Here is a 110024-nt window from a genome sequence, read left to right as displayed (position 1 = left end):
GACGCGATTTCTGCAACTTAGAAGGCGAGAATTTCACATCCCCATTCACATCCATTCACACCCCTGTGACCCTCCTTCATCTCCCTCTACATAAGTTGGCGAAATTGCTACCACTTTCCAACAAAGATTTTCACAAAAGAAAATGACGTAATATCGCAAACTTATGCAGTTTTCACATCCTCAAAGATAACTCACCGTAAAATCTTCATTTTTCGCACGAGGAAAAATCCAGCATTTTCGTGAAGTTATATCGAAGGGTGTGAGAGATGTGAATACACTTCATAAGTTTACGAAATCTCGTTACAATTTTCATGAAAGGAAATCCTACAGAATCAAAGAGAAGAAAGAGGGGGTGTGAATAGAGTGTGAAATTCTCTAAGGCTAAGTTCACGAAAAACCTTCATTTTTCTACAAATGAGAATTATTCTCACACCCCCTATTATTATTATCTATAGAGATAAAATAGATAAAGGGAGAAGAAAAGAAAAAGGATGGAGAGAGAAAAGATCGTCTCTTACTTTATACTGGTTCTTACCTTTCTTTTCTTGATGCTGGTTCTTTACATAATCAGGCCCTTTATAGTCCCTGTGCTTTGGGCGGTGGTCTTCACACTGGCTTTGCATCCCCTTAACCATCTCCTGAGGAGATACGTTAAATCACGCTTCCTGTCAGCTTTCCTGCTGGTAGTTTTGACCCTTCTCCTTATAGTCATACCTGTTTCCTTCCTAGGTTTTATGCTGGTGGAACAAACACTACACATGGTCAATTACCTTGTAAGCTTTGCCCAAAACCATACCTACGAAGAACTGATAAGCCTTCTGAAAGGTCATCCTCTCTTTTCCACTGTCCAGCAGTGGCTGGATTATCTGGGTACTCAGCAAGTGAGGGATGTATTTATATCGGGTGTTCAGAGGGTAAGCCAGTGGCTTTTACAGTGGATAAGCTCTCTTATAGGTACTTCGGGTGTTATCCTTTTCAAGTCCTTTGTCTTCTTGATAACCCTATTCTTCCTTCTGCGGGATGGTGACAGATTTCTGGACTTCGCCAAAAGATTTCTCCCTATAGATCCCCATGACACGGATATGATTCTTTACACTGTCTACAGGACTATTTTGGCCACCGTGTACGGTACTGTGGGTGTGGCTGTCCTCCAGGGTATTCTTTCCTTCGTGGGATACTATGTGGCAGGTTTTGACTACGCTGTACTGTTAGGTGTAGCTACCTTCTTCGCATCCTTTGTTCCTCCCTTTGGTACCGCTTCTGTATGGTTTCCATCCTCTGTCTACCTGTTGCTACAGGGTAAGATGACGGAAGGTATTTCCCTACTCATCTACAGTTTCTTGGTAATATCCTCTCTGGATAACTTCCTACGCCCCTTCATCATGAAGTTTGGTGTACCTTTACCTTATGTAGTTCTTTTCTTCTCCACCTTAGGTGGATTGGCAGCCTTCGGTTTTGTAGGTCTTTTTATCGGACCTATGATATTCTCCACTATGTTTTCCCTGTTGATCATATACGAGAGGAGGTTTTTGAAAGCTTCTGATAAAACTTGATGGCCCTGTCACCTATGTCTCTCCTGTACTGCATCCCTTCAAATTTTATCTTTTGTATAGCGTTGTATACTTTCTCTTTGGCTAAGGTGAGATCCTTTTCACAGGCGCACACGTTGAGAACCCTGCCACCCCAGGTAACTGTTTTGCCTTCCAGCTCATTGGTACCTGCGTGGAAGATCACCACATCCTCTTCCACCGTCTCCAGGCCTTCTATCACTTTACCTTTCTCCCAGCTTTCTGGATAACCTTTGCTGGCAATAACTACACAGATACTGTGACAGTCCTTTACTTTCAGTGTCACGTCCTTCCCTTGATAAAAGTCTAAAAGATCTCTCAGCATGTCGCTCTTCCACCTCAGGAGAATGGCCTGAGCTTCGGGATCACCTAATCTGACGTTGAACTCAAGGACCTTGGGGCCTTCCGAGGTGAGCATAAGTCCCGCATACAAGAAACCTCTGAAGTATATCCCCTCTCTCTTCAAACCCTCTAAGGTTCTCTCTATAATCTCTTTCTTTATTCTCTCCTCCATCTCCTTCGTTATAAAAGGATTTGGAGAGTAAGCTCCCATACCTCCTGTGTTGGGTCCTTCATCATTGTCCAGTAGTCTCTTATGGTCCTGAGTGGTGGGTAGCGGGATGTATCTGTCTCCGTTCACCATAACTATATAAGATGCTTCCTCTCCTTCCAGAAACTCTTCTACCACTATCCTCTCTCCTGCTTTACCGAAGACCTTTCTTATCATGAGGAGGTCTATGGCTTTTATGGCCTCCTGTCTGGTCCTGCATACGATAGCTCCTTTGCCACTGGCTAAACCATCAGCTTTTATCACAAGAGGTGCTGACACATCTTCCACAAAACGCTTCGCTTTCTGTGGATCATCAAAAACCTCAAAGTTAGCCGTAGGTACGCCATACTTGGCCATAAAGTTCTTGGCAAATACCTTACTACCTTCCAGTTGGGCGGCTATTCTGTTGGGTCCAAAGGCCGGCACACCCTCCCTCTCCAAAGCATCCACCAGACCCTCTACTAACGGTGCTTCGGGACCTATCACCACAAAGTCTATCTTCTCCTTCACCGCAAAACGAACTATTCCCTCCACATCGGTGGGATCTAAATCCACCTTGGTGGCTATTTTCCATATACCGGCGTTCCCCCTTGCGCTGTAAAGAATAGGCCTCAGATCACTCTGAAGTATCTTCCACGCTATAGCGTGTTCTCTTCCACCGTTGCCTACTACAAGAACCTTCACACAGAAATTATAACATTTAAGGAGCTATCCAGTTGTCCTGTGTGAGAACTTCCTCCATCTTTTCCGTCACATTCTGAGATATCCTGTAGGCACAGAACTCGGGACCACACATAGAGCAGAACTTGGCAGTCTTGTAGGCCTCTTGGGGTAAGGTCTCATCGTGATACGCTCTTGCTGTTTCTGGATCTATAGCCAGTTCGAACTGTCTGTTCCAGTCAAAGGCAAAGCGCGCTTTAGACATCTCCAAGTCCCAGTCTCTGGCGCCAGGCCAGTTTTTGGCCACATCGGCGGCGTGAGCCGCTATCTTGTAAGCTATCACACCTTGTTTTACGTCCTCTATGTTGGGAAGGCCGAGGTGTTCCTTAGGTGTCACATAGCACAACATGGCTGCTCCGTGCCACCCCGCTATGGCTGCACCTATGGCGGAAGCTATGTGATCGTATCCAGGTGCCACGTCTATCACCAGAGGACCCAACACGTAGAAGGGGGCTTCGTGGCATATCTTCTGCTGAAGTTTCATGTTGAACTCTATCTGGTCCATGGGAACGTGTCCGGGGCCTTCCACCATAACCTGTACATCGTGTTTCCAGGCTCTCTCTGTGAGCTCTCCTAGTACCTTAAGTTCTGCCAGCTGGGCGTCGTCGGAAGCATCCGCTATGGCTCCGGGTCTTAGGGCATCACCTAAGGAGAAGGACACATCGTACTTTTTAAATATCTCGCATATCTTATCAAAGTGTTCGTAGAGGGGGTTCTGCTTACCGTGTTCTATCATCCACTGGGCCATTATGGCGCCGCCTCTTGAAACTATTCCCATAACCCTGTGTTGGACCATAGGTAGGAACTCTCTGAGGATACCTGCGTGTATTGTCATGTAGGACACACCCTGTTTTGCCTGTTCCTCTATCACATCCAGTATGAGATCTACTGTCATCTCCTTTATCCTTCCCTTCACTATCTTGTAGGCTTCGTATATGGGTACAGTTCCCACAGGTACGGTACTTTCCCTTATCACAGCTTCTCTTGTCTCCCTTATGGCTTCACCTGTGGAAAGATCCATTATGGTGTCAGCACCGTACTTTATGGCCACCTTCACCTTCTCTATCTCTGTAGGAATGTCAGAAGCCAGTCCGGAGTTACCTATGTTGGCATTCACCTTAACGCGGGAGTTGATGCCTATACACATAGGTTCAAGGTGTAAGTGGTTTATGTTAGCAGGTATTATCATCCTTCCCCTGGCCACTTCCTGTCTGACAAACTCCGGATGTAAACCTTCCCTCTTTGCTACATAGCGCATCTCTTCTGTTATAATCCCCTGTCTGGCGAGGTGCATCTGAGTTCTGTTACCGAGTTTCTTTCTCCTTTCCACCCACTCAGCTCTTAGCATCTCTGACCTCCTTCTTACGTGTTATGAGTAAAGGAAAATATATGCTTCTTGGTGTGTTTCAATATGATTTTCAGCAGATACCACTCTGTGTTATACTATCTTTTCAACAAAGGTTAAGGAGAAGGTCATGGAAGAACAAGTTTACGCTGTGCCTTTCAGTTTGGTAGGTTTTTTCTTCACCAGTAAGCCCATAGAGGAGAGTATAAGAACGGATCTTAGTCCGGAAGAGTTAGAGAAGCTCCAGGAGATCCTTTCCCGTTTCCTCTTCACGGAGGGTGTTCAGGTGGCCATATATCCGTCCGTGGTTCCACCTGACCAAGCGGAGGAAGCTGTGGAGGAACTGGAAGATATGATATGGGGTGAGGAAGAGGAATGACTGAGGTTGTTCTCTGTGGTGCTCTCGGTAGGATGGGTAAAGCCATTCTGCGGCTTTCCTTAGAGTACCAAGATGTAAGAGTGGTGGCGGGGGTAGAACATCCTGACTGTCTTTCATCTACCGACCTAGGACAAGCATCGGGTATAAGGGAGTTTACGGGAGTACCTCTTACCAGTAGACTGGAGGAAGTGATAGGGTTGGGTCAGGTGGTGTTGGATTTTTCCGGCAATCCTGAAGCAGCTGTTGGACACGCGCGCCTTGCGGCTGCTTACGGAAAAGGTGTTGTTATAGGAACCACCGGCTTAGAAAGGTCCCATCTTGAGGATCTTCGCGAGTTGTCCAAGGATATACCTGTTTTGGTGTCTCCCAACATGAGCTTGGGGGTTAACCTACTCATCAAGCTGGTGGAACTGGCCACTAAAGTTCTCAAAGAAAAGGGTTTTGATGTGGAGATACTGGAAATACATCACAGATATAAGAAAGATGCTCCCAGTGGTACAGCTCTACGTTTGGCCGAAGTAATAAGAAATGAGCTAGGAGATGTTAAATTGGTGTCAGGTAGGGAAGGTATAGCTCCGAGGGGTGAAGAGGTGGGTGTCATGGCTCTGCGTGGTGGTGATGTGGTAGGTGAGCATACTGTTTTCTTTATAGGAAACGGGGAGAGGCTTGAGCTCATCCACAGAGCCACATCACGGGATATATTTGCACGGGGAGCAATAGAAGCCTGCCGCTGGATAGCCTCCCAAAAACCGGGCTTCTACAGTATGATGGAGGTCCTGGGCCTGTGAGCTTCTACGAGAGCATAGATGACATAACCGCCGATGCCGGTATAAGGGTGAGGGGATCCAGTGTGGAGGAGGTGATTTGTAAGGCCATACTGGCCACCTTCAACGAGATAACCAACATAGAGGTCATAGAGCCTGAGGAAGAGTATATCTTGGAAGTAAGGTCTTCACTGCCTTACTCGCTGGCTGACATTATCAACGAGGCTCTTGTGCTACATGAATCTAAAGGCTTTGTAGCTAAAGAGTGTCATGTTTTAGAGCTTAAGGAACACCTACTGAGGGTAAAACTGAAAGGTGGCAGATTTGACCCTGCGAAGAATGAGTCACGCCTTGTTATCAAAGCGGCTACCTATCATCGTCTCCGATTGGAGAAGGAAGATGGTAGCTATGTGGCGGAGGTGATATTTGATATTTAAAGATGGATAAGCTGAGTCTTTACGCTAAGCTTCTGAAGTTGGAGCACACCTTCTTTGCCCTGCCCTTTCTTCTCTCCTCCGTAGTAATCCTTTACCAAGAAACACCTCCTTTTGGAAAGATGTTCTGGCTGCTGGTGGCTTTTGTGGCCGCAAGAACGGCAGGCATGGCCTTCAACAGATGGATAGATCTACCTATAGACAAAGCTAACCCACGTACATCTATCTGGCCCCACGCTACAGGTCATGTGAAGGAGCAGGAGATAAGACAGATAGCTCTGGTTTCTTCCTTGGTTTTCGTGCTCTCTTCTCTCATGATCAACTGGTTGGCCTTCTTTCTTTCTCCTTTCGTTCTCTTCCTTTTGTGGTTCTATCCTTATGCCAAGAGGGTAACTTACTATCCTCATTTTGTTTTAGGTCTTGTGTACTTTCTCATACCTGTAGCTGTAGACGTGGCCCTCAACACCCGCGTGTCTTGGACAGCTTTAGTTTTAGGAACAGCTATGGCCCTATGGGTGTCAGGATTTGATATCCTCTACTCTCTTCAGGATTATGATTTTGATCGCCAGTACGGTGTCAAATCTCTAGCTGTAAAGTACGGCATAGGTAAAGCTCTCAAAGTAGCACGACTTTTGCACATAGGTACCTTCCTGTCTCTCTTACTTCTTGTTCTGTTGGTGGATTTCTTTGGTTTTCTTTATGTGGTGGGTCTATTTTTTATAGCTCTTCTCCTTGTGTACGAGCACTCTCTCGTAAAGGAGTCAGATCTTTCCCATCTCAACAGAGCTTTCTTTACCGTTAACGCTTGGGTGAGCCTTCTTTACTTTCTGGTGGTTTTGATCAGTAAGGTAACCGACCTTTGATGATGTCTTGTGCTACTTCCTTGGCGAAGTACGTAATTATCATGTCGGCGCCTGCACGCTTTATGGAGGTGAGGACTTCCCACATGACTTTCCTCTCATCTACCCACCCCATCTTTCCTGCAGCCTTTATGAGGGAGTACTCACCACTCACGTTGTAGGCACATACCGGTAGTAATGTCATCTGGCGTACTCTGTATATGATGTCTAGGTAAGCGAGGGCAGGCTTTACCATAACGATGTCTGCTCCTTCTGTAACATCCAGGATTACCTCTTTGAGGGCTTCTCTTGCGTTAGCAGGATCCATCTGGTAGCTTCTCCTGTCTCCAAAAGCGGGTGCAGACTCAGCTGCCTCTCTGAAGGGACCGTAGAAGGCGGAGGCAAACTTGGCGGAGTATGCCATTATGGGTATATGGGTGTATCCTGCTTCGTCCAGTGCCGACCTTATGGCCCTCACCATACCGTCCATCATACCGGAGGGAGCCAGCATATCTGCCCCGTTTTCGGCATGAGATACCGCCTGTTTCTTCAGGTTCTCTAAGGTCAGATCGTTGTCCACTGTGTCTCCCTTCAGAACGCCACAGTGACCGTGGGTAGTATACTCACAGAAGCATACATCCGTTATCACGTACATCTCAGGTACTTCCTTCTTTATAACTCTCAGTGCCCTCTGGATTATCCCTTCGTTGCTCCATGTATCGGAACCTACCTCATCCTTGTGCTCTGGTATACCAAAGAGGATAACGGCCTTTATACCAAGATCTCTCACTTCCTTGACGGCATCTGCCACCTTGTCTACCGAGTATCTAAAAACTCCTGGCATGGATGGTACTTCTTCCACTATGTTTTCTCCATACCTTACGAAGATGGGGTATATCAGGTCATCTAAGGTGATGACTGTTTCCCGTACAAGGCTCCTTATGTTTTCCTTGAGCCTGAGTCTTCTGGGTCTAAGTTTAGGAAACTCCATAATCTTTAAGTATAAACCTGTTTGCGGCGTATCCTCTGTAGGATCTCTTCCATCACCGTTCTTCCGTCTGATCCTTCCCTCACCACTATACGGTGAGACAGACAGACAGGTGCCAGGTCTATCACATCCTCAGGTACCACAAAGTCCCTTCCTCTTATGAAAGCAAGCGCTTTGGCACAACTTATCAGATGGACCAGACCTCTTGTAGAAACTCCCATTATCACGTTAGGATGGTTTCTCGTCTCTGTGGCTATCTCTACTGCCAGCTTGGCAACCTCCTGAGACACATAGAAACGTGAGATATGCTCCATGGTGGAGAGAATGTCCTGTAATCTTACCACAGGTTGTAGTCTTTCCAACTTATGTAACAAGTTCTCACCTCTGAGAATCAGTGCTTCCGTCTCTGGGTCCGGATAGCCTATTGACAGGCACATACTGAATCTATCTAACTGGGACTCAGGGAGAGGGAATGTACCGTGTTGTTCCAGAGGGTTCTGAGTGGCTATTACAAAGAATGGTTTGGGTAGTTCGTAGGTTACACCGTCTACTGACACCTTACCCTCCGCCATAGCTTCCAACAGGGCGCTCTGCGTTTTGGGTGTAGCTCTGTTTATCTCATCTGCCAGAAGGATGTTGTGAAATATTGGGCCGTGCTTGAATACAAAACTCCTCTTAGACTGGTCGTATACATTTATCCCCAGTATGTCACTGGGGAGAAGGTCACTGGTAAACTGTATCCGTGCGAAGGAAAGGCCAAGGCTTTTGGCCAGAGCCAGCGCCAGTGTGGTCTTACCTACTCCAGGAACATCCTCCAAAAGAAGATGACCACCTGACAGAAAGCACACAAGGGAGTTTAGTATCACATCCCTTTTCCCCTTGATAACCTGTTCCACCGATGCGATAACTCTCTCTACATCCAGCATGCTCATAGAATTTTACTTAAATTAATTACCATGCGCACAGTGTTTGATAGAAAGCTTATAGAAAAGTACGATAGACCAGGGCCCCGCTACACCAGTTACCCTCCCGCTACCGAGTTTCACGAGGGGGTCACCCACGAAGACTACAGGAGAAAGCTTGTGGAAAGCAATGAAACCAAAAGACCTCTCTCTCTTTATTTTCACATCCCTTTCTGTGAAAGTGCCTGTTGGTTCTGTGGGTGTAACGTCATAATATCCCACCGTAAGGACGTAACGGGTAGGTATCTCAGCTACGTAACGAAAGAACTCAGAATGTTAGCAGAACTTCTGGACACATCAAGGCCAGTTGTTCAACTTCACTGGGGTGGAGGCACACCCAACTTTTTGAGTCCGCAAGAGATAGAGGAGCTTTTTGATAGGATAAAGGAACATTTCCGGTTTTCTCAGGATGCTGAGATAAGTGTAGAGATAGATCCCCGATATCTTCAGGAGGGTCAGCTGGAAACCCTCAAAAGGTTGGGTTTCAACCGTATAAGTATGGGCCTTCAGGACATAAACGAAGACGTGCAGAGAGCTATAAACAGACTGCAGCCTGAATCTCTTATGCGAGAGGTGATGAAGAACCTGAGGGATTTAGGCTTTTCCAGTATAAACATAGATCTCATCTACGGTCTTCCCTTCCAGAACGTGGAGAAGTTTAAGAGAACTATAGAAAAAACTATAGAGTTGGACCCTGATAGAGTTGCCGTCTTCAACTTCGCCTATGTTCCTTGGTTAAAGCCTCTACAGCGTAAGATAGATCCTTCTACACTTCCACCTCCCGAGGAAAAGCTCAGTATGTTGGAGCTAACCATAGAGATGTTCCAGTCAGCTGGTTACGTTTACATAGGTATGGATCACTTTGCCAAACCCAACGATGAACTAGCGGAAGCTCAGAGGAATGGAACCCTTTGGAGAAACTTCCAGGGCTACACAACACGTAAAGGTGTAGATCTAATAGGTATAGGAGCCACCTCCATAGGTATGCTTCAGGATTCTTATTTCCAGAACTACAAAACTATAAGGGAGTATTACGCTGCCTTAGATGAAGGCCGGTTGGCCACCATGAGAGGATTTCTCCTCTCCGAGGAGGATCTCCTGCGCCGAGAGGTAATAATGGATCTTATGTGTAACTTTTACTGTTCCTTTGATAAGATAGAGGAGATGTTCGGTATCCGGTTTGAGGAACATTTTGCGTGGGAGTTAGAACAGCTTTCTGACATGGAGAAGGATGATCTTCTGAGGATATCCGACAGAAGTATTCAGGTCCTTCCGAGAGGTAGACTCTTGATAAGGAATATAGCTATGGTCTTTGATGAGTACGTAAGAAGTAGGAGGGAGAGCAGGTTTTCTAGGACCATATGAAGGAGCTGGATCTTAGGCTGGAAAAAGTCTCTAAGAGGTTCGGAAGTTCCTTCTGGGCTTTGAGGGACATCTCTATGGTTCTTCCAAAAGGTAGGATCACCGCTCTGGTGGGAGAGTCAGGTTCCGGGAAGTCCACTTTGGGAAAGATAATACTGCGGCTGGAGAGACCTACTTCCGGAAGGGTGTTGCTGGGAGGTATGGACATCTTTGCCATGGGAAAGGAGTACACGCGTATGGTCTCGGTGGTTTTCCAGGATCCTACCACCTCCCTCAATCCTCGTATGAGAGTGAGGGAGATACTGGAGGAGCCTTTGGTGGTTCACAAGGTGAAGGATAGAGAGAAGGTAGTGGTGGAGGCCTTACAGAAGGTGGGATTGGACAACAGCTTCTTAGATAGGAAACCTCATCAGCTTTCAGGAGGGCAAAGGCAGAGGGTAGCCATAGCTAGAGCCATGGCGCTAAAGCCTGCCTTCATAGTGGCAGACGAACCAACAGCTTCCTTGGATGCCAGTAGAAAGAGGGACATTCTGGACCTCTTTGTGGAGTTAAGGAGTATGGGAACAGGTGTGCTTCTCATAACCCATGACATAACTGCCGTCAAGTACACTGCAGACATTCTCTACGTCCTTTACAGGGGTAAACTGTTGGAGTATGGGGACAAGGAGAAACTTCTTTTGGAGCCTCTACATCCCTACACTCGTTATCTTCTTGACCACGTACCTGCACGCCACCCTTCCCTCAGAAGTAAAGGAGAATGGACGGAAACGGTTCCGTTCTTTGATGCGGCGTGTCCTTTTTACAGTATGTGCAGGTACCGTAAAGAAGAGTGTGAGAGAAGTTTGAGGGAGGTTATCGTAGATGGAAGGTTCGTTGCCTGCAATCTTTACTGACATATCTGTCATCATCTTCTTCCTTTTTCTTTCAGGATTCTTCTCCTCTTCGGAGGTGGTACTTTTTGGTCTTAACAGATACCTTTTACGCAGGTACCAGAACAAGAAGATATACCCTATCCTCGTTAAACTTCTCAGGGACCCTAAGCAGGTTCTCCTCTCCATCCTTTTGGGCAACGAGATAGCTAACGTGCTCATCTCCTCTTACGGAACCAAGATCTTTGTGTCCTTGATGGGGCAAGAGGGAGCAGGCCTATCGGTAGTCCTCATGAGCGTTCTTATATTCTTCTTGGGGGAGGTTATTCCCAAGAACGTAGTTCTCCACTATGCCACACGTCTTTCTCTGTTGTACGCTGTGCCTTTCTATGTGGTGCATCAACTCCTTTCTCCTGTGAGGTTCCTTCTCATGAAACCTGTAGAGAGGTTTCTCAGGGCGTTGGATACGGAGCTGAAAAACCCTTCCCACAGGGACGTGTTTGTGGAACTTCTGGAAGTAGGTGTGTGGCAAGGTGCCATAGAGGAGATGGAGAAAAGTCTTGCGGAGAGGGCTCTCAGCTTTTCTGAGGTCACCGTTAAGGAAGTCATGACACCAAGAACCGAACTCTTTCTTTTGGAGGAGGAGAGTAAGGTGGGAGAAGTGTGGGACAAGATCCTTAAACACAAGCATAGCAGGATACCCCTGTACCGTGATAATCCCGACAATGTGACAGGAGTGGTTTGGGTAAAGGATCTCATACCTGTGGAAGACAAGATGGACAAACCTCTTAAGGACTACAAAAGGGATCTCTTGGTGGTGCCCCATATGCTCACTTTGGACCGTCTTCTGGCTGAGATGAAAGCTGCAGGAAGTCAGATGGCTGTGGTAGTAGGGGAGCACGGTGACTTGGTGGGTATAGTAACCCTCCATGATCTTCTTGAGTTTATCTTTGAGGAACTGCCAGAAAGTTGGGAGGAGGATATAGTCAAAATATCCAGAGAGGCTTACAAGGTTTACGGTTGGGTAGATGTGGAGAGGGTTTCCAAGTTATTGGGTTTTGAGCTTCCGGAAGATTACGAGTATGACACGGTAGGAGGGTTCGTCATGGCTCAGTTAGGTAAGATGCCAGACGAAGGAGATGAGTTTGTGTACGATGGCTACAAGTTCAGAGTAGACAAAATGGAAGGTAACAGAGTAGTCAGTGTTCTCATCATAGCTATGGAGGAGGAGAAAGTATAATTTAAAGTACATGCTGAGGAATCAGGTAAAGGCCTCGGTAGAGGCAAAGCTCAATCTTACCATACTTCTCAAGGGGCACCTTCAACTTCTCACGGTACCCTCCGAGGAACTTCAGGCCATTTTGGAAGAGGACCTGAAGGATGCTCCTTATGTTTTTCAGACTATGAGCAGACGTGTCAGGTGGTTTCGCCAGGATCTACCGGCTCCTCAAGTGGCCAGCAAGAGGAGTTGGTGGGAAAGCATTCTGCAGCAGATCAAGATGGAACTTGACGGTACAGAACTGGATGTAGCTATGGATATCATCTACTGTCTTGACGACAGAGGTTTCTTTAGAGGAGATGTTAACTCTATAGCGGAAAGATGGGGTGTGCATCCCGACTATGTGGAGGACATAAGAGAGTTCATCATGAAGGAACTGGAGCCTACAGGTATAGCCAGTAAGAGTATGGAGGAGTTTATAAAGGTTCAGATAGAGGAGATGTTTCCAGATAATGGGGATCTGCTTAAAGAAGTTTTGGAGTTTTTCAGAACGGGAAGGGCCTCTAAAGCTGTGAAGGAGCTTGCCGGTAGACTGAAGCTTTATCCTGCGGAAGATGAAACTACCGAGTACTCTTCAGGTAGTGTGGATCTCCTCTTAGAGTGGGACGGCGAGGAGTGGTACGTGGTGGTCAGAGATGACTTTATAGAGATAGGAGGAGAGGAAGATCTCCCCAAGGAGGTTCTGGAAAAGGTAAAACGCTGGAACGTTCTTTTATCTTTGAGAAGGAACATCCTAAGGAAGGCCGGTGAGCTTATACTGGAGAGGCAGAAGGATTTCCTTTTAGGAAAGGGGCCCCTCAAGAGTCTCACCATGAGGGAGCTGGCACAAGTGGTCAACGTGAGTCTTTCATCGGTAAGTAGAGTCCTATCCAACAAGTACGTCAAAACACCTGTGGGGATTTTTCCCATTAAGTTCTTCTTCAAGAGGGAAAGTAAGGACGGGTACAGTACCGAGGAGGTTTTAAGAGCGGTAAAGGAGGTCATACAGCAGCTGGGCGATGTTAGTGACAGAAAACTCTGCGAAGCTCTTAGGGCCAAGGGTATAAACCTAGCGAGACGCACAGTATGTAAGTACAGGAGAATGTTGTCCCATGAAAGACATTCTGGGTAAGGTAAAGAACCTAGTGGTGGAGAAGGATCTGGACGGCTTTCTTTTCAGCTCGCAGGCAAACGTGTTTTATCTCTCCCGTTTTAGGTCCAGCAACGCTTACGTACTCCTCACTCAAGGGGACGCTTATTTTATGACGGATGGAAGATACTATCATCGTGCCAAAGATCTTCTTAAAGACTGGAAGGTGCTGGAGATCCGGGGAAGCTTTTTTGGATTTCTCAAACAGATGGTGAGGGAGTTGGGTTTGAGGCGCGTTGGTTTTGAGATAGACAGGGTCACCTGCCAGTTCAGAAAGAAGTTGAGGACGAAGGATGTTAGGTGGGTGGGTTTTGTGGGCTTTTTGGACAGGGTAAGGGCTGTTAAAACCAGCGAGGAGATATCCATAATGAAGGAAGGTGTGCTTAAAGCAGATGGTATATACAGGGATGTTCTATCTATCGTGAAGCCGGGTATGAAAGAGATGGATATCAGAGCCTTCATAGTGCAAAGGGCATTTGAGGTAGGTGCCACAGGTGAGAGTTTTCCAGCCATAGTGGCCTTTGGTGAAGGGTCCTCCATACCCCACTGGGAGACATCTCACCGTACCATAGGAGATAAGGGCCCCCTCCTCATAGACATGGGAATCCTTTACAAAGGATACTGCACCGATTTTACAAGAACCATCCATATAGGTAAACCAGATGAGGAGTTTATAAAGGTGTACACGGTGGTGAGAGACGCGCACATGTATGCTTTAGAAAAGGCCAAGGTGGGTAACAGATTGGCAGATGTAGACAGAGCAGCTAGAGATCACATAACCCGAAAAGGTTTAGGTAAGTTCTTCAACCACTCTACCGGTCACGGTGTAGGGGTTGAGATACACGAATATCCGAGGGTTTACAAGAATGTGAAGGATTACATAGAGGAGGGTATGGTGTTCACTATAGAGCCGGGTGTGTATTTACCCGGTAAGTGGGGTGTTAGGTTAGAAAACATAGTGGTGGTGAAAAGTTCTTCTGCGGAACCTCTTTCGGAGATATCCCTTGACCTTGTGATTATATGAGTTATAATATTTAAGGTTCTGACGCGGGGTGGAGCAGCCCGGTAGCTCGCTGGCCTCATAAGCCAGAGGTCGCGGGTTCAAATCCCGCCCCCGCAATTTTCAAAAAGTTCTGTATAATATGCCAATGCCCACTATTCTCGTAACCGGTTGTGCAGGCTTTATCGGATGGAAGGTTTCACAAAAACTTCTGGAAAAAGGTTTCCATGTAGTGGGGATAGACAACCTTAACCATTACTACGACGTGCGCCTTAAATGGCATCGCTTGGAGAACCTTAAGAGATTTCCATCCTTTGTCTTCTATCAGGTGGATGTGGAGAACATGGAGGCTCTCAGTGTTGTGTTTCAGGTACATAAGTTTGATGCTGTCATCAACGAAGCAGCTAGAGCGGGTGTACGTTCCTCTATGGAAGACCCCTTCGTCTATATGAGAACCAACGCCTTAGGGACCCTCCATCTTCTGGATCTTTGTAAGCGATACGGTGTCCAGAAATTCGTCCTCGCTTCCACATCCTCCCTATACGCAGGGCAGAGTATGCCCTTTCGTGAAGATCTTCCTGTTAACACTCCCATATCACCTTATGCGGCCTCCAAGAAGGCTGCCGAGGTGATAGCCTACACCTACCACTACCTCTACGGTATAGACGTGACCGTTCTACGTTACTTTACCGTCTACGGTCCTGCAGGAAGACCTGACATGAGTGTTTTCAGGTTCATCAAATGGGCTCTTGAAGGAAAACCTATCCAGGTTTTTGGAGACGGAAGTCAGAAGAGGGACTTTACCTACATAGATGACATAGCAGAAGGTACAGTAAGAGCTCTCACACCTTTGGGTTACCAGATAATAAACTTGGGAGGTAACAGACCTCACAGCCTTTTAGAGGTCATAGACCTTGTGGAAAAGTACACTGGAAAGAAAGTACAGTTGCAGTACGGAGATTTCCACAAGGCCGATATGCAGGCCACGTGGGCGGACATAGGTAAGGCCAAGGACCTACTGGGATGGGAGCCTCAGGTTAGTTTAGAAGAAGGAATAAGAAGAACGGTGGAGTGGTTTCTGGAAAACTGGGACTGGCTGAGGGAGATAACGGTATGAAAGTGTTGGTGACTGGAGGTGCGGGATACATAGGCTCCCACATGGTGAAACTGTTGGGAGAAAAGGGTTACCAAGTCCTTGTGGTAGACAACCTTAGTACAGGGAAACGTGAGGCTGTCCTTTACGGCAGGTTGGTGGTTTTGGATCTTCTCCTTTATGCACCGCTGGAAGAATTAATGCTGGACTTTAGACCTGATATTGTTATGCACTTCGCTGCCAAGATACTGGTTCACGAAAGTGTAAGAAAACCTCTAGAGTATTACGAGAATAACCTTCAGGCCACTTGGAACCTTCTGAGAGCTATGAAGAGAGCAGGTGTCAAGTACATGATTTTCTCCTCCAGTGCGGCAGTATATGGCACTCCTTCCTCCCTACCTGTCAAGGAGTCAGATCCCACGGTTCCTATAAACCCCTACGGGTGGAGTAAGCTGATGGGTGAGAGGATGGTGGAGGACTTTGCCAGAGCAGAGGGCTTGAAGTTTGGGATACTCAGGTACTTCAACGTGGCAGGCGCTGATCCTGAGCTGAAACTAGGTCCTGTAAAGCAGAATCCTACACATCTTATAGCGAGGGCGGTAAAAGTGGCAAAAGGTGATATACCCTATCTGGAGGTTTACGGTACCGACTATCCCACACCTGATGGTACATGTGTAAGGGACTACATACACGTTACCGATCTTTGCAACGCTCACCTTAGAGTACTGGAGTACCTTTTGGAAGGTGGTCAAAGTGATGTGTTTAACGTAGGGTACGGTAAAGGTTACTCAGTACTGGAGGTAATAAGGGTGGTGAAGGAAGTTACGGGAAGAGATTTCGAGGTACGCTACACGGAGAGAAGAGAAGGAGACCCTCCTGAGCTGGTGGCTGATCCCGCCAAGCTAGTTACTTTGACAGGTTGGAAACCATCCTTTGATGATCTTTCCTTTATTGTAAAGACTTTGTGGGAGTGGGAGCTTATATTAGAAAAACATGACTCTTGAGGAGCTGATCTTGGAAAGTTTGAAAAAAGTGAAGGACCCTGAAATACCCCTGGATATAGTGAACCTGGGTCTTGTGTACGGCGTTCAGGTAAAGGATGGCATAGCTTATGTGGATATGACCTTAACAGTGCAAGGTTGTCCCGCGAAGAGTTACTTTGCTCATTACATAAGGGAGTTTGTCCTTTCTCAAATACCTCAGCTTAAGGATGTGGTAGTGAACTTTGTCTTTGAACCACCTTGGGATAAAGATAAAATATCTGAGGAAGGAAAGACCATTCTGAGGAGTATGGGATGGAACATCTGAGGGACAGGTTCAGAGCCTTGGCAGAGGCTATAGAAAGAGAGTCTGTTCTTATTCACAGGGAGGCCCTTATAGACGGCTACAGGGATATTCATAAGTACAGCAAGTTCGGTATAGATAAACTCATCAAAAAAGCTGCCCGCTACGGTGGCAGCAAAGGGGGGAAGATACTGAAGGAGAGGTACGGAGTGACGGTGGATACACTGGATGAGGCCCTTGATGTGCTTACGGTGATAGCAGAGTCATCGCGTCTTTTAGAGGTCTTTGATTACGATACAGAGACTATGGAGATAAGGGTGGAGGGATCTATACTGGTGGAGGCCATAGGGAAGAGTGATAAGCCAGTCTGTGAACCTATGGCGGGTTTTTTTGAGGGTTTCCTCAGTGAGCTTCTGGAGAGGAAGATCTCTGTGAAAGAAGTCAGTTGTGCAGCACAAGGGCACGAGAGATGTACCTTTAAGATAATCTTGGGCTAGCATGGGTGTGATTAAGGTAAAAACCACCAAAAGGACCAGTTTTGTTAACATAACCCACCTGGTGAGAGAGGAGGTAAGAAGGTCCGGAGTAAGATCGGGACTATGCGTCATATATGTTCCTCACACTACAGCTGCTGTCTTTATAAACGAAGGTGCTGATCCAGACGTGATAAAAGATATATCCTACGCTCTGGAAAAACTGATACCGTGGGAAGATAAAGCCTATGCCCATGCAGAAGGCAACTCGGCCGCCCACATACGTAGCGCCATTATAGGTAACTCAAGGGTTGTTCCCGTAGAGAACGGGGCACTTCTCTTAGGAACATGGGAGGCTATATTCTTAGCAGAGTTTGATGGACCGAGGGAGAGAAAAGTGGTGGTAAAGGTGATAGGAGAGAGCTGATGGAGTATGTTATAGCCTTTTTGGTTTTGATCGGCGTTTTAGTATGGTTTCACGAATTGGGACATTTCCTTATGGCAAAGCTGTTGGGGATAAAGGTGGAAGTGTTTTCCATAGGTTTTGGTCCACCTTTACTGAGTAGGCGTTATGGAGATACCGAGTACAGAGTATCCCTGTTACCCCTTGGAGGGTACGTAAAACTTTATGGAGAAGAGGGCAAAACTGACGACCCATCTTCCTTCTCTTCAAGACCAGCATGGCAGAAGATACTGGTGGCCTTTGCAGGACCTTTCTTTAACTTTGTGTTAGCCATCTTCCTTCTGACCTTTATCTACGTGTGGGGGAGAGAAGTGCCCTCTTACTATCTTCAGGAGCCCAGGGTGGGGTATGTTTTGGATAAGAGTTTAGCCCAAAGTATGGGAATAAAGGAGGGAGATCTCCTTTTGGAGATAAACGGCAATCCGGTAAAGAGTTGGAGGGATGTGGAAGAAGTTCTTTCCAAGACCGTACTTAAAAGAGAGCTTACGGTAAAGATTCTCAGAGAAGGGCAGGTAATTTACTTACATACCCAAAGGAACAAACCGGAACCTTTCGGAGCTGAACCTCTACTGGAGCCTGTGGTGGGTAAAGTGTTGGAGGGCAGTCCTGCTTGGCAGGTTGGTATACGGCCGGGAGACAGACTGATTCAGGTAGAGGGAAGACCTATAACTTCTTGGTACGATGCGGTATCTGCTATAAGAAACTCCGGAGGGAAACCTCTCACCATCCGTTTAAAGAGGAAGGATCAGATCCTCGACGTTACAGTAGTACCTAAGAAGGACCCGCGTACCGGTAACTACGTGATAGGCCTATCTCCTTCTATCGGTACTATAAAGATCAGGTACTCTCCCTCTGAAGCGTTGAAACACGCTACAGAAAAGGTTAACCAGCTTACCGTACTCACCCTAACCGCTTTAGGCAAGCTGGCGACTGGAGAGTTGTCTATCCGTACCTTAGGCGGTCCCATAGCCATAGCTCAGATGGCAGGCGAATCTGCCCAACAGGGAGTTCAGACCTTCTTAGGTCTTATGGCTTTTATATCTGTGCAGCTGGCTGTTTTCAACCTCATCCCCCTCCCCGTTCTGGATGGAGGTCTCATCTTACTCTTTCTGGTGGAAGCCATACTCAGGAGACCATTACCTGACAGCTTTAAAGAGGTATGGGCCAGGCTAGGTATGGCTCTCATAATAGCCCTCTCTATCTTTGTGATCTTCAACGATCTTCTGCGGTTGTTGGGTAAAAATTAGAAGGGTCTGTCAGGAACCTTCTCCCAGTCTTTCAGGAACAGTTCTATACCTCTTTCCGTTAGAGGGTGCATGAATAGTTTTTTCATAACATCGAAGGGCATGGTACATATGTCAGCTCCTATGAGGGCAGCCTCCACCACATGCATAGGATGACGTACGCTTGCCACTATGATCTGAGTGTCTATGTCATAGTTTTCAAAAATCTGCTTTATCTCCCTTATGAGTTTTAAACCATCCGACGATATGTCGTCTAACCTTCCTACAAAAGGAGAGACAAAGGTAGCGCCGGCTTTGGCCGCTATGAGAGCCTGTGTAGGGGAAAATACAAGAGTTACGTTGGTGGGTATCCCTTCCGATTCTAAAATGCGTACCGCCTTCATGCCTTCCGGAGTCATAGGTATCTTCACCACCACGTTATCTCCCAACTCTGCCAACATTCTTCCTTCTCTCACCATGCCTTCGGCGTCAAGAGACACCGTTTCTAAACTTACAGGTCCGTCTACCAGTTTTACTATTTCGCGAGCTACCTCCATAAAAGGTCTTCCTGTCTTGGCTATGAGAGTTGGGTTTGTGGTAACTCCATCAAGAATACCCCAGTCCAGGGCTTGCTTTATCTCCTCTACGTTACCTGTGTCTAAAAAGAACTGCATCTTTATCTCTTTTGCCGGCCAATGTCTCAGCCGGCGCCGGGCTACTTGTACCCCGCCTTTTCGCAAAGCGCCCACGTACCCGGCAGGCGGCATTTGGGCGCCCATGCCAGCAAGAAAAATTATAAATTAATAAAGTCATGGAGAAGGTTTTCCTTTATGACACTACTTTGAGAGATGGTTCTCAGGCAGAAGGTGTGAGCTTCTCTTTAGAGGATAAGATACGTATCTTGCAGAAACTGGACGAGTTCCATATGGATTACGTGGAGTGTGGTTGGCCGGGTGCCAATCCCAAAGACACGGTCCTTTTTGAGAGAATAAAGAAGATGAAGTTACATCACTCTAAGGTTGTGGCCTTCGGTGCCACCAGAAGGCCTAACAGAAAGGTGAAGGAAGATCCTCAGGTAGAGAATCTGGTGAAGGCGGAGTCACCTGTGGTGACCATTTTTGGTAAAAGCTGGGACTTTCATGTGACAGAAGCCCTTAAGACTACTCTTGAGGAGAACCTCAGTATGGTTTATGAGACAGTGGAGTACCTCAAGAGGTACGTGGATGAAGTTATCTTTGATGCTGAGCATTTCTTTGACGGTTTTAAACACAATCCTGAGTATGCCTTAGCCGTTCTGGAAGCGGCTATAAGGGGAGGTGCCGACTGGGTGGTTCTCTGTGATACCAACGGCGGAAGTCTTCCTCACGAGGTGTACGAGATCACCAAAAAGGTGAAGGAAAAATTTCCTCAAGCCAAGATAGGTATTCATGCCCACAACGACTCGGATACCGCTGTAGCCAACTCCCTTATGGCTGTGCTGGCTGGTGCAAGACAAGTTCACGGGACCATAAACGGCATAGGTGAGAGGACGGGTAATGCCAATCTGTGCTCTATAATTCCGAACCTTCAACTTAAGATGGGTATGCAGGTGGTTCCAGAGGAAAGCTTGCGTAAGCTCACCGATCTGGCTCACTTTGTGGCAGAGATAGCTAACGTACCTCTACCCCGTAATATGCCTTACGTGGGAGAAAGTGCTTTTGCTCACAAAGCAGGTGTTCATGCATCGGCTGTTCTTAAAAGTAGTAGGACTTACGAACACGTAGATCCCAGTGTTGTGGGGAACCGTAGAAAGGTTACCGTTTCTGATCTTTCGGGGAGAAGTAACGTAGTTTACAAGTTGAGGGAGATGGGCATAGAGGTTGATGAGAGATCTCCCGAGCTGATAAAACTGGTAGAGAAGATAAAGGATATGGAAAAAGAGGGTTATCATTTTGAGGCAGCGGAGGCATCCTTTGAGCTCTTGTGTAAGCGTCACTTTGGCTTAGTGAGGAATTACTTTGATCTGGACGCTTACAGAGTTCTCATTGCCAAAAGGAGTACCGATAACACGCCTGTATCGGAAGCCACCGTTCGTCTGAAGGTGGGTGAGCTTATGGAACACACAGCTTCCCTCGGAAACGGTCCTGTGAGTGCTTTAGATAGAGCTCTCCGTAAGGCTCTTGAAGAGTTTTACCCCAGTCTAAAGGAAGTCCAGCTGGTGGACTACAAGGTGAGGATAGTCAACGAATCGGAGGGTACATCTGCCAAAGTGAGGGTTCTCATAGAGTCCACAGATGGTAAAAGAAGGTGGGGTACAGTGGGTGTGTCGGAAAACATCATAGAGGCGTCCTGGATCGCCCTCACAGACAGCATTGTTTACAAACTTATGAAGGATGAGGAGGAGGGTATAATATAGCTCATGCGAAGGTATCTTCTCTTTGTGCTTCCATTCCTTCTTTCTATGGCAGAACCTTTGCGCACCGATACTAAAATCTCCCTTCTGGTGATAGATGCTGCGGGAAAGGAGCACCTTCTTAACGGTCCTGTGTGTGACGGAAGACCCTTCTTACCTGTAAGGGAGGGGCTGGTGGAGTATGTGGTGAGTTTCTCTCAGTTGAGTCGTGGGGTGGTTTTAAGAAAGGAGGGGAAGGATCTGGTTATGAGGCTTACCTTCAAGGACGGTAGGGAGGAGGAGGTAAGAGTATCTGCAGACACCTTCTGTAGGGCCTCCTCTCCTATAGGCAGGGCTAGTTTTTATCTTAAGGATATCAAAGAGATTCAGGTGAGGTAAAGATGGAGCTCATAGGTATTGAGGACTTTCTGAAGTTAGATCTTAGGTTGGCGAAGATACTGGAGGCAGAGAGAGTAAAAGGCTCCGAAAAACTCCTAAGGCTGAGGGTCTCCTTAGGAGAGGAAGAAAGAACGCTGGTGGCTGGTATAGCCAAATACTATGCTCCTGAGGATCTGATAGGAAAGAAGGTACTCATACTGGCCAATCTGAAACCCAGAAGGATCATGGGGATAGAGTCACAGGGGATGGTGCTGGCAGTCTCGGATGGGGAAAGCCTCTCCCTTTTGGTACCTGACAGGGAAGTGAGGGAGGGTTCAAAGGCCAGTTGAACCTTTACCCTGTTCTATCAGTTGGCACTCGTCTGTTTCTCCGAAGGAGTCCCTCTTACACTGCTCTAAGGGTATAACCTTATAGAAGCGTTGAGAGAACTCTGGCCAGTTGTTAAGAATGAGAGCTGCCCATGGACTCTCCGTGTACCTGTGATGTTTCTCTATGAGACCTCTAAGTTCTGCTACCTCATCCTCTTTCAGTCTGCGCACTGTCACGTAATGGGGGTTTATCTTTTTCTCTAACTCATCGTCCAAAATGTAGGCATAACCGCCAGTCATACCAGCGCCTACGTTAAAGCCCACAGGACCGAGAACTACCACCACTCCACCCGTCATGTACTCACAGCAGTGCATGCCAGCACCTTCTATAACCGCTATAGCACCACTGTTACGTACAGCAAACCTCTCTCCTGCCCTACCTGCTGCGTATAGCTCACCGCCTGTAGCTCCGTACAGGCATGTGTTACCCATGATGACGTGAAGGTTTGTTTCTCTCACATCGGAAGGTTTTATCACTATCCTGCCCCCGTACATACCTTTCCCTACGTAATCGTTGGCATCTCCTATGAGGGTGAGGGACATACCCCTGTGGTTAAAGGCACCGAAACTTTGCCCTGCTGTACCCACGAAGGTAAGGCAAACAGTGTCTTCCGGCAGCCCCTGATCCCTGTAGCGTACCGCTATGTGATACGCTAGGCGTGTGGGTATGCTTCTGTCTATGTTGCTTATCCTATACTCTCTGCTTACTTTCTGAGCTCTCTCTATGAAGGGGAGTATCTCCTCTTCCAATATCTGAGCCAGCTTACTTCTATGGGGGTTATCGTTTCTCTGCACCATACACTTTAGGGGTTTGCCTTCAGGATAACCTTCTTTCAGGAACTCTTCCAGCTTGACCCTTTTGGAGCCAGGTATATGATCGTAGGTCACCACCTCCAAAAGATCTCTTCTGCCTATTATCTCATCGAGGCTCCTGAAACCCATCTCAGCGAGGATCTCACGTACCTCCTGGGCAACGGCTTTAAAGTATGCCATAACGTTTTCCACCTTACCCTTAAACTTCTCTCTGTAGCGAGGATCTTGTGTAGCTACACCGGTGGGACACTGGTTGGTATGACAGAGGCGTGCCATGACACAACCTTCTGCTATCATAGCCGCTGTTCCAAAACCAAACTCCTCCGCACCCAGTAGGGCGGCTATTATCACGTCTTTCCCGGTGCGCATACCACCGTCTACCCTTAACCTCACCTTGTCACGTAGGTTGTTCTCCATAAGGACCCTCTGTGTCTCGGCAAGACCTATCTCCCAATAGTTACCTGCGTTTTTGATGGAAGAGTAAGGGCTCGCACCTGTACCACCTTCGGCACCACTTATCTGTATTATGTCAGCATACGCTTTGGCCACACCGGCCGCTACAGTTCCCACACCTGTCTCTGCCACCAGCTTGACACACACCTTGGCGTTGGGATTTGCCTCCTTAAGGTCGTTGATGAGCTGAGCAAGATCCTCTATGGAGTAGATGTCATGGTGAGGCGGGGGTGATATGAGGGATATACCCGGCTGAGCGTGTCTCAGTTTTGCTATATACTCGCTCACTTTGTGACCGGGCAGCTGGCCACCTTCTCCCGGTTTAGCACCTTGTGCTATTTTTATCTCTATGTCCTGAGCGGATGCTAGGTATGTGGGCGTAACACCGAAACGTCCGCTGGCCACCTGCTTTATGGCAGAGTTCTTTATAGTCCAGTACCTTTCTGGATCTTCTCCTCCCTCTCCGGAGTTGCTTTTCATACCCAATCTGTTGCACGCTTCTGCCAGAACTTCGTGAGCTTCCGGAGAAAGGGCACCCAAAGACATACCACCCGTCACAAACCTACGCAAGATGTTCTCTACAGGCTCCACTTCCTCTATGGGGACGGGTTTCTCTCCTTTCTTGTAAGTGAGGAGATGCCTTATGAAGGTGGGTCTCTCTTCGTTGGCTATACGAGAGAACTCTTTGTAATCTTGGTAATCCTTAGTTTCCAAGAACTTATGGAGGGCACGGACCACAAAGGGGGACCAAGCATGCCACTCTCCACCCTTTCTAAACTTCATGTGACCACCGTAATCCAGTTGCGGCTTATCGGTATTGTAAGCAGCGTTGTGTCTTGCCAGCAAACTGTCCTGCACTTCAAAGATACCATCCGCCTCTAAGGTGACGGGAGTTCCTGGGAAGTATTCCTCTACAAAATCCCTGTTTAAACATACCGTGTCAAAGATCTTGGCTCCCTGATAGGAGTTGAGGGTGGAGATACCCATCTTGGCCATTATCTTGAGAAGACCTTCCTCCAAGGCCTTCTTATAGTTGAGGATAGCTTTTTCAAAGGGAACTTTTATCTCTCCCCTCTCACACAGATCCTTTATGGTCTGATAGGCCAGGTAAGGGTATATGGCCGAAGCACCGTAGCCTATAAGACAAGCCATATGGTGTGTATCACGGGCCTCCCCCGTTTCTACCACTATGGATACCTTGTTGGAAAGACCCCTTTCCGACAGCCACTTGAACACTGCCGAGACCGCCAGAAGGCTTGGTACAGCGAGTCTATACTGACTTATGTTCCAGTCAGACAGTATGATGATCTCAGCTCCTTCCCTTACAGCCTCCTCCACACGCCTGCACACCAGTTCTACACCCAGTCTCAGATCACATATCTGTATCCCTTCGTACATAGCGTCGTACAGAATATCCGTTATACGCCTTTCGCCTGCCATATCTTGCAGTTCCACTATACAGTAGCTCCTCTCCTTGGGGTAGGTCATGGGAATACGTACCACCTTAAAGTAGGGCTGTTCTTCAAGAGCTTTCATCTGGTAAGGTAGCAGTATGGGACTGTCTATCTGCAGCCTTCTGGCATGCTCTGGTGTTTCCTTGAGGAAGTTCCTCTTGTGTCCCAAGTTCATGCGCAGGGACATAACACTCCTTTCTCTTATGGGATCTATAGGAGGGTTCGTAACTTGGGCGAACCTCTGTTTGAAGTACCTGAAAAGCAAAGGAGGTTTTTCGGAGAGAGGAGGTATAGGTGTGTCATCTCCCATAGAGAAGGTGAGCTCTTTACCTTCTTCTGCCATGTAGGAAAGTATGTTTTTGATCTCCTCCTGAGTGTAGCCGAAGGCCACCTGCTTTCTCAATAACTCGGGGTCCTCCTTTATATCTATACGCTCTTCTTTCACAAGTTGCGATAACCTAACCAGATACTTCTCTATCCACTCTCTGTAGGGCTTTCTAGAAGAGAGTTCTTTGAGTATCTCCTCCGTTTTCTTGATGGTACCCTTTGACATATCCACCGATAGAGTATCTCCCGGTCCGAGTCTTCCCTTCTCCTTTATCTTTTTCCCCTGAAGATCCACCATACCCACTTCGGAGCCTAAGACCAGTATGCCGTCCTCTGTAAGGACATATCTGGCCGGGCGAAGTCCGTTTCTGTCTAAGTGAGCTCCTATAACTCTACCATCAGTAAAGGCTATTGAAGCAGGACCATCCCACGGTTTCATAAGGAGTACCTGATACTCAAAGAAAGCCTTCACATCCTCCGACAGCCACGGCACACTCTCCCAGGCGGGAGGTATCAGCATGTTGATGGCATGTTCCGGCGAGAACCCTACCAGTACAAGGAGCTCAAAGACTCTATCCAAAGAAGCCGAATCACTCTCATCGTGAGACACCAGAGGTTTTACCAGCTTTATCCTGTCCTGAAAAAGCTCGTGTTCCAGTTCGTGTTGTATAGCCAGCATCCAGTTTCTGTTACCCAGTATGGTGTTGATTTCTCCGTTGTGGGCCAAGTATCTGAAGGGTTGTGCCAGTTTCCAGTTGGGAAATGTGTTGGTGGAGTATCTTTGATGGAACAGACAGAAGGAAGATTCTATGCGGGGGTCCTTTAACTCCGGATAAAAGATATCCAGCTGGGTAGCCACCAGCATACCTTTGTAAACCAGTTTTCTGGAGGAGAGAGAGGAAAAGTACACTTTATCCTTCAGTTTCTTATCTGTCTCTATGGAACGTCTCAGAAGATAGAGCTCCAGCTCCCTTAGGGGCTCTTCCACCCTCTCTGTATCCAAAAGAAGGTGAAATATTTTGGGCATAACCTTAAGGGCAGACTCGCCTACTGCGGACTTATCAATGGGTACTTCCCTCCATCCCACGAGACGGAAAGGAGATCTTCTTATATGCTCCTCTATCTGAGATCTTACGTCTTCGTACAGAAACACAGCGCCGACGGCCAGGTTGTCTATATGAGATATCTCCATACCCTCCTCTTGTATAACATCCTGAAAGAAACGCCTGGGGATCTCTATCATAACACCTGCGCCATCACCCGTCTTACCGTCACCACCGACGGCACCTCTGTGGGTGAGGTTCTTGACGGCCGTCACACCCCACTCTACTATCTGGTGGCTCCTTTCACCTCTTGTGTGACAAACAAAACCTACACCGCACGAATCGTGTTCCATCATCACCATCTTTCCACCTCAAAAGAGAAGATATATTTTATAAGTTAGTTCCTCAAAGATAAAAGATGGATAAATACAGAGCTCCCACCAGTATTCTGTAGACACCAAAGGGAACAAAGCTGTGAGAGGATACAAACCGAAGAAAAACTTTAACGGCCAGAAGAGCACTGAGAAAGGCGGAAACAAAACCCAGAAGAAGAAGATGCCACTCTTGCCACTGAAAGTTGTGGTGGCTCTTGTAGAGGTCATAAGATGTGGCCGCCATCATGGTGGGTATAGCCAGAAGGAAGGAGAACTCGGTGGCCGCCTTCCTGTTAAGACCCATCAACATACCTCCGATGATGGTGGCACCACTGCGTGATACTCCGGGTACCATCGCCAATGCCTGAAAGACACCTATGGCAAAGGCCCTAAGAAGAGGTAGATCTTCCACGTTTCTTATGTAACAGAATTTACTACACACCCTGTCAGCCACCAGGAGGAACAGTCCTCCCCCTATCAGCGCCAGTGAAGTGACCAGATCGTTTCCTATAAGGTAGTTCTTTACAAGCTTGTAAAGGAGAAAGCCCAAAACACCTGTCGGAAAGAAGGCCACTATGATCCTCTTCCAGAGTTGGGGGTTCTTCACTATGCGTCTCCAGTAAAGGAAAAGCACCGCCATTATAGCACCCATCTGTATGGATATCTCAAAACTCTTGGTGAAGGAATCCTGGGGAATACCCATGATGTGGCTTGTGAGAATAAGGTGTCCGGTGGAAGATATGGGTAAAAACTCTGTAAGACCTTCTACCACTCCCAGCAGTACAGCCTGATAAGCTTCCATCACAACACCTCCAGGTAAATACCTTTAAGGTAGAGGGTGTTAGGCATCTGCAGGATCCACGGATGATCTAAATCCTGGGTACTCTCTCCTATAACTCTCACCATCCTCTTTGTGTCTTTGGCCGCCTCTGTTATCACTTGAAGGAGATGTTCACGGGTGATGTGAAAGGAGCAGGAGTATATAGCCAGGTATCCACCCCTCTTTGTTACATGCAGGCCTCTCACACACAGCTCTTTGTAACCTCTCAGAGCGTTCTCCAAAGAAGCTTTCGTCTTGGTAAAAGATGGAGGATCAATGACCACTACATCAAACTGGTTTCCCTCTTTGTGCATCTTTCTGAGGAAGTCAAAGGCGTTGTCTTCAACCCAGTGAATTCCGTCCAGGTTGTTGAGTTGAGCGTTCTTTTTACCTGTCTCCAAAGCCGGTGCGGATATATCTACCGCTATCACCTCCTTGGCACCCTTTCTCTTCATGTTGAGGGCAAATCCCCCTGTATGACAGAAGAGGTCCAGACACAGATCACCTGGCTCTACAAGATCCCTTATGAGTTTCCTTGCCTTCCTTTGGTCTAAAAAGAATCCAGTCTTTTGGCCTTTCACTATGTTGACGTAGTACTTAAGATCGTGTTCCCATATGATCACCTCCTGAGGAACCTCTCCGTAAAGAACACCCTCTTCTGCATCAAATCCCTCTACACTCTTGGCAAACTCGTTGACTTTTTCGTACACACCTACCGGGTTCAAAAGCTCAACCAAGGAGGATACTATCCAGTCCTTCATCTTGTACATGCCGTAGGTGGTAAACTCCACCACCACGTACCTATCGTAAACATCCACTATAAGGCCAGGTAACAGATCTCCCTCCGAATGCACCAATCTGTAGGCGTTGCTGTTGATATACAGTCTCTTCCTATAGCTGTAAGCTTCCTCTAAACGTTTCTTTATGAGCTCTTTGCTGGGCTTTTCCTCCTTTTGGAAAGACAGAAGTCTTACACTTATCTTGGTTTCAGGATTTATGTACCCGTAGCCTAGGAAATGACCCCCAGCATCCCTCACCACCACCCAGTCACCCTTGCCTGGTTTCTTACTTACACTGGCTATTTCTGGTTTATAAACCCATGGGAAAAAGCCTTTTATCTTGTCTTCTATACCTGGTCTTACTCTTACCTGAATCATGTGTAATCTACCAGCATACGTTTGGCCACCTCCACAGCCTTCTCCCTTCCTTCCAGCTTTTCTAGCAGTTTCAGACCAAAGAGGAGAGCTGTCCCTGGTCCTTGGCTGGTCACCACATTATCGTCTTCCACTACCTTTTCATTTACAAAGGTGGCGGGTTTTATCTGCTCCACCAGGGAAGGGTATACGGTGGCTTTTTTACCCTCCAGCACGCCGAACTTGGCCAGAGCTGTGGGAGCTGCACAGATGGCACCCACCAGTTTCCTCTTTTGGTACATAGCCTGAATCAGTTTCTCTACACGGGGATCAGCCTTAAGTTTTTCCACACCTTCCGTACCTCCCGGTAAAACCACCATGTCCAGTTCTTCGGGATTAAGCTGGTCCACACTCACGTCGGGCAAAACCCTCACCTGACGGGCGCTACTCACGGGGTCTTTACTGAGTCCCGCTATCAGAACCTGCACGCCACCTCGCCTCAACACATCTATGACTGCTATAGCTTCCACTTCTTCAAAACCGTCTGCCAAAAGTATCGCCACTTTCTTCATAGCTTTACCTCCTTAAGTTTTATCTCCTTTTCCCTTACCCTTGGGTCCACCAGGGCAAGGATTATGTCTGCTATGAGGTTTCCCACTATCAGCATTATAGTTCCTATGTACAGGCCACCCATGACCAAAAAGAGATCCTGTGAGAGAACAGCGTTCAGCATAAGCTCTCCCAGTCCTGGCCAGCCTACCACCACCTCTATAAGGGCAGCACCGGATATAAGCCCCGCTATCTCATACCCTATCAAGGTGATGAAAGGGTTCATAGCGTTTCTCACCACATGTTTCATCATAACCCCTGTGGTGGCACCTTTTGCCCTCAGCATCACCACCGTGGGACTGTGGAGAACCTCTATCACAGCGCTACGCATAAGTCTCACAAGACCGGCGGTGGATATCAAGCTCAGGGTGGTTATGCCTACCAGGAGACTGGAGGTGCCACCAGGTTGAAGATACCCCCCTCGCGCGAGGAAAAAGAGCAGTATAAAGGCCAGGAAGAAGGAAGGCATGGACATGAAGGTATAAGAGAAGATACGTACAGCTCTGTCTATCCATGTTCCTTCTCTAAAGCCTGCCAGTAGCCCTAGAAAGGAAGCTGCCACCCACGATATTACCGCAGATGGAACAGTAAGAGCCAGTGTTTTACCTATCCTCTCCCTTATGAGATCTGTCACAGGAGTGTTGTACTGGAGGGATATCCCAAGATCAAAGCGTAGCGCTGCTGTAAGCCATTTAAAGTACTGAAGGAGGAGAGGATCATCCAATCCATACATTTTCCTCAGTTTTTGTATAGTTTCCGGTGATATCTGAGGGTTAAGTTTGAACTGTTCAAAATAGTCTGCCGGTGAGAGTTTAATAAGGGTAAAGGATATAAAAGTGACACTCAAAAGCACCAAAATACTCTGAAAAAATCGTGTCAAAAGAAACCTAACCATCAGAAATAGTTGGCTATAAAATGCTTAGTTACAGAAAAATATCTCGCTATCTCGTCAGCATGCTTATTTTTGACGTATCTTACCACTTTATAGTCATCCCATAATCCTATGATGGGAAACCAGTCAGGTATACTGTCCTTCTCTTCCACAAAGTACAGGAGGGCACACACCATATCCCTCTTAGCCTCTTCTTTAAGATCAAACTCCTCGTCGGTGAGTAGCCTCAAAAAGAGCTTCACATCCAAGATAAGGTTCCTCACGTACTCCATGGTAGGAGAGGTCCTCTTCAGTTTTTCTTCCACCCTCTTTACCAGCTGAGGAATGTCCGTCTCTTTGCAATACTTCCTGAGTTTCTCCTCCATGAGATATATAATACTCTCACCATGGAACTGGATGCAAGACAGATTATGGAGATCCTTCCTCACCGCTACCCCCTACTCCTTGTAGATAAGATCCTTCACATGGAGCTGGGTAAGAGGATAGTGGGTGTAAAGAACGTTTCCGTTAACGAGCCTTACTTTCAGGGACACTTTCCTGGTTTTCCTCTCATGCCGGGAGTGTACATACTGGAGGCTATGGCCCAGGTGGGTGGTATTCTCATGATAAAGTCCCTGGACCTACAGGTGGGTAAGTACGCGGTGGTGTTTGCAGGTATAGACGAGGCACGTTTTAAAAAACCTGTGTTTCCGGGAGATCAGCTTCTTCTGGAGCTGGAGGTTATATCCCTCAAGAAAACCCTCTCCAAGATGAAGGGTGTAGCAAAAGTGAACGGCCAGGTGGTGGCAGAAGCTGTTCTGTATGCCGCTGCCCGTGAACTTTCAGAAATAACTCGCAAAGATTCTTGATAAGCATCATAGTAACATCTTTCTGGATCACATATATTGATAACCGTAAATACCCGGAAAGGAGGTGATAGAAATGTTTGAATACAGTGAGAAGGTGCTGGACCATTTCCTTAACCCCAGGAACGTGGGAGTTTTGGAAGATGCTAATGCGGTAGGTCAATGCGGAAACCCCGCCTGTGGTGACGCCATGCTCTTTACCCTTAAGATAAACCCCGAAAACGACGTTATAGAGGATGTAAGGTTTAAGACCTTCGGGTGTGGTTCTGCCATAGCTGTTTCTTCTATGCTCACAGAGATGATAAAGGGTAAACCCATCAGCTACGCTCTCAATCTTACCTACAAGGACATCTTCGATGAGCTGGGAGGTCTTCCTCCTCAAAAGATTCATTGCACCAACCTGGGTTTGGAAACCCTTCACGTGGCTATAAAGGACTACCTCATCAAACAAGGTAGACTGGAAGAAGCTGAGAAGATACCCGGTTGCTACGAGGAAGAGGAAGAAGACAGCAAGGAGTTTGAGTTTCTGTCCACATGAAGGTAAGGGCTGTTGCTCTTCTCTCAGGAGGGCTTGATAGTTCTCTAGCTGTCCGCCTCCTGCAGGACCAAGGCGTAGAGATAAAGGCCCTTCACTTTTACACAGGTTTCTGTATAACGGAGCACAAGAGACGCCTTGGCCTGCGGAGAGAAGACGGACAGCAGTATGTCAACCCAGCTCTTCGAGCAGCAGCCCAGCTGGGTGTCCCCATAGAGATAGTGGATATCTCTAAGGAGTACATTCATGTCCTGCTGAATCCCAAGTACGGTTATGGGAAGAATGTGAACCCTTGCGTAGACTGTAGGATAATGATGCTTAGAAAAGCTAAGGAGATAATGGAGAAGGAGGGCTACCAGTTTGTGGTAACGGGAGAAGTGCTAGGCCAGAGACCTATGAGTCAGACATACCAACGTCTTATGCTTATAGAAGAAGAGGCAGATCTCAAAGGCCTAGTACTTAGACCCCTTTCCGCAAAGCTTTTACCACCCACCATTCCTGAAAAGCTGGGATGGGTAGACAGAGAGAGACTACTGGGTATCAGAGGAAGAGGTAGGAAAGTACAGATAGAACTTGCCAAGAGGTACGGTCTTGAGTACCAACAACCGGCGGGTGGATGTTGTTATCTTACTGATGAAACCTACGCTTTCAGGTTTAAAGAAGCTCTCAGCGTGGAGGGTAAGATTACGGAAGATGACCTAGTCCTTTTCTCGGTGGGAAGACATCTGAGACTCCCCTCAGGAGTAAAGGTAATAGTAGCACGCCACGAAGGCGAGGTGAACTTTCTGCAGGGTTTCAGGAGTAGATACTCTTACGCACGTCGCCTTGACGGTAAAGGAACCTTTGCCCTAATAAAGGGAGACCCCAGTGAGGAAGACCTTCAACTTATAGCCAACATAGTGGCAAGGTACTCCAAAAGGGAGGAAGCTGAGGTGCTTATACATTTATCGGATGGTAGAGAGGTTGTCTTGCGGGGTGTTCCTGCAGAGGATGAGTTTCTTGACCAGATTAAAATACATCACAGGGCGGGTGTGACATGATGGAGGATATAAAGGCTGACGTGGTACATGACGTGGTAGGTACCTTTTGCCCAGTTCCTGTGGCAGAGACTGCCAAGATGGTAAAGCAGATGCAGATAGGACAAGTTCTGGAACTTATAGCAGATGATCCGGGGGTGGTGGAGGATATACCTGCTTGGTGTAAGGCAACCGGCCAGGAGTTTTTGGGTATGTACGAGGAGGGTGGTGAGTATCATCTCTTTGTGAGGAAGGTGAAAGAACTATGAAGGATAGAGTCACGCTTGACACTGTAATGAAGGATCTTTTGGAAAAGTACCCGAAGGTGAAGGATCTCCTTTGGAACTACGGTCTTTGTAAGTTGGAGGAGGACGATATAGCCCCCGTAGTTCTGGACAAGCTCACTCTCAAGGGTTTTATGAGGCTCATGGACATAGATGAGGACACACAAGGAGATCTCTGGATGCAGATCCAAGATCTTATAAAAGAGTCGGAGGTGTGATATCATGGAGGAAGAAAAGCTGAGAGAAGTGGAGGCAGTTTTGGAGAAGATAAGGCCGGCTCTGAAGGAACATCATGGAAATCTGAAGGTGGTAGACATAAGGGAGGGTGAGATATACCTTCAGTTTGAAGGAGGATGTACCGACTGTCCCATAGTGGATGCCAGTGTGAAAGATGTAGTGGACATAGCCATACGGGGCAACATACCGTGGGCTCAGAAGGTGGAGATAGTAACACCTAAGTACCAACTTAGGTGATATGCTTTTGTACGGACTCATAGGATATCCGGTCTCCCACTCCCTATCTCCTGTCTTTCAAAACTTCGCTCTCCGGTATCTGGGAGTTGATGCCATCTATGTACCTTTTGAGGTGAAGCCGGAGGATCTGAGTGAGGCCATCAAGGGGCTTAAAGTTCTCGGTGTGAGGGGTGTTAACGTTACTATACCTCACAAAGAGAGGGTTTTGGATTTGGTAGACTGGATGGATCATCACACAGAGGTCATAGGAGCTGCCAACACCCTCCTTTTGGAAGACGGTATCATAAAGGCTTACAACACCGACTGGATAGGTTTTCTCAAAAGTTTGTGGGACATGCAGCTGAGCAAAGGTAAAGCTCTCCTGCTGGGAGCAGGTGGTTCCTCCCGTGCTGTTGCCTACGCTCTTAGGCAGGAGGGGTGGGAAGTGTATCTTTGGAACAGAACCAAGGAGAAGGCTGTGTCCCTTGCGGAGAGGTTTCAGCTACAGGTGGTGGATAGGCCGGAGGAGGTGGTGAAACACGTGGACCTTATCGTCAACACCACCCCCTCAGAGGAACCTCTCTTTGACTACCAACTCATAGATAGTCATCACAGCATACTGGACATCATTTACTACAGAGAGACGGCACTGATAAGAAGAGCTAAGGAGGTGGGGGCAAAGTACTCTGATGGGCTTCCTATGCTGTTGTACCAAGGTCTGGAGAGTCTGAGGATCTGGACTGGGTGTTCAGTTCCCTATAAGCTGGTGCTGGAGAGCGTGCGACAGCACAAGATCCGCTAAGCACCTTACGAAGGTGGGATGGGTTCTGAGAGTAGGTATACGGACGTAGTCTTCCACACCCAACGATCTTGCCATATTTCCGTACTGATAGTCTAGCTCGTACAGAGTTTCTGAGTGTTCGTTGACGAAGGATACGGGAATCACCGCTACTTTTTTCACACCCCGTTTGATAACATCCTCTAGTACTTTTTCTGTTTCTGGTTGTAGCCACTTTACGGGACCTACCTTACTCTGATAGGCCAGTGCGTAGTTAACTCCTGGGAAATGTTGCATTATCAGCTGCACTGTCCTCTCTGTCTGAAATTGATAAGGATCTCCCTTCTTGATAACACTGATCGGTAAGCTGTGGGCGGAGAACAAGAAAAAGTAGTCCTGCCAGTTGGGTAGGTTCTCCTTGATGTTCTCCACCATAGCCTGTATGTAAAGAGGGTGATCGTAATAATGCTGTATCTTCACCACAGGTAGAAAACTCATTTGGGACTTTGGAAAGACTCTGTCGAACTCATTGAAGGAGGAACCTGTAGTGGTCCTACTGTACTGTGGGTACATGGGTAAGAGGATGAGGCCAGAAAGGGGGTAGCTCTCCATCTCCTGTAGGGCTTCCTCTATGAAGGGGTGCCAGTATCTCATACCCACCTTTACTAAAAACCCATCTCCGAGAACCTCTTGCAGTTTCTGAGCTTGCTCTAAGGTTTGTTCCTTCTGGGGTGACTTTCCACCCATGTACCGGTAATAGGTCATGGTCTTCTTGGCTCGCACATGGGATATGATCCAAGCAACAGGTTTCTGTATGAGACGTGGTATGGCTATTATGTCGTGATCAGAAAAGAGATTGTAGAGGAAGGGTTGAACAGCCTCCAAGGAGTCCGGCCCGCCCATGTTTAACAGTAACACACCTACTTTTCTCATAGAGGTATTCTTCCCTCGTAGATGGCTTTGCCCACCACAACACCTTCTACCACGCCCATTAATTTAATGACGTCCTCTATGGAGGCAACTCCACCTGACGCTAAAACGGGTTTCTTTACCCACTTCTTGAAAGATAAGTAAGGTTGAGGATCAACGCCCTCCAACGTACCGTCTCGGTCCACGTTGGTGTAAAGGTAACCCCATATGGGAAGGTGATCATACTGGAGAGCCATCTGGTGAGGGGTTAAGGAAGTTTCTTCCTTCCAGCCACCTACTGTAACGCGTCCTCCCTTACTGTCTACCGATAGGATCACGCGGTTGGGGAAGAGCTCCAACATCTTCTCAAAGGTTCTTCTATCATAAACGGCTACCGTTCCCACTACGAAGAGATCCACACCTATGTCGTCCAACATCTTTAGTCTCTCAATGTCTCTTATACCGCCACCCACCTGTATCCTCCCGCCAAAGACCATCCTTATGTTTTTTATGGCCTCAAGATTGACGGGTTTTCCTGTCACCGCTCCGTCAAGATCCACAACGTGTATCTTGCCAAATCCCTTACTTTGGAAAAGGCTGGCCATATCCTCCGGGCTTACCTGGTAACTTTTGGCACTTTCCATAAGACCTCGCACTAACCTGACTACCTTCCCCTCCTTTAGGTCTACGGCAGGTATCACAAAGTCTTTCCAGTTCAAACCCATACCTCCGGTATACCGATGTAAAAGCCTTGAACAAACTCTACACCTAACCGTTTGGCTAGAGCTAAGTCTTCCTCTTTTTCAACACCCTCTAAAACCACCCTGTAACCCAGTCGGTGTAAACCTGCTATCACCCATCTGAGGATGCGTCTCTCTTCTCTCAGGAAGAAACCGTCTACTTTAACAATGTGGGGTTTCGTTTTAAGAAGACGTTCCACAGAGGAGTGTTCCACACCAAAGTCATCTACAGCCACCTTAAACCCCATGTTTTTGACCACTTGTAGAAACTCCACCAGCTGTTCCGTAGTGCCCAACACCTTACTTTCCGGTATCTCTATACAGACCCGCTGAGGTTCTATGCCGGCGGTTCTCAGTTCGTTGGCAAACTCCTCTAGTCTCGCCAAACCTTTAGCTACAGAAGTAGTGAGGTAAGAAGGGAAGTTTACAAAGAGATATCCTTGAACACCTTTTCTTTTCCATGCCTGAAATGCCTTCCTCCATACTATTTCATCCAACACGGACATGCGGGAAGTATCCTGAGCCTTTTCAATGAACATTGAGGCAGGTATAAGCCGGCCGTTCTCTCCCTCTATGCGCATCAGAACTTCGTAACCAAAGATCTTATTTTCTTTAAGACTCAGTATAGGCTGGAAAACAGGGAGAACCCTATCCTCCTCAATAGCTCTCTGTAGAAAGGCTAAGGTTATCTCCTCCCCTTTTCGATTTGTCAAGTGAAGAACGGGTTTCCCCTTAAGTTCCGTTACTTTAATCTCCAGATGTGTCAACAGATCCTCCACCCACTCTCCGTCGTGAGGGTATGTGACACTTCCGATAGTAACAGTCACAGGTATGCCATCCACCTGTAGGCCTTCCAGTTTCTTCTTTAGTCTTTCCACCACCACAGCTGCTCCGGAACTGTCCGTTTCAGGCAGGAGAATGAGAAAACTACCACTTTTGTACTTACCTGCCACGTCGCTCTTTCTTACACTTTTTGAGATAATGTCGGCCACACTTATTAGCACCGTGTTACCCCAAAAGTATCCCTTCTCCCTGTTGATCTTTCTTAGATTGTCTACGTCCACCAGAAGTATGGAAAGTTCCCTTCCCTTCCTCTCGTGTAGGTAAAGGTACTTTTTGAGTATCTCTTTGAGGCATGTGGTGTTGGGTATTAGGGTCTCTTTGTAGAGCTCTATGAGGGTAAGGGCTCTGCGTGCCACACAATGATTATACCATCTAGTAGCATGCGGTTATATAGTCTGCCACAGAAGAGGCTGCTATGGCTCGGGGTTTCACCACAGGCTTGAGACCTTGTGCCATGACGTAACCTATAGCCTCTCTTAGAATAACTGAGGAGGAGTGCTGTGGGTTGGGGTTTATGTCGAGATGAACCTCAAAGGGTCTTTCGCCCACCACATCCACTATCTGGAGTGCCATATAGACCGCTCTGTTTACCTCCTCCATCAATCTCTGGCGCAGAGATCTTATCCGGCGCACCTTGTCCACTTGCCAGAATATTTTGGCACCTCTACATGAGTCTATGTGCACCACCACCACTGTCACGAAGACGGTAAAATCCCCAACCTGCCTGGAGTCACAGCCTACGTAGATGGCCGTTTTGGGAGAGGATCTTTCTATAAACTCCCTCACCTCCTGTATATCCGTTATCTTGGGCATCAGAGCCTACCTTTGAAATCTACCTCTTTTACAAAGGTCGGTCTGAAAAAGATCCAGTGTTTTAGGTTCTCTGCACTTCTTGAGTAGCATATTTCGCATAAAACACCTCCTTCCACCAGTTTGGAGTTATCGTCGCAGCATTCGGTGAGGTTCCAGAACTCGTACCCATCGTGAAAGATAAGGCACCCACACCCTAAACACTCCATAAGGTGGCAACCCTTCTCTTTCAAGAACTCCTCCAAAGTGGTGTCAGGCAAATGATCCAGTTCAAAGATGTTCTTAAGAAACTCTCTCTGTCTATCACTCAGCTCCGACAGCCTCATGAAAAATAAATATAGAAAGTTTTCTTGAACCTTTCCATAAGGGTTTGGGTATCGAAACATTTTCTTTCGTTACACACTTGGGGAAAACAAGGGGAGCAGGAAAGTCCAAGATGTAAGGGGAAAACCTTTTTCCCTATAGGTTTCCACACCACTGGATCCGTGGGTCCATAGAAAACGAAGGTGGGTAGCCCCAGATAAGCTGCCAGATGAGACACTCCACTGTCCAATCCTACTAACATAAAGGCTTTCTTCATATCCTTAGCCAGTTGTAGAGGTGATAAGGTCTCGTACACAGGCCATACCAGGCCTTTCAACCAAGCATCTGCCTCACCCACCAGATACACCACACGTATACCTAAGGAAGTGAGAAAGTCCTCTATCTGGTAGAAGAGATGCAGAGGAGGGATTTTGGCAAAAGAACCACTGGAGGCATGAAGGAGGGCGCAACCTTCCAACGGACTGTTGGGAGAAGGTTCTATAGGCAGTTCCCACGAGAAATCTAAAGGTAGCTGTAAACTTCTGAGATAATGCTCAACTATCCACACCCTCTCTTTGGGAAAAGGGGATACGTTTCCATCTACGCTTATCAGTATTTCCATTTCGTATTCTCCCATAGGTATCTCCGAAAAGATCTCGTCCACCCAACCAACTTCCTTAGCCAAAAGGAGATAGTCGGTGTTACCTACCGCGGTTATGTGATTTCCCCGTCCCTTTAGGATCTCCAGGATGGGAAAAGTAAGGAGTGTGTCTCCCAGAGCACCTCTACGGTAGAAGAGCACCTTGCTATTTAGCCAAGACAAAAGCTATTACCTCCTCCAGAGTTTTAGAGTAGGCAGGAAATCCATCCAGTTGGGGACTGGTGCTTATTCTTTTGTAACCCGGGATGAACTTCCAGCCTTCCAGCAGTACAATCTGACAGTCCTTAAAGTACTCCTGCACTAAACTTATAGGGTCATCTTCCCTCCTTTCGTAAAAAGTTGTTCTTTGGGGTGATACAACAGCCACCTTATCCAAAAGCTGGAACATACGGAAGCTATCGGAACCTTCTTTGTCGGTAACGGCATGCCCTTTAGGATCGTGTTTTATGTAACCCACCTTAAAGCCCATCTTGGTGAGTTCCACAGCCAACTTTTCCGCCAGAGTGGTCTTCCCTGAGTTGTGAAAGCCTACTATGAAGACGAGTTCAGGCATAGGAGAGAGCCTTTATCCTCTCCATTATGGTATCTGCCACCTTTCTATAACCCTGAGGGGAGTCCTCCTCTTCAAAAACCTCAGGTTGCCCTATCACCACCTTTATGACACTGCCAGGTAAAGGAAATTTCCTACCCCTCGGAAGCACACGATCTGTACCCTCTATGTATACGGGTAGGACGGGTTTCCTGCTCTTTATAGCCAGAAAGCCCACACCTGCCTTTGGCTTCAGAAAACTTCCCGGCATGGCCCTCGTACCTTCCGGAAACACGCATACTTTACATCCTCTGTGGAGCAGGTCCAACGCTTTCTGAAGTACATCCAGATCACCTGATCCCCTTCTCACAGGTAGAGCTCCCATGTGGGGAAGAGCCTTTCCTAAAAGGGGTATGCGGAAGAGCTCCTCCTTTGCCAAAAAGATGAGAGGTTGAGGAAAGACGGCATTCAGTACAGGAGGGTCCAAGTGGCTTCTGTGGTTGGAGGCCACTATACACGCGTCGGGAGGTATTCTTTCCAGACCTATCACTCTCACTCTGAACAAGGTCCTAAACAACCTCTTAGTAAGAGGACAGAGAGGAGCCAGAAAAGTGGCCCAATTACTTTCTATGCAATGCTTCATTTTGGCGCTTTGTGTTGGCGCTTCTTAAAAAACTCAAAAGATCCTGTAGACTCATCTTTCCCAGGTCTCCTTCCCTTTTACCTCTCACGGAAACACTCCCATCCTGCATCTCTTTGTCCCCTACTATGAGAACATACGGAATCTTTTGGAGTTCTGCATCCCTTATCTTGGCTCCTAGTCTTTCGTCCCTTTCGTCTACTTCCACTCGGAAACCTTCCTCCCTCAATGTATTGGCCACACTTCTGGCATACTCCACATGCCTTTCTTGTACCGGCAGTACCCTAACCTGTACGGGTGCCAGCCAGAAGGGCAGCAATCCTGCATGGTGTTCTAAGAGGACTCCTGTAAACCTCTCTATGGAACCCAGTATGGCTCTGTGGATCATGTAAGGTCTGTGTCTTCTGTTGTCGGGTCCCACGTACTCCATATCAAACCGCTCCGGCAGGTTAAAATCAAACTGGATTGTGGAACACTGCCACAGTCTACCTAGAGCATCCCTTATCTTTACGTCTATCTTAGGACCATAGAAAGCGCCACCACCTTCGTCTATTTCGTACTCTAAGCCCATACTTTCCACAGCTTTTTTGAGAGCGCTCTCTGCCTTTTCCCACTGTTCGTCGGAGCCTATAGCATCTTCAGGTTTGGTGGATATATACACTTTAAACTCATCAAAACCAAAATCCCGTAGCATACTGATAGCAAAATCCAGTGTTTCTTGGATAACATCATCCACTTGATCAGGTCTACATATAATGTGAGCATCATCCTGAGTAAAACCCCTTACCCTCATAAGGCCATGAAGTACCCCAGACATCTCGTACCGGTAAACGGTACCCAACTCCGCCAGTCGGAAAGGTAGATCCCTGTAACTTCTCACTTTACTTTTGTAAATGGCTATGTGGAAAGGACAGTTCATGGGTTTTACGAAGTACTCTTCATCTTCGAGCTCCATGGGAGGGAACATGTTCTGTCGGTAATGATCGAGGTGCCCACTTTTTTGCCACAGTTTGGCGTTTCCTATATGAGGTGTGTACACTAGCTGGTAACCTCTTTTCAGATGCTCCTCCCTCCAGTAATCTTCTAGAACCTTACGGTAAATACCCCCCTTGGGTAACCATATGACGAGACCCGCACCTATCTCCTCGTCTATCATGAACATCTCCAATTCTTTTCCCAGCTTCCTGTGGTCTCTCCTCTTTACCTCCTCGTAGAATCTGAGTCTGTCTTCCAGCTCCTTTTCATCCCAGTAGGCTATGCCGTATATCCTCTGTAACATAGGCTTGCTGGCGTCACCCATCCAGTAAGCACCCGCCACATGGGTTAACTTGAAGGCTCCCACCATCCCTGTACTGGGTACGTGTGGTCCCCTGCACAGGTCCACAAACTCTCCCTGTTGGTACACCGATATAACATCACCTTCCTGTATCCTGTTGATGATGTCCAGCTTGTAGGGTTCCTTTAAACTCTCAAAGAGTTTTAGAGCGTATTCTTTGCTCACCTCCTGCCTCACTATAGGAAGGTTCCTGCTCACTATCTGCCTCATTCTTTCCTCTATGATGGGCAGATCCTCCTCCCTTATGCTGATACCCTCCACTTCCACATCGTAGTAAAAACCTTCCTCCGTTGTAGGCCCTACTCCCAGATGTACCCTATCGTAACCGTATATCTCCTTCAGGGCCTGTGCCATTATGTGAGATAGAGTATGTCTCATAACTTCTAAGCTTTCTGGATCACCTTTCCTTATGGGTTTTATCTTGCCACCTTCCCGCACAGGTGTCTGAAGATCCAAGATCCTGTCACCTAACCTGCCCGCTATAGCATCCTGCACTCCCGCCAGACGAAACACTTCTCCCAGAGGGGTACCCTTGGGTACCTCTATCTCTTTACCATCTACTTCAAGGATTATACGTTCCATGAGAGTTTATTATAAGGCACGGGAGAGCAAGGGAATCGAACCCTCCGAGGATCGCCGGAGCGACCCTCCACGGGATTTGAAGTCCCGGGGCGGCACCAGCCGGCCACGCTCTCCCGTCAGCTTCTTGGAAGACATTCTATGTCCTCTCTGATTATAACCTTTCTGAAGATCTCTACCACATCCTGTGCCTTTCTCAGTTTTCTAAGATTGACCACATCGGTGGATTCTATCTTTACAAGCCATGCACCGTAAGGGTCAGCTACGATGGGAGACGGATCCCTCTCTAGGGTTCCGTTGACTTCCACAACAGTTCCAGTGAGAGGTGATGGAAAAGTTAGGACCCTTTTCCCAGCCTCTATGACGGCCAGATTACCATCATACTCCACTTTAGTACCTACAGGTTTTAGCTTTATAGCATACACAGGATATATTAAGTATGCAAGAATTGGAGTAAAACCTACGGAGTACACACTTTTACCTTCTCTCTTCACCCATTGAAAGATCATTCTCTCCTCGTTAATCCTGTACAACCTATCCTTTTTTATTTTGCAACCCAAGACTTCTATGTAATCCATGCCTCTCCCATATAAAGGTAATAAAGAACTTAGCCAAATAAAAAAATTCCTCCTGTTTAGCATTATTAGAGCCCAAGTAAGTTTTTTTCATACCTCACAAAACCTCTCTGTCTTGCCCACAGGTCCATACTGACTGTCGCTATATCGTCCAGTATAGGGATCACGGTCCCTTCAACCCTCATGTCTAGTACCTTAATGTAAGTACCGCACCTATGACAAACCTGAAGCTGCACGTATTCTTCTCCTTCTGTGTAGTAATATTCCAAAAGATGATCTTCGTTGTTCCCACAGGCTACACAGCTAGTTCTGTTAAAGTACCAGCTAAAACCACACATAACGCAGGTAAGATATCGTGCCCCCTCTACTTCTTCTTCATCTACTACATAGGACACATAAGGCTTGAAACCACACACCGGACACACCTTTTTCAGCCACCCTTTACTGTCGTATCTGCCTTTGCTAGCCCACGAGGAGTATATGGGCCCCAAGAAGGTCAAAAAGATGAATCTGTCTATATCTGTGGCAGTTTTGTCCTCCAAGAACTTAGTCACCATAGCACAGAGGGTGTTTTCATCGAACTCCATAAATTCCTTCGCTCGTTCCTTCAGTGATGAAGGTCCGATACTCACACATAGTTGGAGCAAATCTATAAGGATATGAAGATTACGTGACCAGTCTATTTCTTGCACTGTAGCTTGTGCCCTGTGCTGGAATTCCAATACTCTTTCCATAAACTGAAGCATATGTAGAGATTCTGGATGTCTCTTTGAAAGAACCTTTATCCTGTCACGAACTTCATGATTCATCTTATAACTCCGCAGGCTATTCTGGGTCCTGCATTTCCTGCTGGGTCTGTTTTGTAGTCATCACGGTGGTGGTGTACTATGAGAGCGGTTCCACCTTCTCTTAGAAGACTGTTCTCTTTATTAGGCTCGAGGGTTATAAAGGTGTTTAGCACATCCACCCTGAGGTTTCCGTTGGAATCGGTAAATACATTGGGCATGTCCCCTGCATGTGGTCCATCTGGGTTTAAAAGTCCGTGCTTCTTTTTATAGGGATTGAAGTGCCCTTTTGCGGACATAAAGTCCGGTGGGTCGCACTTCCCAACTTCGTGTATATGTAAAGCGAGTTCTGAGTTAGGTGGAAGTCCACTCGCACGAAGCTTTATAAGAACGCCACCGTTCGTTTGCAGAAACTCTGCCGTGCCTATCTTCTCGCCCTTCTGGTTTATCAGGTCTGCATGTGCCTTTACTTCCATTTCCTGAGCTTTTGAGAAAAAGAAGAGGGTGGCGCAGAGCACCATACCCTTGACCACACTTCCCATGGTACTCACCTCCTCATAACCTCCTTGAACCACTTAGGATGGTGATACATGGCCCAAAGAGCCGAAACTTTTCCAGTTATCATACCAGAGAGGGAACCTGGCACACCTATGGTGCCCATGTACACGTGGACTATAAAGCCAGCACCTACTATTATGAAGGCCACATCGTGCAGTACTATTGCCACCCTTACCACGTACGAGGGGAAGCTTCCAGGAAACCACATGACTATACCCGAAAGGAGAAACACCAGTGTACCCACAAACACAACCCACCCAAATAGTTTCTGTCCAGCGTTGTATTTACCAACCTCCGGCAGTTTTTCCTCCTCTCCCCTTATGTAATACTTCACCCCCTTCAGCCACCGTATATCGTCACCGGCCAACATAAAGTCCTTCGCCCATCTCAAAAACATCAGTAGAACTCCCACCGAGTAGACTATACCCACCCACCTATGAAGCCATGCGGCAAACTCGCCACCCCCCAGTATCCAAAGTAGCCAGTGGAACCTAGGTGAGTATATTCCTAGTCCAGACAGAAAGAGGTACAGAAAGGAAATGGCCACTATCCAATGTAGTAGTCTGTCCCATCTTGAGAACCTTTCTATCTCGGTATCTTCCAATTTCTTTACATCCTCCATGGTTTATACCTCCTCCTTGCTTTTTTCTTTTTTACCCACCCTTATGGGACCGAAGATTATGAGCTGTAGGAAGGCACCTACCAGCGTACCCCACAGGACAACGCTTCCCAGCAGTTTCAGAGGACCTTTCCACAAATTTACTAACGGTGATATGCTTGCCTCCTTAGGTAGTCCGTACATCTCAAGTTTGTCTCCATGAGGTAAGACATAGATGTACCCTGTACCTCCTACGCCTGCAGGATCATAGAGAGTTGCATTTTTAAATCCCCGCTGCTGAAGTTGTGCTATTATCTTCTGTGCTCTTCTCACCATCTCCTCTTTAGTCCCGAAGTGTAAACAGTTGGTGGGACATGCCTTCACACAGGCAGGTTCTAGTCCGGCGGACACTCTGTCAATACAGAAGTTACACTTCCAGGGTTTGTTGTTGGAATCGTAACGAGGTACATCGAAAGGACAACCGGAAAGACAAAACTTACAGCCTATACATTTAGAGTGATCAAAGTCTACTACACCGTTTGCATACTGTACTATCGCACCGGGTGATGGACATGCCTTCAAACAGCCGGGATCACCGCAGTGCATACACTGATACTTTGTTATGAACCATTCCACACCTCTCTCCGTTTCCACTTCTCGGAACTTCATCAGCATAAACACGTTGGGCAGTAAATCGGGGAATGACTGATAACCTATGAAGGGTGCTCTCTCATCAGGTAAAGGAGGTTTCAGATCGTGCCATTGGGAACATGCAGCTTCACACCCCTTGCATCCTATGCAGGAGGAAACGTCTACCAATATAGCCAGTTGGTCACTTCTCTTTATATCCTGAGCAGGAGAGCCTGAGGCAGACACTCTCCTCAGGCCCAATCCTACGGTACCTTCAGTGGTCACGTTGCTCATGGTATCACCTCCCTATTAAGCTTTGATCTTCTCTATTTTGCAGAGGAAACCCTTGTACTCAGGTGTCTGAGAGTTGGGATCCCATATGAAAGGGGTTATCAGGTTTGCCAGAGAACCTCTCACCACACCCTCGTACCCCCAGTGTATAGGTATACCCACGGTATACACCTTTTTACCGTTAACTATAAGGGGTTTTATCCTCTTTGTAGGTAAGGCATAAGCCTCTGCAGAACCTCTAGCCGTTACTACCCTAACCCTATCTCCTTGATTTATGCCAAGCTCCTTTGCCAACTCCTCAGGTATCTCTATAAACATACGGGCAAAGAGGATAGATGCGCCGTAAACGTGCTTTGTCCAGAAATGGAAGTGTTCTGTGACCCTGTAGGTAGTTGCGGCATAGGGGAACTTATCCGGTGTTCCGAGAAGATCCACGTCCGACTTATAGACTTTCACTACTGGGTTCATCCCAGTTCCCTTGGGGTGTAACGGGTTCTTTACAGGTGATTCATAGGGTTCGTAATGTTCGGGGAACGGACCGTCTACCAGGAAGTGGGAGTACAGTCTTCCCCTACCTTCTGGAAGCATTATGAAGGGACCATACTCAGGACCTAAGTCAGGCTTTATATCTGGTACATCGTTACCTACCCATTTCTGTTCTCTTTCGTTCCACCATACGAGACGGCGTTTAGGATCCCATGGTTTACCAGAAGGGTCGGCCGAAGCCCTGTTGTAAAGAATCCTCCTATTGGCAGGCCAAGAGTAACCATAACCAGGGTATATACCAAGTCCCGAAGGGTCCGAAAGATCAGTGCTCTTTGCTCTGTTTCCAGATTGAGGGTAAACGCCACAGTACAACCACATACCACATACGGTGCTACCATCTTCTTTCAGAGCTGTGAAGCCCGGCAGTCTCTCGCCCTTTTTGGCTATGACGTTACCCTTATCATCCTTTATGTCATCTAACGCTACACCGTTTATCTCCATGGCCAGTACCTCGTCGGCAGTCGGATGGTATGGGTTTTTATAAGGCCACCAAGCCTTCAGTATGGGGTCGGGGAAAACCCCACCCTCCTTCTGATAAAGCTCTCTGAGTTTCATATATAAGTTTCCTATGAACCATAGCTCTTCTTTGGCATCACCCGGTGGTTCCGCAGCTTTGTACACCCACTTAAGGGTACGGGCACTGTTGGTTTTGGTACCTTCCTTTTCAGCAAACACAGCTGCCGGGAGTAGAAAAACCTCCGTTTGGACCTTCTCTGGATTATCTACATATTTCCAAAAGTTGGCCATCTCCGTCATAAAGGGATCCATGACCACCATCCATCTGAGGCGGGATAGGGCCTCAATAGTTTTTCTGGTATTGGGGGTGTTGGCCAGTATGTTGATGCCTACCGCAACGACACCTTCCATTTTACCTCTGTACATCCTATCTATGGCTTCATCCCAGCTTATAATCTTCTCTGTCTTGGGTAAGTAGTGGTAACCGAATTCATTCTCAGGCGTTGCTGCATCCCCGTAAAAGGCCTTCAGCATACTTATGAAGAACTTAGGATAGTTGGACCAGTAATTCATAGAGTTTTCATCCCAAGGTTTCGGCGTGTTTGCCTCAAGATGTTCTTTCAGACTTTGTTGCTCAGGCTTTGGAGGCCTAAGGTATCCTGGCAGAAATCTTCCCTCTCCCGCTAGATCCGTCATACCCTGTATATTGGCATGACCTCTCAGAGCGTTTACACCTCCGCCCGGCATACCTATGTTACCGAGGAGCAGCTGAAGTATAGCCATTGAACCGATCACTTGGCTACCCCAGCTATGATGAGTCCAACCGAGTGCGTAAAGGTGTGTCATGGTTTTGTTAGGTGCGCCGGTTTCTGCTATGAGCTTTGCCACCTCTAAAAACTTCTCTTTAGGAACCCCTGTGATCTTCTCCACCAACTCCGGTGTATATCTCTCATAATGTTTCTTAAGTAATTGAAAGACGCATCGTGGGTGTTGCATCGTCATGTCTTTCTTTACCATACCTTTTTCGTCTCTCTCGTAGTCCCACAGTGTGGTGTCATACTTCCTTTTTTCGGGATCGTACCCAGAAAACAGTCCCGTCTCTGGGTCGAAGCTGTAAGTATCTTTTACTATGTAAGTAGCGTTTGTAAAGTACTTAATGTAATCTTCGTTATACTTCTTGTTTTGAATCACGTAGTTTATAAGTCCACCCATGAAGGCCAAGTCTGAACCAGGTCTTATCTGCACGAAGATATCAGCCACAGCGGCAGTTCTATGATACCTAACGTCCACCGCTATGATCTTAGCCCCTCTCTCTTGCCTAGCTTTTATTGCCCACTTGAAGCCACACGGATGGTTTTCCGCAGGATTCCCCCCCATAACAAAAATCAGATCAGCGTTCTTTATATCATTCCATGAGTTGGTCATGGCCCCCCTACCAAATCTTGCGGCCAAACTGGCCACTGTAGGAGCGTGTCACACTCGCGCTTGTGTCTCTAACGCTACGAGACCCAGTAATCTTCCCAACTTTACCATAAGATAACCGGGTTCGTTTTCTATCGTGCACCCTGTAAGCCAAAAGATACTCTCACATCTGTTTACCACCCGTCCCTCCGCATCCCTTTCTATAAACGTCCTATCTCTAGTATCCTTAATTCTCCTTGCTATCCTCTCTATAGCCTCCTCCCACGTTATTTCCTTCCACTCTGTAGAGCCAGGAGCCCTATAGAGAGGTTTTGTCAGTCTTTGAGGAGAGTTTATGAAGTCTCGCAGCGTTGCACCTTTGGGACATAGAGTTCCCCTGTTTACTGGGTCATCTGGATCACCCTCTACGTGTATCACCCTAGGTTTAACGTTCATGGCGCCGTCAGTGAGGGAGTATATGAGGACACCACACGAAACGGAACAGTAAGGGCATATACTTTTCACAGCTTTTGCTTTCGCAATTTTAAGTTCTCTCACCCTCGCGTAGGCAGGGGAGAGGTCGAAACCTAAACTGCCTATTAAACCTGTTCCCAACGATACACCTGTTAACTTTAGAAACCCTCGTCTTGTCACCTCCATGATAAACCTCCTGATGGTACTTACGTTGTTTAATATACCTGTTTGGAAAGAGGCTGTGTTTAGAAATTTTCAAAGTATGGCTTCGGATATATGAAAATTCCTATATATTTTTCTTCATTGTGAAGGTAATAGGTATAACTATAGGAGATCCGGCTGGCGTAGGTCCCGAGCTTATAGTGAGACTCACCCCTCATCTGGACAAAGAAACTGCCTACGTGGTGTACGGCGAGTACAAAATTCTAAGGGCGTGTGCATCTCACTTGGGGATGGACTGGGAATTTCCCACAGTGGAGAAGGTGGAAGACATAAAAGAACCTGGTGTGTACGTGATAGATCTCAACGTATGTGATACAGACAGACCATCTGCTTCTATTACGTCTGGAAAGGTAGCTGTTGCGTATCTTGCAAGGGCTGTGGTGGACGGCGTAACAGGAAAAATCAAAGGTATGGTGACTATGCCCATCAACAAGTTCTGGGCATCACGCGCTGGTTTTTCTTACTCAGGTCAGACAGAGTTTCTGGCACAGGCTTTTTCCGTTAAAGATTACGCTATGCTCATGTACTCAGAGAAGGTGAAGGTGGCACTCTTGTCTACACACCTACCCCTCAGGGAAGCTGTCCAGATGGTCAAGAAAGATCTCATAAAGAGGAAGCTACTTTTGGTTATAGGGGAGTACAGAAGACTCTTCAAGGTTGATCCTAAGGTGGGTGTTTTGGGACTGAACCCTCATGCAGGAGATATGGGACAAATAGGAAACGAAGACGTAGAGGAGATATTACCCGCAGTGGAGGAGCTTAGAAGTGAAGGTTACAAAGTGGAAGGTCCTCTTTCTCCCGACGCTGCCTTTCTTGAACCCTCAGCCTACGATATCTTTTTCTGTATGTATCACGATCAGGGACTTATCCCTTTTAAGATTCTGGCCTTCAGAGAGGGTGTAAATATCACACTCGGTATACCTATAGTGAGAACGTCGCCAGCTCACGGTACCGCTTACTCCATCGCATGGAAAGGTAAGGCAGACATATCTCCCTCTCTCCATGCCCTGCATCTATGCCGACAGCTGGTTTACAATATGGACCCATGAGGTTTCTCCTTTACACTTGGGTGGTCTTTCTGGTGCTCCTCATCATGGGTGGGTTGGTGTGGCTTAACCCCACACAGGTGGAACTGGTACTCACACCCAGTTGGAACGATGTCTATTACCGTATTCCTCCCTTACCTCTCGGGTTGTTGGTGGATGTGGTTTTTCTGCTGGGTCTCTTGATAGGTTACACAGTGGCTAACCTTACCCATATTGGGAGGAAATAGAATGGCTTTAGACTACCAGCCCATGTACGTGCTTGCCAGCGGTATGATGCTGTCCCAGAGGAAGCTGGAGGTGATCACCAACAACATGGCCAACGTCAGCACACCTTCCTTCAAAAGGGATGTTATGTTGGCCTCTGTTTGGCAGGCACCCACACCTCTGTCCGTACCCTCTGTAGATCCTCGGCTTCCCCAAAACAACTTCCTCTATCCCGTAGTGGGTGGAATCTACACTGATCTTAGACAGGGTGGCTTGAGACATACCGGTAACAGCACGGATCTTGCCATAGATGGGGATGGCTTCTTTGCTGTAAGTTCCGGTAACGAAGTTCTTTACACTCGTAAAGGTAACTTCAGGCTAGATAAAGATGGGTATCTGGTGAATGAGCTGGGTATGAGGATCCTCACCGACAACGGCTCCCCTGTAAGGGTGGATGGTGATCTGAGGATAACTGAGGATGGCAGTATCTTCTCAGGAGGTCTTTTCTACGGACGGCTTGGCATATATAGACTGGAAGGACCTCAGAAGATAGGTAGCGATCTGTTCAGAGGAAGGGCAACACCTTCTGAGCGTTTCAAAGTGTTACAGGGTTTTCTGGAAGATGCCAACGTCAATCCCATAGAGGAACTCGTAAAACTCATAGAAGCGCACAGAGCCCACGAGATATACACCAATCTCATAAGATCTCTAGATCAGCTTCAGGAGAAGATTACCAACCAGACTGTGTGATTCTCAGAAGAGGGTTCTTTGCTTTTTGGTGCCGTAAAGCTCTTCTAGATCCTTCAGTACACTCTTTATCTCCAGTTTTTGCAACATCTGTCGCAGTTCATCCATGCGTGGATCTTTTATCCTCAGTGTCTGTATGTCCACAGACATCTCCTCCGGAGGATGTAGTTTCACCAGCCAGTAGGATCTCTCTAAGTTCTCTTTACTGGCATGAGGGAAGGCTTTAATGAAGCTGTCCCACTGTGAAAGGATGTTCTCCACGCTTCCATAAGCCTCCAGGACTTTTAGCGCGGTTTTCGGTCCTACACCTTTTACACCCTCCACGTTGTCCACCTTGTCTCCTACCAGTGCTAGATAATCGGCCAGCTTCTCGGGTGGAACACCGAACTTTTCCATAACCTTCCTTTCATCCAGCACCTCACCCTTTATGGGGTTTATGACCACCACCTGCTCGTTTTTCACCAGTTGAAGTATGTCCTTATCCGGTGAGTAGATACGTACCTTAAACCCTTCCTCCAAGGCCCTGTGGGTCAACGCTGCTATTATATCGTCAGCCTCGTATCCTTCCATCTCCACCAGGGGTATTCCCAGAAGGACCGTCAGTTCCTTTATTACAGGTATCTGTACCTTTAGGGGGTCAGGCATGGTGGGTCTGTTGGTTTTGTAATGGGCGTACTCCTTTTTCCTCACCGTAGGTGATGGATGATCAAAAACCACCGCCATGTACTGGGGCTTCTCTGACTTTATTATGGAGAGAAGGGCTCTCAAAAAGCCGTATACAGCTCCCGTAGGAAATCCGTCTTTCGTAGATAAAGGTGGTAAAGCAAAGAAACTCCTGTAGAGAAAGGCCGAACCATCCAGAAGATAAAGGACCTTCATCCCATGAAGAGTTTCTGTCTCATAGCCTGCCTGCAGGCTTGAAGGAGGCTCTCGGCAGCTTTCTTTACGTCTTCGAAACCCAGTATGGCAGACACCACCGCTATACCTTTAACACCCGTTGCCAAAACTTCCGGGACCCTGTAGTGGGTTATCCCTCCTATAGCTATCACAGGCTTGCTGGTCATCTTTACCGCCTGTTTCAGAGCCTCTATACCCACCAGCTTGTAGTTCTCCTTTGTGGTGGTCTCATAGACGGAACCGAATCCTATGTAATCTATAGGTAAGTGTTCCACCTCCCTGAGCTTCTCCAAACTGTTGACCGAGTAACCTATGTACATCTTATCCCCTACCAGCTTTCGGACCACGTCGGGAGGGAGATCTGTCTCACCCACATGAACACCGTCCGCCTCTACCGCCAATGCCAGATCCACCCTGTCGTTAACCACAAGATCCACCCCGTACCTTTTTGTGAGTTCTCTAAGGACCAAAAGCTCCTCGTACATCTGCCTCGTTGACTTGTTCTTGAACCTGTACTGAACCGCCGTCACCCCCCCCTGGATGGCCTTCTCTATGGTGTCCACCAGATCCCTGTCCTGAAAATACCTGTCGTCAGTCACAAGGTATATACTCAGGTTCATACGTCCCTTCATGTCTCCTCCTGACCTGCCCTTTCTCTTTTTAAAGCCACCTTTCCCGTTCTGGCCATCTCCTTTATACCGAATGGTCTTACCAACTCCACAAAGGCCTCTATCTTGTCCTCATCGCCTGTTATCTCCACCGTGTAAGTATCCGGAGAAACATCCACCACCTTCCCTCTGAAGATCTCCACCAGTCTCAGCACCTCATCCCTTGCTCTAGGTGTAGCTGTGTACACCTTTATGAGAGCCAGCTCCCTCTCTACATGGGGTAGATCTGTAAGATCTCTCACCTTCAGAGTATCTATTAGTTTCCTCAGCTGTTTTACCACCTGCTCTATGACTACATCGTCACCTATCACTTCTATAGTCATGAGGGACAGACCCTTCTCGTGGGTTTCTCCTACCGAGAGACCCTCTATGTTGTAACCTTTACCTGCTATAAGAGTAGCTATCCTTGCCAAAACACCTAGTTCGTTCCTTACCAACACCGACAGAATGTGCTTCCTGACCTGACCCTTTTTAACCTCTCTTGTGAGGGGCGTCTTAATGGTATTTATATCAGCAGAACCTATTGTGTCGCTCATGCTCACTAATTATACACCCCAAAGATGGTGATGACAAGCTTTGATTGGTATAATCTTTAACATGAGTACGAGAGTGGCTTGGAGCATCACACACCAGGAGTTCACCATAACAGACTACTACTACTTCTCTATACTCCAACGGGAAGCTCAGAAAAGGAACATTATCATAGACGAGGTGGACAGATGGGAAGACTTACCCAAGTATGACACTATAGTTTTCAACTATCCGGAGATACCCTTTACAGAGAAAGAGGCTCAGGATGTGGAAAAATGGGTGTGGGAACTGGGTAAGAAGGTTATACTGCTTGGATATTACAAAAACGAGGATCATATAGCGGATACCTGTAACACCCTTGCCAGAAGGTTCGGCATGGAGCTGAATCCTGACGAAGTTACAGACACCCAGAACAACCATCAGGGGGACAGCTACTTTGTGGTTACATCAAAGATAAGAAGATACAACAAGAATGTAGAAAAGATCATGCTGGCCTGTAGCGCCTCTATAAAACCCCTCATGCCTGATATAAAGGTAGTGGTAAGGGGAGAAGATACGGCGGTGTCCAACATGGGATACTACACCCTCCTGATAGCGGAGCAGATAGCGCCTACCAGTGGAGGTTACTTCTGTCTTGCGGGTACGTGTGTTTTTTGGGACAACTACTCTATAACTCTCTACGATAACTTGGAATTCTCTCTGAACCTCCTTGAGCACACCACTCCCCTCAAGACAGCTCAAGGAGTCAAACTGTCGTTGTGATGGAAGAAGGGCTGAGTTTTCTGGTGGTTCTGGGTGCTTCCTTTCTGGCAGGTGTCACCAACGCTGTGGCAGGAGGCGGCACCCTCCTTACCTTTCCGGCTCTCATGCTGGTAGGTGTAGATCCCGTATCTGCCAATGTAACCAACACCGTGGCTCTCTGGACAGGCCCGATGGCGGGTGCGTGGGCCTTCAGGCGCCGTCTTCCGGAAACCAAACAACTCATACCTTCCATGGTGTTGATATCAGCAACAGGCTCCATCGTAGGTGCTCTCCTCTTACTCTACACTCCTTCTTCTATCTTTAAGAAGCTGGTTCCCTTTCTGATACTCTTCGCCACCCTACTTCTGGTCTTGTCCGGCAGGTTTCACCTCTCCGAAAGAAACAAACCCGTGGCTCTTCTGATCCAGTTTCTTGCGGCTGTTTACGGCGCTTACTTTGGTGCAGGTTTAGGCATAATGGTGTTGGCTACATTGAGCTTGTTGGGGGTAAAGGACATACATGCGGCCAACAGTCTTAAGAACATGCTGGGGTTTCTCATAAACGGAATAGCTGCCATCCTCTTTGTGTTAAGTGGTAAAGTAGTGTGGACTTTTGTGCTGATCATGATGCTGGGCTTTGCCTTGGGAGGATACACGGGAGGGATGTTTTCCCAAAGGTTTCGACAGGATATCGTCAGAAGAGCTGTGGTGATTTGGGGACTCTTCCTCTCCCTCTTCTACTTCTTGGATAACTTTAAAGGGATATAATGTTGTGCGGAGGTAGTTATGGAGTTTAGTTTTTCACAACTCAGCGAACCACTTAGAAAATCCATTACTGAGATGGGTTTTCAACATCCAACACCCATTCAGAGGGAAGCCATACCCCTCGCCCTGGCAGGGTATGACCTTTTAGGACAGGCTGCTACAGGGACAGGTAAAACCGCTGCCTTTGGTATTCCCATACTGGAGAAGTTGGGAAAAGAGGACTTACTGGGAGCTCTTATCCTCACTCCCACCCGAGAACTGGCCCTTCAGGTAAAGGATCAGCTCTTCCAGTTGGCAAGATACAAAGGACTACGTGTTTTTGCCTTTTACGGTGGTACCTCTGTAGCTAAGGACATACAAGTTCTCTCCACTGTGCCACCTCATGTGGTGGTAGGTACACCCGGTAGGATAAAGGATCTGATAGGCAGAGGATATATCTCTCTTGAGAAAGTCCGTTTCTTCGTATTGGACGAAGCAGATCTCATGCTAGACATGGGTTTTATAGAGGACATAGAGTACATCGTGTCTCATCTTCCTAACCGAAGACAAACCTTCATGTTCTCGGCCACTCTGCCCCGTCAGGTGGAAGAATTAGCAAAGAGATACCTCAGGGAGCACTACCGGGTGGTTAAAGTGTATACCCCCGAACTCAGACCTAAGATAGAGGAAAGACTCATAAGGCTCAGTTCATCGGCGCAGAAGTTATCGGAGTTGGAAAAGATCCTGCGCGAGCACCTTTTGGAGAAGGTGATAGTGTTTGTCAAAACCAAGAAAGATGCCAAGGATCTTCATGAGGTCCTCAGAAGGAAGGGCTTCAACGCTGTGGCCCTCCACGGAGACATGACCCAAAGACAAAGGGAGAGCGCCCTGAAACTGTTCAGAGATGGAAAGGTCAAGATAGTGGTGGCCACCGATGTGGCATCAAGAGGACTTGACATAAAGGGGGTTGGTCTCGTCATCAACTATCACCTTCCGGAAGATCCTGAGATATACATCCACAGGATAGGAAGAACGGGACGTATAGGTAGTTATGGAAAGGCCTACAGCTTCGTCACCCCTGAGGACAGTAGAGCTCTTTGGAGAATAAAACGCCTTAAAGAGAAACTTATAGCGTCATAAGTTTTTCTGATGGCTTTACGGAATGGGGAGGAATATCTTAAGCTCAGCAGACTTGTAGAGGGGGTAAGGTATGAAGAAGGTGGTTTTTGGTTTTCTGACAGTGGTGGGTTCTTCTTTGGCCACACCCGTTTTCATGGACGGAGAGTATGCGAAGGCCCTATGTGAGGTGTGGAACAACACACCGCGCCTTGTGGATGAACTGGGTAAAAGCGAAAGCTGGACATCTGTAGGAGAGAGGAAGATATTCATTTACAGAGAGGACTGTGATGCCTCCAAGCAGATACAGCTCACCATAAAGAACGAAGGTGGCAAGGCTAGGTGTGTGTACGGAGGGCCTGCTAAGGACAAGAGGGGTAAGGATGACTTTCTCATGTACGCCGAAACAAAGCGGTGGGAGGAGATGGCGAGAGGAGAGTATGGTCCCATGAAAGCCATGATGCTGGGAAGGCTCAAGTTTGAAGGACCTAAGTTCGTGGCCATGAAGAACATGGGTCCCTTTGAGGCCTTTCTCACAGCTCTCGGGAAACCTAAGTATGATGCTGGGAGGTGTCCGTAACGTGCGGGTGATCCTCTTTTCCGGTAAAGGTGGTGTTGGTAAAACTACTGTGTCGGCAGCCACCGCTTACAGGCTTTCCAGTCTTGGTTACAGAACCATAGTGGTTTCTTTGGATCCAGCTCACAGTCTGGGTGATGCCTTTGATATACCTGAGTCTGAGAAGATAAAGGCAAAGGGACTTCCTATAAAGGTGAAGGAGAATTTATACATTCAGGAGATAGACGTTCAGGAGGAGGTGGATCGGTACTGGGGTGACGTTTACAGATTCCTGGAGCTTCTCTTTAACACCACCGGCCTTGACGAGATAGTGGCGGAAGAACTGGCCATTCTTCCCGGTATGGAGGAGGTGACCAGTCTCCTTTACGTTAACAAGTATTACAGAGAAAAGGAGTTTGACGTTCTCGTACTGGATCTGCCACCAACGGGGGAGTCTCTGAGGTTTGTGTCCATGCCGGTAGTACTCAAGTGGTACATGAAGAAAATCTTCAACGTAGAGAGGACCATAGCGAGGGTGGCACGCCCGGTGGCTCGCAGACTCACCGATGTACCCCTTCCTGATGACTCTTATTTTCAGGCCCTTGAGAACTTCTACGAAAAGCTGAAAGGAGTGGACGAGCTTCTTATAGATCCATCGGTGACTTCCGTAAGGTTGGTGATGAACCCGGAGAAGATGGTCATTAAGGAGAGTCAGAGAGCCTTCTTGTACTTTAACCTGTTCGGTGTGAACGTGGATGCCATTATAGTCAACAGGGTCCTCTCCCCCACGTTGGAGGGATGTGAGGATATGTCGCGTTGGGTGATGACCCAAAGAAAATACCTGCAGGATGTGTACAGTCTCTTCTCACCCGTTCCCATCTTTGAGGTACCTCTTCTGGAAGATGAGGTGGTGGGAGAGGAAAAGCTCAAGATTCTCTCCGAACTAATATACAGGGACAAGGATCCTGCCCAGGTGCTCTTCGAAGGTAAACCATACGAGTTCTTGGAGGAGAACGGTGAGTATATGATAAAGCTTAGAGCTCCTTTCCTCACTAAGGAAGGTCTGTCTGTCCTTAAGAGTGAGGGGGAGATAGTGGTCCGTTGGAGGAACTTCAAAAATCACATAATGCTTCCCAGAAAGCTCAGGGACTACGAACCGGCAGGTGCTAAATTAGAGAACGGTTATCTCATTATCAAGCTGAAGAAAGAATCTCAAGAAGTTTCTTAAGGTCCTGGGTAAACTCCCTGTCAGCGGAGGGGTTTCTAAGCACGTAGGCGGGATGGTAGGTAAGGAGAACTTTTATACCACTGTCAAAGGGATAGGTAAAGATCTGCCCCCGTGCCTTAGTTACCGGCATTTTTCTCCCCATAACGCCTTCAAGGGCTGTAGATCCCAGACACACGATGACTTTGGGTTTTATTATTTCTATCTCCTTTCTCAGATAAGAGACACACGAAGCTATCTCCTGAGCTGTGGGTGTCCTGTTTCCCGGTGGCCTGGATTTCACCACGTTGGTGATGTACACATCCTGACGTCTTAAACCCACCTCCTCCAGTTTTGCGTTGAGATACTGGCCTGCTCTTCCTACAAAAGGTCTCCTCTGCCTGTCCTCTTCTTCTCCTGGTGCCTCTCCCACAAAGATAACGGGGGAGCAAGGGTTGCCTTCACCCAGCACGTAACCGTTGGAGCCTTCGTACCTTACACACCTACCCTCCGCTTCCATAGTTCTGTAAAGTTCAGCAAGGGCCATCTTCTTCTCGCTACACTGGTTGTTTTCCAGAAGGTAGATCTCAGTAAAACCTATCTCCTCAAGGGCCTTTATGGTGGCGTAGATCTTTTCCTTCATAGGGAGATGGGTGCGGTTTTTCTGTAACGCTCCCACTCCTCTGGAAACTTCTCCATGGCCTGCTTTATGAGCCTTCCTGCCACCGCGCCAAGACCACAGATGGAGGTGGGTTGTATGTACCTGTTCACAAACACGAAGGCATCCCAGTCCTTCTCATCTGCCACACCCTTTACTATCCTTTCCAGTAGGTACTCCTGCTCGTGGGTGCCTACTCTGCACGGTGTGCACTGTCCACAACTCTCATGAGCGTAAAACTCGGCCACCTTAAGACATGCCTCTACTATGTCATCCTCTTCCGTAAGAACTATGACGGTACCTGTACCACCAAAACCGAAGGGAGAGTAGTCCATGGGTGTGTCCAACTCATCCGCAGAGAAGCAGTCAAGAGCACCAGAAAGAACAGCCTTTACCTTTTTGTTGCCTATAGTACCACCGGCGTACTTAAAGATCACCTCCCTTAGGGTGGTGTTCATAGGAAGTTCGTAGACACCCGGCTTCTTAACCTTACCACTCACTGGGAAGAGCTTGGGACCAGGGTAATCACTGGGACCTATGTATCTGTACTCTTCCCAGCCCATACCAACGATGATGGGTATGTTACAGAGGGTCTCCACGTTGTTGACTACTGTAGGTCTACCGAAAAGGCCATACTGTACAGGATACGGAGGCTTTATCCTAGGCCAGCCCCTTTTCCCCTCTAAGGATTCTATGAGGGCACTTTCCTCACCGCATATGTAAGCACCCGCACCCCTTGCCACATATATCTCCAGATCAAAACCGGAGCCCAGTATGTTCTTCCCTACGAAACCCTTCTTCCGTGCTTCCTCTATGGCGTCCCTCAGAATTCGGTAACCTGCAGGATACTCTCCCCTTATGTATATAAAAGCCTCGTTGGCTCCTATAGCATAAGCTGATATCACTATACCCTCTATCAGAAGATGGGGATCTCTCTCTATGAGGATCCTGTCCTTAAAAGTACCCGGTTCAGACTCATCGGCGTTACATATGAGGTACCGGGGTGCAGGGTTCTGAACAGCCAGCTTCCACTTGCGCCCTGTGGGAAATCCTGCACCTCCCCTACCCCTGAGCTGGCTCTTGTCCACCCAGTCCACTATCTCCTCGGGTTTCATACTCAGTGCTTTTTCCAGCGCCTGATACCCACCATCCTTAAGGTACTCCTCTATAGAGTGAACTCTGGGTTTTTTGGCCCTTCTTAGGAGGAGATTTAGGGTAGTCTCCGCGTATATGTTAGGTGTAACGGGATAGGATCTCATGTAATTTCTCCTCTCCTTCGAACTGGTAAGTGTCTTCATCTATCATAAAGACAGGAGCGCACGAGCAGGCTCCCAAACACTGAACAGGTATGAGCTTGAACCTGCCGTCCTTGGTAACCTGCCAGAAATCTATACCAAGATGTTTCTTTAGAGCATTAAGAAGCTGATCCTTCTTCATAAAGTGACACACCACACTCACACACACCCTTATCCTGTGTTTGGCAGGTTCGCCTCTGTCAAACATGTCATAGAAGGCTACCACACTCTCCACGTGATTGAGAGGAACATGAAGGATCTTAGCTACTTCCTCTAACGCAAAGTTGGGGATATGTCCGTAGTAATCCTGAACTTCGTGGAGACACAGAAGTATGGCCTGTTCTCTTCTGGGAAAGTACTGGACGTGCTGTCTCAGTTTCTCTAACAACTCCTGAGGAAGCATGATGGATAATTATAATCTATACAGGTGGAGTGTAAACTCTACGAAAAGATAAGGAGAGGTCTTGCCCTAGATAAGAGTGAGATAAAACTCCTTGCTGACATCGTAAGGGAGGAGCTCAAGTTCCTGATAAGAAACCACATCCTTCCCACGCCCCGCAATTACGAGAGGTGGTTTTTGGTGTTCTGCCACGCTCTGGAGGGAGGTATGAGACTCTCCGATCAGGAGCTCATGGATTTATACAGCAAGATATACGGTGACAGGGAAAGTTTCAGCGAAGTGGCCTTCGATATTGAGAAGACAATCTTAGTTTTGGAAACCATAGTGAGAGATTTACAGTCTGCCCTTGTAGAGAGTAGTGAGTTCACCAGGAAGAAGGAGAAAGAGTTATCGAAGTTACAGGAGGACAACGTAACACCAATACTGTTGGAGTTACTTATGCATGTTAAGGATCTTAAAAAACAGAACGAGCGCTTCCTTAAACGCATAGAGGAGCAAAACAAGGTTATAGAAGAGCTTAAGAGACGTATACAGGAAGTTCAGACAGAGGCCAACATGGATCCCCTCACGGGACTCTTTAACAGACGCTCACTGGAGAGGGCCGTAGAGGATCTTTGGAAGGAGTTTAAAAAAGATGGCAGAGTCTTCTCCCTTATACTTCTGGATATGGATAACTTTAAGAGTGTAAACGACGTCTTCGGTCACGCGGTGGGAGACTTAGTCTTAAAGCGCGTAGCGCAGGCCATCCGTTCCAGCCTTAGGGCAAGGGACATAGTAGGAAGGTGGGGAGGGGATGAGTTTATGGTACTTCTTCCCGGTACCGAGCTGGAAATGGCCCGACGGATAGCAGACAGACTAAGTGCTGTGGTGGGTACGTTGAGGATAAAAGTAGAAGGTAATGAACTTACCGTAAGCTTAACACCGGGAGTTGCCCAAGTATCTGAGCACCACACTTCCTTCATGGACCTCTTCAAGGAGGCGGATGGACAACTCTACATAAACAAGAAGAAAAAGGGAAAAGAGTGATGGGCTTGAGAATTTATAATTTTCTAGTATGAAAGTTCTCTTTGTCCTTTACTCGGATCTTCTTAAAAGGGTGGATCTGCAGGACAAACTGGAGAAGGAGCTGGAGCTTGTCAAGAAGCTTATAGGGCCTGACAGTGTGTATGCTACCATAACCAGCGAGATGAAGCATTTTTTTGATATCTTCCCTGATCTGGTTTTTATAAGAAACGACAAGGGTACTTTTATCTACGGTGCTTACAAAGGTCTGAGGAAGCTGAGAGGGAACGCCGTTCTCCTTATAGATGGTGGCGTAAGTCTTACCAAACATAAACTGGCAGAGTTTATAAGGAGGGGAAAGAAGAACATACTGTGCACTGGCCTCGCTCTTATAAAGTTGGTAGACCTAGACTATATAATAAGAACGATGGAACGTTACAAGGACGGTGACGCTTCTCTATCTCATATTATGGAAGAAGTAAAACGCGAGTATGGTATAGATTATGAGATGTTACAGGAGGTCTGAAGCATGGAAGACATAATGGTGGGAAAGTATCTGGTGAAAGGTGACAGATACTACACCAAAGATCACGAATGGGCTCTGGTGCGAGGCAACAGGGCGTGGGTGGGTATAACCGACTACGCTCAGAAAGAGTTAGGTGATGTGGTATACGTGGAGCTCCCTTCTGTAGGTGAAGAACTGGAAAGTGGTGACACCATGTCTCAGCTGGAGTCTGTTAAAAGTGTTTCTCCCGTCTACGCTCCTCTCAGCGGTACTGTGGTGGAGGTCAACGAGGCTCTACAGGATGAGCCCCACCTCATAAACGAATCTCCTTACGAGGAGGGTTGGATAGCGGTACTGGAGCTGAAGGACTCCTTGGAGGTGGAAGATCTCATGACGGCCCAGGAGTATGCCCAGTACATAGCTGAGTTAGTTAAAGAGGAGAAGGGAGAAGATACGGGACTTTCTACCACCGAGGAAGTATCCAGTATAGAGGAGTCTATAGAGACAATACCGGAGGAAGAATTAGGTTACGAGGAGAAGGAGCGATAGATGTACATTCCTCATTCAGAGAGAGAGACGGAGGATATCCTAAAACTTCTAGGGCTCAGTAAGCTGGAGGATCTCTTTTCCCATATAGACGCTTCTCTCCTCTCACCCTCTCGTCTTCCCCCTCCCATGAGTGAGGAGGAGTTAAGAAGGTACTTCAAAGAGACCTCCCAACAAAACAAACCTCTCGTGTGCTTTGCGGGGTACGGCGTTTATGACAGAATAGTACCGTCCGTTATATGGCAGATCCTCAACAGGGGGGAGTTCCTCACCGCTTACACTCCCTATCAGCCTGAAGCTTCTCAGGGCACCCTCCAGGCCATATTTGAGTACCAAACTTTGGTGTGTCAGCTTACGGGAATGGAGGTGGCCAACGCCAGTATGTACGATGGTGCCTCTGCTCTGGCAGAGGCGGTTCTGATGGCCAGAGCTGTGAGGGGTAAAGGTAGGAGGGTCGTCATCAGTGAAGGAGTTCATCCCCTCTACCGTAAGGTGGTGGAAACTTACCTGATGGGTTATAGAGACGAGATAGTCCAAGTCCCCGTAAATGAAGAGGGATACACCCGTCTGGACTTGCTGGAGGATGCCTTGAAGGACCAAGAAGCTCACGCGGTGGTGTTGCAGTATCCCAACTTTTTGGGTTTTGTGGAAGATCTGAGAAAGGTGGGGGAACTCACCCAAAGGTACCGAGTCCCCCTTGTGGTTGTGGCTGATCCTATAGCCTTAGCTATCTTGAAACCTCCGGGACAGATGGGTGCCGACATAGTGGTGGGAGAAGCGCAACCTATGGGTATGTTTATGAACTACGGAGGACCCTACGCAGGTTTCTTTGCCACAAAGCAGGAGTATGTGAGACGTATGCCGGGAAGACTGGTGGGTATGGGAGAGGACATAGAGGGTAAGAGGGCATTTCTTCTGGTGCTACAGACAAGAGAACAGCATATAAGGAGAGAGAGGGCTACTTCCAACATATGCACCAACCAGAATCTGATGGCTATGGCCAGTTTGATCTACATGGTCCTTCTGGGAAAGGAAGGTATGCGGCAGGTAGCCCTGCAGAGTCTTTCTAAGGCCCTCTATCTTAAAAAACGCCTGCTGGATCTTGGCTTTCAAGAGGTGTACAAGGGTAGGCATCTGTGGGAGTTTCCCCTAAGACATCCACAGGCCATGAAACTACGCAACGCTCTTCTAAAGGAGGGATTTCTTTTAGGTGTACCTCTCCGTGATGATACCCTCCTTTTGGCAGTCACCGAGAAGAGGACCAAGGAAGAGATGGATAAACTGTGCCACCTCATAGAAATGCATCTTGACAGATGAGAAAAGTTTGCATATAATATTATTTAAAACTGTAAGGAGGTATTGCCATGAGTAAGAGCCTTGTGGGAACCAAGACTTTGGAAAACCTTAAGCATGCCTTTGCCGGGGAATCTCAGGCCAACAGAAGGTACCTTTACTTTGCCCGTAGGGCCGACATAGAGGGTTACCCCGACATAGCCAACATCTTCAGAGAGACCGCCGAAGGTGAGACAGGTCACGCTTTCGGACACCTGGAGTTTCTGGAAAAGTACGGTGGTGGAGACCCTGCTACTGGTAAACCCATAGGTACCATTGAGCAGAACCTGGAGGCGGCCATAGCGGGTGAAACCTACGAGTATACCGAAATGTACCCTGGTTTTGCTAAGGTAGCCAGAGAGGAAGGCTTCGATGACATCGCTGAGTGGTTTGAAACCCTCGCCCGTGCTGAGAAATCTCACGCAGGAAGATTCCAGAAGGCTCTAGAAAGCCTTAAGTCTTCCTAACGTAAGAGGGGGGGTTCTCCCCCCTTTAAATCCTTTTGGGGGAGTTGCTGTGAAAAAGATCACAAGGGACGAAATCCTCAACATATACGAGTACGAAAAGGTTAGGCCGGAAAAGCGGCAGGAGATTATCCAACTGAAGAAGAACAGGAGGTTATTTCTCGGAGACTTGGTTCATCTTGTCTTTGAGAACAGACAGACGGTGTGGTTTCAGATACAGGAGATGATAAGGGCGGAGCGTATGGTGAAGGAGGAGGAGATACAGCACGAGATAGAGGTTTACAACGAGCTTATACCCGACAGAAACCAGCTTTCCATAACCATGTTCATAGAGATCCCGGACGAAGAGGAGAGGAAAAAGTTACTTCCTAAGCTGGTGGGCATTCATGATCACCTTTTCTTCCACATAGGAAACAAGCACACCGTTAGAGCGGTTGCCGACGAGCGCAGCAAGGAGGATTATGAGTACGGTAAAGCAGCCGTGGTCCACTTTCTGAAGCTGACCCTCACCGATGAGCAGGTAGAGGACTTTAAAAACATGCCCGTCAAGGTGGAGATAAACCATCCCAACTACAAGGCTATAGCGGAGATACCCCCCAACGTGAAGGAAGAGCTCATAAAGGACCTTGAGGCTGACTAAGCTTTTTCCCCTTTTAGTTTTCCTTTGTTCTTGCGGTGTAAAGGCAGATCCTGAGCCCCTACCTTCACCTCAGGTGGAGATCAAAAGACTTGGTTCTACCGTTTACGTACGCAGTTTAGAGGGTGAGGTGGTGGTGAAAGGCTTTAGCAAAGAGGGTGATCTCTGGTTTAAGGAGGAGGAGAAAGCTTTCTGTTTTGGTGTGGTGCGCCTTAACGGAAAGGGTAAGAAGTTCTGTGTGCCGGAAGCTCTGAAAGAGAAACCCTTGCTGAGAACGGAGGAGTATCCTGATAAGGTAAAGGTAACCCCGAAAGGGTTCAGGAGTTTTGTTCTTTACAAGATAAAGGAAGGGAAACCCGACCTCCTCAGTGCCCAAAAACTGGACGGACCCTTCGTTATAGACAGGGACTATATGACCCAGTGTTATGGAGTGGCCGGTGTTGAGAAAGACAGAGAATCGGAGCTCAGTGTTTTCTGTGTGAAGGCAAAACCCCACCCTCCGGTGGCGGATGTAGAAAGGCTTGACTGGAGAGCTGTAGGAAACAAGCTTTATATCTTTTGGTCTTATCGGAAAGATCCCCTGTTCTCTCACTTTGTTGTTTACAAAAACGGGAAACTTTTAGGTAGTACCACCAGTTACATGTGGGAAGACGAGCTACCTTCACAGAGGGTCACCTACACGGTAAAGGCGGTGAGTGTGTACGGTGTGGAGAGTGAGGGAGCTTCCGTAACCTACAGTCCGTAATAGGCCGCTATAGCTGCGGATGCAGCCAACGCTAAGCTTTCTGGATCTATTTCTCCTTCTATCTCAAACTGGTAGGTGGGTAGTTTTTTCTCCAAGAACCTTATACCAAAGTAACCACTTATAAAATCGGGGTCCCTGACCACCTGACGGTGTAAAGGTATGTTGGTAGGAACACCCCTCACCACAAACTCGTCTATGGCCCTCCTGGCCCTAGCCACAGCTCTTTCCCAGCTTAAGGCCCACACGCTCATCTTAGCTATCATAGAATCGTAATAGGGAGGAATGACGTAATCTTTATACACACCTGCATCCATCCTTATACCCGGTCCACCGGGAGAGTAATAGGCTGTTATCTTACCCGGTGCGGGCGCAAAGTTCTTCCTCGGATCTTCTGCATTTATCCTAAACTCTATGGCACATCCCCTAAAGGTTATGTCGTTCTGCATGAAAGGAAGAGGTTCACCCATCGCTATACGTATCATTGTCTCCACTATGTCTATACCCGTCACCATCTCGGTGATGGTGTGTTCCACTTGAAGGCGTGTGTTCATCTCTATAAAGTAAAACTCTCCCGTCTTCAGATCCACTAAAAACTCCAGAGTCCCTGCACTCTCGTATCCCACCTGCATCATGGCCCTCACACTGAGTCCCAGCATCTTGTTTCTTATAGAAGGGGGTAATACAGGACAGGGTGTTATTTCGATAATCTTCTGATGCTTTCTCTGTATGGAACAATCCCTCTCTCCTAGGTGTACCACGTTTCCGTACTTGTCTCCTAGTATCTGCACCTCTATATGTTTGGGATCGTCCAGATACTTTTCCAGAAAGAGGTCACCTTTACCGAAAAAGGTCTCCGCCTCCCTGTAAGCGGATTCAAAGAGGTGAGGAAGTTCCTCGGGCGTTCTTACCACCCTCATACCCCTACCACCACCACCGAAGGCGGATTTTAGAATGACGGGAAAACCTATCTCCCGTGCGTAATGCAGAGCGTCTTCGTAGTTCCTCAAAGGTTCCGGTGAGCCAGGTATGGTGGGTATACCCAGCTTCTGCATCATCTGTTTGGCTTTTACTTTGTCTCCGAAGAGTTCTATATGTTCCGGCTTAGGACCTATGAAAACGATACCCCTCTTTTGGCAGTAACGGGCGAAGTCTGCGTTCTCCGCCAAAAAACCGTAACCCGGATGTATGGCATCTGCACCCACCGACTTAGCAAGATCCACTATTCTTACGTAATCCAGATAGGCTCTTATGGGATCACCCGGAATAAGGTAGGCCTCGTCTGCTTTCTTTACGTGAAGAGATCTTGTGTCTACCTCCGAGTATATGGCCACCGTCTTTATACCCAGTTCCTCACAGGCCCTTATTATCCTAACGGCCACCTCTCCTCTGTTAGCTATCAGAACCTTCCTGAACATGATTATTAGTATAGATCTTTATGAGTCTTTCGTGTCCCTCTTCTGTTATCTCCACCACTATCTGACATATACTCATGTCCTTTGGCCATTCTATCACCACAAGTCCTTCTCCCAACACTTCCTCCAGATCCAGGTAGTCTACTCTGTAAAGATCCACGTGAAAGATGTTCCCTTGGGTGGTGGGATACTGATGGATGAGACTGAAGGTGGGACTCCTCACCTGATAACCTTCCCGTATGCCCATAGCCTCCGCCAGGCCCTTTACAAAGGTGGTCTTCCCGGCTCCCAGATCACCTACCAAACATATCACCTCGTTACCCTTCAGATGTTTCGCCAGCTCTCCCGCTATCCTTTTGGTATCCTCCTCTGTTCTACTGACAAAAACACCCTTCATCTTCACGGTGCCGGTTCCGTCAGTTCGTATCCCTTAATGTTAATAATAACTATCTCCACTCTCCTGTTCTGTTCCCTACCTTCAGGTGTAGCGTTAGAGGCTATAGGTCTCGTGTCGGCGTATCCCGATGCTTTGAGTCTATCTGGGGAGACACCTTTGGCTATAAAGTATCTAACCACAGAGGATGCTCTGGCTGTAGAGAGTTCCCAGTTGGAGGGGAATCTGCCTGTGGATATAGGTATGTTATCCGTGTGTCCTTCTACTTCCACTGGGTTGGGAATACTGTTGAGAAGTTCTGCTATCTTATCCAGTATGGGGTAAAACTGGGGTTTGATGTCGGCACTTCCCGAATCAAAGAGAAGCCTTTCCTGGAGGATAAGTCTTATACCTATAGCTTCGTAAGCCACCTTCAGCTTACCTTCCAACCCTATGGTTTTAAGTGTTTTTTCCAACTCCATTATCTGTTTTAAGATCTTCTGGCCCTTCTCCGTGGGTCTAACCTTGGGAGGGACAGGTTGGGGTAGTATCTGACGGGGTAGTGTTTCTTGGTAGGGAACCAGTCTCATGCCGAAAGCACGTGCAAAGGCCTGAGCGTATTCGAGAGCCGCCTGTTTACCCGCCTGTGCCATCGCAAACAGGGCTATGAAGAGACACAGAAGTAGCGTAAGGAAGTCGGCATAAGGTATAGCCCACCTTTCCGAAACCTCTTCTGGACACTTTTTTCTCCTGTTCATCCTTTAGCCTCTACGAAGGAGTTTAGTCTCTCCTCTATGAGTCTTGGGTTCTCTCCCCTTATCATCATCCTACCGGCTTCCACCACCATGTACATACGGAGTATCTCCTCCTTTCCCTTTATCTTTATTTTTTTGGCTATAGGCCCAAAGATGAGGTAAGAAGAAGTTATGCCGTACACAGTAGCCACGAAGGCTGCAGATATGCCGTGTGCCAGTTCCTGTGCGTTATCCAGACTCTGAAGGGCCTTCATAAGCCCGAAAACAGCCCCCACCAACCCAAAGGTGGGGGCACTCTCTGCAGCGTTCTTCCAGTATTCTACTGCTATCTCCAGCTCCTCTTCCCTTTTGGCTACTTCCGTCTCTAAGCTCTCCACAAAGGTGGCTTCGTCCACTCCTAGGACCATAAGATCCACAGCCTTTCTTATAAAGGGGTCCGTTATATCCTCTGCCTTGGTTTCGAGAGCCAACATGCCTTCCTTCCTCACCGTGTGAGCCAAGTCTATCAGAATGTTCTTTGTCTGTACTGATCTATCGTCATCTTTCCTAAAGGCCATCCTGAGACCTTCCACTATCAGGTAGAACTTAGAGAGGGGTACTGTGACGAGGCTGGCAAAGAGGGTAGTGGGGACCACAATTACAAAGGCTGCAGGCTGAAGAAGAAAGAGCAGGCTGGCACCTTTCAAGACAGCACCTATGAGTAGAGCTGTGAGCCCTCCCAGTATACCTACCAGCGTAAGGAGATCCATGTTTACATTATAAATTCGGAGCGCAACTTTATAATTTTAGACCCATGCGTGTACTGAGCGGTATGAGACCTACGGGAAAGCTACACTTGGGTCATTACTTGGGTGTTATCAAGAACTGGATAAGCCTTCAGAAAGATCACGAAACCTTCTTTATGGTGGCAGACTGGCACGCACTGACTACCGGATACAAAGACACAAAACATATCAAGGACAACATACGCCAGCTGGTTATAGACTGGATAGCTTTGGGACTTGATCCTGAAAAGAGTGTTCTCTTCCTTCAGTCTATGGTGAAGGAACACGCAGAGCTCTTCCTCCTCTTTGCCATGATAACACCTAAGAGTTGGTTAGAGTGGAATCCCACTTACAAAGATACCAAGTACAATCTTCTAAGAATTCACGACCTGGAACTTACTTTCAGAGGTGGTTTGAGGGATCTGGTGAAGGAGTTCTTAGCGCGTCAGCCATTCCGTGTGGAAGATACGGAAGCTCTTGAGGAGGATCTATTGGATGTGATAGCGCAAGCTTTTGTTAAGGCCCTCTTTGACGGTAAACTGGATAAGGAAATGCTGAGGAAACTCAACGTATCCAAGAGAGAGTTCTACGAGGTGGATACCTACGGTTTTTTGGGTTATCCGGTACTGCAAGCTGTAGATATCCTCCTCTACAAGGCGGAGGCAGTCCCGGTGGGTGAGGATCAGTTGCCTCACATAGAACTGACGCGGGAGATAGCTCGTAGGTTTAATCACCTTTACGGAGAGACTTTCCCAGAACCTCAGGCTTTGCTGACGGAAACACCCCGTGTACCGGGTACGGACGGTAGGAAGATGAGTAAGTCTTACGGTAATGCCATATACTTTGCTGACAGCGAGGAAGAGGTTAAGAAGAAGGTGATGAGCTTTTTCACAGACCCTCAGAAGCTAAGGAAGGGTGATCCGGGAAGACCTGAGATTTGCCCCGTCTTTATGTATCACAAGCTTTTTACTCCCCACGAAAAGGTGGAGGAGATAGAAAGAGACTGTAGGAGTGGGAAGCTGGGTTGTGTGGACTGTAAGAGGATGATGTGGGAAGGTTTGGAAACGTTCCTAAGGCCCATAAGGGAAAAGAGAAGGGAGGTGGAAAAGTCAGCTCATTACGTGTGGGATATCCTCACGGAAGGCTCACGCAGAGCCAGAGAACTGGCTCAGAGAACTTTACAAGAGGTGAGGGAGAAGATGAACCTTCCATGATGTTGTATATCCTCCTCCCATTCCTACTGTTGGGACTTTGGATCTTGCTAGCTTACCTCCTTCCCGTAAGGTACGCCAGGGCCTCAAGACAGGATCTACTACCCTCTGAGGTTCCTAACCTTTACCTGTACTCCTATCAGCTACACCTCCATACCCAGTTCTCCTACGACTCTCTGGGGAAACCGGAGGACATAAGGAGAGCTATGGAGGAGGAAGATGTGAACTTTGTCTTTATAACCGATCACGAAAACGATTATATCAAGTACTTTTGCGATGAGAGAATGCTGGCAGGGATAGAGAGAAAAACAGAAGAAGGCGCTGTCCTCTGCATAGGCCCTGTAAAGGTGATAGCACATCCCTTTAAGGAGAAGTACAGGTGGAAAGGAAACAGGGAAGGCTTTCTTCTGGAACTTATAGATCTGAAGGACTCTTTGTTGGAAAATAAAGGGAGGCTCCTGTTTTATCTGGTTCCCGTAATACTCCTTTACCCGTTCCTCAAAGATAAGGCTCTCCGGCTCCTTAGAAAGGTGGTGAAGGTGGAAGAGTACGCTGACAGGTATTACCAAGAAGGCTGGAAGAATCCTGTGGTGGGAGGTCTTGATCACCACGTGAAGGTATATGTGAGAGAGGTAGGCATAAGGTTTCTGTTTCCCCACTACAGACACTCTTTCTCTTTGATGCGTAACATCTTTATCTCTCCGGTAGAGCTCAAAACAGCTCAGCATTTAGCCCAGATGCTACTGAAACAGGAAGGCACCAACGTCATATGTTTTGATAAAAAACCTCCCATAGTTTACAGGGAAGGAAAAAAAGTGCACCTACTTTATCCCTACACCAACCTGTTGGTGAAGGTACGAACTCCTAGGGAGAGCAGATGGGTAAGTGGTTCTAATCTTGTTGTTGAGGAAAGGGATCAGTTTCTTCTGGGTTACTCTTTTCTGTTCCGTTTAGGGAACACTTTTTGGGGCCTTTGCCCTTCCTTTATAATAAAGGTATGAGAGACTTAATTATATTTCTCACCTTCTTTTTTGTTATACTGGCGGGGGTTTTGGGAGGAGACATCCTTAAAATCTTGGGAGGTGTAGCTATGGATCTTGTTATCCTTGTGGTTCCTTTGGTATTGGTTTTAATCTTCCTTGTATCCTCGGTGAAGGTGATTCCTGAGTACGAAAGGGCTGTAGTATTCAGGCTGGGTAGAGTTATAGGCGCAAAGGGTCCCGGTCTTTTTATTCTCATACCTGTCATAGACAGAATGGTAAAAGTAGACCTCAGAACTGTGACGCTGGATGTACCTACCCAGGACATCATCACCAAAGATAACGTTTCTGTAAGTGTGGACGCTGTGGTTTACTTCCGCGTCATAGATCCTGTAAGGGCTATAGTGGAGGTGGAGAACTATCTATATGCTACCTCCCAGATAGCTCAAACCACCCTGAGGAGTGTGTGTGGATCGGTGGAGTTGGACGAGCTCCTCTCCGAAAGGGAGAAACTCAACCTCCAGCTTCAGGAGATCATAGATCGTCAAACGGACCCCTGGGGTGTTAAAGTGGTCTCTGTAGAGCTCAAAAAGATAGATCTGCCGGAAGAGCTCAGGAGGGCTATGGCCAAGCAGGCAGAGGCAGAGAGAGAAAGAAGAGCCAAATTGATCACCGCTGAGGCCGAGTATCAGGCTGCTCAGAAGCTGGCAGACGCTGCCCGAATACTGGCATCAGAGCCTTTAGCCTTACAGATAAGGTATCTGGAAACTATCCAAAACGTGGTTAACAAACCCGGTAACGTGGTGCTCATACCTCTTCCCATTGAGATGCTGTCGTATCTATTTAGGCATGAAGGTAAAGATAAACAGAGCGGGTAGTTTTTTCATAGGTATTACCATCTTCGTAGGTGTGGCAGCGGTAAACACTGGGAACAACCTCCTCTACATGGTGGTGTCGGGAATGCTATCCTTCATGCTCCTTTCGGGTTTTCTCTCATGGCAGAACTTGAGAAGTCTCAAGGTGAGTGTAATACCACCCCCTGAGGTCTTTGCGGGCAGAGAAGCCAGCTTTCGGTTATTGGTGGAAAGGAGTTTCTCTGTACCCTCCTTCCTCATAAAGGTCAGTGCTCAGAACTCCACAGCTCTTCTACCTATAGTGAAGGGTAAGGCGTATGCTAAGATCTTACTCACGTTTCCGGAAAGAGGTTATTACCATCATCTTGAGCTCACCCTATCCTCATCCTTCCCGGCGGGTCTCTTTGAAAGGTACACCGTCTATAGGGTGGAACTGGATCTCATCGTTTTTCCGTTACCTATTCCCACGCGCTTCCCTATGGTGTTAGACAAAAGTTCCAACAAGAAGGGACAGAAGCTGTCCAAAAGAGAAGGTTTTGACGAGGTAGTGGGTGTTAGGGAGTACATGAACGATCCTCTAAAACTCATCCACTGGAAGATATCTGCCAAACAGGGAAAGCTGTATGTGAAGCGTATGTATGACGAAGTGGATGAGCCGGTCTTCCTCAGTCTGGATATGGTGGAAGGGGACCTGGAAGAAAAGGTGTCACGGCTCGCCTATTTGGTGGATAAACTTACCACAGAAGGTGTGCCTGTAGGTCTCCTTTTGAGGGACAGGGTTATAGAACCGGGTGTGGGAACACAACATAGGAGAAAACTTCTGACAGCTTTAGCTCTCTTGGATAAGAGCTCTCGGATAAGAACCTAAGAGTTTAACCATCTGGGTCCTACTTTTGAGAAGTTCTATGGCCTCCCTCACATGCTCATCCTCCGTATGGCCCTCCAGATCCACGAAGAAGACATAATCCCACGCTTTTTTCTTGGAAGGCCTCGACTCTATTTTGGTGAGGTTCACGTTGTAAAGGTAGAAGCTTTCCAGAGCTCTGTAGAGAGCACCTGGCTCGTCCTTGACCGCAAAGATAAGGCTCGTTTTGTCCTTTCCGGTTTTTTTCATGGACCTTTTACCTATCACCAGAAAGCGGGTGTAGTTGTTGGGGTTGTCCTGGATGTTTTCCGCCAGTACGTGTAGATGATAGGTGTATGCTGCCACTTCACTGGCAATGGCAGAAGAGGCCTCTTCCTCAAGGGCTATCTCACAGGCCCTTGCGGTACTCTCCGTTTCTATCAGATCTACCCACGGCATGTTCTTTTCCAACCACATTCTACACTGAGCTAACGCCTGTCTATGAGAGAAAACCTTTTTGATCTGAGATATATCGGTACATGTAGACAGAAGATGCAGCCGGATAGGTATCACTATCTCCCCCACTATGCGCAGGTCCGATTCCAAAAACATGTCTAAGGTATAGTTAACAACCCCCTCAGTGGTGTTCTCCACCGGAACAACGCCGTAATCTGCCCTGTCAGTTTCCACCTCCTGAAACACATCTCTTATGGAGGGTGCAGGTATGTACTGAGCCGACAGTCCAAAATATTCAGAAGCGGCCTGATGGGTAAAGGTGGCCTTGGGACCCAAATAGGCTACCTTTATGGGTTTTTCCAAAGACAGACAGGCGGATATTATCTCCCGAAAGATGTGGAGAAGTGCCTTTGTTGGGAATGTTTCTTTGTAACGCTGGGTGTTTATCTGTATTATCTTCTCAAAGATCTGTCTTTCCCTTTCGGGAGCATGGATCTCTAACCCAAGCCTTTTCTTTATCTCTCCTATCTGTTGAGCTAACTGAGCCCTTCTGTTGAGAAGTTCGACTATCTGTTCGTCTATCTGATCTATCTTCTCTCTCAGTCTTTCCAGTTCTTCCATCTATAGCTGTAGGTAGCGGGGGACAACTCTGAGACGTTCTATGGCAAGGTGATTTTCCTTACTGCGCTGCTTCCAGTACTTTCTCCTCTTTCTGTATATCTCCCTCAGGTGATGGGGTAAGCGGAGACTGGGGTATTTTCCGGAAGCCACCTTGTGCAGGTGCCACCACCACTTCTCTAAGGGTTGAGTGTCATCATCCTCCAGAGGCTCGTCGCTTCCTTCCAAAAGTTCCAGGAATCTGTGCACATTCTGAAAGAGTTTTGTGTCTGCCTTTACCACGTAAGGGCTCTCTTCCATTCCTTCCTGATGGACTTTTTCCCTCAGTTTGATGATAAGGTCAGGATACCCTATCCCGTAGTTGAGGAGAAGTTCCACCTCCGCAAAGTAAAGGTAATCGGTATCCAGGTACCTTTTCAGCTCACCCATGATCTCTAAAATTATACACCACCTTTATGATCTGTGTCAGGTTAGTCATAAACCGCCGGAGGCCCTCCAGAAGTCTATCTTCCTCCACACCCAGTTCCCTGAAGGTGGTGATGCGTTCTCTGAGAATCTCTTCACCAACACCAAAGACTCTGTGTGCCAGAGAGTATTCCATATCTATCAGGAGACTTCCCTGTAGCAGGAAGGCTCTTCTGCCTATCCTCATAGCGCAGGCCACCACCTTCTTGCCATCTGCCGTCAGCTCACCCCAACTGGGATAGAAAAAACACAGCCTCTCCATACGCTCCGGACTGTAGTGGGTCATATCCAAAGAGATACCCACCTCATTTAAGCTTTCTTGCAATAGCACCATAAGGCGTTCGTATATCTCCTTGGGATTAGAACCCCATAAATCCCTCCGGCTGGCTACCGAAAAGGACACGTCCCCGCCGTGAAGAAGTTCACCTCCCCCTGTAGGCCTTCTCACCACAGGCAACGGCATCTTTCTCTCTCTCTGCAAAAGCCCTATGCTTACCGTAGGCTCTTGCCATCTGTAGAACCGTACCAAAAGATACTGTTCTCCCCTTTCCACCTTCAGGAAGTTCTCCAGGTCTTTCTGCATGTTCTCTCTGCCTGACAGGATCTCTATCATTCCACCAACGTATGTTTCCTTTGGGCCTTCAGATCCTCCAAAAGCTGGTAGTCCTTCTTGATGTCTCTACCGGCACGGGTGAGGTATCCACCCACCATCATGGCGTTCACCATCAGTGAAGCCATTCCGTGAAAGTCCCTCAGAGTCTGCTCTCTCCCACCGCAGAGTCTGAGTTCTGCTCTCGGATTGGTGAGGCGAAACATAGCTATAACCTTGAGAGCTTCCATAGGTTCTATACCTGGTGCCTCCTCAAGAGGTGTGCCGGGGATAGGCATGAGGAAGTTTAGGGGAATGGAATCTACTTCCAGTTCCCTGTAGGTGAGGGCCAGATCTACCCTGTCTTCTTCCGACTCTCCCATCCCAAATATACCTCCACAACAGGCGGAGAGACCTGCCTTCTTTATCCTCTTTATAGTTTCGTAGCGATCCTCCCACGTGTGGGTGGAGACTATATTAGGGAAAAAGTTTCTGGAAGCCTCCAAGTTGTGGTTCACTCTCCTCACACCTGCTTCCTTAAGTTTAAGGAGAGAGTCCTCATCCAGCGTCCCCATAGATACACACACGTTTATGGGGATGCCCGAACTCTTCACCTTTCTGACAGCCTGAGCCACTCTATCTACCTCTTCTTTAGATGCAGCCTTTCCACTGAGTACCACACAGTACCTGTTGGCACCAAACTCCACTCCCCGTAAGGCTCCTTCCAGTATCTCGTCCTCAGGTACCAGAGGATACACGTTTATAGGTGTTTTGTAAAACTTGGACTGGGCACAGAATCTACAGTCTTCTGAGCAAGCTCCACTCTTAGCGTTTATTATGGAGCAGAACTCTATCTGGTTTTCTGAGTGAAAGGCTCTATTTACCTTTTGGGCCACGTAAACCAGAAGGGATATGTACTGATGAGGAGTCTGTAATACCTTAAGGGCTTCTTCTCGGGTAACTTCATCCCCCTTTATAACCCTGTCTCCCAAATCTATCAAGAACTTCTCCCATTGATCCATAAGGTCACCTCCGTAAGGTTTATAGAATTCTATAAAGATATGTAACAGTAAGAGGTCAGCAAGTGTTCTAAAATTATAGAGCCATGCCTCTGGTAGGTATCATTATGGGAAGTATATCGGATTGGGAGTGGTTAAAGCCGGCTTACCAGCTTCTTAAGGAGTTTGGTGTTCCGTGTGAAGTGAGGGTGGTGTCTGCGCACCGTACTCCTCATCTTATGTACCAGTATGCTACTACAGCTAGGGAGAGGGGCTTAGAGGTCATAATAGCGGGTGCAGGTGGCGCTGCCCATCTTCCGGGTATGACAGCTTCCATGACGTCTCTACCGGTTATAGGAGTACCTATACCTTCCAAACACCTGGCAGGTGTTGATTCTCTCTATTCCATTGTGCAGATGCCGGCAGGCGTACCTGTAGCCACGGTGGGTATAGGAAATGCTGTGAATGCTGCTCTTTTGGCCCTCAGGATTTTGTCCATAAAGCATCCTCACATAGCTCAAAAGTTGGAAGAATACAGCCAGCAGCTTCAGAAGAAGGTGGAGGAGATGAACACAAAACTTTCCGAGGAGATCAGTCCACCTTCAGAACAGTGAGGAAAGCTTCCTGGGGTAGTTCCACTTTACCGAACTGTTTAAGTCTCTTCTTCCCCTCCTTCTGCTTTTCCAGAAGCTTTTTCTTACGGGTGACGTCACCACCGTAACACTTGGCTAGCACGTTGGCCCTCAGAGGAGGTATCCTTTCGGAAGCTATTATCCTGGATCCTATACCAGCCTGTACCTTCACCTCAAACAGTTGGCGCGGTATGACCTCTTTCAGCTTTTCCACCAGTTGTCTCGCTCTCCTGTAGGCTTTATCTCTATGAACTATGAAGGACAGAGCATCCACAGGTTCGTTGTTGATAAATATGGTAAGCTTTACAAGATCCTCCTCTCTGTAACCTATAAATTCGTAATCGTAAGAAGCGTATCCCCTTGACAGGCTCTTTATCCTATCGTGGAAGTCTAGTATGACCTCACTGAGGGGCATCTCGTACTCCAAAAGGGCTGTGTTTTGATCCAGATAAAGGAACTTCTTCTGTATTCCCCTTCTTTCTTGACACAGACTCATTATGTTACCTACATACTCACGGGGTGTTATTATGGTTACCAGTACAAAGGGCTCCTCTATCGCCTGAATCACACCCCAGTTTTCCGGCAGTTCGGATGGGTTTTTTATCTCTTTCACACTACCGTCTTTGAACCTCACCCTGTAAACCACGTTGGGAGCGGTGGTCACTATACTAACACCGTACTCTCTCTCCAATCTTTCCTGCACTATCTCCATGTGCAAAAGTCCCAAGAAACCCACTCTGAAACCCATACCCAAAGCAGGGGAAGTCTCTGGTTCGTATTGGATGGCAGCATCGTTTATAGCGTACTTTTCAAGGGCTTCTCTGAGCTCCTCATAGGTGTATCCTTCCGAAGGATATATACCTGCAAACACCATGGGCTTAGCAGGTCTAAAACCTGGTACGGGCTCAGAAACGGGTCTTCTGGCATCAGTTATGGTATCGCCTACCCTTATGTCCCTCACGTCTTTAATGGAGGCTGCCACGTATCCCACCTCTCCGGCTCCCAGTTTCTCAAACTTGGTCATACGGGGTGTCTGTGCTCCTACCTCTGTTACTTCAAACTCCTTACCTGTGGAGAAAAGTCTTATCTTCATACCCGGTCTTATCTCTCCGTCAAAGACCCTCACAAAGGCCACCGCACCTCTGTACTGGTCGTAGTAAGAGTCAAAAATAAGGGCCTTGAGGGGAGCATCCGGATCACCGGAAGGTGGAGGTATGCGCTCTACTATGGCCTCCAACAACTCCTCTATGCCTATACCCTCTTTTGCGGACACTAAGAGAGCTTCCTCAGCGGGCAGTCCCAGTATGTCTTCTATCTGCCTCTTGACTCTGTCAGGATCCGCTGCAGGGAGATCTATCTTGTTGATGACAGGTATGATAACCAGATCTTGCTCCACAGCCTTCCAGAAGTTGGCCACCGTTTGAGCTTCTATACCCTGCGTGGCGTCCACCAACAGTATGGCTCCCTCACAGGCAGCCAAAGCTCTGGAAACTTCGTAAGAAAAATCCACGTGTCCGGGAGTATCTATCAGATGAAGTTGGTAAGTGTTCCCATCTTTGGCTTTGTAAAACATCTTCACCGCCTGCATCTTTATGGTGATACCCCTCTCCCTTTCTATCTCCAGAGTGTCCAACATCTGTTCCTTTAACTCTCTTCTTGAAACAGCGCCTGTGAATTCTAAAAGTCTGTCCGCAAGGGTGGATTTTCCGTGATCCACGTGGGCTATTATGGAGAAGTTTCTTATATTCCTTAACTCCATAAGGTAATAAAATATACCTTATGCGATCTCTATTGGCGGTGTGGATAGTTTTAGCCCTCCTTGTCTCTTCTTGCAAGAAAGAACACAAGTTCTACGGTTACCTCTATGACAAACCCGCTTATGATTTTGAGCTGACCAGTCAAGATGGGAATCGCGTGCGACTCTCCCAGTTTCTGAAGGATGGTGGTGTGGTGCTGCTGTTTTTTGGATACACCCACTGTCCAGATGTATGCCCCACGGCTCTCAGTACCATGGCAAAGGTGATGAAGAATCTAAGTGAGAAGGAAAGGGAGAAAGTTAAAGTACTCTTTGTGAGTGTGGATCCCGAGAGAGACACACCGGCGGTCCTCAAAAACTACGTACCCTTCTTTTATCCCACCTTTGTAGGTCTCACAGGAACACCAGATGAGATAGCTAAAGTGGCCAAGGAGTACAACGTATACTACAGGAAGGTGAAGGAGGAAACGGCGGCAGGTTACCTGGTAGATCACACCGCCACTATATACCTTATAACCCCCGATATGAAGATAAAGCTCCTTTACACCACCAACAGACAGGATCCACAGAAGATAGCGGAGGATATAAGATACCTGCTGAGCTCATAAAAGATATCTTCCAAAGAAACGGTTTTAACCTGACAGAAGAGCAGATCCAACGCTTTGATCTTTATCTGAGAGAACTTAAAAGGTGGAACAAAGTTCACAACCTCACCTCTCTGGAAGAGGACGAGCAGATAATAAAGAGACATTTCCTGGATTCTTTAACCCTGACACTGTGTATAGAGGAGAAGGGGATTGATGTAAAGGGAAAGAAGGTATGTGATGTAGGGAGCGGTGCGGGCTTCCCAGGTGTCCCTCTGAAGATCTTTTACCAAGACGCTATAAACCTTACCCTCATAGAGTCTGTTTCTAAGAAATGTTCCTTCTTGGAGTATCTTAAGGTGGTGCTGGATATTGATTACAGGGTGCTGTGCACCAGGGCAGAGAAAGTAAAGGAGAAATTCTACGTGGTGGTAAGCAGAGCCTTGGGTCCGTTGGAAGAGACACTCCCTTTACTTATAAACCTCTCCGAGGCTTACATAATGGTGATGAAGGGCAGAGAACCTGTAGAAGGTTTTGAGTACTGTTATATAAACCTTCCTGACATAAAGGGTAACTATATACTGCTCTATACTCTGTGACGGAGTTAAATGTTGTGATGTATAATATAAGTGAATGTTTACTTTAAAAGAGGTGGTGTTGTGGCTCCACGTCCTGTTGGCCTGCGTGTGGGTGGGAGGTATGCTGTCCCTCGTCTTTGTTTACGCTCCTTATCTGCGGAGACTTCCTAACAAGGAACAGGCCTTTCTGTATGTAGGTAAAAGGCTCAGTCTTTTGGGAACGTTCATTTCTCTTCCTCTTCTTTTCGTAACAGGGATGGCAAACGCTTACCTACTCAACGGATGGGATGTATGGTTCCAAAAGGATAGTCCTTACACACGTACGTTACAGGTAAAGCTTATCTTCTTTGGAGGAATAGTAGCCGTATCTCTCCTCCATGATCTTTATTTTGGAAGGCGAGCCTTTGAGGGGAGATTTTACAGAAATATGGCACGTATGTTGGGATTTCTCAACATGGTCCTTACTTTAGTTGTGTTATTTCTAGCGATAAAACTCAGGTTTGGAGGATGATGGTATAAAATTTTCCGTATGGTGCGTGTAGGTATAAACGGCTTTGGTAGAATAGGAAGGACTTTCTTAAGGGCGTGCTACGGTGTAGAAGGCTTGCAGATAGTAGCTATCAACGATCTTACCGATGCAAAGACTCTGGCGCATCTTCTCAGGTATGACTCGGTACACGGTATATTTCAAGGTAAAGTAGAGGTCAAGGAAGATCACATTCTGGTGGATGGACAGCCTATAAGGGTCTTTTCCCAGAAAGACCCGGCCAGCATACCGTGGGGAGATCTCGGTGTGGAGGTGGTGGTAGAGTCTACCGGTGCTTTCACTTCCCGTGACAAGGCCCAGCTTCATCTGAGGGACACGGTAAAGAAAGTGATAATATCGGCCCCTGCCAAAGAACCTGACATAACCATAGTACTGGGTGTAAATGAGCACCTTTATGACCCTTCACGCCATCACGTAATATCCAACGCAAGTTGTACCACCAACTGTCTCGCTCCTGTGGTGAAGGTATTGCACGAAAACTTTGGTGTAAAGAAAGGTTATATGGTAACAGTTCACGCCTACACCAATGATCAGAGAGTGTTGGATCTCCCCCACAAGGATCTTAGGAGAGCAAGGGCCTGTGCCATTAACATAGTACCCACCACCACAGGCGCCGCAAAGGCCATAGGTGAGGTGATACCGGAGCTTAAAGGAAAGTTAGACGGTACAGCCAGAAGGGTTCCTGTAGCAGACGGTTCTCTGATAGATCTTACCGTGCTGGTGGAGAGAGCCCCCTCCGGTGTAGAAGAGGTTAACGAAGCTTTCCGTAAGGCTGCAGAAAGTTCCTTGAAAGGGATCCTCCAGTACACAGAGGATCCTATAGTCTCTCAGGACATCATCGGCAATCCCCACTCTGCCATATTGGATGCAGGGCTTACTCAGGTTATAGAAGACATGGTACACGTGGCTGCTTGGTACGATAACGAGTGGGGATACTCGTGTCGCCTTAGGGATCTTGTTCTCTTCTTGGCAGAGAAGGGTCTTTGATGTATGTTCTGTAGAGTAAAGAGCGGGGGAGTTTGGGGGATAGAGGGTTTTGAGGTAGATGTAGAGGTAGATCTGTCTCCGGGGATACCCCAGTTTAACATAGTGGGTCTTCCTGACAAAGCTATCAACGAGGCCAAAGACAGGGTAAGGTCCGCCTTAAGGAATCTTGGGGTGCAACTCCCTGCCAAGAGAATAACGGTAAACCTATCACCTTCTCATGTAAGGAAACAGGGAACCCTGTACGACCTTCCCATAGCTCTCGGGATATTGAAACTGATGGGTACTGTGGATCTGCAGGAGGACACAATAGTACTGGGAGAACTGTCTTTGGACGGAAAAGTGAGACCCGTGAGCGGGATACTGCCTATCGTCATATCTTTATCACGCTTAGGTTTCAGAAAGTTTCTTGTGCCTTCCGAAAACGCCTTAGAGGGTGCCATAGTAGGCGACGTGGATGTTTACGGTGTAAGTAGCTTAGAGGAGGTGGTGCGATTCCTAAGAAAGGAGATCACCTTGAGTCCTCAAAGGTTACACCTTCCCTCTCTCATGGATAGTTTTTCGGGATACGACGTGGATCTATCGGAGGTGTACGGTCAGTATCAGGCTAAGAGAGCTCTTGAAATAAGTGCTGCAGGCTTTCATCACCTTCTACTAATAGGTCCTCCTGGTGCAGGTAAGAGCATGCTGGCGCGGAGGTTGGTCACTGTGATGCCACCCCTCAGCTGGGAGGAGGTTCTGGAGGTAACCCGTATATACAGTGTGGCTGGTATGTTGAAGGACCCTGTGGTACTACACAGACCTTTTCGTGCTCCCCATTACACAGCTTCTGAAGTAGCTCTCATAGGTGGTGGTAGTGTGCCTATGCCGGGTGAAGTTTCTTTGGCCCACAGGGGTGTGCTTTTCCTTGATGAGATGGTGGAGTTCAGCAGGAAAACTTTAGAGTCCCTAAGACAGCCCTTAGAGGATGGCTACGTTACCGTTTCAAGAGCGGGTGGGAGAGTTACCTTCCCCGCAGAGTTTCTTCTGGTAGGTGCCACAAACCCCTGTCCGTGTGGTAACTACGGAAATCCTTACAAGAAATGCGTATGCAGCCCTGCCCAGATAAAGGCTTATCAGTCCAGACTTTCGGGTCCTATACTGGACAGAATAGACCTAAAAGTGTGGGTTCAGCCTGTAGAGAAGGAAGATCTTGTCTCTATGAAAAAGGGGGAAAGCTCTCAGCAGGTTAGAGAAAGAGTCATGAAAGCTTACGCTATACAACAGGAGAGATTTAGAGGAACTCCTACCAAATACAACGCTAGGATGACGGTAGATCAGGTGAGAAAGTTCTGTGTTCTTACGAAGGATGCCGGAGCCTTTCTAAAGGAGGCCATGGACAGGTTCCGACTATCTGCAAGAGGCTACATGAGGGTGTTGAAGGTGGCACGTACCATAGCGGATCTAGCGGGTGAAGAGCTTATAGATACGCCTCATATAGCGGAAGCTCTGCAGTACAGGATGGAGGAGTTCTTACTATGAGACAGGTGGCGGTGATAGGTTCTTCCAAAGCCTCCCAAGAGGAGTATAGGGTGGCTTATTACGTAGGCAAAAAGCTGGCCAAGAGGGGTATAGTGGTGGTGTGCGGAGGGAGGGGTGGTGTGATGGAGGCTGTCTGTAAGGGAGCCAAGGAGATGGGTGGTATTACCGTAGGCATAATGCCCTCCTACACAGGAGAAGAGGCCAACCCTTATGTAGATATAAAGATAAACACAGGTATGAGTTGGAACAGAAACCCTCTGGTGGTGGCCAGCGGTGATCTGGTGATAGCTATAGGAGGACACTGGGGGACCCTCTCTGAGATAGCTTACGCTCTCATCCTCCACAAACATGTTATAGGTTACAAAACCCATAAGGTGGAGGGGGTTTTTCACGTAAGGACACCAAGACAGATAATCACGGAGGTGGACAGGTTTTACAGTAATTTGATGGTATAATTCCTTAAATCATGCAGGCTTTGGAGTGGCTTGAGAATATGCCCCAGCAGTTTAAAAAAATGCCTGTGGAAGTTGTGGAGCTTTCTCCGTACAGAGGGATAGTCTTCACCGGTATGGGTGGTTCGGGTATAGTGGGTGAGATAACAGCTATGTTTCTAGAGAGGAGGGGGGTTGACATCCCTACTCTGGTGGTGAAGGATTACCGTTTGCCTCCTTGCGTGAAGGAAGGTTGGCTTGTGGTAGCTGTAAGCTACAGCGGTAATACGGAGGAGACTCTGTCGGCAGTTGAGGAAGCTGTCCGGCGCGGATCTACTGTAGTGAGTGTAAGTTCGGGGGGTAAACTGAAGAACGTGGCTCTCCAGTATAACCTTCCTCATGTAGACCTTCCACAAGGTTTTGCACCTCGCTACGCTTTGGGATACATGCTCTCTGCAGTTTTAAGCCTGATGGGTATGGGAGATATCTCCCAGAAGATGGGAGAACATTTGGCCAGCTACAGCAGCGTCATCAAAGAGAAGGCCAAAGAGCTAGCCCAAAGACTCAAAAACTATCTGCCTGTTGTGTACGCCACACCTCTGACAGGAGTGTGCGCGGTGCGCTACAAAGCACAGATAAACGAAAATGCCAAAACTCTCTGCCATACCGCGCTTCTTCCGGAACTTCACCACAACGAGATAGTGGGTCTGGACAATTACTTAACCCGTCAGATGTGTCACTTTCTGCTCCTTTACGATAGGGAAGATCACCCGAGGATACTAAGGAGGGTTCAAATAACGCGGGATATCCTTCAGGAGATGGGGTTAGTTCCCATAGAGTTGGAAGGAGAGGGTGAGAGCTTTGAGGAGAGGCTGGCCTATCTTATATACTTGGGTGACTGGCTCAGCTATCATCTGGCTGTTCTGTATGGATTTGATCCATTGCCTGTGAAAAGTATAGACAGGATAAAGGGGATGTTATCATGATGGATCTAAGTTGGGTAGTTTTTGGTGTCCTTGTCCTCGTGGCCCTCTTTTTGGATCTCTTTGTCTTTCATAGGCATCCTCACAAAATAAGTGTGAAGGAATCCCTTCTTCTTTCTGCCTTTTGGCTTATGGTGGGACTCGGTTTTTCCCTTTATGTATACTACACAAGGGGTCATCAGGCTTTTGTGGAGTACATAACGGGTTACACCTTAGAGAAAGCTCTCAGTTTGGACAACATATTCGTGTTCATTCTCATTTTTTCCTATTTTAAAGTGCCCGAGGAGTACAGGCACAAAGTCCTCTTTTGGGGCGTGTTTGGTGCCATTGTCTTTAGAGCCATCTTTATATTTGCAGGTATAGAGCTCGTCAAGATGTTCCATTGGATCATCTACATATTTGGCGTAATCCTTATTGTGTCTGCTGTTAAACTTCTCACGACAGAAGACAGGGAGTTTCACCCCGAAGAGACACTTCCTTACCGAATAGCCAAGAGACTTATTCCCATAGTACCCCATTACGCCGATGGTAGGTTTTTCATTAAGGATGGTGGAAAGTATAAGGCCACTCCTCTGTTCTTGGCTCTTCTTTTGGTGGAGTCCTCCGATATAATGTTCGCCATAGACTCCGTTCCTGCCATACTGGCTATATCCACAGATCCCTTCGTAGTGTACACATCCAACATCTTCGCCATCCTCGGTCTTCGGTCTCTCTTCTTTGCCGCCAACGCCATTTTACCCCTTTTCCATTACCTCCATTACGGTCTTTCCTTCATCCTCGGTTTCATAGGCGTTAAGATGCTCATATCGGAGTTTTACAAAATACCTGTTGTGGTGTCCTTACTTCTTATACTGAGTGCTGTTCTTGTTTCTGTTCTAGCTTCTCTTCTAAAGAAACCTTCTCCACCATCAGACGACTGATGCGTTTATCCTCCACCTTTAGCACTCGGAAGTTGTATCCACAGCATGTTATACTTTCACCTTTCTGAGGTATTCTCCTGAGTTGGTAGAGGAGGAATCCAGCCACAGTTCTGAAAGGCCCCTGGGGAAGCTTCACACCAAGAAGTTTCTCCAGCTCCTCTTTCTCAAGGCGACCGTCCACAACCCATCTGTTCTTTTCCACCTCTACGAAGGGTTCTTCCTCGTGTCCTTCACTCCTGAGACCACCCATCAGAAAGGCTATAAGATCGTCGTAAGTAACTATGCCTAACGTTATTCCTAGTTCATCTACCACAATACCCATGTACTCTCTGCTGTCTCTGAAGGTATCAAACACTTCCTTCACGGTGGTGTACTCGGAGAAGATATGGACGGGTCTTATGAACTCCATGACACTTTTATAGGGTTTTGCGGTTACCAGATCAAACAGGTCGAGGTATCCCACTATGTTATCCACCCGTGTTCTGTAGACGGGTAGTTTTCTGTAACCGCTCTCCCTCATCTTTCTTATCACCTGGTCAACGGTGGCTGTCTCTTCCACCATCACCACTTCCTGTAGCGGTGTTATAAGCTCCGACACGGGCGTATCCTTCATAAGGATCACCTTAAGGGCCACCTTCAAACTCTCCTCTCTGGAAGAAACATCTTCCAGAAGACCGAGGATATCCATCCTTGAAAGTTTTTCCTCTCTCCCTCCCAACAGTTTTCTGCTTAGTCTGCTTATGTACCTCACCGCCAAAAGGAGGGGTTTGACAATCCCTTTCAGTTTACTGAGAACCCAGAGACTGGGAACAATAAGCCTATCGGCGTTCTTGTGAAAGAGGTTTTTGGGTGCCAGCTCCCCAAAGTACAAGGTGAATAAAACCAGCGTCAGAGAGAAGAGGGCTTCGTAACCTTGAAGGAAAGAAAAGTGGTGGGAAAGACGGAAAACGGCGAGGGTGTAGAAGGTAGATGCGGATACTATGCTGACCGTGTATCCCAACATAGTGAGGGTTATATAGTCCTCAGGGTAGTCGTGAAAATCCTTCAGGAAGGAGTATCCTGTTTTTCGATAAAGGGCCATAGCCTTACTTTTGTCGGTACGCAGAAGAGCGATCTCAGATCCGGAAAAGAAGGCCTCCAACAGAACAAAGAACAACACACCTATCAACAAACCCACTACATCCATCCCACCACTACCCTATCCTGACCTGCCAGATCCTTAAACACCTCTACACGGAATCCCTTTTCCTCAAATATATCCCTCACCACACTACCCTGATCGTGTCCTATCTCCAAGAAAAACATACCATCCTCCTCAAGGAAGTGGTGTATCTCAGAAGCTATTTTCTCGTAGAACTCATAACCCTTCGGACCGCCTATGAGAGAAGTTTTACCTTCCCACTTTACCGTTGTGGGAAGACTGTCCCACATACCTTCTGGTATGTAAGGTGGGTTGGATACCACCAAATGAAACCGCATCCCCCTTACAGGTTCAAAGAGGGAGCCTTCCATAAGGTAAAGTCGGTCCTGCACCTGGTGCATGCAAGCGTTCTGGTAGGCCAGCTGCAGTGCCTTGGGGTTTACGTCGTCAGCATACATAACGAGGGAGGGAATCTCCAAAAGAAGGGTAACCGATATACAACCTGTCCCCACTCCTATCTCAAAGCCCTTCAAAGGACGATCCTTATTTACGGTGGTGAGGATCTTCTCCACCAGCAGCTCCGTTTCGGGACGGGGTATGAGCACACCCTCTTCCACCTTAAAGGTTCTTCCGTAAAACTCCCACTCACCTAAAAGATACTGGAGGGGATAACCTTCCTCTAAGCGTGAAAGCATACTTATGTATCGTTCCACTTCGTTAAAAGGAACTTCGTAGTCTTCCATCAGGTAGAGGTCACTTGGTGTTACCTGAAGGATATGGGCTAGGAGAAGGTGTTTTTCCCTCTTGCTTACCTTGGGATGCAGGTTGAGAAGTTCCAGCACCTTCATCCTTTATTAAAGATTCCCTTCTGCCGGGGTGTGTCAAAGCCAACAATATAGCTAAAGCCATAAACAGAAAACCCAGCCAGTAAGTGATCCGTGTCAGGATAGTGTCTACGCCACCCGGGCCGAACACGCTTTGTCCCATCCCGCCGAAAGCCGTCCCTACGTCTCCTCTGCTTCTTTGGAGCAGGACCACCACTATGAGGAGAAATGCTACCATCAGGAAGAGAACCAGCAGAAAGTAGTACATGATTGTAAGATTATACTATGAAGCTGGTTATCTTAGAAGAGGGTGCCGATCTGGACGCCCTCTCCTCTGCCTACGGTGTACTGCTCCTCTATCCAGATGCCTACCTTCTTAAACCCACTTCTCTCTCACAGAAGGCCTCTTTAGTTTTTAAAGAGAAGAGGGACAAGTTCCGTGTGGTGGAAAGTCTGCCCGAAAGGTTCCAACTGATTTTGGTGGACACACACCATGTGGAGGAAATCCTTCAGAGCATAGGCCCAGACAAGGTAGAGGAGGTTTGGGTCTACGACCACCATCCCACCGAGAAGATTTATCCCGGAGAGATCCAGCCGGTGGGAAGTACCACAACCCTCATAGTGGAGGAGATCCTCCGGAAGGGTGTACAGATAACGCCTGAGGATGCTACCCTTCTGGCTCTTGGCATATACGAAGATACGGGAAACCTCACCTACGAAGGTACCACCTACAGAGATGCTATGGCCTTAGCCTGGCTTTTGCAGAAAGGAGCCTCCCTCAGGGAGATACGAAGGTACACGCAGGAGTTTCTCAGCAGAGAACATCTGGAGATTCTCTACAAGAATCTTCACTCTGTAGAGCACCTTTTCATAGGAGATAAGAAAGTTTCCGTACTTCTCCTGAAGGGAGAGGAGTACACTCCGGGTATAGTACCTCTAGTGTACCGTCTTGAAGATATAAGGGACTCTTCTGCTTTCTTCGTACTGGTAGAGGCCGGCAGCAGAGTGTACCTTTTGGGAAGGTCCATAAAGGGTGACCTGGATGTATCCCATGTACTGGAAAAATTCGGTGGGGGTGGTCATTCCTTTGCCGGTGCCGTGAAGTTGGAGGATATTTCCGCAGAACGGATGAAAGCTCTACTTGTTTCTATTCTGAAGGGAGAATGGGTGCCCCTAAGGGTGAGGGACATTATGAGTACTCCCCCCTTTGTGTTACACAAAGATACACCCATACAGTTGGCTTTGGCAGAGCTCTCCGAGAGAAATTTCGCAGGCGCTCCTGTGGTGGACGATATGGGTAAACTGGTGGGTGTCATATATAAGAAGACCCTTCTCAAAGCGGTGAAACTTTTTCCCGATAAACCTGTGTCTGAGTTTATGATACTGGACTTTCATACCCTATCTCCCGATGACTTTGTGTGGAAGACGGAGAAGATCCTCTCCACCTTTGGTGAGAAGCTTATACCTGTGGTGGAGGGAGATAATCTGGTAGGTGTGGTGACACGCTTGGACCTTATTCACACCATCTCCAGACAGATAGACACCCTGAAACCTTATCAGAAGAGGTTACAACTACCCGAACACCTTAAAGAACTGGCTGAAAGAACCGGGCAAATGTGTAAAGAACTGGGATTCAGATGCTATCTGGTGGGAGGCGTTGTCAGAGACCTCCTTTTGGGTAAAAGGGTGTGGGATATAGATTTCGTGGTGGAGGGTGATGCTATAAAGCTGGCACAGAGGTTAGCTCAGTATTACAACGTCAACCTCCATCCCTTTCCTCAGTTTGGCACTGTTCATCTTAAGATAAAAGACATTAAGGTGGAGCTGGCCACCACTCGTCGTGAAACTTATCCTCATCCCGGTGCTTATCCGGTGGTGGAACCTGCTTCTTTAAAGGAGGATCTTCTGCGTAGAGACTTCACCATAAACGCTATGGCTGTGTCAGTGATGGAGGAAGACTTTGGCACCCTCATAGACTACTTCGGAGGGCTGAGGGATCTAAAGGAAGGTCTCATAAGAATCCTCCACCCCATGAGCTTTGTGGAAGATCCGGTGCGCATCCTCAGGGCTCTTAGGTTCGCAGGCAGATTTGGTTTCAAACTCTCCAAGAGTACGGAAAAGGCACTCCTTCACGCTGTCTCTGGAGGGTTCCTCTCTAAAGCACCCGTAGGTAGGTTGATGAACGAACTTAGGTTAGCCCTCAGAGAGGAGAGGTTCATAGAGATCCTCTACCTTTACAAGAAGTACGGTGTCCTGCAGCACCTACTGCCTGACATAATCCTATCGCAGGATCTTCTGGACCGCTTGGAGACACTGAGGGACGTAGTGGTGTGGCACAGAATGGAACATCAGCAGAGAGATAACGTAGATTATTCCTGGTTGTACCTTATTCTCCTCCTCAGTCATGTATCTTCCGATACCGCCCTAAAGATCTTGAAGGACATAAACGCCCCTTCTTGGGTGCATCAGGTTTACCATCTTTGGAGAAAGGATAAAAAAAGAGTGGTGCAGACTCTTAAGGAGGCCCAAAGGCCCTCGGAAGTTTACAGAACTCTAAAAGGTTTTCCCGTTGCCTTCCATCTACTTCTTATGACGGAACAAGAAGTGAGTAAAAAGATTCTCCTTTATCTGGATAAGTTGAGGTTTGTAAAGGTATCACCCCATGAGTTTCAAGGACTGAAGGGAAAAGAGCTGGGTGAAGCCATAGAGAGAGAGAAGATGAAGATCATGGACCAGAGTTTTAAAATTAATTAGCATGTACATACCTTTTGCCAGAAAGTACAGACCCAAGAAGTTCTCTCAAGTGGTAGGTCAGGAGACCGCTAAAAGGGTAATTCTCAACGCCGTTAGGCTGGGAAAACTTCACCACGCTTATCTTTTCTCAGGGCCCAGAGGGACAGGTAAAACCACCTTGGCCAGGATCTTAACGAGAGCCGTCAACTGTCTGAACCCTCAGGAAGGTGAACCCTGCGGTGAGTGTGAGAACTGTGTGGCTATAGATAAGGGTAGCTTTCCTGATCTGGTGGAGATGGACGCTGCCTCCAACAGAGGTATAGATGATATAAGAAATCTCAAAGATGCTGTCTCTTACACGCCTCTGAAGGGAAAGTACAAAGTGTACATATTGGACGAAGCTCATATGCTTACCAAAGAGGCCTTCAACGCACTTCTGAAGACCTTAGAAGAACCACCACCAAGAACCATCTTCGTTCTTTGCACTACCGAGTACGAGAAGATACCTCCCACCATACTGTCTAGGTGCCAGCGTATAGTCTTCAGTAAACTGGAGGAAGATCTGGTGGTCTCTCATCTGTTTTACATATGTAGGGAGGAAGGGTTAAACTGTGAAGAAAAAGCACTACGCATCATAGCCCGTGCCAGTGATGGTGCGATGCGTGATGCTCTATCTCTACTGGACCAGGCGGCCACTTACGGAGAAGGTAATGTGTCAGAGCAGGTGGTGGAAGAGTTCTTGGGTATAGTCTCCCAAGAGAAAGTGAGGGAGTTTCTCCTCCTTTTGTTGGAAGGTGACGTAGATACAGCTCTTGCGAGACTTAGAGATCTTCACAGTAGAGGTTTCAGTATAACCAAGTTCTGGGACAGTCTTGAGGAGGAGATAAGGAACCTTATACTGATAAAGAGTCTGAAAAACCCCCATCAAGTTCTTCAGGTAGAAGAGTTTCACAGAAAGGTCACCGCTCCCCTCAACGCCCTCCTTTACCTGGAAAAGGTGATAAGCTCAGCACGATTGGATGCAAGATACAGGGACTTTCTGCGCGCCTGTGAGCTGGCCATAATAAAGAGTAAGTTGGTAAGGGATATCCTTCCCCTTTCGGAACTCCTCAACATAGGCAAGGTATCTGATATCTCACCTAGCCTGTGGCAGCAGTTAAAGAGCAGCTTATCCTCCTTTGATGTAGCTGCCCTTGAGAGATTGAGAAGAGAGGAGAAAGAGGGTAAACTGATCTTTTACGGAACCAAAGAGGACCTTAAGGTTGTGGAGATGGAGAAAATAAAGGCGCGTTTTCCCTTTGTGGAGTTCGTAGAGGAGGGCAAAAAAGAGGAAGAGGGAGAAATCCCTCCTTTTGTACAGAAAGTAAAGGAAACCTTCACTGCCAAGGTGATAAAGCATGAAAGGGATAAGGGGAAGGGTCTTTTTGGTTAAGGTACCTGTACATCTCATAGGCCTCTTTACCGCCCTCGTGGATGGTGCCGGAAGAAAGGCTATAGTAAGGACGAGAGAGAAAAAATCGGACCAAGTTTATCTAATAGCCACGCCTCACACAGCAGAAGAGATTCCCAACATGGTAAGTTCCATATCAAAGTACATAGAGGGAGTGGAGCTTCTGGGAGAGGTAGCACCGGAAGAGTTGGATGTGGGATAAGAAGACGGCTTACCGCTTTATCTTTCTTATGGGTATCGTTAGCCTTTGTATGGACATAGTTTACGAAGGAGCTAGGAGTGTTCTCGGGCAGTTCATGGCTACTCTAGGTGCCAGTGCCATTGCGGTGGGGGTTGTGGCCGGTGTAGGTGAGGCCCTAGGCTACTTCCTGAGATTCCTTTTTGGATATCTTGCCGATAGGCTCAGGTTGTACTGGTTTTTCACCTTTCTTGGGTACTTTCTAACAGGACTCTCTGTTCCCTCTATGAGTCTCGCAGTTACGTGGTATCACGTAGCTTTACTGACCTTTATGGAACGTTTGGGAAAGGCAATAAGGAATCCAGCGCGAGATACTCTTTTGTCCTATGCCACCGCTACTGTGGGTCATGGTCGTGGCTTCGGCCTTCATGAGTTTGTGGATCAATTAGGAGCCGTAAGTGGACCTCTGCTGGTGGCCGTTCTCTTAGGTGTTACCGGCAGTTATAGGAGTAGTCTCGCTCTTCTTATACTTCCTGCTCTTATATCCCTTGCCCTTCTATGGGTAGCCTACCGTAGTTTTCCCTATGAAACACCACGGCGGGAGACAGACCAGTTAAGAACAAGCTTTCCCAGAACCTTCTTCATCTATGTCCTGTACGTGTTTGTGTTTAGTATGTCCTCCGTACCGTTCGCCCTTATAGGTTATCACTTAAAGACTCATCTGCATGCGCAGGACATTCATATACCGTTGGCTTACTCTCTCGCCATGGCAGTTGATGCGGTATCCGCCCTCGTGTTGGGTATAGTCTTTGACCGTATAGGAATGCGTTCTCTTATACTGGGAATGCTGGTAAGCATACCTTCTGTACCTATCGTGTTTCTTACGGGACATACCTGGTGGTGGGTGGGTGTAGTTCTGTGGGGTGCAGGTATAGGGTTGCAGGAGTCACTACTCAGATCAGTGATCCCTCACCTAACACCCCATACTAGGAGAGGTACGGCCTACGGTCTGCTTCACGCCTCTCTGGGTTTTGGTTCCTTTCTTGGAGGTCTTTTACTGGGCAAACTTTACGAAAGGTCTGTGGTTCAAATGGTTATCTTCTCTTTGGCATTACAGTTTGTATCCCTACTTCTGCTTCTGGTTATGGATTACACACAGCGCAGAGCTGCTTAGCCAGATCTAAATCCTCGGGATAGGTGATCTTTATGTTGAGGGGACTTCCCATGACGACACCCACCTTGTAACCATACCTTTCCAGCAGAGCAGAATCGTCGGTGGCCACCACACCCTCGTTCCTTGCTCTAAAGTGGCATTCTAGAAGGACTTTTTTTATAAACCCCTGAGGTGTCTGAGCGTGCCACAGGGCTGACCTGTCCAAGGTTTTTATCACCATCCCCTCGCTCACCTGTTTGATGGTATCTCTTACGGGTATGGCGGTTATCTTTCCCTCCACTCCTTCCAGCTGGGCCACCTTCCTGAACATCTCAGTGGTGGCAAAAGGACGAGCACAGTCGTGTATGATCACTATATCTCCCTTAGCTTCCAGAAGGCCCTCCAGGACCGAGTCCTGTCTCTCTTCACCTCCAGCCACCTTTTTTACGCCTGTAGGCAGCTCCACCCTCCCAAGATCCTCCTTAGGTAAAACCAGTATCACCTCATCAAAGATACCTAAGACTTTTTCCAAAGAGTGCATGTACAGAGGTTTACCACCCAGTTTGACAAACTGCTTTTTAAAACCTAACCTCTTTCCCTGACCTGCTGCCAGTAAGATGACACTTATCATACCTCCTTCAACCGCTCTATGGTCTCTACGATGCTGTCCTTGTCTATAACCTCTTGAGAGGAGAAGATGTACTCACCCCCTTTGTCCATCACCGTGGCTATGAGGCGAAAGCCCAAGACCTCTCTCTCTAGGGTCTCCCTCGTGGTCCTATCTAAGTATCTTTTCACACTCTCAGGGTCGGATGTATCCACCTCTACGTCCACCACCTCTAAATTACCCGCATTATCTGCGTAAACGTTGTAAAAGGAAAAAGTACCGCCCTCAGCCCTCTCCATGAGAGGTTTAAACAGCTCCTCCACAAAGGCTCTAACCTTATGTCTTACGCTCATCTCAAGTAATTATAATACTGCGTCTTTGGCAGGCAAGCGTGGGGTACCTCTTGACAAACTCTCTCGCTTTGGGTAATATATATAGACGTAAAGGTTGAGGGTTCCGAAAGGAACCCTTGAAAAAGGGGTTGACAAACCCCGAGAGTTGGATATAATAATAAAGGTTGTGAAGGGTTGGGTCCTGAAGAAGGACCCATGTCATCTTGGCAACTGAATAAGGAGGAAGGACCCTCCATAAATTGGGGTTCCTTGAAGAGTTTGATCCTGGCTCAGCGCGAACGCTGGCGGCGTGCCTAACACATGCAAGTCGTGCGCAGGCTCATCTGTCCTCTGGACAGATGGGTGCTGAGCGGCAAACGGGTGAGTAACACGTGCCTAACCTACCCCCAGGAAGGGGATAACCCTCCGAAAGGGGGGCTAATACCCTATAAAGCCGGGGGCCACTAAGGCTACCCGGCCAAAGGGGGCCTCTGGTCTCTGACCATGCTCCCGCCTGGGGATGGGGGCGCGGCCCATCAGGTAGTTGGTGGGGTAACGGCCTACCAAGCCTATGACGGGTAGCCGGCCTGAGAGGGTGGCCGGCCACAGTGGGACTGAGACACGGCCCACACCCCTACGGGGGGCAGCAGTGGGGAATCGTGGGCAATGGGCGAAAGCCTGACCCCGCGACGCCGCGTGGGGGATGAAGCCCTTCGGGGTGTAAACCCCTGTCGGGGGGGACGATGCGGCCTGGGGCGAACAGTCTCGGGTCGTGACGGTACCCCCAGAGGAAGGGACGGCTAACTACGTGCCAGCAGCCGCGGTAATACGTAGGTCCCGAGCGTTGCGCGAATTCACTGGGCGTAAAGCGTCCGCAGCCGGACGGGTAAGCGGTTCGTCAAAGCCCACGGCTCAACCGTGGAACGGCGTACCGAACTGCCCGTCTTGAGGCACGCTCAGGCAGGCGGAATTCCCGGTGTAGCGGTGAAATGCGTAGATATCGGGAGGAACACCGAAGGCGAAGGCAGCCTGCTGGGGCTGTCCTGACGGTCAGGGACGAAAGCTGGGGGAGCGAACCGGATTAGATACCCGGGTAGTCCCAGCCGTAAACCATGGGCGCTTGGCGTCGTCCGTAAGGGCGGTGCCGCAGCTAACGCGGTAAGCGCCCCGCCTGGGGAGTACGGGCGCAAGCCTGAAACTCAAAGGAATTGGCGGGGGCCCGCACAACCGGTGGAGCGTCTGGTTCAATTCGATGCTAACCGAAAAACCTTACCCGGGCTTGACATGGTGGGAAACCCCTGCGAAAGCGGGGGGTGCCGTCCTCTGGACGGAATCCCACCACAGGTGGTGCATGGCCGTCGTCAGCTCGTGTCGTGAGATGTTGGGTTAAGTCCCGCAACGAGCGCAACCCCTGCCCTTAGTTGCTACCCCGTAAGGGGAGCACTCTAAGGGGACCGCCGGCGATAAGCCGGAGGAAGGTGGGGATGACGTCAGGTCAGTATGCCCTTTATGCCCGGGGCTACACAGGCGCTACAGTGGCCGGGACAATGGGATGCGACCCAGTAATGGGGAGCTAATCCCCCAAACCCGGTCATGGTGCAGATTGAGGGCTGAAACTCGCCCTCATGAAGCCGGAATCGGTAGTAATGGCGGATCAGCTAAGCCGCCGTGAATACGTTCTCGGGCCTTGCACACACCGCCCGTCACGCCACGGAAGTCAGTCTTCCCGGAAGCCCCCGGGCTAACCGGTCTTCGGACCGGAGGCAGGGGACGATGGGAAGGCTGGCAACTGGGGCGAAGTCGTAACAAGGTAGCCGTAGGGGAACCTGCGGCTGGATCACCTCCTTTTTAACGGAGTAAACAAAAATTCAGGCTGTATAGCCAGTCAAACTCTTCGGAGGGTCCTTCCTCCTTATTGAGCTGCCAATCCTCTGGGCCTCTAGCTCAGTTGGTCAGAGCGTGCCCCTGATAAGGGCAAGGTCGGTGGTTCAAGTCCACCGAGGCCCATTATCTGGGGCAGAGGCGAAGGGGATGTAGCTCAGCGGGAGAGCGCCTGCTTTGCAAGCAGGAGGTCGAGGGTTCAAATCCCTCCATCTCCATGTCATCTTGGCAACTGAATAGGTCTTTCTTCCTTGTGGGTGTGCAAGTTAGTAAGGGCTCGGGGTGGATGCCTCGGCTGCCCGAGGGGATGAAGGGCGTGCTAAGCTGCGATAAGCCGGGTGGAGGCGCAGAAAGCCTGTGAGGCCCGGATGCCCGAATGGGGAAACCCGACAGGGTGTTGAGCCCTGTCATCCGCCGTAAGGCGGAGCCAAAACGGGACGAAGTAAAACCTTCTAGTAGTCCCAGGAAAGGAAATCAACCGAGACTCCCTGAGTAGCGGCGAGCGAAAGGGGATCAGCCCAAACCGTACGGGTGCCATGGTGGCGGCCTTAGCCCGTACGGGGTAGCGGGACGCATCCGGAGAGGTCCGCCAGCCTCTCGGGGAGTTACAAAACCCTCACCTAGCCGAAGTCCGCTGGAATGCGGCGCCATAGAGGGTGAAAGCCCCGTAGGCTAAAGGTGTAGGGTCTCCCTGGGATGCGATCCCAAGTACCGCGGCCCCCGTGGAAGGTCGCGGGAATCAGGGGGGACCTCCCTCCAAGGCTAAGTACTACGGGCAGACCGATAGCGCATAGTACCGCGAGGGAAAGGTGAAAAGAACCCCGGCAAGGGGAGTGAAATAGAACCTGAAACCCCGAGTCCACAAGCCAGTGGAAGGGTCCTAGTGGCCCGACTGCGTGCCTTTTGCAAAATGAGCCAGGGAGTTGTCCTCGGCGGCGAGGTTAAGCCGTAAGGCGAAGCCGTAGCGAAAGCGAGTCCGAACAGGGCGCTTAAGTCGCCGGGGGCAGACGCGAAGCGGAACGATCTACCCATGCCCAGGGTGAAGGACGGGTAACGCCGTCTGGAGGCCCGAACGGGTCGGTGCTGCAAAACCGTCCGATGAGGTGTGGGTAGCGGTGAAAAGCCAATCGCGTTCCGTGATAGCTCGTTCTCCCCGAAATAGGTCGACGCCTAGCGTCACCCGTTCCTTCCCGGAGGTAGAGCCACTGGTTGGGCTAGGGCCCCGAAAGGGGTACCGAACCCTGCCAAACTCCGAATGCCGGGAAAGGTAGGGTGGCAGTCAGTCCCCGGGGGATAAGCTCCGGTGGACAAGAGGGAAACAGCCCAGACCGCCAGCTAAGGCCCCGAAATCCGGGCTAAGTGGGGAAGGATGTGCGGCTGCTAAGACAGCCGGGAGGTTGGCTTAGAGGCAGCCATCCTTTAAACAGTGCGTAACAGCTGACCGGCCGAGCGGCCGTGCGCCGAAAATTTAGCGGGGCTCAAGCCCGGTGCCGAAGCTGCGGGTCGTACGAACCTCCGGGTTCGTACGGCGGTAGGGGAGCGTTCCCTGTGGGTTGAAGTCTCACCGTGAGGTGGGATGGACTGCAGGGAAGTGAGAATCCTGGCATGAGTAGCAGCGAAGGCAGGTGAGAAACCTGCCCGCCGGAAGCCCAAGGTTTTGGCGGCAATGTAAATCAGCCGCCAGTTAGCCGGGACCCTAAGGTGAGGCCGAAAGGCGTAGCCGATGGGAAGCGGGTCAACATTCCCGCGCCAGCGGTGTGGAGCCCGAGTCGTGACGCAGGAGGCTAGGGCGAGCCCGCTATGGAATGCGGGTCCAAGGTAGTAGGAGGGGGTGGCAGGCAAATCCGTCACCCCATACTCCGAGAGCCGATGGGGTAACTCGCCTGACGCCACACTGCCGAGAAACAACGGCGCGGGCGTTGAAGCACCGCTGCCCGTACCGCAAACCGACACAGGTGGGCTGGGTTAGTAGCCTAAGGCGTCGGGGGAACTCTCCTCAAGGAACTCGGCAAGTTGCCCCCGTACCTTCGGTAGAAGGGGGGCCCATGGGGGTGAAGCCCTTGCGGCGTAAGCTCCTGTGGGTCGCAGAGACCGGGCGGTGCCGACTGTTTACCAAAAACACAGGACTACGCAAACCCGTAAGGGGATGTATGTGGTCTGAAGCCTGGCCAGTGCCCGTAGGTTAAGGGGATGGGTGATGAGCCCTGAACCGAAGCCCGGGTAAACGCCGGCCGTAACTATGACGGTCCTAAGGTAGCTCTGCTGCCTGAACTCCGCTGTATGCGGGGAAGCCCTTAGAGCCTCTGCTACGAGGTACCTTTTGGTACCCGTAAAAATGCAGAGGATTGGGCAATCCGCAGGAAACCCCGAGAAGGGGGATCCTCAGAGACTGTACGCGGAGGCCCTTGCCTCATGGAGGAGCGGCGATGGAACTATCTCCAGAGTGGGTTGTAGGCTTCACAGATGGAGAGGGATGCTTTCACGTTTCTATCAACAAACACCCAGAGATGTCGGTAGGTTATCAGGTGCTTCCTGAGTTTGTGATAGTTCAACATGAGCGGGATATACAAGTTCTATACGCTTTGAAGAGATTCTTCGGGTGTGGTGTGGTGCGAAGAAACAACGCTGACAGATGGTGCCTGAGGATAAGGAAACTTTCCTGCCTCGAGAAAGTATGCGAGTTTTTTAGCCGGCATCCCCTCAAAACGAAGAAACGTGTGGATTTTATAAGATTCTGTAGAATAATAAGGAAAATGAAAGAAAACAAGCATCTAACGCCTGAAGGCCTACTGGAGATAGTAGACATAGCTCTACTTATGAATACTCAAAACAGAGATACGCTCCTCCATATAAAAAGGGACCTAGAGGCAAGGGTAAGATACAGTCCACCCCCTAGCGAAAGCTAGGGATAAAGGTGAGCGAAATTCCTTGTCGGGTAAGTTCCGACCTGCATGAATGGCCCAACGAGTGCCGCACTGTCTCGAGGAGAGTCCCGGCGAAATTGTGATGCCGGTCAAGACGCCGGCTACCCGCGGCAGGACGGAAAGACCCCGTGAAGCTTCACTGCAGCCTGGTACTGAGTCCTAGCCTGTCCTGCGCAGGATAGGTGGGAGCCTGTGAAGTCCCTACTCCGGTAGGGACGGAGGCGCCGGTGAGATACCACCCTGGACAGGCTGGGACCCTAACCCAGCGGAGTTACCCTCCGCGGGGACCGTGCCAGGTGGGCAGTTTAGCTGGGGCGGCTGCCTCCTAAAAGGTAACGGAGGCGTCCAAAGGTCCCCTCAGGCGGGTCGGAAATCCGCCGTAGAGTACAAGGGCAGAAGGGGGCCTGACTGCGAGGCCGACAGGCCGAGCAGAGGCGAAAGCCGGGCCTAGTGACCCACCGGTCCCACGAGGGAGGGCCGGTGATCAGCGGATAAAAGCTACTCCGGGGATAACAGGCTAATCTCCCCCGAGAGCCCACATCGACGGGGAGGTTTGGTACCTCGATGTCGGCTCCCCCCATCCTGGGGCTGAAGCAGGTCCCAAGGGTTGGGCTGTTCGCCCATTAAAGGGGGACGCGAGCTGGGTTCAGAACGTCGCGAGACAGTTCGGTCCCTATCCGCCGCGGGCGCAGGAGTCTTGAGGGGGTCCGTCCCTAGTACGAGAGGACCGGGACGGGGCAGGCTCTGGTGTACCGGTTGTTCCTCCAGGAGCAGCGCCGGGTAGCCATCCTGCTACGGGATAAGCGCTGAAAGCATCTAAGCGCGAAGCCCACCCCAAGATAAGGACTCCCTGAAGGGCCGTGGGAGACTACCACGTTGATAGGCCGCAGGTGGAAGCTCCGCAAGGGGTGAAGCCGAGCGGTACTAATAGCCCGTTCGACTTGCACACCCACAGGAAGAAAGACCTATTGAGTTGCCATAAGTTTCCCTCGGGACCATAGCGGAGGGGAAACACCCGGTTTCCATTCCGAACCCGGCAGTTAAGCCCTCCAGCGCCGATGATACTGTGCCGGGCGAACGGCACGGGAAAGTAGGTCGTCCCGGGGGTTTTAAAAATTATTTAGCCACATTCCCATCACCGCACACCTAAGTGCTTCCTTATAAAGAGGTAAGATCTTATAAGGGCGTCCTTAGCGGCCAGGTCATCGGCAAACTTCCTGCGTTCACCGTTCCGAAAGTCGAACCCTCTTCCCACACCAGGGTATATAACTACCCGTGCATCCTTTCCCTTGTTTCTCAGTTCATCAACCGCCACCAGTATGGTCCTCAACCTATGGTACTGTTCTTCTGACCCTACAAAGAAGAGAACAGGTACTGTTATCTTCTCCACATCCTCATGGTAGGCATACACGTGCATAGGTTCAGGTCTGTTGGGATCCTGCAGATGTGGATAGTAACCTACAAAACACGCTATATCTCTGTTCTGTCTTCCTTTATGCACCAACAGTCTCAGTGCATAAAAACCACCCCTTGATATTCCGTACACGCACACCTTCTTGGGATACACATCGTCTCTGGATATCAAATAATCTAACGCTTTCTCCGCATCCTCTTCTGTTACGGGATCATGGCGAGAAGGAAACTGCTCTATAAGCCTTGGGGTATAAAGATCAGGTGCTACCACTACGAAACCCCGCGCTGCCAATCTTTTCGCATGCAACTGAGTTAGATCATCTAAACCTCTCCTCCCATGCAGAAAAAGGACTCCCGGATACCTGTCACCTCCCTTAGGTCTGAATACCAATACGGGCAACTCCACATCACCGCTACGCAGTGTGACACTACTGACCTCTACCTGATGATTTGGGACAGAGGGTATGTAACCATCCCTCCACCATTCCTCATCCCACCACCAGGCTTTACTTCCCCTCTCATCGAGTCTCTTCGCAAGCTCTTGCAAAAACTCATCGCCCCAGGCAATTCCAAGTATCAAGATCGTAAAAACAGCCAGAGTTTTCATAACTAACCCCCTCTCTATAATATATACAGGGGAAGTTTATGAAAGGTATAAACTTTTGGAGTCTTCTCTTCGCCAGTCAAGCAGGAGGATACTGTATGGGCCTAGTGGACGAAGTTATGGCAGGATGGTACGGTCTGTTTGGCCTGATAAGTTTACTTCTTCTTCATACGGTATACGGCGCAACCGTAGGCTTCCTCTACCATCCTTGTGGATCAAAGAAGCACCTATGAGTCTCAAGGTCTTTATCATAGTCACAGCCCTTACAGTGTCTGTCCTTTCCTCTCTTCTGTCTGCTGTGTCAGTCTACAGGATCCTCCTTCAACAATCTGAAGACTTCGCCATAGAAGCCTCCCAACAGTTGGCTCATCAGACCTTCCAATCTATGTATCAGATAATGCGAAGAGGCTGGACTAGAGCGGAACTTCTGGATTTTACCTCCGCCCTGGAGAAAGAATCCGGTGCTTTGAGTATAAGCGTGCATAGAGGAAGAAAGGTAACTGATCTGTTCGGTCCTCTCCCAGAAAAGAAACACCCCGAAGTAGAGTGGGCACTCTCCGAAGGGAAGGATGTTACTTTGAGGAAAGGCTCCAGTATAGTCTATGTCAAAGTCTTAAAGGCGCGGAGAGAGTGTTTAGCTTGCCATGCTAATGCAACGGAAGGCGATGTGCTTGGTGCCGTTAGAGTGGAGCAAAACTTATCTTCAGAACTTGGGAAAGCGAGAAAGGTGGCTGCATTGTTTTCCTTTGGCGTTGCGTTGCTTCCCCTGAGTGGAGCCATCTTTGTCATACTCTTCCTTTCCAGTAAGCTGAACAGGGCTGTTCTCCAGCTGGAAAGAAATATCGGTGAGGTTAACAAAATATCGGATCTTTCAAAAGTGGACTTTAGTACTGTTAAAACAGGGTTTCAAGAGTTGGATAAGATATCTAGGCAGGTAGAGATACTGGTGGAGAAGCTCAAGAAAACAGCAGTAGACAAAGAAGTACTGGAATTTGAAATGATGCTTTTAGAAAAGTTCATAATAACCTCAGAAGTACTTACAGACTGGCAGGAGTTTATTGTAGAATCTCTTAAAGAAGTCTCTCGTATAATAAAGTTCGCTTACTTCTTTACGGTTTTCATGAGCGAAGAAAATAGTTTTGAAGCCTTTGTCTTTTGGAACTGCCACGATACCGAAACTGTGAGGACAAGAGTTGAGGAGGATATAAGATATGGTCTAGAAAAGGTAGGTCTACTTTCCACCGACAGCCATCTGGTGTACCACCATAGAAGCATTAATGGCAGACTCGGCATCGTTGAGCTTGATCAAGTGGAGGTCCTTGCAAAAAAATTGGTGTTGGAAAGACCCATAGTGGGTGGTGCAGTGGGTATTGGCGTTTATATGATGGAGTCTAAAGATCTTAGCAAAAGAATAGCGGTGGAGAGTTTGCTGTCCACCCTTCTCAACGTCATAGGCTCCGTCAAGGCTATCCATCGTTTTACAAAGGAGATAGAGTACTATGCCACAAGGGACCCATTGACAGAGCTGTACAATCAACGCGTTTTTTGGGAACTTCTGTCCTACGAAGTGGATAGAGCAAGAAGACACCAGTACAAGTTCGCCTTACTGGTGGTGGATGTTGACAACTTTAAGGTTATCAACGATTCGTACGGGCATACCTTCGGAGATATGTTCCTGAGACATGTGGCTGCCTTACTTCTCTCTTCATTGAGGAGAGAAGATATAGTAGCCAGGTACGGCGGAGATGAGTTTGTGGCTATATTGCCCTACACAGATGAGACAGGTGCTTACACCGCTGCACTGAGGATACTGGATGCTTTTGAAAGGGAGGGCATGACGGCACCGGATGGGAGGACAGTGAGAGCAACAGCGTCCATAGGTGTAGCTGTGTTTCCGGACCACGGAGAAGATCCGAGACATCTCTTTTCTGTGGCCGATGAAATGATGTACAAGGTCAAAAGATCTGGTAAACACGGCGTGAGGATACCTTCTGTGGAGGACCTTGACGAGATAGCACACGAGTTAGCCAGAAAGAACGTTATGGTTATGTCTGCTGTGGAAGAGGGACGTGTCATTCCATACTTTCAACCTATAGCGGACTGTTCCACTCTTAAGGTGGTAGCCTACGAAGTACTGGCCAGAATAGAGGAAAAGGATGGTTCTGTGATACCAGCTGGGAAATTTATAGACATAGCTGAAAGTCTTAGTCTCGTTTTTAAACTAGATCTTATGGTGTTTGAGAAAGCTTGCCGTGTACTATTTGATAAGTTTAAAAACGATGACATTAAGCTGTTCTTTAATATATCTCCAAAGGCGTTGGTTCTCTCCAACTATCTTTCTGATATGAAGAGAATCCTCCGCGAGATAGGGTTAGATCCTGCCAGGATAGTTTTTGAAATAACGGAACGTGAAACAGTAAGGAATCTTGAGCTTTTGAAAAAGTTTGTGGCTGAGCTTAAAATGGAAGGTTTTCAGTTTGCTATAGATGACTTTGGCTCAGGTTTTTCTTCCTTCGCTTATGTAAAGCATTTTCCCATAGATTACATAAAGGTAGAAGGTGAGTTTGTACGGGAGTTGAAAAGATCACGTGTGGATTATGCCCTTGTGAACAGTGCTGTAACTTTGGCACGTATACTTAATATCAAAACTATTGCTGAGTTTGTTGAGAGTAGCGAAACACTAGATGTGTTAAGAGCTATAGGTGTAGATATGGCCCAAGGGTTTTACATAGGAAAGCCTCTTCGTCCGGAAGATATTATTTAGAGAACATGGACCTACAGCATCTGGAAGAGATACAGAGAGATTGCGCTCAGAGGGTTGTAAAGGAAGATCTTTTCAAAGATGTAAGATGGGTGGGTGGAATAGATCTTACCTTTGAAAGCATTAAAGAAACACCCACTAAGGCATGGGCCTGTTTGGTGGTGGTACAGCTAAAGGATCTTAAGCCTGTCTACACGGAAGTGGTGGAGGGTACGGTAGATTTTCCCTACATACCCACCTTTTTGGCTTTCAGGGAACTTCCTCTTATGTTACGCTTGTACGAAAAAGCCAAGATAAAGCCTGACGTGTTTCTGATAGATGGTCAAGGTGTGGCGCATCCTAGAGGATGCGGTATAGCCTCCCACTTTGGCGTAGAAACCGATTCTGTGACTATAGGTGTTGCTAAAACAAAACTGTGGGGGGTATACAGAGAACCGTCTCCTGAAAGGGGAAGCTTCAGTCCTCTCCTCTACAGAGGCAGTGTGATAGGTGTGGCTCTAAGAACAAAAGCCAAAACTGCTCCTGTCTTTGTATCTGTGGGTCACAAGATTAGTCTAAAGACAGCCATAGATATAGTTCTGAAGACATCTGTGTTTCGTATACCCGAACCTATAAGACTCGCCCACAACACTCTGCAACGGGTAAGAAAAGGCTGGTTAGGTTAGAACCTTATGACCATAGCACCCCATGTGAGGCCTCCCCCCATAGCAGCCAGAAGTACTGTGTCACCCCTCCTTAGCCTTCCCTCCGCATAGGCTTCCGACAGGGCTATGGGAATAGATGCGGCGCTGGTGTTACCGTATCTGTCTATGTTGATGTAGATCTTCTCCTTAGGTATAGAGAGTTTTTCCGCCACAGCCTCTATTATCCTCACGTTGGCTTGGTGAGGTACAAAAAGATCTATGTCCTGCGGTTTGAGACCCGCCTTTTCCAGAGCTTCCAGTGATGCCTCCTCTAAACTTCTAACGGCCAACCTAAAGAGCTCTCTCCCTTTCATCTTTATACTACCACATTTCGGAGCGTAAAGAATCTCCCAGAAATTTCCGTCAGATCTAAGGGTGGAAGAAAGGACACCACCCTCTCCCTGGGAGAGTACAACGGCACCAGCACCATCACCGAAAAGGACACAGGTAGATCTGTCCTGCCAGTCCACTATCTGGGAGAGTTTCTCCGCACCTACCAAGAGAACCTTCTTAGCTTTACCAGATGTTATGAGGGCGTCTGCCAACTCAAGACCGTAAAGAAAACCACTGCACGCTGCGGATATGTCAAGAGCGTAAGCTCTCTGTGCTTCTATTCTCTGCTGTAGTAAACAAGCTGCTGCGGGAAAACCCAGAGGGGGTGTTATGGTGGCCACTAGTATGGCATCCAGCTGGTTAGGTTCTACACCTGCCATCTGGAGAGCTTTGACAGAGGCCTTCTGAGCCATGTCCACCAAATCTTCGTCGCGGGCTATTCTTCTCTCCTTTATACCAGTTCTTGTGGTGATCCACTGGTCGGATGTATCTACCATCTTTTCCAGATCAAAGTTGGTTAGCACATGATGAGGCACGTAAAACCCGAGTCCTACTATAGTGGTACCCATCAGGTTTTAACTCCTTGGGGAGAGAACCTTAAGAGATTCTGGGACAATCTTTCGTTGAAACGGTGAGCCAGAAATTCGTTGGCTACCTTTATGGCGTTCTTTATGGCTCGTGCATTGGCTCTTCCGTGTGTTATTATCACCGGTTTTTTGGCACCCAAGAGAGGTATGCCTCCGTATTCGGAAAAGTCAGCCTTTTTCTTAAAATTATTAAGGGCCGGCATCATAAGGAGAGCACCTATCCTGGCTACGATACTCTTCTTTACTTCCTCTTTGATCATCTGTACCACCGCCATGCCGAGACTTTCGCTAGCTTTGAGGATGACGTTTCCCACAAAACCGTCACAGACGATAACGTCAAAGTTTCCCGAGTATATGTCTCTACCCTCCGCATTGCCAAGAAAGTTAAGTCCTGAAGCCTTCAGAAGAGGGTATGTTTCCTTTACCAGTTCGTTACCTTTGCCCTCCTCTTCTCCTATGCTGAGGATACCTACGCGAGGGTTCCTTATGTTGAGGACCTCTTCCGCGTATGTGTGTCCTGCTATGGCAAACTGCAGCAGGTGCTTGGGTTTACAGTCCACGTTAGCACCTACATCCAGGAGTACCGTTTTCCCGTAGGGGTTTGGTAAGGCAACTCCTATGGTGGGTCTTTCCATCTCCTCTATACTACCCACTATGAACTTTCCTACTGTGAGAACAGCTCCCGTATTGCCCGCCGACACAAGACCGTCTGCCTTTCCTTCCCTCACCAAGAGTCCAGCCACGTACAGGGAAGAGTCCTTCCTGCGCAACACAACAGAAGGTGGTTCGTGCATACCTATAGCATCGCCGGCATGGACTATCTGAAGGTGCTCACTCTCTTCCTCTCCCAGAGCTTTGAGGATCTTCCTTATCGCGGTTTCGTCACCCACCAGGTAGGATCGCAGACCCAACTCCCTATAAGCTAAAACACAACCCTTTACTATCTCTTCGGGGGCGTAATCTCCCCCCATACAGTCTACAGCTATGATGGTTTCACTCATTTATCCTGAAGGATCTTTTTACCTCTGTAGTATCCACAGTAAGGACAGACACGGTGAGGCATGCACATCTCACCGCAGTTGGGACAAACCGCCAAGGAACTCACCTTCAGTCTTGCAAAGAAACTTTGTGCCCTTCTCTGATCTCTTCTCCAAACCGATGTCCTTCTCTTCGGTACAGCCATGCCTTCACCGTCTTGTACCGGACAGCACTAAGCCTGTCCGGTGCTGGGGTATTTGTATCCCGCCCTTCACAGGTGTCCACACCCCCAGCAGGCGGCTTTAAGGACACCCTACATTATTATAAGGCTTATATTTTCTTACATGGGGATATTTGCAGAGGATCTCATAAACTTTGGTAATCTTTTGGACGCCCAGATAGAGATAAAGCTACCTGTGGATCTAATAGAGGACCAACTGAAGGATGCCCAGGTGAAGCTAGAGGATGGTCTTATGATCATCGCCTTTTTGAGCAAAGGACTTTTGTGGAAAAAGAAGAGGGAGATGAGACTGGCAGAGGATAGTCTCTCTGTAAAGAACCATCTTGCAGAAGGGAGAAGGGAGATACTCCTAAAGGCCCTCACCCAGAAGGATCTGGAGAAGCTTCCTTCCCTCGGACCTTTTAGAATAGAGGGAGAGACAGTAGCCATGGACGTGTGGGGAGCTATACAGAGAACGGAAGAGTACACAAAAGTACCCAAGCACTTTCGGGACAGGCTGGTGTTGGTTAAATACAAACTGAAACCTCAGTATGTATCCCTTACTGTTAAGGTAAGTAAGGGAGAGGTATAATTTTTAGTGGGTGCCAATACCGCCTGCTGGGGATACAGGCACCCCACAGAAGGCGGGATAGAAGTACCCCAGCCCCGGGCTTCGTAGGAAGGCCGGGACCTTAGGGTATGGAACCTATGGCAAAGGTGTACTATGACGCAGATGCCACCTTAGAACCTCTCATAGGTAAAACAGTCGCCATTCTAGGATACGGTAGCCAAGGACACGCTCACGCCCTTAACCTACGCGACAGCGGTATAAGGGTAGTCATAGGTCTACCTGCCGGCAGTAAGTCCAGAACAAAGGCCTTACAGGACGGTTTCCCTGTTTACGAACCTGCCAGAGCTGTTCAAGAAGCTGATATCGTTATGATGCTTACACCCGATACAGTACAGCCTCAGCTATACAAGGAGAGCGTAGAACCTTACTTGGACTCTTCCAAAAGTCTTGCCTTTGCACACGGTTTTAACATTCACTTCAGACAGATAGTGCCACCACCTTCTGTGGATGTGTTCATGGTGGCACCTAAGGGGCCCGGACACTTAGTGAGGTGGATGTACGAAGAGGGGAAGGGTGTACCTGCCCTCATAGCCATCCATCAGGACGCTACGGGAACATGCAGGGACAAAGCTCTAGCTTATGCCAAGGCCATAGGTGCCACAAGAGCAGGTGTTATAGAGACAACCTTTAAAGAAGAGACTGAGACGGACCTCTTTGGTGAACAGGCCGTCCTCTGCGGTGGAGTGACAGCTCTTATAAAAGCTGGTTTTGAAACTCTAGTGGAGGCGGGATACCAACCGGAGGTAGCTTACTTTGAGTGTCTTCACGAACTTAAGCTGATAGTGGATCTCATATACCAGTACGGTATAAGTGGTATGCGTTACTCCATATCGGACACAGCCAAGTACGGTGATGTAACTCGGGGTAGGAGGATATATGAGGTGGTAAAACCCCTTATGAAGAAGATCTTGGAAGAGATACAGACGGGAGAGTTTGCGCGTGAGTGGGTTCTGGAAAATCAAGCGGGAAGACCTGTTTTCCACGCTCTTCTTGAGAAAGACAAAGAACACACTATAGAGAAGGTAGGTTCACAGCTTAGGAACATGATGCCCTGGTTGGGAGGTAAAGATCTAAAATGAATCTCACCAAGAGGAGAGATATTCTCAAGAACCTCTACACACCCTTTGGTGTTGTTCTGTACAAACTTCACTTTCCACCTAACCTCATCACTTTCCTGTCCCTCATTACAGGAATGCTGTCTGCCTACTTTTTCTGGCATGGTAAGTTGCTTACCGCTGCGAGTTTTCTTATCCTCTCCGGTCTCTTTGATCTTGCAGATGGAACTGTAGCCAGATTGTCGGACAGAGCCTCTCGCTTCGGTGCCGTCTTAGACTGGATGGTGGACAAATGGGTGGATGGTGTGGTGCTAGGTACGGTAGGTTACCTTTACGCTGGGCCGCTCACCGCTGTGGTGGTGGTGACAGCCTCTATGCTTCACTCTTTTATAAAACCCGTGGTGTATGCCGAGATAGGATACCAAGCGAGGATAAAAGGTAAGATACAGGATCCTCTGGAAGGTGTGGGTTTCTTCGGAAGGCCTGAAACTCACATAACCCTTGTGCTTTTCACAATCTTAGAAAGGTTGAGCTTTCCCGTAGGTCTGACGGTGGGGATAAAGATCATAGGTCTTTTGACCCTCCTGTCCTTACTACTCAGGCTCGCCTATCTCTACAAACATTTCGGGAGGGAGTACGAATGAGACCCTACATCATCATAGTGTCAGAGGTTACAGTGGACGGTAAGCTCACCCTTTACAGAGGGGCTTCCAGTAAGGAGCTTATGACACTGATGGATCAAGAGGCTTACAGGTACCTGCACGAAATAAGAGCAAAGGTGGACGGTATAATGGTGGGCTGTGAGACGGTGAGAACCGATAATCCCAGTCTCACGGTGAGGTACGTGGAAGGAAAGAATCCCATAAGGGTGATACCTTGCTCCACCGCTAACGTTCCGTTAGACGCCAACATATTTTCTAAAGACGCACCTACCATTATTGTCACCACCTTACGCGCTCCTGAGGAGAGAATTCAGAGAATAAGGGAATTGGGTGCAGAGGTATGGGTTGTGGGAGAAGATCTTGTGGATTTTGACAAGCTCATGCCTTTACTTTACGAGAGGGGTATAAAGAGTCTTATGGTGGAGGGTGGTGCCTCCATAAACTGGGAGCTTATAAAGAGAGGTTATGTGGACGAGATAAGGCTCATACACCTTCCCGTGGTGGTGGGAGGTGAAAACGTACCTACGCTGGTGGGTGGTGAAGGGTTCAAGAGTCTTAAGAATCTTCTACATCTGAGGCTGAGGGCTCACTTCAGGAGAGGTCACCACCTCATCACCGAATGGGAAGTAGTAAGAAGCTGATGCTAAAAGCTTATGGCATAAAGAAAAGATACGGGAAGAGAGAGGTGCTAAAAGGTGTTGACATACAGGTGGACAGGGGGGAGGTGGTTGGTCTCTTGGGACCCAACGGTGCTGGAAAGACAACTCTCTTCAACTGTCTGGTAGGTTTTGTTAAGGTGGACGAAGGTAAGATAGAGTTGGACGGCGAAGACATAACTCACCTTCCCGCCCACAGGAGAGCCAGATACGGAATATCCTTCCTGCCACAGGAGCATACCCTCTTTGAGGACCTGACTGTTTTAGAAAATCTCCTAATCTTTCTGGAACTTTTCTACGACAGCAAAGAAACTATGATGGTAAAGGCCGAGGAACTTCTCACAGACTTTGGTCTTCATCACCTTAAGGATTTAAAAGCAGGGCAGCTGTCGGGAGGTCAGAAGAGAAGGTTGGAGGTGGCAAGAGCTCTTATCCCAAACCCACGTTACCTATTCTTGGACGAACCCTTTGCGGGCATAGATCCCATACTGGTGGCGGAAATCAGATCCCTTGTGGTGGGTCTAAAGAGGCATCAGATAGGTATACTCATCACCGACCACAACGTGAGGGAGACTATAAAGGTGGTGGACAGAGTTTACATTATCTCAGAAGGTAGAGTGCTGGCTCAGGGGAGACCTCAGGAGATACTTCAGGTGGAGGAAGTCAGGGAGGTTTATTTAGGCAGTGACTTTTCTCTGTGAGGCGATATATTAAAAATAGCCATGCGAACGCTGACGGTGGAGTATCTGCAGGATAAGATACTGGATGGTGAACGCCTGTCTCCCGAAGAGGGGCTTTTTCTTCTGGAAAAGGCTGATCTTACCACTTTGGGTTTCTTAGCAGATCAGATAAGGAGAAAGTTTCACCCCGACAACGTGGTTACCTTTGTGATAGATAGGAACGTCAACTACACCAACGTGTGTGTAGCCGGATGTAAATTCTGCGCCTTTCAGAGAAGTGTGGGCTCTCCAGAAGGGTACGTGTTACCTTTGGAGGAGATTATCCGCAAGGTTCAGGAACTGGTGGATTGGGGAGGTACGACCCTCCTCATGCAGGGAGGTTTAAACCCTAACCTTCGCCTTGGTTTTTACGAGGAGCTCATCGCCACCATAAAGTCCAAGTTCCCTCAGATACAGATTCACTCCTTCTCTGCTCCAGAAATAGTGTATCTGGCCAAGTTAGAGAGGATGAGTGTAAGGGATGTTCTCCTCCGACTGAAGGAGGCAGGTCTGGACTCGCTGCCGGGAGGAGGTGCCGAGATCCTTTCTAACGATGTGCGTGCCTTTTTGAGCCCTGGTAAATGTACCGCAGACCAATGGGAAGAAGTTCACAGGACAGCTCATGAACTGGGAATGACATCCACAGCCACCATGATGTTTGGCCATGTGGAAAGACCTCACCACATACTGGAACATCTTGAGAGGGTAAGGAGGATTCAGGACGATACCGGTGGCTTTACCGCCTTCATACCTTGGACCTTCAAGAAAGGAGGCACTCAGCTGGACCATCTGGAGGAAGTATCTTCCGTATACTACCTTAAAGTTTTGGCTCTCTCCCGTGTGTATCTGGATAACTTCCGTAACATCCAAAGCTCTCACGTGACCCAGTCTATGAAGGTGGGAGTGATAGGGCTTCATTTTGGCGCCAACGATTTAGGTTCTGTGATGATGGAGGAAAACGTGATATCCTCCACGGGTTACAAGGTGAGTATACCCCGTGTGGAGGATATGGTAAAGGCCATAAGGAGTGCTGGTTTCACACCTGCTCAGAGAGACACCTATTACAGAATAGTCAAGACATTTCAGTGAAGAGTTTCCACATGGCTCTGTGAAGGAGGTATGGGTCCTCCACACCCGTACCCTCCAACATCCATGCGTCCCCACCCGTGATAACGGTGAACGCTTCCTTACCGTAGCTATCCATAAACTGTCTCTGCAAACACCTTACGAAGCAAACCATCTCGCGCCTTATGGCACCTAAAACCGCTGTCTGAGTGTCTTTACCTACCGGAACGTCCACCAGCTGAAGTTGAAACTTAGGTATAAGTTCTGCCTTCGAGAGGAGAGCTTCCAAACGGAGCTTTGCCCCGGCGGCTATGAATCCACCCACAAAGACAGAGTCTTTGACAAGATCCAACACGAAAGCGGTGCCACACGAAATCACCAAACCGTCTGTGGAATGAAACTGGATAAAACCATAGATGTTGAGAAGCCTGTCTACACCTACCTTCTCCTTCTGGATATCCTCTGTCTTTATGGGTACATGCTTAGGTTCTATCAAAAATGCCTCTGGGAATAGCTCCAGTACAAGGTGATTAACGGAGGGCTTTACAGAAGAGACCAAAACAGCATCGTAGTTTCCCTTCAGAAGATGAACATCTTGGTGAGGGAACCGGCCTATACGGTAAAAATCCCTACCGTCAAAGACACAGGCGTCTACTGTAGTGTTACCTATGTCCAACGTCAGTATCCTCATGACATCTGGTCCCTTCTCTATCCACTTGCAGCACCATGTACTTGGCTTCAACGCCTGCCTTTTTAAAGGCACGTACCATAGCCTGTCCCACCTTTTCACAGTTTCCCTGACACAGAGAAGCCACGGTGGGACCGGAACCACTTAGAAAAGAGGCCAGAGCTCCGGCTGTGTAAGCTTCCTCCATAACTGTGTACATGGCGGGTACCAACCGGGACCTGTAAGGCTGATGTAATCTGTCTTTCACAGCTTCTTTAAGTAGTGAGTAACGGCGGGTCATAAGACTTGCCAACAGAAGACAGCTTCTCTGGACGTTAAAGACAGCATCCTGTAGGGATACATCTCCTCTGAGGACTCTTCTTGCTTCCTCGGTAGAAACTTCCACGGAAGGTACGCACACCACCACCCTAAGATCCTCAGGAAAGTCCAGCTTTACGAAAGATATGCCTTCCTCACCTTTGGCACACACCACCAGACCACCCACCAGTGCAGGAAGTATGTTATCGGGATGTGGTTCCAGCTCAAGAGCCACCTCCACCTTCTCCTCCACCCTCTTCCTTAGGTTGTGTATCCTCTCGCAGGCTGTTATTCCTCCCACTATGGCAGTGGCAGAAGACCCAAGACCTCTGGCAGTGGGAACACGGTTTATCTGGATAACCTTAAGGGGGACTTCCTCCACTCCCCACCGACTACAGGCCATCCTGTAAGCCATCACCATCAGGTTACCGGTGTCTCTAGGAAGGTGTGTACCCTCACCTATCACACACACTCTGTAAGAGGGGTGTCTCTCCACTAAAAAGATGTTATAAAGTCCAAGGGCAAGACCAAAGGTGTCAAAGCCCGGTCCAAGGTTGCTGGTACTGGCAGGAACCACTAT

General features: G+C 48.2%; 120 protein-coding genes, 4 tRNA genes and 3 rRNA genes (2 of these 127 running past the window's edge). 74 read left to right on the top strand and 53 right to left on the bottom strand.

The window, feature by feature from the left end; all coding sequences use genetic code 11:
* A protein-coding gene (gene rlmB / locus THAL_RS05155) for a 23S rRNA (guanosine(2251)-2'-O)-methyltransferase RlmB (protein WP_012992050.1) crosses the window boundary here: on the top strand, positions 1 to 2 show a 2-nt sliver of it. Its footprint begins 745 nt before the window's first position; a 2-nt sliver of its 747-nt coding sequence is all that appears in the window; its start codon lies beyond the left edge, outside the window; its stop codon straddles the left edge of the window (only 2 of its three bases are visible, at positions 1 to 2).
* 489 nt (positions 3 to 491) lie between these two features.
* Complete coding sequence (locus tag THAL_RS05150; protein ID WP_012992049.1) at positions 492 to 1553, top strand: AI-2E family transporter; 1062 nt, start codon at positions 492 to 494, stop codon at positions 1551 to 1553.
* On the opposite strand, the gene purD is transcribed toward THAL_RS05150, so the two are convergent.
* A complete protein-coding gene (gene purD / locus THAL_RS05145; protein ID WP_012992048.1) occupies positions 1510 to 2802 on the bottom strand; it encodes a phosphoribosylamine--glycine ligase in 1293 nt (430 codons plus the stop codon). The genes THAL_RS05150 and purD overlap by 44 nt on opposite strands.
* Positions 2803 to 2818: 16 nt before the next feature.
* On the bottom strand, positions 2819 to 4186 hold the full coding sequence (thiC, locus tag THAL_RS05140; protein WP_012992047.1) for a phosphomethylpyrimidine synthase ThiC: 1368 nt from the start codon (positions 4184 to 4186) through the stop codon (positions 2819 to 2821).
* Positions 4187 to 4313: 127 nt separating this feature from the next.
* Between thiC and THAL_RS05135 the strand changes: the two genes are divergently transcribed.
* The 4 genes from THAL_RS05135 to THAL_RS05120 are packed head-to-tail and all read left to right on the top strand — an operon-like array spanning position 4314 to position 6623.
* Positions 4314 to 4562 carry a hypothetical protein gene (locus THAL_RS05135; RefSeq protein ID WP_012992046.1) on the top strand — a complete coding sequence of 83 codons (249 nt, stop codon included), beginning with the start codon at positions 4314 to 4316 and terminating at the stop codon, positions 4560 to 4562.
* Positions 4559 to 5350: a 4-hydroxy-tetrahydrodipicolinate reductase gene (gene dapB / locus THAL_RS05130; RefSeq protein WP_012992045.1), complete on the top strand. Its 792-nt coding sequence runs from the start codon at positions 4559 to 4561 to the stop codon at positions 5348 to 5350. Before THAL_RS05135 ends, dapB begins: the two co-directional genes overlap by 4 nt.
* Positions 5347 to 5763 (top strand): archease, encoded by a 417-nt coding sequence (locus THAL_RS05125; protein WP_012992044.1) that lies wholly within the window; start codon positions 5347 to 5349, stop codon positions 5761 to 5763. The genes dapB and THAL_RS05125 overlap by 4 nt, the downstream gene beginning before the upstream one ends.
* 2 nt (positions 5764 to 5765) lie before the next feature.
* Entirely contained in the window at positions 5766 to 6623 is an 858-nt protein-coding gene (locus tag THAL_RS05120) for a UbiA-like polyprenyltransferase (protein WP_012992043.1), read from the top strand.
* Here THAL_RS05120 and hemB read toward each other — a convergent pair.
* Together hemB and THAL_RS05110 are read right to left on the bottom strand one after the other, a co-directional pair.
* Positions 6601 to 7590 (bottom strand): porphobilinogen synthase, encoded by a 990-nt coding sequence (hemB, locus tag THAL_RS05115; protein ID WP_012992042.1) that lies wholly within the window; start codon positions 7588 to 7590, stop codon positions 6601 to 6603. The two genes, THAL_RS05120 and hemB, sit on opposite strands and share 23 nt — an antisense overlap.
* Positions 7591 to 7595: 5 nt before the next feature.
* Positions 7596 to 8513, bottom strand: coding sequence for an AAA family ATPase (locus tag THAL_RS05110; protein WP_012992041.1), 918 nt, complete (start codon positions 8511 to 8513; stop codon positions 7596 to 7598).
* A 30-nt stretch (positions 8514 to 8543) separates the two neighbouring features.
* On the opposite strand from THAL_RS05110, the gene hemN reads away from it, so the two are divergent.
* The 12 genes from hemN to rseP all read left to right on the top strand — a co-directional run bounded on the left by hemN (position 8544) and on the right by rseP (position 18748).
* Positions 8544 to 9914, top strand: a complete 1371-nt coding sequence (gene hemN / locus THAL_RS05105; protein ID WP_012992040.1) for an oxygen-independent coproporphyrinogen III oxidase — start codon at positions 8544 to 8546, stop codon at positions 9912 to 9914.
* Positions 9911 to 10804 carry an ABC transporter ATP-binding protein gene (locus THAL_RS05100; RefSeq protein ID WP_012992039.1) on the top strand — a complete coding sequence of 298 codons (894 nt, stop codon included), beginning with the start codon at positions 9911 to 9913 and terminating at the stop codon, positions 10802 to 10804. The genes hemN and THAL_RS05100 overlap by 4 nt, the downstream gene beginning before the upstream one ends.
* Positions 10773 to 12020, top strand: coding sequence for a hemolysin family protein (locus THAL_RS05095; RefSeq protein ID WP_012992038.1), 1248 nt, complete (start codon positions 10773 to 10775; stop codon positions 12018 to 12020). Before THAL_RS05100 ends, THAL_RS05095 begins: the two co-directional genes overlap by 32 nt.
* A 10-nt stretch (positions 12021 to 12030) precedes the next feature.
* Positions 12031 to 13170 (top strand): RNA polymerase factor sigma-54, encoded by a 1140-nt coding sequence (locus tag THAL_RS05090; RefSeq protein ID WP_012992037.1) that lies wholly within the window; start codon positions 12031 to 12033, stop codon positions 13168 to 13170.
* Positions 13151 to 14212: a M24 family metallopeptidase gene (locus THAL_RS05085; protein WP_012992036.1), complete on the top strand. Its 1062-nt coding sequence runs from the start codon at positions 13151 to 13153 to the stop codon at positions 14210 to 14212. The genes THAL_RS05090 and THAL_RS05085 overlap by 20 nt, the downstream gene beginning before the upstream one ends.
* Before the next feature lie 22 nt (positions 14213 to 14234).
* Positions 14235 to 14308, top strand: a tRNA-Met gene (locus tag THAL_RS05080).
* 28 nt (positions 14309 to 14336) lie between these two features.
* A complete protein-coding gene (locus THAL_RS05075; RefSeq protein ID WP_012992035.1) occupies positions 14337 to 15305 on the top strand; it encodes a GDP-mannose 4,6-dehydratase in 969 nt (322 codons plus the stop codon).
* Positions 15302 to 16285 carry a UDP-glucose 4-epimerase GalE gene (gene galE, locus THAL_RS05070; RefSeq protein WP_012992034.1) on the top strand — a complete coding sequence of 328 codons (984 nt, stop codon included), beginning with the start codon at positions 15302 to 15304 and terminating at the stop codon, positions 16283 to 16285. The genes THAL_RS05075 and galE overlap by 4 nt, the downstream gene beginning before the upstream one ends.
* A complete protein-coding gene (locus tag THAL_RS05065; protein ID WP_012992033.1) occupies positions 16275 to 16589 on the top strand; it encodes a metal-sulfur cluster assembly factor in 315 nt (104 codons plus the stop codon). The genes galE and THAL_RS05065 overlap by 11 nt, the downstream gene beginning before the upstream one ends.
* Positions 16577 to 17062 (top strand): V4R domain-containing protein, encoded by a 486-nt coding sequence (locus tag THAL_RS05060; RefSeq protein WP_012992032.1) that lies wholly within the window; start codon positions 16577 to 16579, stop codon positions 17060 to 17062. Before THAL_RS05065 ends, THAL_RS05060 begins: the two co-directional genes overlap by 13 nt.
* 1 nt (position 17063) lies before the next feature.
* The gene (locus THAL_RS05055) at positions 17064 to 17465 is read left to right on the top strand and encodes a secondary thiamine-phosphate synthase enzyme YjbQ (RefSeq protein WP_012992031.1); all 402 of its coding nucleotides are present in this window, start codon (positions 17064 to 17066) and stop codon (positions 17463 to 17465) included.
* Positions 17465 to 18748: an RIP metalloprotease RseP gene (gene rseP / locus THAL_RS05050; protein WP_012992030.1), complete on the top strand. Its 1284-nt coding sequence runs from the start codon at positions 17465 to 17467 to the stop codon at positions 18746 to 18748. The genes THAL_RS05055 and rseP overlap by 1 nt, the downstream gene beginning before the upstream one ends.
* Here rseP and fsa read toward each other — a convergent pair.
* On the bottom strand, positions 18745 to 19398 hold the full coding sequence (fsa, locus tag THAL_RS05045; protein ID WP_012992029.1) for a fructose-6-phosphate aldolase: 654 nt from the start codon (positions 19396 to 19398) through the stop codon (positions 18745 to 18747). The two genes, rseP and fsa, sit on opposite strands and share 4 nt — an antisense overlap.
* A 137-nt stretch (positions 19399 to 19535) precedes the next feature.
* Here fsa and cimA point away from each other — a divergent pair, with 137 nt between their 5' ends.
* Genes cimA through metG form a run of 3 tightly spaced genes read left to right on the top strand, consistent with a single transcriptional unit; the run spans position 19536 to position 21823 of the window.
* Positions 19536 to 21119 (top strand): citramalate synthase, encoded by a 1584-nt coding sequence (gene cimA / locus THAL_RS05040; RefSeq protein WP_012992028.1) that lies wholly within the window; start codon positions 19536 to 19538, stop codon positions 21117 to 21119.
* A gap of 3 nt (positions 21120 to 21122) precedes the next feature.
* Positions 21123 to 21494, top strand: a complete 372-nt coding sequence (locus THAL_RS05035; protein WP_012992027.1) for a hypothetical protein — start codon at positions 21123 to 21125, stop codon at positions 21492 to 21494.
* 2 nt (positions 21495 to 21496) lie between these two features.
* Complete coding sequence (metG, locus tag THAL_RS05030) at positions 21497 to 21823, top strand: methionine--tRNA ligase subunit beta (RefSeq protein WP_012992026.1); 327 nt, start codon at positions 21497 to 21499, stop codon at positions 21821 to 21823.
* Here the strand turns inward: metG and gltB are convergent.
* Genes gltB through THAL_RS05000 form a run of 6 tightly spaced genes read right to left on the bottom strand, consistent with a single transcriptional unit; the run spans position 21809 to position 30145 of the window.
* Complete coding sequence (gene gltB / locus THAL_RS05025) at positions 21809 to 26314, bottom strand: glutamate synthase large subunit (protein ID WP_012992025.1); 4506 nt, start codon at positions 26312 to 26314, stop codon at positions 21809 to 21811. The two genes, metG and gltB, sit on opposite strands and share 15 nt — an antisense overlap.
* Before the next feature lie 43 nt (positions 26315 to 26357).
* Entirely contained in the window at positions 26358 to 27128 is a 771-nt protein-coding gene (locus THAL_RS05020; protein WP_012992024.1) for an undecaprenyl-diphosphate phosphatase, read from the bottom strand.
* Positions 27128 to 28303: a class I SAM-dependent rRNA methyltransferase gene (locus tag THAL_RS05015; protein WP_012992023.1), complete on the bottom strand. Its 1176-nt coding sequence runs from the start codon at positions 28301 to 28303 to the stop codon at positions 27128 to 27130. Before THAL_RS05015 ends, THAL_RS05020 begins: the two co-directional genes overlap by 1 nt.
* Positions 28300 to 28851, bottom strand: coding sequence for a DJ-1 family glyoxalase III (locus THAL_RS05010; protein WP_012992022.1), 552 nt, complete (start codon positions 28849 to 28851; stop codon positions 28300 to 28302). The genes THAL_RS05015 and THAL_RS05010 overlap by 4 nt, the downstream gene beginning before the upstream one ends.
* Positions 28848 to 29783, bottom strand: coding sequence for an ABC transporter permease (locus THAL_RS05005; RefSeq protein ID WP_012992021.1), 936 nt, complete (start codon positions 29781 to 29783; stop codon positions 28848 to 28850). Before THAL_RS05005 ends, THAL_RS05010 begins: the two co-directional genes overlap by 4 nt.
* Positions 29783 to 30145 (bottom strand): DUF1232 domain-containing protein, encoded by a 363-nt coding sequence (locus THAL_RS05000; RefSeq protein ID WP_012992020.1) that lies wholly within the window; start codon positions 30143 to 30145, stop codon positions 29783 to 29785. The genes THAL_RS05005 and THAL_RS05000 overlap by 1 nt, the downstream gene beginning before the upstream one ends.
* A 27-nt stretch (positions 30146 to 30172) precedes the next feature.
* Between THAL_RS05000 and fabZ the strand changes: the two genes are divergently transcribed.
* The 7 genes from fabZ (at position 30173) to aroE (ending at position 33715) form a co-directional block, all read left to right on the top strand.
* Positions 30173 to 30628, top strand: coding sequence for a 3-hydroxyacyl-ACP dehydratase FabZ (gene fabZ, locus THAL_RS04995; RefSeq protein ID WP_083762877.1), 456 nt, complete (start codon positions 30173 to 30175; stop codon positions 30626 to 30628).
* Between the two features lie 73 nt (positions 30629 to 30701).
* Positions 30702 to 31163, top strand: coding sequence for an iron-sulfur cluster assembly scaffold protein (locus THAL_RS04990; protein ID WP_012992018.1), 462 nt, complete (start codon positions 30702 to 30704; stop codon positions 31161 to 31163).
* A complete protein-coding gene (locus tag THAL_RS04985) occupies positions 31160 to 32200 on the top strand; it encodes a hypothetical protein (protein ID WP_012992017.1) in 1041 nt (346 codons plus the stop codon). Before THAL_RS04990 ends, THAL_RS04985 begins: the two co-directional genes overlap by 4 nt.
* Positions 32197 to 32445 carry a sulfurtransferase TusA family protein gene (locus THAL_RS04980; RefSeq protein ID WP_012992016.1) on the top strand — a complete coding sequence of 83 codons (249 nt, stop codon included), beginning with the start codon at positions 32197 to 32199 and terminating at the stop codon, positions 32443 to 32445. Before THAL_RS04985 ends, THAL_RS04980 begins: the two co-directional genes overlap by 4 nt.
* Positions 32442 to 32678: a DUF1858 domain-containing protein gene (locus tag THAL_RS04975; RefSeq protein WP_012992015.1), complete on the top strand. Its 237-nt coding sequence runs from the start codon at positions 32442 to 32444 to the stop codon at positions 32676 to 32678. Before THAL_RS04980 ends, THAL_RS04975 begins: the two co-directional genes overlap by 4 nt.
* Positions 32679 to 32682: 4 nt before the next feature.
* Entirely contained in the window at positions 32683 to 32934 is a 252-nt protein-coding gene (locus tag THAL_RS04970) for a NifU family protein (protein WP_012992014.1), read from the top strand.
* 1 nt (position 32935) lies between these two features.
* Positions 32936 to 33715 carry a shikimate dehydrogenase gene (gene aroE, locus THAL_RS04965; protein ID WP_012992013.1) on the top strand — a complete coding sequence of 260 codons (780 nt, stop codon included), beginning with the start codon at positions 32936 to 32938 and terminating at the stop codon, positions 33713 to 33715.
* On the opposite strand, the gene hemH is transcribed toward aroE, so the two are convergent.
* The 16 genes from hemH to fdnG all read right to left on the bottom strand — a co-directional run bounded on the left by hemH (position 33662) and on the right by fdnG (position 47541).
* Positions 33662 to 34624, bottom strand: a complete 963-nt coding sequence (gene hemH / locus THAL_RS04960; RefSeq protein ID WP_012992012.1) for a ferrochelatase — start codon at positions 34622 to 34624, stop codon at positions 33662 to 33664. The two genes, aroE and hemH, sit on opposite strands and share 54 nt — an antisense overlap.
* Positions 34621 to 35325: a 1-(5-phosphoribosyl)-5-[(5-phosphoribosylamino)methylideneamino]imidazole-4-carboxamide isomerase gene (gene hisA / locus THAL_RS04955; protein ID WP_041434102.1), complete on the bottom strand. Its 705-nt coding sequence runs from the start codon at positions 35323 to 35325 to the stop codon at positions 34621 to 34623. The genes hemH and hisA overlap by 4 nt, the downstream gene beginning before the upstream one ends.
* Positions 35316 to 36539 carry an EAL domain-containing protein gene (locus tag THAL_RS04950; protein WP_012992010.1) on the bottom strand — a complete coding sequence of 408 codons (1224 nt, stop codon included), beginning with the start codon at positions 36537 to 36539 and terminating at the stop codon, positions 35316 to 35318. The genes hisA and THAL_RS04950 overlap by 10 nt, the downstream gene beginning before the upstream one ends.
* A 16-nt stretch (positions 36540 to 36555) precedes the next feature.
* On the bottom strand, positions 36556 to 36996 hold the full coding sequence (locus THAL_RS04945) for a ribonuclease H-like YkuK family protein (protein WP_012992009.1): 441 nt from the start codon (positions 36994 to 36996) through the stop codon (positions 36556 to 36558).
* Positions 36996 to 37319, bottom strand: coding sequence for a hypothetical protein (locus tag THAL_RS04940; protein WP_012992008.1), 324 nt, complete (start codon positions 37317 to 37319; stop codon positions 36996 to 36998). Before THAL_RS04940 ends, THAL_RS04945 begins: the two co-directional genes overlap by 1 nt.
* Positions 37316 to 38119 (bottom strand): glycosyltransferase family 9 protein, encoded by an 804-nt coding sequence (locus THAL_RS04935; RefSeq protein ID WP_012992007.1) that lies wholly within the window; start codon positions 38117 to 38119, stop codon positions 37316 to 37318. The genes THAL_RS04940 and THAL_RS04935 overlap by 4 nt, the downstream gene beginning before the upstream one ends.
* Positions 38103 to 38510, bottom strand: coding sequence for a molybdopterin-guanine dinucleotide biosynthesis protein B (locus THAL_RS04930; RefSeq protein WP_012992006.1), 408 nt, complete (start codon positions 38508 to 38510; stop codon positions 38103 to 38105). The genes THAL_RS04935 and THAL_RS04930 overlap by 17 nt, the downstream gene beginning before the upstream one ends.
* The gene (locus THAL_RS04925; RefSeq protein ID WP_245522255.1) at positions 38503 to 39042 is read right to left on the bottom strand and encodes a lysophospholipid acyltransferase family protein; all 540 of its coding nucleotides are present in this window, start codon (positions 39040 to 39042) and stop codon (positions 38503 to 38505) included. Before THAL_RS04925 ends, THAL_RS04930 begins: the two co-directional genes overlap by 8 nt.
* Positions 39043 to 39106: 64 nt before the next feature.
* Positions 39107 to 41044, bottom strand: a complete 1938-nt coding sequence (gene thrS, locus THAL_RS04920; protein WP_012992004.1) for a threonine--tRNA ligase — start codon at positions 41042 to 41044, stop codon at positions 39107 to 39109.
* A gap of 19 nt (positions 41045 to 41063) precedes the next feature.
* Positions 41064 to 41159, bottom strand: a tRNA-Sec gene (locus THAL_RS08350).
* A gap of 1 nt (position 41160) precedes the next feature.
* A complete protein-coding gene (locus THAL_RS04915) occupies positions 41161 to 41619 on the bottom strand; it encodes a glycine cleavage system protein H (protein WP_012992003.1) in 459 nt (152 codons plus the stop codon).
* Between the two features lie 65 nt (positions 41620 to 41684).
* Positions 41685 to 42425, bottom strand: a complete 741-nt coding sequence (locus tag THAL_RS04910) for a formate dehydrogenase accessory protein FdhE (RefSeq protein ID WP_012992002.1) — start codon at positions 42423 to 42425, stop codon at positions 41685 to 41687.
* Entirely contained in the window at positions 42422 to 42943 is a 522-nt protein-coding gene (locus THAL_RS04905) for a superoxide dismutase family protein (protein ID WP_012992001.1), read from the bottom strand. The genes THAL_RS04910 and THAL_RS04905 overlap by 4 nt, the downstream gene beginning before the upstream one ends.
* Before the next feature lie 5 nt (positions 42944 to 42948).
* A complete protein-coding gene (locus THAL_RS04900; protein WP_012992000.1) occupies positions 42949 to 43581 on the bottom strand; it encodes a formate dehydrogenase subunit gamma in 633 nt (210 codons plus the stop codon).
* A gap of 3 nt (positions 43582 to 43584) precedes the next feature.
* Complete coding sequence (gene fdxH / locus THAL_RS04895; RefSeq protein ID WP_012991999.1) at positions 43585 to 44481, bottom strand: formate dehydrogenase subunit beta; 897 nt, start codon at positions 44479 to 44481, stop codon at positions 43585 to 43587.
* Between the two features lie 15 nt (positions 44482 to 44496).
* Positions 44497 to 47541 (bottom strand): formate dehydrogenase-N subunit alpha, encoded by a 3045-nt coding sequence (gene fdnG / locus THAL_RS04890; protein WP_148209096.1) that lies wholly within the window; start codon positions 47539 to 47541, stop codon positions 44497 to 44499.
* 119 nt (positions 47542 to 47660) lie between these two features.
* Between fdnG and pdxA the strand changes: the two genes are divergently transcribed.
* The 3 genes from pdxA to THAL_RS04870 are packed head-to-tail and all read left to right on the top strand — an operon-like array spanning position 47661 to position 49577.
* Positions 47661 to 48626, top strand: a complete 966-nt coding sequence (gene pdxA, locus THAL_RS04880; RefSeq protein ID WP_012991996.1) for a 4-hydroxythreonine-4-phosphate dehydrogenase PdxA — start codon at positions 47661 to 47663, stop codon at positions 48624 to 48626.
* Entirely contained in the window at positions 48623 to 48850 is a 228-nt protein-coding gene (locus THAL_RS04875; RefSeq protein WP_012991995.1) for a hypothetical protein, read from the top strand. Before pdxA ends, THAL_RS04875 begins: the two co-directional genes overlap by 4 nt.
* A 1-nt stretch (position 48851) precedes the next feature.
* Positions 48852 to 49577 carry a flagellar hook-basal body protein gene (locus THAL_RS04870; protein WP_012991994.1) on the top strand — a complete coding sequence of 242 codons (726 nt, stop codon included), beginning with the start codon at positions 48852 to 48854 and terminating at the stop codon, positions 49575 to 49577.
* Positions 49578 to 49580: 3 nt separating this feature from the next.
* On the opposite strand, the gene THAL_RS04865 is transcribed toward THAL_RS04870, so the two are convergent.
* The 3 genes from THAL_RS04865 to ilvN are packed head-to-tail and all read right to left on the bottom strand — an operon-like array spanning position 49581 to position 51675.
* Positions 49581 to 50453 carry a 5'-3' exonuclease gene (locus THAL_RS04865; protein ID WP_012991993.1) on the bottom strand — a complete coding sequence of 291 codons (873 nt, stop codon included), beginning with the start codon at positions 50451 to 50453 and terminating at the stop codon, positions 49581 to 49583.
* On the bottom strand, positions 50450 to 51091 hold the full coding sequence (gene thiE / locus THAL_RS04860) for a thiamine phosphate synthase (protein WP_174248489.1): 642 nt from the start codon (positions 51089 to 51091) through the stop codon (positions 50450 to 50452). The genes THAL_RS04865 and thiE overlap by 4 nt, the downstream gene beginning before the upstream one ends.
* 8 nt (positions 51092 to 51099) lie before the next feature.
* Positions 51100 to 51675: an acetolactate synthase small subunit gene (gene ilvN / locus THAL_RS04855; RefSeq protein ID WP_012991991.1), complete on the bottom strand. Its 576-nt coding sequence runs from the start codon at positions 51673 to 51675 to the stop codon at positions 51100 to 51102.
* Between the two features lie 61 nt (positions 51676 to 51736).
* On the opposite strand from ilvN, the gene THAL_RS04850 reads away from it, so the two are divergent.
* From THAL_RS04850 to THAL_RS04830, 5 genes are all read left to right on the top strand, one after another.
* Complete coding sequence (locus tag THAL_RS04850) at positions 51737 to 52432, top strand: hypothetical protein (RefSeq protein WP_012991990.1); 696 nt, start codon at positions 51737 to 51739, stop codon at positions 52430 to 52432.
* Entirely contained in the window at positions 52432 to 53178 is a 747-nt protein-coding gene (locus THAL_RS04845; RefSeq protein ID WP_012991989.1) for a sulfite exporter TauE/SafE family protein, read from the top strand. The genes THAL_RS04850 and THAL_RS04845 overlap by 1 nt, the downstream gene beginning before the upstream one ends.
* Positions 53179 to 53196: 18 nt before the next feature.
* Positions 53197 to 54294 (top strand): DEAD/DEAH box helicase, encoded by a 1098-nt coding sequence (locus THAL_RS04840; protein WP_012991988.1) that lies wholly within the window; start codon positions 53197 to 53199, stop codon positions 54292 to 54294.
* A 70-nt stretch (positions 54295 to 54364) separates the two neighbouring features.
* A complete protein-coding gene (locus tag THAL_RS04835; protein WP_012991987.1) occupies positions 54365 to 54850 on the top strand; it encodes an SCP2 sterol-binding domain-containing protein in 486 nt (161 codons plus the stop codon).
* A 1-nt stretch (position 54851) separates the two neighbouring features.
* Positions 54852 to 56054, top strand: a complete 1203-nt coding sequence (locus tag THAL_RS04830) for a TRC40/GET3/ArsA family transport-energizing ATPase (protein WP_041434098.1) — start codon at positions 54852 to 54854, stop codon at positions 56052 to 56054.
* Here THAL_RS04830 and THAL_RS04825 read toward each other — a convergent pair.
* Genes THAL_RS04825 through nuoE form a run of 3 tightly spaced genes read right to left on the bottom strand, consistent with a single transcriptional unit; the run spans position 56020 to position 58386 of the window.
* On the bottom strand, positions 56020 to 56673 hold the full coding sequence (locus THAL_RS04825; protein WP_012991985.1) for a uracil-DNA glycosylase: 654 nt from the start codon (positions 56671 to 56673) through the stop codon (positions 56020 to 56022). The genes THAL_RS04830 and THAL_RS04825 overlap by 35 nt on opposite strands.
* The gene (gene nuoF / locus THAL_RS04820; RefSeq protein WP_012991984.1) at positions 56670 to 57947 is read right to left on the bottom strand and encodes an NADH-quinone oxidoreductase subunit NuoF; all 1278 of its coding nucleotides are present in this window, start codon (positions 57945 to 57947) and stop codon (positions 56670 to 56672) included. The genes THAL_RS04825 and nuoF overlap by 4 nt, the downstream gene beginning before the upstream one ends.
* The gene (gene nuoE / locus THAL_RS04815; RefSeq protein WP_012991983.1) at positions 57922 to 58386 is read right to left on the bottom strand and encodes an NADH-quinone oxidoreductase subunit NuoE; all 465 of its coding nucleotides are present in this window, start codon (positions 58384 to 58386) and stop codon (positions 57922 to 57924) included. The genes nuoF and nuoE overlap by 26 nt, the downstream gene beginning before the upstream one ends.
* Before the next feature lie 24 nt (positions 58387 to 58410).
* Here nuoE and THAL_RS04810 point away from each other — a divergent pair, with 24 nt between their 5' ends.
* Genes THAL_RS04810 through THAL_RS04780 form a run of 7 tightly spaced genes read left to right on the top strand, consistent with a single transcriptional unit; the run spans position 58411 to position 63614 of the window.
* On the top strand, positions 58411 to 59409 hold the full coding sequence (locus tag THAL_RS04810) for a GGDEF domain-containing protein (RefSeq protein WP_012991982.1): 999 nt from the start codon (positions 58411 to 58413) through the stop codon (positions 59407 to 59409).
* Between the two features lie 28 nt (positions 59410 to 59437).
* Positions 59438 to 59911, top strand: coding sequence for a hypothetical protein (locus tag THAL_RS04805; RefSeq protein WP_012991981.1), 474 nt, complete (start codon positions 59438 to 59440; stop codon positions 59909 to 59911).
* A gap of 3 nt (positions 59912 to 59914) precedes the next feature.
* Entirely contained in the window at positions 59915 to 60439 is a 525-nt protein-coding gene (gene gcvH / locus THAL_RS04800) for a glycine cleavage system protein GcvH (protein WP_012991980.1), read from the top strand.
* Positions 60440 to 61753 (top strand): aminomethyl-transferring glycine dehydrogenase subunit GcvPA, encoded by a 1314-nt coding sequence (gcvPA, locus tag THAL_RS04795; RefSeq protein WP_012991979.1) that lies wholly within the window; start codon positions 60440 to 60442, stop codon positions 61751 to 61753.
* A 47-nt stretch (positions 61754 to 61800) separates the two neighbouring features.
* Complete coding sequence (locus THAL_RS04790) at positions 61801 to 62235, top strand: rubrerythrin family protein (RefSeq protein WP_012991978.1); 435 nt, start codon at positions 61801 to 61803, stop codon at positions 62233 to 62235.
* 49 nt (positions 62236 to 62284) lie between these two features.
* Complete coding sequence (locus THAL_RS04785) at positions 62285 to 62872, top strand: DUF3501 family protein (RefSeq protein WP_012991977.1); 588 nt, start codon at positions 62285 to 62287, stop codon at positions 62870 to 62872.
* Positions 62859 to 63614, top strand: a complete 756-nt coding sequence (locus tag THAL_RS04780; protein ID WP_012991976.1) for a fibronectin type III domain-containing protein — start codon at positions 62859 to 62861, stop codon at positions 63612 to 63614. Before THAL_RS04785 ends, THAL_RS04780 begins: the two co-directional genes overlap by 14 nt.
* Here the strand turns inward: THAL_RS04780 and THAL_RS04775 are convergent.
* From THAL_RS04775 to THAL_RS04760, 4 genes are read right to left on the bottom strand one after another with little or no spacing between them, the layout of a single operon-like run.
* The gene (locus THAL_RS04775) at positions 63602 to 65029 is read right to left on the bottom strand and encodes an acetyl-CoA carboxylase biotin carboxylase subunit (RefSeq protein ID WP_012991975.1); all 1428 of its coding nucleotides are present in this window, start codon (positions 65027 to 65029) and stop codon (positions 63602 to 63604) included. The genes THAL_RS04780 and THAL_RS04775 overlap by 13 nt on opposite strands.
* Complete coding sequence (gene tsaE / locus THAL_RS04770) at positions 65004 to 65423, bottom strand: tRNA (adenosine(37)-N6)-threonylcarbamoyltransferase complex ATPase subunit type 1 TsaE (protein ID WP_012991974.1); 420 nt, start codon at positions 65421 to 65423, stop codon at positions 65004 to 65006. The genes THAL_RS04775 and tsaE overlap by 26 nt, the downstream gene beginning before the upstream one ends.
* Before the next feature lie 2 nt (positions 65424 to 65425).
* The gene (locus THAL_RS04765) at positions 65426 to 66157 is read right to left on the bottom strand and encodes an OmpA/MotB family protein (RefSeq protein ID WP_012991973.1); all 732 of its coding nucleotides are present in this window, start codon (positions 66155 to 66157) and stop codon (positions 65426 to 65428) included.
* Complete coding sequence (locus THAL_RS04760) at positions 66154 to 66903, bottom strand: motility protein A (RefSeq protein ID WP_012991972.1); 750 nt, start codon at positions 66901 to 66903, stop codon at positions 66154 to 66156. Before THAL_RS04760 ends, THAL_RS04765 begins: the two co-directional genes overlap by 4 nt.
* 44 nt (positions 66904 to 66947) lie before the next feature.
* On the opposite strand from THAL_RS04760, the gene trpS reads away from it, so the two are divergent.
* The 4 genes from trpS to THAL_RS04740 are packed head-to-tail and all read left to right on the top strand — an operon-like array spanning position 66948 to position 70831.
* Entirely contained in the window at positions 66948 to 68132 is a 1185-nt protein-coding gene (gene trpS / locus THAL_RS04755; RefSeq protein ID WP_012991971.1) for a tryptophan--tRNA ligase, read from the top strand.
* The gene (locus THAL_RS04750) at positions 68129 to 69130 is read left to right on the top strand and encodes a PHP domain-containing protein (protein WP_012991970.1); all 1002 of its coding nucleotides are present in this window, start codon (positions 68129 to 68131) and stop codon (positions 69128 to 69130) included. The genes trpS and THAL_RS04750 overlap by 4 nt, the downstream gene beginning before the upstream one ends.
* Positions 69127 to 69987, top strand: coding sequence for a slipin family protein (locus THAL_RS04745; RefSeq protein ID WP_012991969.1), 861 nt, complete (start codon positions 69127 to 69129; stop codon positions 69985 to 69987). Before THAL_RS04750 ends, THAL_RS04745 begins: the two co-directional genes overlap by 4 nt.
* Entirely contained in the window at positions 69959 to 70831 is an 873-nt protein-coding gene (locus THAL_RS04740) for a DUF58 domain-containing protein (protein ID WP_012991968.1), read from the top strand. Before THAL_RS04745 ends, THAL_RS04740 begins: the two co-directional genes overlap by 29 nt.
* Here the strand turns inward: THAL_RS04740 and pheA are convergent.
* From pheA to bioB, 4 genes are read right to left on the bottom strand one after another with little or no spacing between them, the layout of a single operon-like run.
* Positions 70793 to 71884 (bottom strand): prephenate dehydratase, encoded by a 1092-nt coding sequence (gene pheA, locus THAL_RS04735; protein ID WP_012991967.1) that lies wholly within the window; start codon positions 71882 to 71884, stop codon positions 70793 to 70795. The genes THAL_RS04740 and pheA overlap by 39 nt on opposite strands.
* A complete protein-coding gene (locus tag THAL_RS04730) occupies positions 71885 to 72310 on the bottom strand; it encodes a hypothetical protein (RefSeq protein WP_012991966.1) in 426 nt (141 codons plus the stop codon).
* Positions 72303 to 72959, bottom strand: coding sequence for a lipoyl protein ligase domain-containing protein (locus THAL_RS04725; RefSeq protein WP_012991965.1), 657 nt, complete (start codon positions 72957 to 72959; stop codon positions 72303 to 72305). The genes THAL_RS04730 and THAL_RS04725 overlap by 8 nt, the downstream gene beginning before the upstream one ends.
* Entirely contained in the window at positions 72956 to 73957 is a 1002-nt protein-coding gene (bioB, locus tag THAL_RS04720; RefSeq protein ID WP_012991964.1) for a biotin synthase BioB, read from the bottom strand. Before bioB ends, THAL_RS04725 begins: the two co-directional genes overlap by 4 nt.
* An 83-nt stretch (positions 73958 to 74040) precedes the next feature.
* Here bioB and purE point away from each other — a divergent pair, with 83 nt between their 5' ends.
* The gene (gene purE, locus THAL_RS04715; protein ID WP_012991963.1) at positions 74041 to 74547 is read left to right on the top strand and encodes a 5-(carboxyamino)imidazole ribonucleotide mutase; all 507 of its coding nucleotides are present in this window, start codon (positions 74041 to 74043) and stop codon (positions 74545 to 74547) included.
* Here purE and lepA read toward each other — a convergent pair.
* A complete protein-coding gene (gene lepA, locus THAL_RS04710) occupies positions 74525 to 76324 on the bottom strand; it encodes a translation elongation factor 4 (protein WP_012991962.1) in 1800 nt (599 codons plus the stop codon). The two genes, purE and lepA, sit on opposite strands and share 23 nt — an antisense overlap.
* 20 nt (positions 76325 to 76344) lie before the next feature.
* Between lepA and THAL_RS04705 the strand changes: the two genes are divergently transcribed.
* The 8 genes from THAL_RS04705 to THAL_RS04670 are packed head-to-tail and all read left to right on the top strand — an operon-like array spanning position 76345 to position 82869.
* Positions 76345 to 76929, top strand: a complete 585-nt coding sequence (locus tag THAL_RS04705; protein WP_012991961.1) for an SCO family protein — start codon at positions 76345 to 76347, stop codon at positions 76927 to 76929.
* Positions 76827 to 77504, top strand: a complete 678-nt coding sequence (gene rsmG / locus THAL_RS04700; protein WP_342606918.1) for a 16S rRNA (guanine(527)-N(7))-methyltransferase RsmG — start codon at positions 76827 to 76829, stop codon at positions 77502 to 77504. The genes THAL_RS04705 and rsmG overlap by 103 nt, the downstream gene beginning before the upstream one ends.
* Before the next feature lie 34 nt (positions 77505 to 77538).
* Positions 77539 to 77994, top strand: coding sequence for a hypothetical protein (locus tag THAL_RS04695; RefSeq protein WP_012991959.1), 456 nt, complete (start codon positions 77539 to 77541; stop codon positions 77992 to 77994).
* Positions 77995 to 78012: 18 nt separating this feature from the next.
* Entirely contained in the window at positions 78013 to 79017 is a 1005-nt protein-coding gene (gap, locus tag THAL_RS04690; protein ID WP_012991958.1) for a type I glyceraldehyde-3-phosphate dehydrogenase, read from the top strand.
* Between the two features lie 3 nt (positions 79018 to 79020).
* Complete coding sequence (locus THAL_RS04685) at positions 79021 to 80535, top strand: YifB family Mg chelatase-like AAA ATPase (RefSeq protein ID WP_012991957.1); 1515 nt, start codon at positions 79021 to 79023, stop codon at positions 80533 to 80535.
* A complete protein-coding gene (locus THAL_RS04680) occupies positions 80532 to 80990 on the top strand; it encodes a TIGR00725 family protein (RefSeq protein ID WP_012991956.1) in 459 nt (152 codons plus the stop codon). Before THAL_RS04685 ends, THAL_RS04680 begins: the two co-directional genes overlap by 4 nt.
* Positions 80991 to 81001: 11 nt before the next feature.
* A complete protein-coding gene (locus THAL_RS04675) occupies positions 81002 to 81952 on the top strand; it encodes a bifunctional phosphoglucose/phosphomannose isomerase (protein WP_012991955.1) in 951 nt (316 codons plus the stop codon).
* The gene (locus tag THAL_RS04670) at positions 81949 to 82869 is read left to right on the top strand and encodes a TerC family protein (RefSeq protein ID WP_012991954.1); all 921 of its coding nucleotides are present in this window, start codon (positions 81949 to 81951) and stop codon (positions 82867 to 82869) included. The genes THAL_RS04675 and THAL_RS04670 overlap by 4 nt, the downstream gene beginning before the upstream one ends.
* Here THAL_RS04670 and THAL_RS04665 read toward each other — a convergent pair.
* Genes THAL_RS04665 through secG form a run of 3 tightly spaced genes read right to left on the bottom strand, consistent with a single transcriptional unit; the run spans position 82796 to position 85102 of the window.
* Positions 82796 to 84055: a hemolysin family protein gene (locus THAL_RS04665; protein WP_012991953.1), complete on the bottom strand. Its 1260-nt coding sequence runs from the start codon at positions 84053 to 84055 to the stop codon at positions 82796 to 82798. The two genes, THAL_RS04670 and THAL_RS04665, sit on opposite strands and share 74 nt — an antisense overlap.
* Positions 84046 to 84858, bottom strand: a complete 813-nt coding sequence (prmC, locus tag THAL_RS04660) for a peptide chain release factor N(5)-glutamine methyltransferase (protein ID WP_012991952.1) — start codon at positions 84856 to 84858, stop codon at positions 84046 to 84048. Before prmC ends, THAL_RS04665 begins: the two co-directional genes overlap by 10 nt.
* Positions 84764 to 85102 carry a preprotein translocase subunit SecG gene (gene secG / locus THAL_RS08310; RefSeq protein WP_012991951.1) on the bottom strand — a complete coding sequence of 113 codons (339 nt, stop codon included), beginning with the start codon at positions 85100 to 85102 and terminating at the stop codon, positions 84764 to 84766. Before secG ends, prmC begins: the two co-directional genes overlap by 95 nt.
* Positions 85103 to 85119: 17 nt before the next feature.
* Here secG and THAL_RS04655 point away from each other — a divergent pair, with 17 nt between their 5' ends.
* Genes THAL_RS04655 through THAL_RS04640 form a run of 4 tightly spaced genes read left to right on the top strand, consistent with a single transcriptional unit; the run spans position 85120 to position 90369 of the window.
* Positions 85120 to 87588, top strand: a complete 2469-nt coding sequence (locus tag THAL_RS04655) for a CBS domain-containing protein (protein ID WP_012991950.1) — start codon at positions 85120 to 85122, stop codon at positions 87586 to 87588.
* 1 nt (position 87589) lies between these two features.
* Positions 87590 to 88999: a DNA polymerase III subunit gamma/tau gene (gene dnaX / locus THAL_RS04650; RefSeq protein ID WP_012991949.1), complete on the top strand. Its 1410-nt coding sequence runs from the start codon at positions 87590 to 87592 to the stop codon at positions 88997 to 88999.
* A complete protein-coding gene (locus tag THAL_RS04645; RefSeq protein WP_012991948.1) occupies positions 88965 to 89219 on the top strand; it encodes a hypothetical protein in 255 nt (84 codons plus the stop codon). The genes dnaX and THAL_RS04645 overlap by 35 nt, the downstream gene beginning before the upstream one ends.
* Positions 89209 to 90369, top strand: a complete 1161-nt coding sequence (locus THAL_RS04640) for an MFS transporter (RefSeq protein ID WP_012991947.1) — start codon at positions 89209 to 89211, stop codon at positions 90367 to 90369. The genes THAL_RS04645 and THAL_RS04640 overlap by 11 nt, the downstream gene beginning before the upstream one ends.
* On the opposite strand, the gene ispD is transcribed toward THAL_RS04640, so the two are convergent.
* Entirely contained in the window at positions 90338 to 90979 is a 642-nt protein-coding gene (ispD, locus tag THAL_RS04635; RefSeq protein WP_012991946.1) for a 2-C-methyl-D-erythritol 4-phosphate cytidylyltransferase, read from the bottom strand. The genes THAL_RS04640 and ispD overlap by 32 nt on opposite strands.
* Positions 90976 to 91308 (bottom strand): hypothetical protein, encoded by a 333-nt coding sequence (locus tag THAL_RS04630; RefSeq protein WP_012991945.1) that lies wholly within the window; start codon positions 91306 to 91308, stop codon positions 90976 to 90978. Before THAL_RS04630 ends, ispD begins: the two co-directional genes overlap by 4 nt.
* A 246-nt stretch (positions 91309 to 91554) precedes the next feature.
* Between THAL_RS04630 and THAL_RS04620 the strand changes: the two genes are divergently transcribed.
* The 5 genes from THAL_RS04620 to rrf all read left to right on the top strand — a co-directional run bounded on the left by THAL_RS04620 (position 91555) and on the right by rrf (position 97199).
* Positions 91555 to 93135 (top strand): 16S ribosomal RNA (locus tag THAL_RS04620).
* Between the two features lie 85 nt (positions 93136 to 93220).
* Positions 93221 to 93294: transfer RNA gene (locus tag THAL_RS04615), tRNA-Ile, on the top strand.
* A gap of 20 nt (positions 93295 to 93314) precedes the next feature.
* Positions 93315 to 93386 (top strand) — tRNA-Ala (locus THAL_RS04610).
* Between the two features lie 41 nt (positions 93387 to 93427).
* Positions 93428 to 97041: ribosomal RNA gene (locus tag THAL_RS04605) — 23S ribosomal RNA — on the top strand.
* A 38-nt stretch (positions 97042 to 97079) separates the two neighbouring features.
* Positions 97080 to 97199, top strand: a 5S ribosomal RNA gene (gene rrf / locus THAL_RS04600).
* Together the 16S, 23S and 5S rRNA genes with 2 tRNA genes alongside form the textbook arrangement of a ribosomal RNA operon.
* A gap of 28 nt (positions 97200 to 97227) precedes the next feature.
* Here rrf and THAL_RS04595 read toward each other — a convergent pair.
* A complete protein-coding gene (locus THAL_RS04595) occupies positions 97228 to 98112 on the bottom strand; it encodes a dienelactone hydrolase family protein (RefSeq protein ID WP_012991943.1) in 885 nt (294 codons plus the stop codon).
* A 38-nt stretch (positions 98113 to 98150) separates the two neighbouring features.
* On the opposite strand from THAL_RS04595, the gene THAL_RS08410 reads away from it, so the two are divergent.
* From THAL_RS08410 to THAL_RS04580, 3 genes are read left to right on the top strand one after another with little or no spacing between them, the layout of a single operon-like run.
* Positions 98151 to 98342 (top strand): hypothetical protein, encoded by a 192-nt coding sequence (locus tag THAL_RS08410; RefSeq protein ID WP_041434092.1) that lies wholly within the window; start codon positions 98151 to 98153, stop codon positions 98340 to 98342.
* Positions 98339 to 100873, top strand: coding sequence for a putative bifunctional diguanylate cyclase/phosphodiesterase (locus THAL_RS04585; RefSeq protein WP_012991941.1), 2535 nt, complete (start codon positions 98339 to 98341; stop codon positions 100871 to 100873). The genes THAL_RS08410 and THAL_RS04585 overlap by 4 nt, the downstream gene beginning before the upstream one ends.
* 5 nt (positions 100874 to 100878) lie before the next feature.
* Complete coding sequence (locus THAL_RS04580) at positions 100879 to 101535, top strand: endonuclease V (RefSeq protein ID WP_012991940.1); 657 nt, start codon at positions 100879 to 100881, stop codon at positions 101533 to 101535.
* Here the strand turns inward: THAL_RS04580 and THAL_RS04575 are convergent.
* Genes THAL_RS04575 through rpmF form a run of 3 tightly spaced genes read right to left on the bottom strand, consistent with a single transcriptional unit; the run spans position 101532 to position 103656 of the window.
* Positions 101532 to 102455 (bottom strand): beta-ketoacyl-ACP synthase III, encoded by a 924-nt coding sequence (locus THAL_RS04575; protein WP_012991939.1) that lies wholly within the window; start codon positions 102453 to 102455, stop codon positions 101532 to 101534. The two genes, THAL_RS04580 and THAL_RS04575, sit on opposite strands and share 4 nt — an antisense overlap.
* Positions 102455 to 103474, bottom strand: coding sequence for a phosphate acyltransferase PlsX (gene plsX / locus THAL_RS04570; RefSeq protein WP_012991938.1), 1020 nt, complete (start codon positions 103472 to 103474; stop codon positions 102455 to 102457). Before plsX ends, THAL_RS04575 begins: the two co-directional genes overlap by 1 nt.
* Positions 103471 to 103656, bottom strand: a complete 186-nt coding sequence (gene rpmF / locus THAL_RS04565; protein ID WP_012991937.1) for a 50S ribosomal protein L32 — start codon at positions 103654 to 103656, stop codon at positions 103471 to 103473. The genes plsX and rpmF overlap by 4 nt, the downstream gene beginning before the upstream one ends.
* A 139-nt stretch (positions 103657 to 103795) precedes the next feature.
* Here rpmF and THAL_RS04560 point away from each other — a divergent pair, with 139 nt between their 5' ends.
* The 6 genes from THAL_RS04560 (at position 103796) to mqnC (ending at position 108483) form a co-directional block, all read left to right on the top strand.
* Positions 103796 to 104263 (top strand): hypothetical protein, encoded by a 468-nt coding sequence (locus tag THAL_RS04560; protein ID WP_012991936.1) that lies wholly within the window; start codon positions 103796 to 103798, stop codon positions 104261 to 104263.
* A 116-nt stretch (positions 104264 to 104379) separates the two neighbouring features.
* Positions 104380 to 105381 carry a ketol-acid reductoisomerase gene (gene ilvC, locus THAL_RS04555; RefSeq protein WP_041434214.1) on the top strand — a complete coding sequence of 334 codons (1002 nt, stop codon included), beginning with the start codon at positions 104380 to 104382 and terminating at the stop codon, positions 105379 to 105381.
* Entirely contained in the window at positions 105378 to 106001 is a 624-nt protein-coding gene (locus tag THAL_RS04550) for a CDP-alcohol phosphatidyltransferase family protein (protein ID WP_012991934.1), read from the top strand. Before ilvC ends, THAL_RS04550 begins: the two co-directional genes overlap by 4 nt.
* Positions 105998 to 106660: a 2,5-diamino-6-(ribosylamino)-4(3H)-pyrimidinone 5'-phosphate reductase gene (locus tag THAL_RS04545; protein ID WP_012991933.1), complete on the top strand. Its 663-nt coding sequence runs from the start codon at positions 105998 to 106000 to the stop codon at positions 106658 to 106660. Before THAL_RS04550 ends, THAL_RS04545 begins: the two co-directional genes overlap by 4 nt.
* On the top strand, positions 106660 to 107376 hold the full coding sequence (gene lptB / locus THAL_RS04540; protein WP_012991932.1) for an LPS export ABC transporter ATP-binding protein: 717 nt from the start codon (positions 106660 to 106662) through the stop codon (positions 107374 to 107376). The genes THAL_RS04545 and lptB overlap by 1 nt, the downstream gene beginning before the upstream one ends.
* Before the next feature lie 21 nt (positions 107377 to 107397).
* Positions 107398 to 108483 (top strand): cyclic dehypoxanthinyl futalosine synthase, encoded by a 1086-nt coding sequence (gene mqnC / locus THAL_RS04535; RefSeq protein WP_012991931.1) that lies wholly within the window; start codon positions 107398 to 107400, stop codon positions 108481 to 108483.
* Here the strand turns inward: mqnC and THAL_RS04530 are convergent.
* Together THAL_RS04530 and thrB are read right to left on the bottom strand one after the other, a co-directional pair.
* Entirely contained in the window at positions 108467 to 109150 is a 684-nt protein-coding gene (locus THAL_RS04530; RefSeq protein ID WP_012991930.1) for a type III pantothenate kinase, read from the bottom strand. The two genes, mqnC and THAL_RS04530, sit on opposite strands and share 17 nt — an antisense overlap.
* Positions 109122 to 110024, bottom strand: partial view of a homoserine kinase gene (gene thrB / locus THAL_RS04525; RefSeq protein WP_012991929.1) — the 3' portion only. It continues 9 nt past the right edge of the window; the window shows 903 of its 912 coding nt (coding positions 10-912); its start codon lies beyond the right edge, outside the window; its stop codon occupies positions 109122 to 109124. Before thrB ends, THAL_RS04530 begins: the two co-directional genes overlap by 29 nt.

Source organism: Thermocrinis albus DSM 14484 (assembly GCF_000025605.1).
In the GTDB taxonomy this organism is placed as follows: Bacteria; Aquificota; Aquificia; order Aquificales; family Aquificaceae; genus Thermocrinis; species Thermocrinis albus.
Note: the sequence above shows the minus strand (reverse complement) of the source record. Positions and strands in the feature narration are given on the sequence as shown.

What these genes read in the sequence shown, in the direction of transcription:
- secG (WP_012991951.1), bottom strand. Translation starts at nt 85,102, where the DNA reads ATGTACTACTTTCTGCTGGTTCTCTTCCTGATGGTAGCATTTCTCCTC.
- THAL_RS04945 (WP_012992009.1), bottom strand. Translation starts at nt 36,996, where the DNA reads ATGCCCAAGATAACGGATATACAGGAGGTGAGGGAGTTTATAGAAAGA.
- THAL_RS04580 (WP_012991940.1), top strand. Translation starts at nt 100,879, where the DNA reads ATGGACCTACAGCATCTGGAAGAGATACAGAGAGATTGCGCTCAGAGG.
- lptB (WP_012991932.1), top strand. Translation starts at nt 106,660, where the DNA reads ATGCTAAAAGCTTATGGCATAAAGAAAAGATACGGGAAGAGAGAGGTG.
- THAL_RS04790 (WP_012991978.1), top strand. Translation starts at nt 61,801, where the DNA reads ATGAGTAAGAGCCTTGTGGGAACCAAGACTTTGGAAAACCTTAAGCAT.
- fdxH (WP_012991999.1), bottom strand. Translation starts at nt 44,481, where the DNA reads ATGAGCAACGTGACCACTGAAGGTACCGTAGGATTGGGCCTGAGGAGA.
- THAL_RS04915 (WP_012992003.1), bottom strand. Translation starts at nt 41,619, where the DNA reads ATGGATTACATAGAAGTCTTGGGTTGCAAAATAAAAAAGGATAGGTTG.
- THAL_RS04840 (WP_012991988.1), top strand. Translation starts at nt 53,197, where the DNA reads ATGGAGTTTAGTTTTTCACAACTCAGCGAACCACTTAGAAAATCCATT.
- THAL_RS04730 (WP_012991966.1), bottom strand. Translation starts at nt 72,310, where the DNA reads ATGGGTGAGCTGAAAAGGTACCTGGATACCGATTACCTTTACTTTGCG.
- THAL_RS04835 (WP_012991987.1), top strand. Translation starts at nt 54,365, where the DNA reads ATGAAGAAGGTGGTTTTTGGTTTTCTGACAGTGGTGGGTTCTTCTTTG.
- gcvH (WP_012991980.1), top strand. Translation starts at nt 59,915, where the DNA reads ATGGAAGACATAATGGTGGGAAAGTATCTGGTGAAAGGTGACAGATAC.
- THAL_RS04640 (WP_012991947.1), top strand. Translation starts at nt 89,209, where the DNA reads ATGTGGGATAAGAAGACGGCTTACCGCTTTATCTTTCTTATGGGTATC.
- THAL_RS04990 (WP_012992018.1), top strand. Translation starts at nt 30,702, where the DNA reads ATGTTTGAATACAGTGAGAAGGTGCTGGACCATTTCCTTAACCCCAGG.
- rpmF (WP_012991937.1), bottom strand. Translation starts at nt 103,656, where the DNA reads ATGGCTGTACCGAAGAGAAGGACATCGGTTTGGAGAAGAGATCAGAGA.
- THAL_RS05090 (WP_012992037.1), top strand. Translation starts at nt 12,031, where the DNA reads ATGCTGAGGAATCAGGTAAAGGCCTCGGTAGAGGCAAAGCTCAATCTT.
- THAL_RS05120 (WP_012992043.1), top strand. Translation starts at nt 5,766, where the DNA reads ATGGATAAGCTGAGTCTTTACGCTAAGCTTCTGAAGTTGGAGCACACC.
- THAL_RS05095 (WP_012992038.1), top strand. Translation starts at nt 10,773, where the DNA reads ATGGAAGGTTCGTTGCCTGCAATCTTTACTGACATATCTGTCATCATC.
- THAL_RS04930 (WP_012992006.1), bottom strand. Translation starts at nt 38,510, where the DNA reads ATGCCTGAACTCGTCTTCATAGTAGGCTTTCACAACTCAGGGAAGACC.
- THAL_RS04900 (WP_012992000.1), bottom strand. Translation starts at nt 43,581, where the DNA reads ATGGAGGATGTAAAGAAATTGGAAGATACCGAGATAGAAAGGTTCTCA.
- THAL_RS04750 (WP_012991970.1), top strand. Translation starts at nt 68,129, where the DNA reads ATGATGTTGTATATCCTCCTCCCATTCCTACTGTTGGGACTTTGGATC.
- THAL_RS04760 (WP_012991972.1), bottom strand. Translation starts at nt 66,903, where the DNA reads ATGGATCTCCTTACGCTGGTAGGTATACTGGGAGGGCTCACAGCTCTA.
- THAL_RS04865 (WP_012991993.1), bottom strand. Translation starts at nt 50,453, where the DNA reads ATGAAGGTCCTTTATCTTCTGGATGGTTCGGCCTTTCTCTACAGGAGT.
- plsX (WP_012991938.1), bottom strand. Translation starts at nt 103,474, where the DNA reads ATGAGTGAAACCATCATAGCTGTAGACTGTATGGGGGGAGATTACGCC.
- dnaX (WP_012991949.1), top strand. Translation starts at nt 87,590, where the DNA reads ATGTACATACCTTTTGCCAGAAAGTACAGACCCAAGAAGTTCTCTCAA.
- THAL_RS05085 (WP_012992036.1), top strand. Translation starts at nt 13,151, where the DNA reads ATGAAAGACATTCTGGGTAAGGTAAAGAACCTAGTGGTGGAGAAGGAT.
- THAL_RS04575 (WP_012991939.1), bottom strand. Translation starts at nt 102,455, where the DNA reads ATGGGTACCACTATAGTAGGACTCGGGTTTTACGTGCCTCATCATGTG.
- bioB (WP_012991964.1), bottom strand. Translation starts at nt 73,957, where the DNA reads ATGGATCAATGGGAGAAGTTCTTGATAGATTTGGGAGACAGGGTTATA.
- THAL_RS04530 (WP_012991930.1), bottom strand. Translation starts at nt 109,150, where the DNA reads ATGAGGATACTGACGTTGGACATAGGTAACACTACAGTAGACGCCTGT.
- ilvC (WP_041434214.1), top strand. Translation starts at nt 104,380, where the DNA reads ATGGCAAAGGTGTACTATGACGCAGATGCCACCTTAGAACCTCTCATA.
- pheA (WP_012991967.1), bottom strand. Translation starts at nt 71,884, where the DNA reads ATGGAAGAACTGGAAAGACTGAGAGAGAAGATAGATCAGATAGACGAA.
- ilvN (WP_012991991.1), bottom strand. Translation starts at nt 51,675, where the DNA reads ATGAGCGACACAATAGGTTCTGCTGATATAAATACCATTAAGACGCCC.
- THAL_RS05110 (WP_012992041.1), bottom strand. Translation starts at nt 8,513, where the DNA reads ATGCTGGATGTAGAGAGAGTTATCGCATCGGTGGAACAGGTTATCAAG.
- THAL_RS04985 (WP_012992017.1), top strand. Translation starts at nt 31,160, where the DNA reads ATGAAGGTAAGGGCTGTTGCTCTTCTCTCAGGAGGGCTTGATAGTTCT.
- trpS (WP_012991971.1), top strand. Translation starts at nt 66,948, where the DNA reads ATGCGTGTACTGAGCGGTATGAGACCTACGGGAAAGCTACACTTGGGT.
- galE (WP_012992034.1), top strand. Translation starts at nt 15,302, where the DNA reads ATGAAAGTGTTGGTGACTGGAGGTGCGGGATACATAGGCTCCCACATG.
- thiE (WP_174248489.1), bottom strand. Translation starts at nt 51,091, where the DNA reads ATGAACCTGAGTATATACCTTGTGACTGACGACAGGTATTTTCAGGAC.
- THAL_RS04825 (WP_012991985.1), bottom strand. Translation starts at nt 56,673, where the DNA reads ATGAAGGAAAAGATCTACGCCACCATAAAGGCCCTTGAGGAGATAGGT.
- THAL_RS04645 (WP_012991948.1), top strand. Translation starts at nt 88,965, where the DNA reads ATGAAAGGGATAAGGGGAAGGGTCTTTTTGGTTAAGGTACCTGTACAT.
- ispD (WP_012991946.1), bottom strand. Translation starts at nt 90,979, where the DNA reads ATGATAAGTGTCATCTTACTGGCAGCAGGTCAGGGAAAGAGGTTAGGT.
- THAL_RS04725 (WP_012991965.1), bottom strand. Translation starts at nt 72,959, where the DNA reads ATGATAGAGATCCTGTCAGGCAGAGAGAACATGCAGAAAGACCTGGAG.
- THAL_RS04685 (WP_012991957.1), top strand. Translation starts at nt 79,021, where the DNA reads ATGTTCTGTAGAGTAAAGAGCGGGGGAGTTTGGGGGATAGAGGGTTTT.
- thrS (WP_012992004.1), bottom strand. Translation starts at nt 41,044, where the DNA reads ATGGAACGTATAATCCTTGAAGTAGATGGTAAAGAGATAGAGGTACCC.
- aroE (WP_012992013.1), top strand. Translation starts at nt 32,936, where the DNA reads ATGCTTTTGTACGGACTCATAGGATATCCGGTCTCCCACTCCCTATCT.
- THAL_RS04665 (WP_012991953.1), bottom strand. Translation starts at nt 84,055, where the DNA reads ATGGATGTAGTGGGTTTGTTGATAGGTGTGTTGTTCTTTGTTCTGTTG.
- cimA (WP_012992028.1), top strand. Translation starts at nt 19,536, where the DNA reads ATGGAGAAGGTTTTCCTTTATGACACTACTTTGAGAGATGGTTCTCAG.
- THAL_RS05060 (WP_012992032.1), top strand. Translation starts at nt 16,577, where the DNA reads ATGGAACATCTGAGGGACAGGTTCAGAGCCTTGGCAGAGGCTATAGAA.
- lepA (WP_012991962.1), bottom strand. Translation starts at nt 76,324, where the DNA reads ATGGAGTTAAGGAATATAAGAAACTTCTCCATAATAGCCCACGTGGAT.
- THAL_RS04875 (WP_012991995.1), top strand. Translation starts at nt 48,623, where the DNA reads ATGAGGTTTCTCCTTTACACTTGGGTGGTCTTTCTGGTGCTCCTCATC.
- THAL_RS04550 (WP_012991934.1), top strand. Translation starts at nt 105,378, where the DNA reads ATGAATCTCACCAAGAGGAGAGATATTCTCAAGAACCTCTACACACCC.
- THAL_RS04740 (WP_012991968.1), top strand. Translation starts at nt 69,959, where the DNA reads ATGAAGGTAAAGATAAACAGAGCGGGTAGTTTTTTCATAGGTATTACC.
- THAL_RS04870 (WP_012991994.1), top strand. Translation starts at nt 48,852, where the DNA reads ATGGCTTTAGACTACCAGCCCATGTACGTGCTTGCCAGCGGTATGATG.
- THAL_RS08410 (WP_041434092.1), top strand. Translation starts at nt 98,151, where the DNA reads ATGAAAGGTATAAACTTTTGGAGTCTTCTCTTCGCCAGTCAAGCAGGA.
- THAL_RS04980 (WP_012992016.1), top strand. Translation starts at nt 32,197, where the DNA reads ATGATGGAGGATATAAAGGCTGACGTGGTACATGACGTGGTAGGTACC.
- THAL_RS04695 (WP_012991959.1), top strand. Translation starts at nt 77,539, where the DNA reads ATGTTTACTTTAAAAGAGGTGGTGTTGTGGCTCCACGTCCTGTTGGCC.
- thiC (WP_012992047.1), bottom strand. Translation starts at nt 4,186, where the DNA reads ATGCTAAGAGCTGAGTGGGTGGAAAGGAGAAAGAAACTCGGTAACAGA.
- THAL_RS05135 (WP_012992046.1), top strand. Translation starts at nt 4,314, where the DNA reads ATGGAAGAACAAGTTTACGCTGTGCCTTTCAGTTTGGTAGGTTTTTTC.
- nuoF (WP_012991984.1), bottom strand. Translation starts at nt 57,947, where the DNA reads ATGAGATCCTATCCCGTTACACCTAACATATACGCGGAGACTACCCTA.
- gltB (WP_012992025.1), bottom strand. Translation starts at nt 26,314, where the DNA reads ATGGTGATGATGGAACACGATTCGTGCGGTGTAGGTTTTGTTTGTCAC.
- THAL_RS04675 (WP_012991955.1), top strand. Translation starts at nt 81,002, where the DNA reads ATGCAGGCTTTGGAGTGGCTTGAGAATATGCCCCAGCAGTTTAAAAAA.
- hemB (WP_012992042.1), bottom strand. Translation starts at nt 7,590, where the DNA reads ATGGAGTTTCCTAAACTTAGACCCAGAAGACTCAGGCTCAAGGAAAAC.
- dapB (WP_012992045.1), top strand. Translation starts at nt 4,559, where the DNA reads ATGACTGAGGTTGTTCTCTGTGGTGCTCTCGGTAGGATGGGTAAAGCC.
- rseP (WP_012992030.1), top strand. Translation starts at nt 17,465, where the DNA reads ATGGAGTATGTTATAGCCTTTTTGGTTTTGATCGGCGTTTTAGTATGG.
- THAL_RS05075 (WP_012992035.1), top strand. Translation starts at nt 14,337, where the DNA reads ATGCCCACTATTCTCGTAACCGGTTGTGCAGGCTTTATCGGATGGAAG.
- mqnC (WP_012991931.1), top strand. Translation starts at nt 107,398, where the DNA reads ATGCGAACGCTGACGGTGGAGTATCTGCAGGATAAGATACTGGATGGT.
- THAL_RS04845 (WP_012991989.1), top strand. Translation starts at nt 52,432, where the DNA reads ATGGAAGAAGGGCTGAGTTTTCTGGTGGTTCTGGGTGCTTCCTTTCTG.
- THAL_RS04680 (WP_012991956.1), top strand. Translation starts at nt 80,532, where the DNA reads ATGAGACAGGTGGCGGTGATAGGTTCTTCCAAAGCCTCCCAAGAGGAG.
- THAL_RS04970 (WP_012992014.1), top strand. Translation starts at nt 32,683, where the DNA reads ATGGAGGAAGAAAAGCTGAGAGAAGTGGAGGCAGTTTTGGAGAAGATA.
- prmC (WP_012991952.1), bottom strand. Translation starts at nt 84,858, where the DNA reads ATGAAGGTGCTGGAACTTCTCAACCTGCATCCCAAGGTAAGCAAGAGG.
- gap (WP_012991958.1), top strand. Translation starts at nt 78,013, where the DNA reads ATGGTGCGTGTAGGTATAAACGGCTTTGGTAGAATAGGAAGGACTTTC.
- THAL_RS04940 (WP_012992008.1), bottom strand. Translation starts at nt 37,319, where the DNA reads ATGAGGCTGTCGGAGCTGAGTGATAGACAGAGAGAGTTTCTTAAGAAC.
- hemH (WP_012992012.1), bottom strand. Translation starts at nt 34,624, where the DNA reads ATGAGAAAAGTAGGTGTGTTACTGTTAAACATGGGCGGGCCGGACTCC.
- THAL_RS04805 (WP_012991981.1), top strand. Translation starts at nt 59,438, where the DNA reads ATGAAAGTTCTCTTTGTCCTTTACTCGGATCTTCTTAAAAGGGTGGAT.
- fsa (WP_012992029.1), bottom strand. Translation starts at nt 19,398, where the DNA reads ATGCAGTTCTTTTTAGACACAGGTAACGTAGAGGAGATAAAGCAAGCC.
- purE (WP_012991963.1), top strand. Translation starts at nt 74,041, where the DNA reads ATGCCTCTGGTAGGTATCATTATGGGAAGTATATCGGATTGGGAGTGG.
- nuoE (WP_012991983.1), bottom strand. Translation starts at nt 58,386, where the DNA reads ATGCTTCCTCAGGAGTTGTTAGAGAAACTGAGACAGCACGTCCAGTAC.
- THAL_RS04975 (WP_012992015.1), top strand. Translation starts at nt 32,442, where the DNA reads ATGAAGGATAGAGTCACGCTTGACACTGTAATGAAGGATCTTTTGGAA.
- THAL_RS04545 (WP_012991933.1), top strand. Translation starts at nt 105,998, where the DNA reads ATGAGACCCTACATCATCATAGTGTCAGAGGTTACAGTGGACGGTAAG.
- THAL_RS04655 (WP_012991950.1), top strand. Translation starts at nt 85,120, where the DNA reads ATGAAGCTGGTTATCTTAGAAGAGGGTGCCGATCTGGACGCCCTCTCC.
- THAL_RS05015 (WP_012992023.1), bottom strand. Translation starts at nt 28,303, where the DNA reads ATGATTCAGGTAAGAGTAAGACCAGGTATAGAAGACAAGATAAAAGGC.
- THAL_RS04585 (WP_012991941.1), top strand. Translation starts at nt 98,339, where the DNA reads ATGAGTCTCAAGGTCTTTATCATAGTCACAGCCCTTACAGTGTCTGTC.
- THAL_RS04745 (WP_012991969.1), top strand. Translation starts at nt 69,127, where the DNA reads ATGAGAGACTTAATTATATTTCTCACCTTCTTTTTTGTTATACTGGCG.
- THAL_RS05005 (WP_012992021.1), bottom strand. Translation starts at nt 29,783, where the DNA reads ATGGTTAGGTTTCTTTTGACACGATTTTTTCAGAGTATTTTGGTGCTT.
- THAL_RS04775 (WP_012991975.1), bottom strand. Translation starts at nt 65,029, where the DNA reads ATGTTCAGGAAGGTTCTGATAGCTAACAGAGGAGAGGTGGCCGTTAGG.
- gcvPA (WP_012991979.1), top strand. Translation starts at nt 60,440, where the DNA reads ATGTACATTCCTCATTCAGAGAGAGAGACGGAGGATATCCTAAAACTT.
- THAL_RS05020 (WP_012992024.1), bottom strand. Translation starts at nt 27,128, where the DNA reads ATGGAAGCTTATCAGGCTGTACTGCTGGGAGTGGTAGAAGGTCTTACA.
- THAL_RS04850 (WP_012991990.1), top strand. Translation starts at nt 51,737, where the DNA reads ATGAGTACGAGAGTGGCTTGGAGCATCACACACCAGGAGTTCACCATA.
- tsaE (WP_012991974.1), bottom strand. Translation starts at nt 65,423, where the DNA reads ATGAAGGGTGTTTTTGTCAGTAGAACAGAGGAGGATACCAAAAGGATA.
- THAL_RS04595 (WP_012991943.1), bottom strand. Translation starts at nt 98,112, where the DNA reads ATGAAAACTCTGGCTGTTTTTACGATCTTGATACTTGGAATTGCCTGG.
- THAL_RS05010 (WP_012992022.1), bottom strand. Translation starts at nt 28,851, where the DNA reads ATGAAGAAAGTGGCGATACTTTTGGCAGACGGTTTTGAAGAAGTGGAA.
- THAL_RS04910 (WP_012992002.1), bottom strand. Translation starts at nt 42,425, where the DNA reads ATGAATCATGAAGTTCGTGACAGGATAAAGGTTCTTTCAAAGAGACAT.
- THAL_RS05055 (WP_012992031.1), top strand. Translation starts at nt 17,064, where the DNA reads ATGGGTGTGATTAAGGTAAAAACCACCAAAAGGACCAGTTTTGTTAAC.
- THAL_RS04670 (WP_012991954.1), top strand. Translation starts at nt 81,949, where the DNA reads ATGATGGATCTAAGTTGGGTAGTTTTTGGTGTCCTTGTCCTCGTGGCC.
- THAL_RS04905 (WP_012992001.1), bottom strand. Translation starts at nt 42,943, where the DNA reads ATGGGAAGTGTGGTCAAGGGTATGGTGCTCTGCGCCACCCTCTTCTTT.
- THAL_RS05100 (WP_012992039.1), top strand. Translation starts at nt 9,911, where the DNA reads ATGAAGGAGCTGGATCTTAGGCTGGAAAAAGTCTCTAAGAGGTTCGGA.
- THAL_RS04765 (WP_012991973.1), bottom strand. Translation starts at nt 66,157, where the DNA reads ATGAACAGGAGAAAAAAGTGTCCAGAAGAGGTTTCGGAAAGGTGGGCT.
- THAL_RS04560 (WP_012991936.1), top strand. Translation starts at nt 103,796, where the DNA reads ATGGGGATATTTGCAGAGGATCTCATAAACTTTGGTAATCTTTTGGAC.
- THAL_RS05065 (WP_012992033.1), top strand. Translation starts at nt 16,275, where the DNA reads ATGACTCTTGAGGAGCTGATCTTGGAAAGTTTGAAAAAAGTGAAGGAC.
- THAL_RS05000 (WP_012992020.1), bottom strand. Translation starts at nt 30,145, where the DNA reads ATGGAGGAGAAACTCAGGAAGTATTGCAAAGAGACGGACATTCCTCAG.
- THAL_RS04705 (WP_012991961.1), top strand. Translation starts at nt 76,345, where the DNA reads ATGCGATCTCTATTGGCGGTGTGGATAGTTTTAGCCCTCCTTGTCTCT.
- THAL_RS04630 (WP_012991945.1), bottom strand. Translation starts at nt 91,308, where the DNA reads ATGAGCGTAAGACATAAGGTTAGAGCCTTTGTGGAGGAGCTGTTTAAA.
- THAL_RS05150 (WP_012992049.1), top strand. Translation starts at nt 492, where the DNA reads ATGGAGAGAGAAAAGATCGTCTCTTACTTTATACTGGTTCTTACCTTT.
- hisA (WP_041434102.1), bottom strand. Translation starts at nt 35,325, where the DNA reads ATGGGTTTGAACTGGAAAGACTTTGTGATACCTGCCGTAGACCTAAAG.
- hemN (WP_012992040.1), top strand. Translation starts at nt 8,544, where the DNA reads ATGCGCACAGTGTTTGATAGAAAGCTTATAGAAAAGTACGATAGACCA.
- THAL_RS05035 (WP_012992027.1), top strand. Translation starts at nt 21,123, where the DNA reads ATGCGAAGGTATCTTCTCTTTGTGCTTCCATTCCTTCTTTCTATGGCA.
- metG (WP_012992026.1), top strand. Translation starts at nt 21,497, where the DNA reads ATGGAGCTCATAGGTATTGAGGACTTTCTGAAGTTAGATCTTAGGTTG.